General features: G+C 45.3%; 101 protein-coding genes, 1 tRNA gene and 1 pseudogene (1 of these 103 only partly in view). 56 read left to right on the top strand and 47 right to left on the bottom strand.

Features of this window, described 5'->3' with window-relative positions; all coding sequences use genetic code 11:
* Nucleotides 1-79 precede the first annotated feature (79 nt).
* The gene (locus ACHFJ9_RS04485) at nt 80-1,075 is read right to left on the bottom strand and encodes a 2-hydroxyacid dehydrogenase (RefSeq protein ID WP_054866878.1); all 996 of its coding nucleotides are present in this window, start codon (nt 1,073-1,075) and stop codon (nt 80-82) included.
* Between the two features lie 289 nt (nt 1,076-1,364).
* Between ACHFJ9_RS04485 and ACHFJ9_RS04480 the strand changes: the two genes are divergently transcribed.
* The gene (locus ACHFJ9_RS04480; protein WP_395353961.1) at nt 1,365-1,847 is read left to right on the top strand and encodes a murein L,D-transpeptidase family protein; all 483 of its coding nucleotides are present in this window, start codon (nt 1,365-1,367) and stop codon (nt 1,845-1,847) included.
* 35 nt (nt 1,848-1,882) lie between these two features.
* On the opposite strand, the gene ACHFJ9_RS04475 is transcribed toward ACHFJ9_RS04480, so the two are convergent.
* Nucleotides 1,883-2,593 (bottom strand): glycerophosphodiester phosphodiesterase family protein, encoded by a 711-nt coding sequence (locus ACHFJ9_RS04475; RefSeq protein WP_048625142.1) that lies wholly within the window; start codon nt 2,591-2,593, stop codon nt 1,883-1,885.
* A gap of 239 nt (nt 2,594-2,832) precedes the next feature.
* Here ACHFJ9_RS04475 and ACHFJ9_RS04470 point away from each other — a divergent pair, with 239 nt between their 5' ends.
* From ACHFJ9_RS04470 to ACHFJ9_RS04425, 10 genes are all read left to right on the top strand, one after another.
* On the top strand, nt 2,833-3,786 hold the full coding sequence (locus ACHFJ9_RS04470) for a lactate/malate family dehydrogenase (RefSeq protein ID WP_048624650.1): 954 nt from the start codon (nt 2,833-2,835) through the stop codon (nt 3,784-3,786).
* Between the two features lie 147 nt (nt 3,787-3,933).
* Nucleotides 3,934-4,599 (top strand): response regulator transcription factor, encoded by a 666-nt coding sequence (locus ACHFJ9_RS04465; RefSeq protein ID WP_005393531.1) that lies wholly within the window; start codon nt 3,934-3,936, stop codon nt 4,597-4,599.
* Nucleotides 4,599-5,972 carry a sensor histidine kinase gene (locus ACHFJ9_RS04460; RefSeq protein WP_005393533.1) on the top strand — a complete coding sequence of 458 codons (1,374 nt, stop codon included), beginning with the start codon at nt 4,599-4,601 and terminating at the stop codon, nt 5,970-5,972. The genes ACHFJ9_RS04465 and ACHFJ9_RS04460 overlap by 1 nt, the downstream gene beginning before the upstream one ends.
* A 207-nt stretch (nt 5,973-6,179) precedes the next feature.
* Nucleotides 6,180-8,279, top strand: coding sequence for a TonB-dependent siderophore receptor (locus tag ACHFJ9_RS04455; protein WP_152813530.1), 2,100 nt, complete (start codon nt 6,180-6,182; stop codon nt 8,277-8,279).
* 74 nt (nt 8,280-8,353) lie between these two features.
* The gene (locus tag ACHFJ9_RS04450) at nt 8,354-9,121 is read left to right on the top strand and encodes a DUF3450 domain-containing protein (protein WP_395353957.1); all 768 of its coding nucleotides are present in this window, start codon (nt 8,354-8,356) and stop codon (nt 9,119-9,121) included.
* A complete protein-coding gene (locus tag ACHFJ9_RS04445) occupies nt 9,122-10,489 on the top strand; it encodes a MotA/TolQ/ExbB proton channel family protein (protein WP_226420294.1) in 1,368 nt (455 codons plus the stop codon).
* Nucleotides 10,489-11,043, top strand: coding sequence for a MotA/TolQ/ExbB proton channel family protein (locus ACHFJ9_RS04440; protein WP_006741219.1), 555 nt, complete (start codon nt 10,489-10,491; stop codon nt 11,041-11,043). Before ACHFJ9_RS04445 ends, ACHFJ9_RS04440 begins: the two co-directional genes overlap by 1 nt.
* Complete coding sequence (locus tag ACHFJ9_RS04435) at nt 11,040-11,444, top strand: ExbD/TolR family protein (protein ID WP_395353954.1); 405 nt, start codon at nt 11,040-11,042, stop codon at nt 11,442-11,444. The genes ACHFJ9_RS04440 and ACHFJ9_RS04435 overlap by 4 nt, the downstream gene beginning before the upstream one ends.
* Nucleotides 11,444-12,064: an energy transducer TonB gene (locus tag ACHFJ9_RS04430; RefSeq protein ID WP_005393542.1), complete on the top strand. Its 621-nt coding sequence runs from the start codon at nt 11,444-11,446 to the stop codon at nt 12,062-12,064. The genes ACHFJ9_RS04435 and ACHFJ9_RS04430 overlap by 1 nt, the downstream gene beginning before the upstream one ends.
* Nucleotides 12,061-13,233 carry a tetratricopeptide repeat protein gene (locus ACHFJ9_RS04425; protein ID WP_046873906.1) on the top strand — a complete coding sequence of 391 codons (1,173 nt, stop codon included), beginning with the start codon at nt 12,061-12,063 and terminating at the stop codon, nt 13,231-13,233. Before ACHFJ9_RS04430 ends, ACHFJ9_RS04425 begins: the two co-directional genes overlap by 4 nt.
* A gap of 67 nt (nt 13,234-13,300) precedes the next feature.
* On the opposite strand, the gene ACHFJ9_RS04420 is transcribed toward ACHFJ9_RS04425, so the two are convergent.
* The gene (locus tag ACHFJ9_RS04420) at nt 13,301-13,789 is read right to left on the bottom strand and encodes a hypothetical protein (RefSeq protein ID WP_006741222.1); all 489 of its coding nucleotides are present in this window, start codon (nt 13,787-13,789) and stop codon (nt 13,301-13,303) included.
* Between the two features lie 379 nt (nt 13,790-14,168).
* On the opposite strand from ACHFJ9_RS04420, the gene ACHFJ9_RS04415 reads away from it, so the two are divergent.
* The 10 genes from ACHFJ9_RS04415 to ACHFJ9_RS04370 all read left to right on the top strand — a co-directional run bounded on the left by ACHFJ9_RS04415 (nt 14,169) and on the right by ACHFJ9_RS04370 (nt 21,774).
* Nucleotides 14,169-14,798: a PepSY-associated TM helix domain-containing protein gene (locus ACHFJ9_RS04415; RefSeq protein WP_085344263.1), complete on the top strand. Its 630-nt coding sequence runs from the start codon at nt 14,169-14,171 to the stop codon at nt 14,796-14,798.
* Between the two features lie 21 nt (nt 14,799-14,819).
* Nucleotides 14,820-15,359, top strand: coding sequence for a DUF2271 domain-containing protein (locus tag ACHFJ9_RS04410; protein WP_006741224.1), 540 nt, complete (start codon nt 14,820-14,822; stop codon nt 15,357-15,359).
* A gap of 15 nt (nt 15,360-15,374) precedes the next feature.
* Complete coding sequence (locus ACHFJ9_RS04405; protein WP_053807978.1) at nt 15,375-16,205, top strand: DUF4198 domain-containing protein; 831 nt, start codon at nt 15,375-15,377, stop codon at nt 16,203-16,205.
* 42 nt (nt 16,206-16,247) lie between these two features.
* Nucleotides 16,248-16,568 (top strand): hypothetical protein, encoded by a 321-nt coding sequence (locus ACHFJ9_RS04400; protein ID WP_046873904.1) that lies wholly within the window; start codon nt 16,248-16,250, stop codon nt 16,566-16,568.
* Nucleotides 16,565-17,119 (top strand): DUF6162 family protein, encoded by a 555-nt coding sequence (locus ACHFJ9_RS04395; RefSeq protein ID WP_226420297.1) that lies wholly within the window; start codon nt 16,565-16,567, stop codon nt 17,117-17,119. Before ACHFJ9_RS04400 ends, ACHFJ9_RS04395 begins: the two co-directional genes overlap by 4 nt.
* Nucleotides 17,120-17,141: 22 nt before the next feature.
* Complete coding sequence (locus ACHFJ9_RS04390) at nt 17,142-18,068, top strand: metal ABC transporter solute-binding protein, Zn/Mn family (RefSeq protein WP_395353949.1); 927 nt, start codon at nt 17,142-17,144, stop codon at nt 18,066-18,068.
* Nucleotides 18,068-18,796: a metal ABC transporter ATP-binding protein gene (locus ACHFJ9_RS04385; RefSeq protein WP_395353947.1), complete on the top strand. Its 729-nt coding sequence runs from the start codon at nt 18,068-18,070 to the stop codon at nt 18,794-18,796. The genes ACHFJ9_RS04390 and ACHFJ9_RS04385 overlap by 1 nt, the downstream gene beginning before the upstream one ends.
* Nucleotides 18,796-19,671, top strand: coding sequence for a metal ABC transporter permease (locus ACHFJ9_RS04380; RefSeq protein ID WP_065645584.1), 876 nt, complete (start codon nt 18,796-18,798; stop codon nt 19,669-19,671). Before ACHFJ9_RS04385 ends, ACHFJ9_RS04380 begins: the two co-directional genes overlap by 1 nt.
* 22 nt (nt 19,672-19,693) lie before the next feature.
* Nucleotides 19,694-20,563, top strand: a complete 870-nt coding sequence (locus ACHFJ9_RS04375; protein WP_114323503.1) for a metal ABC transporter solute-binding protein, Zn/Mn family — start codon at nt 19,694-19,696, stop codon at nt 20,561-20,563.
* A 215-nt stretch (nt 20,564-20,778) separates the two neighbouring features.
* A complete protein-coding gene (locus ACHFJ9_RS04370; protein ID WP_395192351.1) occupies nt 20,779-21,774 on the top strand; it encodes a porin in 996 nt (331 codons plus the stop codon).
* A 215-nt stretch (nt 21,775-21,989) separates the two neighbouring features.
* On the opposite strand, the gene ACHFJ9_RS04365 is transcribed toward ACHFJ9_RS04370, so the two are convergent.
* The 4 genes from ACHFJ9_RS04365 to speA form a co-directional block, all read right to left on the bottom strand.
* Complete coding sequence (locus tag ACHFJ9_RS04365) at nt 21,990-24,155, bottom strand: S9 family peptidase (RefSeq protein WP_395353944.1); 2,166 nt, start codon at nt 24,153-24,155, stop codon at nt 21,990-21,992.
* 311 nt (nt 24,156-24,466) lie between these two features.
* Nucleotides 24,467-25,672: a multidrug efflux MFS transporter EmrD gene (gene emrD / locus ACHFJ9_RS04360; RefSeq protein ID WP_005393574.1), complete on the bottom strand. Its 1,206-nt coding sequence runs from the start codon at nt 25,670-25,672 to the stop codon at nt 24,467-24,469.
* Between the two features lie 411 nt (nt 25,673-26,083).
* Complete coding sequence (gene speB, locus ACHFJ9_RS04355) at nt 26,084-27,004, bottom strand: agmatinase (RefSeq protein ID WP_005393578.1); 921 nt, start codon at nt 27,002-27,004, stop codon at nt 26,084-26,086.
* Nucleotide 27,005: 1 nt separating this feature from the next.
* Nucleotides 27,006-28,916 (bottom strand): arginine decarboxylase, encoded by a 1,911-nt coding sequence (gene speA, locus ACHFJ9_RS04350; protein WP_053807970.1) that lies wholly within the window; start codon nt 28,914-28,916, stop codon nt 27,006-27,008.
* A gap of 323 nt (nt 28,917-29,239) precedes the next feature.
* On the opposite strand from speA, the gene ACHFJ9_RS04345 reads away from it, so the two are divergent.
* Entirely contained in the window at nt 29,240-29,965 is a 726-nt protein-coding gene (locus tag ACHFJ9_RS04345) for an MBL fold metallo-hydrolase (protein ID WP_048625145.1), read from the top strand.
* A 66-nt stretch (nt 29,966-30,031) separates the two neighbouring features.
* On the opposite strand, the gene ACHFJ9_RS04340 is transcribed toward ACHFJ9_RS04345, so the two are convergent.
* From ACHFJ9_RS04340 to ACHFJ9_RS04325, 4 genes are all read right to left on the bottom strand, one after another.
* On the bottom strand, nt 30,032-30,460 hold the full coding sequence (locus tag ACHFJ9_RS04340; RefSeq protein WP_005393584.1) for an ATP-dependent zinc protease: 429 nt from the start codon (nt 30,458-30,460) through the stop codon (nt 30,032-30,034).
* A gap of 62 nt (nt 30,461-30,522) precedes the next feature.
* The gene (gene rimK / locus ACHFJ9_RS04335; RefSeq protein WP_005393586.1) at nt 30,523-31,428 is read right to left on the bottom strand and encodes a 30S ribosomal protein S6--L-glutamate ligase; all 906 of its coding nucleotides are present in this window, start codon (nt 31,426-31,428) and stop codon (nt 30,523-30,525) included.
* Nucleotides 31,429-31,729: 301 nt separating this feature from the next.
* Nucleotides 31,730-32,638 carry a LysR family transcriptional regulator gene (locus ACHFJ9_RS04330; RefSeq protein WP_258621424.1) on the bottom strand — a complete coding sequence of 303 codons (909 nt, stop codon included), beginning with the start codon at nt 32,636-32,638 and terminating at the stop codon, nt 31,730-31,732.
* A gap of 529 nt (nt 32,639-33,167) precedes the next feature.
* A complete protein-coding gene (locus ACHFJ9_RS04325) occupies nt 33,168-33,413 on the bottom strand; it encodes a hypothetical protein (RefSeq protein ID WP_395353940.1) in 246 nt (81 codons plus the stop codon).
* A 167-nt stretch (nt 33,414-33,580) separates the two neighbouring features.
* On the opposite strand from ACHFJ9_RS04325, the gene ACHFJ9_RS04320 reads away from it, so the two are divergent.
* Complete coding sequence (locus tag ACHFJ9_RS04320) at nt 33,581-34,447, top strand: helix-turn-helix transcriptional regulator (protein ID WP_048624666.1); 867 nt, start codon at nt 33,581-33,583, stop codon at nt 34,445-34,447.
* A 631-nt stretch (nt 34,448-35,078) separates the two neighbouring features.
* On the opposite strand, the gene ACHFJ9_RS04315 is transcribed toward ACHFJ9_RS04320, so the two are convergent.
* Nucleotides 35,079-35,417 (bottom strand): YggL family protein, encoded by a 339-nt coding sequence (locus ACHFJ9_RS04315; protein WP_005393599.1) that lies wholly within the window; start codon nt 35,415-35,417, stop codon nt 35,079-35,081.
* 266 nt (nt 35,418-35,683) lie between these two features.
* Here ACHFJ9_RS04315 and ACHFJ9_RS04310 point away from each other — a divergent pair, with 266 nt between their 5' ends.
* Entirely contained in the window at nt 35,684-37,720 is a 2,037-nt protein-coding gene (locus tag ACHFJ9_RS04310) for a PhoX family protein (protein WP_395353937.1), read from the top strand.
* A gap of 99 nt (nt 37,721-37,819) precedes the next feature.
* On the opposite strand, the gene ACHFJ9_RS04305 is transcribed toward ACHFJ9_RS04310, so the two are convergent.
* From ACHFJ9_RS04305 to ACHFJ9_RS04295, 3 genes are all read right to left on the bottom strand, one after another.
* Nucleotides 37,820-39,211: a glycoside hydrolase family 1 protein gene (locus ACHFJ9_RS04305; protein WP_395353935.1), complete on the bottom strand. Its 1,392-nt coding sequence runs from the start codon at nt 39,209-39,211 to the stop codon at nt 37,820-37,822.
* 191 nt (nt 39,212-39,402) lie between these two features.
* Nucleotides 39,403-40,530: a conjugal transfer protein TraF gene (locus ACHFJ9_RS04300; RefSeq protein ID WP_395353933.1), complete on the bottom strand. Its 1,128-nt coding sequence runs from the start codon at nt 40,528-40,530 to the stop codon at nt 39,403-39,405.
* A gap of 212 nt (nt 40,531-40,742) precedes the next feature.
* Complete coding sequence (locus ACHFJ9_RS04295; protein ID WP_395353931.1) at nt 40,743-42,815, bottom strand: ATP-binding protein; 2,073 nt, start codon at nt 42,813-42,815, stop codon at nt 40,743-40,745.
* A 169-nt stretch (nt 42,816-42,984) separates the two neighbouring features.
* Here ACHFJ9_RS04295 and ACHFJ9_RS04290 point away from each other — a divergent pair, with 169 nt between their 5' ends.
* Nucleotides 42,985-44,334: a sigma-54 dependent transcriptional regulator gene (locus tag ACHFJ9_RS04290; RefSeq protein WP_047007969.1), complete on the top strand. Its 1,350-nt coding sequence runs from the start codon at nt 42,985-42,987 to the stop codon at nt 44,332-44,334.
* 45 nt (nt 44,335-44,379) lie between these two features.
* Here the strand turns inward: ACHFJ9_RS04290 and ACHFJ9_RS04285 are convergent, their stop codons facing one another.
* A complete protein-coding gene (locus tag ACHFJ9_RS04285) occupies nt 44,380-45,588 on the bottom strand; it encodes a diguanylate cyclase (RefSeq protein ID WP_395353929.1) in 1,209 nt (402 codons plus the stop codon).
* Between the two features lie 103 nt (nt 45,589-45,691).
* Nucleotides 45,692-47,002, bottom strand: coding sequence for a branched-chain amino acid transport system II carrier protein (brnQ, locus tag ACHFJ9_RS04280; protein WP_395353927.1), 1,311 nt, complete (start codon nt 47,000-47,002; stop codon nt 45,692-45,694).
* 836 nt (nt 47,003-47,838) lie between these two features.
* On the opposite strand from brnQ, the gene ACHFJ9_RS04275 reads away from it, so the two are divergent.
* From ACHFJ9_RS04275 to lhgO, 3 genes are all read left to right on the top strand, one after another.
* Nucleotides 47,839-48,849 (top strand): TAXI family TRAP transporter solute-binding subunit, encoded by a 1,011-nt coding sequence (locus ACHFJ9_RS04275; RefSeq protein WP_005374185.1) that lies wholly within the window; start codon nt 47,839-47,841, stop codon nt 48,847-48,849.
* Between the two features lie 88 nt (nt 48,850-48,937).
* On the top strand, nt 48,938-51,061 hold the full coding sequence (locus tag ACHFJ9_RS04270; RefSeq protein WP_395353925.1) for a TRAP transporter permease: 2,124 nt from the start codon (nt 48,938-48,940) through the stop codon (nt 51,059-51,061).
* A gap of 8 nt (nt 51,062-51,069) precedes the next feature.
* A complete protein-coding gene (gene lhgO / locus ACHFJ9_RS04265) occupies nt 51,070-52,296 on the top strand; it encodes an L-2-hydroxyglutarate oxidase (protein WP_395353923.1) in 1,227 nt (408 codons plus the stop codon).
* Between the two features lie 47 nt (nt 52,297-52,343).
* Here lhgO and ACHFJ9_RS04260 read toward each other — a convergent pair whose 3' ends face one another.
* The 4 genes from ACHFJ9_RS04260 to ACHFJ9_RS04245 all read right to left on the bottom strand — a co-directional run bounded on the left by ACHFJ9_RS04260 (nt 52,344) and on the right by ACHFJ9_RS04245 (nt 55,321).
* The gene (locus tag ACHFJ9_RS04260) at nt 52,344-52,748 is read right to left on the bottom strand and encodes a cystatin (protein ID WP_193448179.1); all 405 of its coding nucleotides are present in this window, start codon (nt 52,746-52,748) and stop codon (nt 52,344-52,346) included.
* 76 nt (nt 52,749-52,824) lie between these two features.
* Entirely contained in the window at nt 52,825-52,923 is a 99-nt protein-coding gene (locus tag ACHFJ9_RS04255; RefSeq protein ID WP_080955913.1) for a DUF2474 family protein, read from the bottom strand.
* Nucleotides 52,923-53,921, bottom strand: a complete 999-nt coding sequence (gene cydB, locus ACHFJ9_RS04250) for a cytochrome d ubiquinol oxidase subunit II (protein ID WP_124007459.1) — start codon at nt 53,919-53,921, stop codon at nt 52,923-52,925. The genes ACHFJ9_RS04255 and cydB overlap by 1 nt, the downstream gene beginning before the upstream one ends.
* Nucleotides 53,922-53,932: 11 nt before the next feature.
* Nucleotides 53,933-55,321, bottom strand: a complete 1,389-nt coding sequence (locus tag ACHFJ9_RS04245; protein ID WP_237310685.1) for a cytochrome ubiquinol oxidase subunit I — start codon at nt 55,319-55,321, stop codon at nt 53,933-53,935.
* 162 nt (nt 55,322-55,483) lie between these two features.
* Between ACHFJ9_RS04245 and ACHFJ9_RS04240 the strand changes: the two genes are divergently transcribed.
* Both ACHFJ9_RS04240 and ACHFJ9_RS04235 read left to right on the top strand, forming a co-directional pair.
* Nucleotides 55,484-56,728 (top strand): NADH:ubiquinone reductase (Na(+)-transporting) subunit B, encoded by a 1,245-nt coding sequence (locus tag ACHFJ9_RS04240; RefSeq protein WP_395353919.1) that lies wholly within the window; start codon nt 55,484-55,486, stop codon nt 56,726-56,728.
* A 298-nt stretch (nt 56,729-57,026) separates the two neighbouring features.
* The gene (locus ACHFJ9_RS04235; protein WP_395353917.1) at nt 57,027-58,427 is read left to right on the top strand and encodes a tryptophanase; all 1,401 of its coding nucleotides are present in this window, start codon (nt 57,027-57,029) and stop codon (nt 58,425-58,427) included.
* A 74-nt stretch (nt 58,428-58,501) separates the two neighbouring features.
* Here ACHFJ9_RS04235 and ACHFJ9_RS04230 read toward each other — a convergent pair whose 3' ends face one another.
* Nucleotides 58,502-59,113, bottom strand: coding sequence for a DUF2913 family protein (locus ACHFJ9_RS04230; protein ID WP_005374167.1), 612 nt, complete (start codon nt 59,111-59,113; stop codon nt 58,502-58,504).
* Nucleotides 59,114-59,145: 32 nt separating this feature from the next.
* Nucleotides 59,146-59,229 (bottom strand) — tRNA-Leu (locus tag ACHFJ9_RS04225).
* A gap of 562 nt (nt 59,230-59,791) precedes the next feature.
* Between ACHFJ9_RS04225 and ACHFJ9_RS04220 the strand changes: the two genes are divergently transcribed.
* Complete coding sequence (locus tag ACHFJ9_RS04220; RefSeq protein ID WP_005393641.1) at nt 59,792-61,000, top strand: NupC/NupG family nucleoside CNT transporter; 1,209 nt, start codon at nt 59,792-59,794, stop codon at nt 60,998-61,000.
* 54 nt (nt 61,001-61,054) lie between these two features.
* On the opposite strand, the gene ACHFJ9_RS04215 is transcribed toward ACHFJ9_RS04220, so the two are convergent.
* Nucleotides 61,055-62,143, bottom strand: coding sequence for a DUF3541 domain-containing protein (locus ACHFJ9_RS04215; RefSeq protein WP_395353914.1), 1,089 nt, complete (start codon nt 62,141-62,143; stop codon nt 61,055-61,057).
* A gap of 69 nt (nt 62,144-62,212) precedes the next feature.
* Nucleotides 62,213-62,818 carry an alpha-ketoglutarate-dependent dioxygenase AlkB family protein gene (locus ACHFJ9_RS04210; RefSeq protein WP_395355338.1) on the bottom strand — a complete coding sequence of 202 codons (606 nt, stop codon included), beginning with the start codon at nt 62,816-62,818 and terminating at the stop codon, nt 62,213-62,215.
* Between the two features lie 131 nt (nt 62,819-62,949).
* Between ACHFJ9_RS04210 and ACHFJ9_RS04205 the strand changes: the two genes are divergently transcribed.
* Nucleotides 62,950-64,305, top strand: coding sequence for a sensor domain-containing diguanylate cyclase (locus tag ACHFJ9_RS04205; RefSeq protein ID WP_256949411.1), 1,356 nt, complete (start codon nt 62,950-62,952; stop codon nt 64,303-64,305).
* A 388-nt stretch (nt 64,306-64,693) separates the two neighbouring features.
* Here ACHFJ9_RS04205 and ACHFJ9_RS04200 read toward each other — a convergent pair whose 3' ends face one another.
* Nucleotides 64,694-66,250 (bottom strand): DUF3612 domain-containing protein, encoded by a 1,557-nt coding sequence (locus ACHFJ9_RS04200; protein WP_080955914.1) that lies wholly within the window; start codon nt 66,248-66,250, stop codon nt 64,694-64,696.
* A gap of 176 nt (nt 66,251-66,426) precedes the next feature.
* Here ACHFJ9_RS04200 and ACHFJ9_RS04195 point away from each other — a divergent pair, with 176 nt between their 5' ends.
* Nucleotides 66,427-67,005, top strand: a complete 579-nt coding sequence (locus ACHFJ9_RS04195) for a malate synthase (RefSeq protein WP_005393653.1) — start codon at nt 66,427-66,429, stop codon at nt 67,003-67,005.
* A gap of 104 nt (nt 67,006-67,109) precedes the next feature.
* On the opposite strand, the gene ACHFJ9_RS04190 is transcribed toward ACHFJ9_RS04195, so the two are convergent.
* The gene (locus ACHFJ9_RS04190; RefSeq protein ID WP_005393654.1) at nt 67,110-68,123 is read right to left on the bottom strand and encodes a GGDEF domain-containing protein; all 1,014 of its coding nucleotides are present in this window, start codon (nt 68,121-68,123) and stop codon (nt 67,110-67,112) included.
* A gap of 366 nt (nt 68,124-68,489) precedes the next feature.
* Between ACHFJ9_RS04190 and ACHFJ9_RS04185 the strand changes: the two genes are divergently transcribed.
* From ACHFJ9_RS04185 to ACHFJ9_RS04175, 3 genes and pseudogenes are all read left to right on the top strand, one after another.
* The gene (locus tag ACHFJ9_RS04185) at nt 68,490-69,824 is read left to right on the top strand and encodes a DASH family cryptochrome (RefSeq protein ID WP_258622875.1); all 1,335 of its coding nucleotides are present in this window, start codon (nt 68,490-68,492) and stop codon (nt 69,822-69,824) included.
* 3 nt (nt 69,825-69,827) lie between these two features.
* Nucleotides 69,828-71,372, top strand: coding sequence for a cryptochrome/photolyase family protein (locus ACHFJ9_RS04180; RefSeq protein WP_258622876.1), 1,545 nt, complete (start codon nt 69,828-69,830; stop codon nt 71,370-71,372).
* A pseudogene (locus tag ACHFJ9_RS04175) lies at nt 71,372-72,075 on the top strand (SDR family oxidoreductase). The gene ACHFJ9_RS04180 and the pseudogene ACHFJ9_RS04175 overlap by 1 nt, the downstream one beginning before the upstream one ends.
* Nucleotides 72,076-72,146: 71 nt before the next feature.
* On the opposite strand, the gene ACHFJ9_RS04170 reads toward ACHFJ9_RS04175, so the two are convergent.
* Together ACHFJ9_RS04170 and msrB are read right to left on the bottom strand one after the other, a co-directional pair.
* A complete protein-coding gene (locus tag ACHFJ9_RS04170) occupies nt 72,147-72,293 on the bottom strand; it encodes a DUF2256 domain-containing protein (RefSeq protein WP_074189751.1) in 147 nt (48 codons plus the stop codon).
* A gap of 51 nt (nt 72,294-72,344) precedes the next feature.
* On the bottom strand, nt 72,345-73,487 hold the full coding sequence (gene msrB / locus ACHFJ9_RS04165) for a peptide-methionine (R)-S-oxide reductase MsrB (protein WP_395353910.1): 1,143 nt from the start codon (nt 73,485-73,487) through the stop codon (nt 72,345-72,347).
* Between the two features lie 203 nt (nt 73,488-73,690).
* Here msrB and ACHFJ9_RS04160 point away from each other — a divergent pair, with 203 nt between their 5' ends.
* The 5 genes from ACHFJ9_RS04160 to ACHFJ9_RS04140 all read left to right on the top strand — a co-directional run bounded on the left by ACHFJ9_RS04160 (nt 73,691) and on the right by ACHFJ9_RS04140 (nt 81,144).
* On the top strand, nt 73,691-74,089 hold the full coding sequence (locus ACHFJ9_RS04160; RefSeq protein ID WP_395353908.1) for an OsmC family protein: 399 nt from the start codon (nt 73,691-73,693) through the stop codon (nt 74,087-74,089).
* A 129-nt stretch (nt 74,090-74,218) separates the two neighbouring features.
* The gene (locus ACHFJ9_RS04155) at nt 74,219-74,773 is read left to right on the top strand and encodes a sugar O-acetyltransferase (protein ID WP_005393677.1); all 555 of its coding nucleotides are present in this window, start codon (nt 74,219-74,221) and stop codon (nt 74,771-74,773) included.
* Nucleotides 74,774-74,860: 87 nt separating this feature from the next.
* Nucleotides 74,861-75,094, top strand: a complete 234-nt coding sequence (locus ACHFJ9_RS04150) for a hypothetical protein (protein WP_005393681.1) — start codon at nt 74,861-74,863, stop codon at nt 75,092-75,094.
* Nucleotides 75,095-76,124: 1,030 nt separating this feature from the next.
* On the top strand, nt 76,125-76,994 hold the full coding sequence (locus ACHFJ9_RS04145; protein WP_193447470.1) for a hypothetical protein: 870 nt from the start codon (nt 76,125-76,127) through the stop codon (nt 76,992-76,994).
* A 31-nt stretch (nt 76,995-77,025) separates the two neighbouring features.
* The gene (locus tag ACHFJ9_RS04140) at nt 77,026-81,144 is read left to right on the top strand and encodes a M66 family metalloprotease (protein WP_395353905.1); all 4,119 of its coding nucleotides are present in this window, start codon (nt 77,026-77,028) and stop codon (nt 81,142-81,144) included.
* 70 nt (nt 81,145-81,214) lie between these two features.
* On the opposite strand, the gene ACHFJ9_RS04135 is transcribed toward ACHFJ9_RS04140, so the two are convergent.
* The 4 genes from ACHFJ9_RS04135 to ACHFJ9_RS04120 form a co-directional block, all read right to left on the bottom strand.
* Nucleotides 81,215-81,397 carry a hypothetical protein gene (locus tag ACHFJ9_RS04135; RefSeq protein WP_005393690.1) on the bottom strand — a complete coding sequence of 61 codons (183 nt, stop codon included), beginning with the start codon at nt 81,395-81,397 and terminating at the stop codon, nt 81,215-81,217.
* Nucleotides 81,398-81,561: 164 nt separating this feature from the next.
* Nucleotides 81,562-82,248 (bottom strand): helix-turn-helix transcriptional regulator, encoded by a 687-nt coding sequence (locus ACHFJ9_RS04130; RefSeq protein ID WP_395353902.1) that lies wholly within the window; start codon nt 82,246-82,248, stop codon nt 81,562-81,564.
* Between the two features lie 47 nt (nt 82,249-82,295).
* Nucleotides 82,296-82,610, bottom strand: a complete 315-nt coding sequence (locus ACHFJ9_RS04125) for a hypothetical protein (protein ID WP_258664517.1) — start codon at nt 82,608-82,610, stop codon at nt 82,296-82,298.
* Between the two features lie 115 nt (nt 82,611-82,725).
* Nucleotides 82,726-83,649, bottom strand: coding sequence for a LysR family transcriptional regulator (locus ACHFJ9_RS04120; protein ID WP_029800867.1), 924 nt, complete (start codon nt 83,647-83,649; stop codon nt 82,726-82,728).
* 138 nt (nt 83,650-83,787) lie between these two features.
* On the opposite strand from ACHFJ9_RS04120, the gene yjjG reads away from it, so the two are divergent.
* Both yjjG and ACHFJ9_RS04110 read left to right on the top strand, forming a co-directional pair.
* The gene (yjjG, locus tag ACHFJ9_RS04115) at nt 83,788-84,462 is read left to right on the top strand and encodes a pyrimidine 5'-nucleotidase (RefSeq protein WP_029800868.1); all 675 of its coding nucleotides are present in this window, start codon (nt 83,788-83,790) and stop codon (nt 84,460-84,462) included.
* A gap of 51 nt (nt 84,463-84,513) precedes the next feature.
* Nucleotides 84,514-85,053, top strand: a complete 540-nt coding sequence (locus ACHFJ9_RS04110; RefSeq protein WP_029838453.1) for an NUDIX hydrolase — start codon at nt 84,514-84,516, stop codon at nt 85,051-85,053.
* A 71-nt stretch (nt 85,054-85,124) separates the two neighbouring features.
* Here ACHFJ9_RS04110 and ACHFJ9_RS04105 read toward each other — a convergent pair whose 3' ends face one another.
* From ACHFJ9_RS04105 to ACHFJ9_RS04085, 5 genes are all read right to left on the bottom strand, one after another.
* Nucleotides 85,125-85,559 carry a hypothetical protein gene (locus tag ACHFJ9_RS04105; RefSeq protein ID WP_395353898.1) on the bottom strand — a complete coding sequence of 145 codons (435 nt, stop codon included), beginning with the start codon at nt 85,557-85,559 and terminating at the stop codon, nt 85,125-85,127.
* 20 nt (nt 85,560-85,579) lie between these two features.
* Nucleotides 85,580-86,131, bottom strand: a complete 552-nt coding sequence (locus ACHFJ9_RS04100; RefSeq protein WP_317422365.1) for a YtfJ family protein — start codon at nt 86,129-86,131, stop codon at nt 85,580-85,582.
* Between the two features lie 79 nt (nt 86,132-86,210).
* Nucleotides 86,211-86,930, bottom strand: coding sequence for a carbonic anhydrase (locus tag ACHFJ9_RS04095; RefSeq protein WP_020841751.1), 720 nt, complete (start codon nt 86,928-86,930; stop codon nt 86,211-86,213).
* A 78-nt stretch (nt 86,931-87,008) separates the two neighbouring features.
* Entirely contained in the window at nt 87,009-88,352 is a 1,344-nt protein-coding gene (locus ACHFJ9_RS04090; RefSeq protein ID WP_395353895.1) for an OmpP1/FadL family transporter, read from the bottom strand.
* A 717-nt stretch (nt 88,353-89,069) separates the two neighbouring features.
* Nucleotides 89,070-90,326: a type 2 secretion system lipase gene (locus ACHFJ9_RS04085; RefSeq protein ID WP_005395362.1), complete on the bottom strand. Its 1,257-nt coding sequence runs from the start codon at nt 90,324-90,326 to the stop codon at nt 89,070-89,072.
* Nucleotides 90,327-90,792: 466 nt separating this feature from the next.
* Between ACHFJ9_RS04085 and ACHFJ9_RS04080 the strand changes: the two genes are divergently transcribed.
* Together ACHFJ9_RS04080 and ACHFJ9_RS04075 are read left to right on the top strand one after the other, a co-directional pair.
* Nucleotides 90,793-92,826, top strand: coding sequence for a S8 family serine peptidase (locus ACHFJ9_RS04080; RefSeq protein ID WP_006741281.1), 2,034 nt, complete (start codon nt 90,793-90,795; stop codon nt 92,824-92,826).
* Nucleotides 92,827-92,835: 9 nt separating this feature from the next.
* Nucleotides 92,836-93,183, top strand: a complete 348-nt coding sequence (locus ACHFJ9_RS04075; RefSeq protein ID WP_005395359.1) for a hypothetical protein — start codon at nt 92,836-92,838, stop codon at nt 93,181-93,183.
* Nucleotides 93,184-93,305: 122 nt separating this feature from the next.
* On the opposite strand, the gene ACHFJ9_RS04070 is transcribed toward ACHFJ9_RS04075, so the two are convergent.
* The 3 genes from ACHFJ9_RS04070 to ACHFJ9_RS04060 form a co-directional block, all read right to left on the bottom strand.
* Nucleotides 93,306-94,562 (bottom strand): PTS ascorbate transporter subunit IIC, encoded by a 1,257-nt coding sequence (locus ACHFJ9_RS04070; RefSeq protein WP_395353892.1) that lies wholly within the window; start codon nt 94,560-94,562, stop codon nt 93,306-93,308.
* Nucleotides 94,563-94,571: 9 nt separating this feature from the next.
* Nucleotides 94,572-94,859: a PTS sugar transporter subunit IIB gene (locus ACHFJ9_RS04065; protein ID WP_020834885.1), complete on the bottom strand. Its 288-nt coding sequence runs from the start codon at nt 94,857-94,859 to the stop codon at nt 94,572-94,574.
* Between the two features lie 67 nt (nt 94,860-94,926).
* A complete protein-coding gene (locus tag ACHFJ9_RS04060; RefSeq protein WP_395353889.1) occupies nt 94,927-95,370 on the bottom strand; it encodes a PTS sugar transporter subunit IIA in 444 nt (147 codons plus the stop codon).
* Nucleotides 95,371-95,619: 249 nt separating this feature from the next.
* Between ACHFJ9_RS04060 and ACHFJ9_RS04055 the strand changes: the two genes are divergently transcribed.
* Entirely contained in the window at nt 95,620-96,648 is a 1,029-nt protein-coding gene (locus ACHFJ9_RS04055) for a LacI family DNA-binding transcriptional regulator (RefSeq protein WP_395353887.1), read from the top strand.
* Nucleotides 96,649-96,724: 76 nt separating this feature from the next.
* On the opposite strand, the gene phnX is transcribed toward ACHFJ9_RS04055, so the two are convergent.
* The 3 genes from phnX to phnW all read right to left on the bottom strand — a co-directional run bounded on the left by phnX (nt 96,725) and on the right by phnW (nt 100,140).
* On the bottom strand, nt 96,725-97,540 hold the full coding sequence (gene phnX, locus ACHFJ9_RS04050) for a phosphonoacetaldehyde hydrolase (protein ID WP_047007994.1): 816 nt from the start codon (nt 97,538-97,540) through the stop codon (nt 96,725-96,727).
* Between the two features lie 90 nt (nt 97,541-97,630).
* On the bottom strand, nt 97,631-99,010 hold the full coding sequence (locus tag ACHFJ9_RS04045; RefSeq protein WP_395353885.1) for an aspartate aminotransferase family protein: 1,380 nt from the start codon (nt 99,008-99,010) through the stop codon (nt 97,631-97,633).
* Between the two features lie 26 nt (nt 99,011-99,036).
* Entirely contained in the window at nt 99,037-100,140 is a 1,104-nt protein-coding gene (gene phnW, locus ACHFJ9_RS04040) for a 2-aminoethylphosphonate--pyruvate transaminase (protein ID WP_054824292.1), read from the bottom strand.
* A gap of 266 nt (nt 100,141-100,406) precedes the next feature.
* On the opposite strand from phnW, the gene ACHFJ9_RS04035 reads away from it, so the two are divergent.
* From ACHFJ9_RS04035 to ACHFJ9_RS04015, 5 genes are all read left to right on the top strand, one after another.
* Nucleotides 100,407-101,417, top strand: a complete 1,011-nt coding sequence (locus ACHFJ9_RS04035; protein ID WP_395353882.1) for a putative 2-aminoethylphosphonate ABC transporter substrate-binding protein — start codon at nt 100,407-100,409, stop codon at nt 101,415-101,417.
* 325 nt (nt 101,418-101,742) lie between these two features.
* Nucleotides 101,743-102,849 carry a putative 2-aminoethylphosphonate ABC transporter ATP-binding protein gene (locus ACHFJ9_RS04030; RefSeq protein WP_005432488.1) on the top strand — a complete coding sequence of 369 codons (1,107 nt, stop codon included), beginning with the start codon at nt 101,743-101,745 and terminating at the stop codon, nt 102,847-102,849.
* A gap of 8 nt (nt 102,850-102,857) precedes the next feature.
* The gene (locus tag ACHFJ9_RS04025; protein WP_395353880.1) at nt 102,858-104,582 is read left to right on the top strand and encodes a putative 2-aminoethylphosphonate ABC transporter permease subunit; all 1,725 of its coding nucleotides are present in this window, start codon (nt 102,858-102,860) and stop codon (nt 104,580-104,582) included.
* A 9-nt stretch (nt 104,583-104,591) separates the two neighbouring features.
* Nucleotides 104,592-105,293, top strand: coding sequence for a phosphonate utilization transcriptional regulator PhnR (gene phnR, locus ACHFJ9_RS04020; RefSeq protein WP_301645571.1), 702 nt, complete (start codon nt 104,592-104,594; stop codon nt 105,291-105,293).
* Nucleotides 105,294-105,424: 131 nt separating this feature from the next.
* Complete coding sequence (locus ACHFJ9_RS04015; RefSeq protein WP_395353877.1) at nt 105,425-106,333, top strand: EamA family transporter; 909 nt, start codon at nt 105,425-105,427, stop codon at nt 106,331-106,333.
* Between the two features lie 47 nt (nt 106,334-106,380).
* Here the strand turns inward: ACHFJ9_RS04015 and ACHFJ9_RS04010 are convergent, their stop codons facing one another.
* Complete coding sequence (locus ACHFJ9_RS04010) at nt 106,381-106,932, bottom strand: outer membrane beta-barrel protein (RefSeq protein WP_395353875.1); 552 nt, start codon at nt 106,930-106,932, stop codon at nt 106,381-106,383.
* 51 nt (nt 106,933-106,983) lie between these two features.
* Nucleotides 106,984-107,892 carry a VirK/YbjX family protein gene (locus tag ACHFJ9_RS04005; RefSeq protein WP_395353873.1) on the bottom strand — a complete coding sequence of 303 codons (909 nt, stop codon included), beginning with the start codon at nt 107,890-107,892 and terminating at the stop codon, nt 106,984-106,986.
* Between the two features lie 703 nt (nt 107,893-108,595).
* On the opposite strand from ACHFJ9_RS04005, the gene ACHFJ9_RS04000 reads away from it, so the two are divergent.
* From ACHFJ9_RS04000 to ACHFJ9_RS03980, 5 genes are all read left to right on the top strand, one after another.
* Entirely contained in the window at nt 108,596-109,996 is a 1,401-nt protein-coding gene (locus ACHFJ9_RS04000; RefSeq protein ID WP_395353871.1) for an FAD-dependent oxidoreductase, read from the top strand.
* A gap of 113 nt (nt 109,997-110,109) precedes the next feature.
* The gene (locus tag ACHFJ9_RS03995; RefSeq protein ID WP_243328071.1) at nt 110,110-111,234 is read left to right on the top strand and encodes a M14-type cytosolic carboxypeptidase; all 1,125 of its coding nucleotides are present in this window, start codon (nt 110,110-110,112) and stop codon (nt 111,232-111,234) included.
* A 457-nt stretch (nt 111,235-111,691) separates the two neighbouring features.
* On the top strand, nt 111,692-112,672 hold the full coding sequence (locus ACHFJ9_RS03990) for an outer membrane beta-barrel protein (RefSeq protein WP_395188492.1): 981 nt from the start codon (nt 111,692-111,694) through the stop codon (nt 112,670-112,672).
* 136 nt (nt 112,673-112,808) lie between these two features.
* Nucleotides 112,809-113,678: a LysR substrate-binding domain-containing protein gene (locus ACHFJ9_RS03985; RefSeq protein ID WP_048624707.1), complete on the top strand. Its 870-nt coding sequence runs from the start codon at nt 112,809-112,811 to the stop codon at nt 113,676-113,678.
* Nucleotides 113,679-113,839: 161 nt separating this feature from the next.
* Nucleotides 113,840-114,613 (top strand): phosphotransferase enzyme family protein, encoded by a 774-nt coding sequence (locus ACHFJ9_RS03980; RefSeq protein WP_395355330.1) that lies wholly within the window; start codon nt 113,840-113,842, stop codon nt 114,611-114,613.
* Here the strand turns inward: ACHFJ9_RS03980 and ACHFJ9_RS03975 are convergent.
* Nucleotides 114,610-115,343, bottom strand: partial view of a LysR family transcriptional regulator gene (locus tag ACHFJ9_RS03975; protein WP_047008005.1) — the 3' portion only. The gene runs 142 nt beyond the window's last position; the window shows 734 of its 876 coding nt (coding positions 143-876); its start codon lies beyond the right edge, outside the window; it ends in the stop codon at nt 114,610-114,612. The two genes, ACHFJ9_RS03980 and ACHFJ9_RS03975, sit on opposite strands and share 4 nt — an antisense overlap.

Raw genomic sequence — 115,343 nt, 5'->3', positions numbered from 1 at the left:
TTGGCTCAAATTTTAAATAGTCGAGAAGTATAGCATAGCTGAGATCACACGCTCTACTATACTTCTCGATTGTCTGGCTTTAGTTAATCAGTTCATTGCCCGATACGTTACCAGAGAAAAAGGCTTCGACGTTATCGAGCGTAACTGAGGCAATATTATTAAGTGCTTCGTGAGTCAAGAATGCTTGGTGGCCAGTAAACAGCACGTTATGACAAGCCGATAAGCGACGGAAAACATCGTCTACGATGACATCGTTAGATTTATCTTGGAAGAACAAGTCTTTTTCATTGTCATACACGTCTAGACCAAGCGCGCCAATCTTACCTTGTTTCAAGGCTTCTATCGCCGCTAGTGAATCCAGCAACTCGCCTCGACTGGTGTTAATGATCATCACACCATCTTTCATTTGCGCGAAGGCTTTTTCGTTCAATAGGTGATAGTTTTCTTCACTCATTGGACAATGGAGAGAGATAATATCCGCATTAGCGTAGATTTCTTCAAGCGAACAGTAACGCGCTCCCATTTCTAGTGCTAATGGATTTTCGTAAGGGTCATAGCAAAGCAGCTCCATGCCAAGCCCTTTGAAGATACGCATCGTCGCGATACCAATCTTACCTGTACCAATGACACCAACGGTTTTCCCGTAAAAGTTAAAGCCAACTAGGCCCTCTAGCGAGAAGTTGGCGTCACGTGTACGTTGGTAGGCTTTGTGAAGGCGACGATTTAGGCACATCATCAAACCGACTGTGTGTTCAGCCACCGCTTCTGGTGAGTAAGCAGGAACTCGAACCACTTGTAAGCCAAGTTCTTTAGCGGCTTGTAGATCAACTTTATCAAAACCCGCGCAGCGCATGGCAATAAGCTTAGTTCCGCCTAGAGAAAGCTGTTTAAGAACGGGAGCTGAAAGGTCATCATTGACGAAAGCACACACGACATCGCAACCATGTGCCATTTTGGCGGTTTTTTCGGTTAGCCGGAAGTCGTGATAGTGGAATTCAAAATTTCGGTTATTTTTAATTTTATTAAAAGAGGCCTCGTCGTAGGATTTTGCACTAAAAAAAGCAATATTAATCATGGTTCCCTCTCAAAAAGTGCGGACTTTATAAATAAATATACTTATAAAGTAATGCAACTTAGGCGGAATGAATAGAGAAATCTTCTCTTTAACTTTTGCCATATCAAACAACGATAACGATCACGCCTTTCAATGAGTATTATCTTACGATTCTGCACTTGTGCGTTCATCCCTTTAGCTCCTGGGGTAATACAGGTTCTACCCTAGATACTGTTTGCTTTACGGGCGCTAACTGACTAGCATAATCGCTCTTTTCTTGTTCACTTTAGTTAGGTTAGGCGTTCCGGCAATGTCAGTGAAATGGTGCTCTATGTTCTTGTGTTGTGTGTTGGCTTCTGGCGTCCATGCAGCTGTAGATTTTGTTAAAGTCGACAAGTCAAAGCGTCGAATGTATTTAATGGAACAAGGCACAATACTAAAAGAATACCGCATTGCTTTAGGAGCGAACCCTAAAGAGCATAAACAAGAAGAGGGAGACAATCGTACACCTGAGGGCGAATACACCTTAGATTACGTCATAGAAGACTCGGCTTTTTATCGTTCTGTGCATATTAGCTATCCTGATGCGATTGATACGTTGGAAGCGAAGCGCCGAGGTGTGTCCCCAGGAGGGAACATCAAAATTCATGGTTTAAAAAACGGTGAGAGTCAGTTGCCGATTTATATCCAAAGCTTTGATTGGACCAATGGGTGTATTGCGATTACCAATGAAGAGATGGATGAATTTATCCAGCTTGTAGAGATGGGGACACCAATTCAGATTGAGTGGTAACGAAATGGTGCCTCTGAAGCTCAAGGTGGTATGTGCTATGGCATAAAGCGTTGTGGATGATCACTGAATATACCGTCTAACTGAGGTAGGTACTTCAGTTTGTTTGGATTGTTCACTGTATAACACATCACTTTGTAACCCGCCTGCTGGAGTTTGTTTATTTGGCGCGAGCGAACCCAGTTAATGTTTAGGTTGCAGCTATAGGCGTTAACTTCTTCCAAAAGGCGTTTATCTTTTCTCGTTAAGAATTCACTCAATACACCTAATCGATACTCATTGCAGTATTTATGCAGCGCTCTAATGACATCATGACTAAAACTGGAGAGTAGTACCTTCTCTTGCGGCATGGGACTTTTTGCTAGTACGTTGGCGAGAGCTTGTGCCACTTCTTCTGCTGGGTGGCGATCTACCTTAACTTCAATATTCAAGTTAAGCTTGTGCTCAGTAGCTAAAGTGAGCAGCTCATCTAATGTCATGATTTTCTCACCTGAAAAATCTGCGCTGAACCAGCTACCAAAATCCAACGCCTTTAACTCTTCCAGAGTCAGTTCATCGACACGCCCTTGCCCATTACTGCATCGATTTATGGTGTGATCATGGCAAACCACTAAAACATTATCTTTGGTCGGTTGTACATCAACTTCAACCCAATTTAATCCGAGGTCAATGGCGGCCTGAACGCTCACTTTTGTATTTTCTGGGTATGAGCCAGCAACACCACGATGACCAATTACTAATGTTTCCATGTTCTTCATCTTCTGCTTTGTGTTGAGCAGATTGTACTCGTTTTTTGCTTTGAAGATATACCTCAAGGTGCATGTTGTCAGATCGTCTTAATAAAAGCCAAATCGCCCATTCGTCAAGGTAGGTCGTTGGAAGCACTCCTGTCGAATCATGAACCAAAGTTGGACTTTTATTCTCCTGCCGCTCATTTTTAAAGAGCAAGGTAGTTGCTAATGCATCATGGTTATCGGGAGAGAGAAATATGAAGATCGGTGTTATTGGTGCAGGTGCTGTTGGTGTGGGAGTATGTAATTACTTACTCACTCTGGGTGGTTTTAGCGAGCTTGTTCTACTTGATAAAAATTTAGAACGTGCCGAGGGTGAAGTGTTTGATTTTCGTCACACGATGGCACTGACTTTTTCAAAAAACACACGCATTATGCCGTCGGATGATTACTTAGATTTACTCGAAGCCTCTCTTGTTGTTATCACCGCTGGTACGCAGATTAAACAAGGACAAACTCGTTTGGATATTGCTGAGGTTAATGCTCAAATTGGAGTTGATATTGCGCGTCAAATAGAACGCGTAGCGCCAAATGCGGTGTTGATTGTTGTGTCAAACCCATGCGATATCGTGGCGCACTTTATTGTCACCAACACCGGTTTTGAGCCGAGTAAAGTTATTAGCAGTGGCTGTGTAGTTGATACCGCTCGTTTAATGAGTATTGTTGCTGGCCGTGTAGACCTAGACCCGAAGAACGTGTTTGGTTATGTATTAGGAGAGCATGGTAGCCATTGTTTTACTCCTAAGAGTTTAATTTCTATCGCTGGGCAACCGGCCGACTATTACTGCGATACCCATAACATTGAGAGAATTGATCCGCACGCACTTCTTGAGGCGGTGAAACAGGCGGGATACGAAATCTTTCGGCGTAAGCAGAACACCGTTCATGGCATTGCCGCCAGTGTCTTTCGAATCATTCAAGCTGTGACGATTAACGAACGATCGGTGTTGCCCGTCGGTACGATGATGTCGGGGCAATATGGTTTGCATGATGTTGTTCTCAGCCTACCTACGGTTATTGGAAAAAACGGAGCAAATTCAGTTCTGATGCATCCCTTCACTGAAGAGGAGCTTGTCACATTAAAAACGATCAGCGCCCACTTAAAACACATCGTCGAAAATGTCGCTAAGCAGACGAAGCTAAAGCCCTGATCTACCCTCATTATCAGGTGCTAGTTAGCTTAGCACTCCGGTCTACTGCTATAGAGCTATTTGTACTAAAGCCCTAGGATGTGTAGTTGTTTAATTTGTAAATGAGTAATAGAATGCGAACCATTTTTATTTGAATGGTGAGTGGTAATGTCTCGAGTTTTGATAGTGGATGATGACGTTCCTTTGTGTGAGCTATTAGAAGCAGTTTTGCAAGAGGAGGGCTATATTGTCTCTTCTGTACATTGCGGTGAAAGTGCTTTGCAATATATGGAAAAAACACCGGTAGATCTTGTACTGCTTGATGTCATGTTACCAAACCTTAACGGCATGCAAGTTGCCCGTAGAATCTGTCAACGCTTCGCGACACCTATTCTAATGCTTACTGCTCTTAATGATGAAAACTCGATGCTTGATGGCTACCAAGCGGGAGCCGATCAGTACATAGGAAAGCCTTTTAATGTTGCTGAGCTTCTGATGCGCATCAAAGCGATTCTTCGTCGTGTTGGTTTAGAGCGCCAACGTCAGGCGATGTGCAGTACCGTTCAAACGATCAGTGCTCAGCTCAATAGCTTACCACTCACAAGCACGGAAGCCGAATTACTGAGCTATTTAGTCAAAAACCAAGGTGTGGTGATTTCAAAAGCGGAACTCCAAACCGAAGTATTAAAGAAAGAGCTAAGCCCTTTTGACCGCAACCTTGATATGCACATCAGTAATATACGTCGCAAGCTAGTAGAAGCAGGGCTCTCTAAGCAACATATCAAAACCTTCCGTGGCAAAGGTTACAGCTACCTAGAGGCTGTAAACAATTAATGAAGCTCACGTGCCCACCTTTTATCGCGAAACGTAAAGACAGCTTAGCGTTTAAGTTGTTTAGTTATATGACTGCAATTGTGATAAGTATTTTGGTCGTACAAGCAATGGCGGAGCAAGCTCTCGTGAAAGCCATGCTAAAAGTGCCGGACAGTGTGCGAGAAGAAATGCTCGATCTTGCACATCAAGCCAATGTGCTGATTGAGCACGGAGACATGGATGAACTTGCGGATTGGGCGAACGCGCAAAACTTTTATCTGTTTGTGCTGAATGAGCACCAGCAACCCGTCACTCACCGTTTAATGCATCCACACTTCGAGTTCAAACTTCAATTTAAAAGAAGTATTGATGATCAACTTGAGGGAAAGGTAAATCGCCCGATTATCAATATCCCTTTGGTAAAAGATAATAGCTTGGTAATTCAACTGCCACATCGACTGCATCCCGCACATGACTTCATTTTATATTTCTCTATTCTCAAAGTGGTGATTGCGGTAGTTATTTTGGCGTTGTTCTCATTGCTAATGGCACGCAACTTACAACAGCCGCTTGATCGCTTAAGAGAAGCAAGCAAAAAGCTATCTAACGGCGACTTTAATGTCAGTGTGGTGAAAGAGTTAAAATCGAATACGCGCGAGTTTAACGAGCTGGCGCAAGACTTCGACCACATGACACAGCAAATTCATTCTCTTGCCGAAAAGCAGCGATTGCTTATAAGAGATGTCTCCCACGAGCTCCGAACGCCGTTAGCAAGACAGAATTTAGTTCTACACCTTTTGCGGAAGCGAGTTGGGGAGAACGAGCAAAGCTTGGTGACCAGGCTAGAAGACGAAGCTAAAGAGCTAAACCATTTGATAAGCGATATCTTGGAGTTCAGTCGCTTGGAAAATGCGCGTTTCGACAAAGGTGCGAAACGCCGTGATTTAGAGGTGTTGCTCGCACCGCAAGTAGAGCGGTGCAAAATCGATTTAAAACCAGAACAAACATTGTCATTCCGTTCAGAAGCAACATGCGCCAAAGCTTTTTGCGAAGAAACGCTCATCATTCGTTGTTTGAATAATCTTGTTGGAAATGCCATCAAATATTCAGGGCAAGCATCTCAGATAGAAGTTTCTCTGGCTAATCATGTCAAAGATGGGCAGCAATTGATTTCCATGTCTGTATCCGACAATGGGCCTGGTATTCCAGAGAACAAGTTGGTCGATATTTTTGACCCGTTTACTCGCTTAGATGCATCAAGAGATAAGAAGCTTGGCGGCTACGGCTTAGGTCTCGCGATTGTCAAAGAATCCATGCGCATTATGGGTGGATCCGTTACGGCGAAAAATCGTGAACAAGGAGGTCTGAGTGTTACTTTGGTGTTCAAGCAGTAAGTATGGTTAAGTCTTATTAACCGTGATTTTGATCACGTTATCGTGGCTCGTCATCAGAGAGTACTTTACAAAAGTTTGCAAATGCAAAGAATGTAAATTTAATGCAAATGGTAATACTTATCACTTATATTCACCCGCGAAATAATTAAGAGGGAATCGCATTCAACAAGCATGTGACCCGAAAAATAATAATCGGAGTGAAAGGATATGTTTACTAAGAGCCATTTGGCGCTAGTGATCGGTGCGGTGTTAGCAACACCTGCAGTGGCGGACGTTCAAACAGACGAACATGTAGTTGTAGAAGGTCGAGAGTTCGGCTACAAGGCGGATACAAACAGTACAGCAATGCGCATGGAAATGACGCAGCTGGAAACGCCAGGACAAGTAGCGGTTATCGATGAAACGGTAATTGATGAGCAGCGTGCAAGTACACTTGGTGAAGTGCTACGTAACGATGCAAGTGTTAGCGCGGGTGGTACAAGCCGTAACCGCGAACGTTTCTCTCTACGTGGTTTTGAGCTTAGCAGTTCAGACGGTTTTCTTCGTGATGGCCGTCAACACTGGTCACACTACCGTCAGCCAATTGAGCTTTTAGAGCGTGTTGAAGTGCTTAAAGGTCCATCAGGCCTGCTATACGGTAAATCTGAGCCGGGTGGCTTAGTAAACATGGTTTCGAAAAAACCAACAACTCAAACACAAGCTAGTTTGAGTCAAGATCTAGGTTCGAATGATCACTCACGCACGGTGCTTGATGTGAGTGGCGCGTTAAATGATGCAGAGACACTGCGTGCGCGCGCAATTTTTGCCAAAGAAAGCTACGGCTCTTGGCGCAGATACGGCGATGGTACCGAGCCAGAAACGGATCGTACGGTTGCGGGTCTAGTGGTTGAGTACGACATCACCGACAACTTTATGGTGTCAGCGCATTACGATCGCACGAAAGACGATGGTAGCGTGGATTCTGGTGCTTACATTGTGGATGGTAAAGCGGTTCGCGGTGACAAGCACATCTGGGATGCCCAGTGGTCAAAGATTGACAACGAAGTAGAAAACTACGGTATCGATATTAATGCTCAAGTGACTGACAATGTAAACGTAAAAGCGGGTTACAACCGTCAAGACTTTAAGCGTTTTGATGTAGAGTCTTACCCTAAGTTTGACAATTATGACAAAGACGGTGTGATTCGACACAAAGGTAATGATCGCTCCGATAATTGGGTATTTGATACTGCATATATAGATGTGACGACGGACTTTACTTTGTTCGGTACGGAAAACACGTTGTTAGTGGGCGCTAACTACTTAGATTACAGTTATGATCGCTTTATGGCATTTCATAATGAGGCGAGTATTGCGCCAGGAGAAACGGTGCCTAAGCCTGGCTATCGTAGTTCGAAGAAATCACCAACAACTGAGTACGATACTTGGGGTATCTACGCGCAAAACATGATGACTATTAACGAGTCTTGGCAAGTACTTGCAGGGGTTCGTTATGATGAAAAGCGTGATGATGACCTGACAGAGAATCAAGTTTCTCCTAAGTTTGGTGTGATTTTCCACCCAGCGACAAATGGCTCGGTTTACGTTCAGTACTCTGAAAGCTTTATGCCGCAAGGTGAAGTCAGCAGTGGTCGTGGCAAAACTTACGTGAACGATGGCGAGAAGCTAGACGCAGAGCGTGGTATCTCTTACGAGATCGGAACTAAGTGGGAACTGTTCGATCAGCGCTTATTTGTATCCGGTGCAGTGTTTGATATCACATTAGAGAACATCTCGCTGGATGTTGAAAGCGGCAAAGACGCGGGCGGTAATCTCCTACACAAGAAAACGCAAGGTGGTGAGCAAGTTCACAAAGGTGCTGAGTTAATGGCTCAAGGTTTTGTGACCCCAGAGTTGTCGCTAACGGCTTCTGCAATGTATTTGGATGCAGAGTTGACGAAAGCGGATAAAAAATTCGAGGGTAACCGCCCTGCAGATGTGCCAGAGTTCTCGGCAAGTCTATGGTCTAGCTACAAGGTTCAGGACAATACGAACCTAAACCTCGGTTTGATTTATGAAGGTGATCGCTACGGTGATGCAAAGAACACCTTCAAGAAAGATGGCTACGCTCGCGTTGATATGGGCGTGTCATACAAACATAAGTACGATGAAAACTTGGATATCATTGCTCGATTCAATGTCGAGAATTTATTCGATACCGACTACTTCGCAGGTGGTGGTAGCACGAATAGCGAGCAAAAAGGTGCGAGTGGGGTTGTGGTTGGAGAAAGCCGCAACTACATGGCAACAATCCAGTTCAAGTACTGATAACAATTTGATTATTAAAGGGGAAGGGTAGTCTTCCCCTTTGGTCGTTTTTGGAACACAGAAATATAACTCGTATGAATCTAATGAAATCAAGTATCGCTCTGTTGATATCATCGGTTTTGATTCCCGCTCACGCGGCGAACTTAAACGATGCACAAGCTGTGCAGAGTAAAACAAACCAGTCGTCGGCGGTAAGCCAAAAACGTATTGATGCAAGCGCAGAAAAATCACTTACTCTAGAAGCTGAAATTGAGCAGCTGCAAGAAGAAGTCGGTAACTTGAAGATTTATCGCGATCATCTTGCAAGCCTTGTTGAGAGCCAAAATCAAGAAGTTGATAGCTTGAACGAGCAAATTGAGCAGATTGCTCAAACTCGTCAAGGTGTCGTGCCTTTGATGTATCACATGCTTGAAGGCTTAAAAGAGCTCGTTGCTAACGACAAACCTATACGCAAAGCGCAACGTGAGGAGCGAATTGCAAAGCTGGATTCCATGATGACGCGTGCAGACGTTGCGGATGCAGAGAAGTTTCGTCGTATTTTAGAAGCGTACCAAATTGAAATGGATTACGGCACCAAGCTTGGCGTTTACCAAGGCAAGATTAACCTGGGTGACAATGAAGCTGTGGAGGCGGACATTCTCTATTTAGGGCGTTTGTCTTTGGTAGCGCGTAGCTTATCTGGTGACATATTCTGGAGCTGGTCACAGCAACAACAAGCATGGCAACAAGTGGGTTCTGAGCAAAAATCAGAGCTAGATAAAGCGTTCGCTATGGCGAATAAACAGATCGCGCCGAGTATGTTAACTCTGCCAGTGTCGTTAACCGCTGCGGAGGGCAAATAAATGATGAAAAAATGGTTATCGGTTGCATTAATCTCGACAGCCGCATTAATGCCTCATACAACTTTTGCTAGTGATGCGTTGTTACAAAAGGCGCAGCAAGAAAATCGTCAACAGCAATCGCACAATGTCGCGCGTGAATCAGGTTTTAAGAAAACAGAGCAAGAGCTACAGGCTATAAAGAATAAATTGGCCGCAGAGCGAGCGGCTCTTCAAGCAGAAGCGGACTCATTAAGTGTTACTTTCGGTGAAAACGAAGCGGAACTGGCGCAGCTAGAAGAAAAGCTACGTCTAGAAACCGGGAGCTTAGGTGAGCTATTTGGCGTCGTTCGCCAGAACGCAAAAGAGCTAGAGTCAGAGCTCAAGAGCTCAGTAACGGGTGTTGATGCAAACTCATATCAGAAAGATATCGATGCTATTGTTGCAGCTAAATCACTGCCAACGTTGACCCAACTTCAGGCGATGTGGCGCAGCATGGAAGAACAAATCAAAGCAAGTGGTGAGATGGCAAACGTCTCTTTCACACTGCTAAATGGCGAAGGTCGTGAACAAACGGTTAATGGTGTTCGTCTTGGTTCTATGGCGCTGCTGGATGATACTGGCTACGTTAAGTGGAATGGTCAACGCGGAGATGCGGTAAACTATCTTCGTCAGCCTGAAAGCGGTCCAACAGCGAATACTATTTCCTCTGGTGACATTGATGCGCTTGTCATTGACCCGTCACGCGGCATTCTTCTTGAGCAGCTCGCAAACTCACCGACTTTGGCTGATCGCCTAAATGCAGGCGGCGTTGTCGGTAAAATCATCCTTGGTTTATTAGCTATCGGCCTATTGATTGCTCTCGTACGTGGTGCATCTCTGATGATTTCGCGCCAGAAAATCATGAAGCAACTGAAAACTCCAGCACAGCCAGGAGACAACCCTTTGGGTCGTGTGCTTGCGGTGTATCAGAAAGATAAGCATCGCAGCGTAGAAGCGTTAGAGCTACGTCTTTTGGAAGCCGTTGTTGATGAGCAAACCCACCTAGAAAAAGGGTTGTCGATGCTGAAGCTTCTTGCTGCGCTGGCCCCTATGCTTGGTCTACTGGGCACGGTAACGGGTATGATCGAAACCTTCCAAGTCATCACTCAATTTGGTAATGGTGATCCGAAAGTAATGGCGGGTGGTATTTCGATGGCGCTTGTAACTACTGTACTTGGCCTTGTTTCAGCCATGCCATTGTTATTGGCGCACAACGTATTGAGCTCTCAAGCAGAAAATATTCGCAGTATCTTAGAAAAGCAAGGTATCGGTTTAGTTGCAGAACAAGCTGAGCGTGATATGCCGAGTCACAAAAATCACTCTAACACCTTAGCGGAGAACGCAGCGTAATGGAGCAGATCCTACTCAACACATTGGGTTTGATCAGTGAGGATTGGGCCACAACCTTGATGAGCTTTATGCAGCAAGGTGGTCAAATCCTATGGTGGCTGGCCGCCGTCGTGGCGGTGTGCTGGCTGTTGGTTATGGAGCGAGTTATTTATCTCACAACGGTTTTCCCTGGGGTAAAAAAACAGCTTTGTGAGCAGTGGCAAGCAAGATCAGAGCACCACTCTTGGTACGCGCATCAAATCCGTGAAGGATGGATTGCAAAAGCGCAAATCGAACTGCGCCAAAACCTATCGACTATTAAGCTGCTTGTGGCGGTTTGCCCAATGCTAGGGTTGTTAGGGACGGTGACGGGCATGATTACGGTGTTTGACGTAATGGCATCGCAAGGCAGCAGCAATCCAAAATTGATGGCTTCTGGTATCTCACTTGCTACGCTGCCAACCATGGCGGGTATGGTAGCAGCGCTGGCGGGCATGTTTATTCATGCTCGCCTTAGCAAAGTGTGTGAACGAAAAGCTATCCAGTTAGAACAATCTTTAAGGAGTCAAAAGTGAGACTCGGACGCAGACCTAACCAACAAGATGAAGCTCAAGTCGATTTAACGTCGATGCTTGATATCGTCTTCATCATGTTGATCTTCTTCATTGTGACCAGTTCGTTTGTACGTGAGTCCGGTGTAGAAGTGAATCGCCCTCAGGCTTCTAATGTGGTAAGGCAAAAAGATGCGGGCATTTTTATCGCGGTAACGGCAGCAAATGACGTGTACATCGACAAACGAGTGGTTGATATTGAGCGTGTTGAGGCTTCTATTGAGCACCTGTTACTTGATCAGCCTGATGCTTCGTTAGTTATCCAAGCTGACGAGCATGCTTATAATGGCACTGTCGTGAAAGTGATGGACGCTGCAAAAGCGGCGGGCGTGAAAAACATCGCATTGGCGGCGGAGAAACCTTAATGGGCAGGCTGTTACTTGCACTACCAGCATCACTGTTAATTTCTGTGAGTCTGTTTAGCTTTATGGCGTGGATGGTTGATAAAGGCAACCAGCGTGCGCCAGAAGCTTCGGAAGCGGTTCGTTTTGATATGGTGATGGTAGAGAATGAAGCAGACGTGCAGCGTCGTCAACGTTCAGTGCCGGAGCAACCAGAACCACCCCAAGCGCCGGAGCCAATGGATCTGTCTCAAGCTGACACTCAAATGGAGCCAATGAGCCAGATGACGCCAGTCAGTGCTTTAGGTTTGAACACTGCCCTTGAAGGTATCGCGATCAGTGCGCCAAACTTGAAGGGAACAATGGGCAACCAACAAGCACTGCCGTTGTATCGTGTTGATCCTCGCTATCCAAGTAAGGCGCTGAAACGTAGAGTTGAAGGCTATGTCATTATGCGTTTCACGATCGACGCAACGGGACGGCCAAAAGATATTGAAGTGATCGAGGCTGAGCCACAGCGTATGTTCGAAAGAGAAGCGATTCGTGCGCTTAAAAAATGGAAGTATCAGCCAAAAGTTGAGGATGGTGTGTCAATTGAGCAGTTCGGACAAACCGCTAAAGTGGAGTTCAAGTTAGCCAAATGATGAAAAAATTCTTAATCGGTACGGTATTAAGCCTGAGTGCACTTTCAACCATTGCCAGTGAGTTAAGCCAATACACTGCCGCGAGAGTTCAACGAGCACACAACTTGGCTCAAGAGGAGAAACTAAAAGAAGCGATTTCATCTCTTGAAGCTATGGAGCTTTCTCGTGGATATGACCAAGCTTATGTCGCTCGAATGTTGGGTATTTTTTACTGGCAGAATGAACAAACTCAAGCAGCAATTAAGCAACTTGAGTTGGCAGTCAATAGTGGTTTGCTACAAGATGAGCAAGCATGGCAAACCCGAAAAATGTTGGCAGATATACTGCTGAACGAGCAACGCTTTTCTAAGGCGTTACCTCATTACTATGCCTTGAGCAAAAACATTCCTAAAGGTCAAAAAGCGCATGAGCTATGGCTGCGTATTTCCCAATCTCATTATCAACTGAGTCAGTGGCAAAAAGTGCTTTCAGCAATGGCTCGTTATGAGAAGTTTGGTCAGCCAGACAAGCTTGGCGCATTGTCGATAAAGCTTTCTGCTGAGCTAGAACTGAAAAAGTGGAAGCCGGCAATCTCGACCATCAAACGCTTGATCGCGATTGAACCTGAGCGAATTGAATGGTGGCGCCAGCTTGTTGCTCTTTACCTGCGTGTTGATGACAACAAACGTGCTCTGGACTCTTTGGCGTTGGCAAAACTGAAAGGGTTACAACTTAGCCAAGATGACTTAAAGCTGCTGGCACAATTGTACGCTAAACGAGGTATTCCTGAGAGAGCTGCGTTGGTGATGAACGAGCTAGAGGATGTAAACTCGAATAGTAAACTGAAAGCTCAGCAAGCGACGTATTGGCAAATGGCAAAAGAGTGGGAAGAGTCTATCGATAGTTGGCGTGTTGCTGCTCAGTTAGACCGACAGTATTACTGGAACTATTCTCAATTGTTGGTGCAAGAAGGCCACTATAAAGATGCCCTTGCCGCGCTCGATAAGGTCAGCGGTCGTAAAGCGGATGTCGCACTTATCAAAACTCGCGCTTACTACAAGCTTAAGCGGTTTGACGATGCACTTGCTAATGCCAAAAGAGCGGATGAGATAAAACCGTCGAATCAGGCAAAAAGTTGGGTTAAGTATCTATCACAGCTACGCAAAGTAGAATCGACGCAGAACTCATAGCGAACATTTTTATTAAATACCCGAGCTCAGTCTCGGGTATTTTTTTGTCTAAAGTAATAAAGGCTATTTACTGTATGAGCTTTTCATAAAAGGCTAACGCATCAAATGGTCGGGAGAAAAAGGGGCTTTTCTCTATATATTCTTGATGTACTTTGCTCAGTGTTTCAAACTTTTCTCTCGATGTAGGTTCGATATGAAAAGTAAGGCTTTCAGTCGATTCTACAAGCTTTAATGTTGAAGTTCTTGAAGCGTTATTTTTTGCTATTAATAGATAATACGCTAGTTCTTGCTTCTCTTTTAATACACAAGCCTCAAAAGCTTTCTCGCTTAAAAACGGCAGAACAGGAGTAAATGCTTCTATATGCTTCTTTGAATACTCTAGAGTTTGTTTGTCAGGTGTATTCTGGTCTGCCATAGATTCGCACTGCTTTATTTTCGCACCATAATTATCGATAGATTGGCTTACGTTGTTAAACAAACTGGCTTCAAACTTTTCACTTGCGAAAGTGACACTTGAGAAAAGTGATAAGAGAATTATTACAACATTCTTGTTCATATTTTTCCTTCTGAACTGCACCATAACGTTTGGCTAGCATCAGAAAATCTTCTCTATCTAACCCTACACTAACTTCTTAGCTTACCTTTTTAATCTAGCTTATCGATAGCTTTTAAGTTTTTCATTAAATATACATAAAGGCGCATTTTGGTGGAGTCTATCCCACTTTTTAGTATTGGAAATATCATTAAATTTTGAGTCATTAAAATCAATAGGGTTATTATCTAGAGGGTAGGCAATTGGTCACTCATATTGGCGCAAATAGTTACAACATGCGCCAGCCAAGCTGAATTGAAAAAGTAAACAATGTAAATTAAATGCCAATACGAATGATTATCACCTAAATTATGCCCCACATTTATTGGTGATGATTGTTTCTATGCTGCTTAAAAGCAAAGGTGTTCAAACTTGGGCTCGCCGCCTACATATCTATATTTCGATGGCTCTTCTTTTAGTTACGCTGTTTTTTGCAATAACTGGAATTACCCTCAATCGCCCCGAATTATTTGAACGCCGTGAACCTATCATTCAACAACATACTCTGACGGTTCCGCACTCAGTTCTATTCTCACATTCAGATACCTTTCAACCTAATCGTGAAGGGCTGGTGGCTTTCTTGACTAAAGAAACCGAGCTTCGCGGCACTCCCTCCGCACTAGATGTGTATACCGAAGTTGAGCAAGGTGAGTTGTTACTCGGAGAGCTGTCTATGGATTTTAAAGGCCCAGGTTATAACGCTACGGTCTTTATTGATATGACCACCGGTGCGGCAGAGGTTGAAACGACGCACTACGGTATTGTTGCGTTGTTGAACGATCTACATAAAGGCCGCAACAGTGGTGGGATTTGGAAGTGGTTTATCGACGTCACTGCGCTTTTGATGGTGTTTTTTGTTCTAACAGGTGTGTGCTTATTACTGCCTAAGAAGAAGACGCTTAGAACGTCAATGCAATGGATGAGCTTTGGTACGTTACTGTCGCTCGTGATTTATTTTGTTGCTGTTCCATAACAGCTTTTTTAGAGAACACTTATGTTGAACACAGGAAGATTTTTCCGCCGTAATCACTTTTGTAAAGCCGCTTTGATCGCGGCTTTTGCTCCTTTCTCTCTTTCTGCGGCTCCTCTACCAGATAACGCGAAGATCGATTTCGAATTCGAACTTCCAAAGATAGACACTTCAATGTACGCACGCCCTTATGTGGCGGTGTGGGTTGAAAATGACCAGCGTAAACCGGTTAAAACCATTCAGCTATGGGTAGGAAAAGACGAATGGCTAAAAGACCTGCGCAGCTGGTGGAGAAAAGCGGGTCGTTATGATCGTGAACTTGTTGATGCGGTGACGTCTGCAACGCGCCCTGCTGGACAGTACCGTTTTGTCTGGGACGGAACCAATGATGCAGGAAAGCGTTTGGAGCAAGGAAATTACACGTTGTACGTCGAAGTTGTTCGTGAACATGGTGGGCGAAACTACTTACGTCAAAAAATAACGCTAGCGGACAGTGAAGTGCGCTATGAGCTTAAACCAACACAAGAGACGGGTGTCATCACCGTCAATTATCAAGTTAAGTGATTAAAGGACACAACAATGAAAACCAAAATCAAAGCAGTGGCATTGGCGAGTGTAATGGCAATGGGATTGGCTGCAACAACCACCGCACAAGCGCATCCACGTTGGGTTCTGCCTTCTCACTTTACGGTTTCAAAAGAAGGCGGTGACTGGCTGACATTTGATGTTACTGCTTCTCACGGAACGTTTGTTTTTGATAAGCCTGCGGGTAGTGACCAAGCGTTCGTGGTGATGCCGGATGGCCGTTCTGAGCGTCCTAACTTTGTTGTTCGTGGCAAACGTCGTTCTATGTTTGATTTCTTTTTTACGGAAGAAGGCACGCACAAAGTCGCGATCAATAATCAGCCGAGCTACTACACCCAATACAAAGCGGGTCGTCGTGATACGGTGAAATGGGCGCGAGCAAACAAAGCTGAGCGTCATGATGTTCTTCCAGAACAGGTGCGTGATGTGGTTACTCAACTAAGCTACACCCGAGCAGAAAGCTACATTACGGTTGGTATGCCAACGGACAAAGCGTTGGAGATTGAAGGCAAAATGCTGGAGATGAAGCCGGTCACGCATCCATCGGACATCATTGAAGGTGAACCAGTCACTTTCCAGTTTTTCTTCAATGGTGAGCCACAAGAGGGCGTCACAGCGGAGATTACACGAGAAGGCACCATGTACCGAAATCATCAAGAACAAATCGATGTGGTGAGTGATAAAGATGGCAAAGTGATCTTCACGCCAGAGGTCGCAGGGCGCTACTTAATGAAAGCGAACTACAAAGGTGAATTAAAAGATAATCCATTGGCGGATAAAGCGAGTGCCAATGTTCACCTTACGTTTGAAACTCAACTTAACTAATCGAATTAGGCTCAGCAATCGCTGGGCCATTTTGGAATCATCATGAATAACACTTCTCTTCTCAAAGCTGCTTTGCTTTTTTCTGGATTTGCTTCTTTTCACGCTGCTGCACACTTCCCTCTGATGAGTTGTCACTTGGCGCAAGATAAAGTGATTTGTGAAGCGGGCTACTCGGATGGATCGACAGCGGTCGACTACGATGTCGAAATGTACGATTACGACGACAATCTGATCGCCAAAGAAAAAACAGATAAGCGTTCCATCGCAGAATTTACTCACCCTGAAACAGATTTCTATTTGGTATTTGATGCCGGACATGAAAGCCCGGTGGAAGTGGATATCGTTGAGCTGAAAGAGAAATGAGTGTACAGAAAGTTCGCCCTGATGATGGTAACCGAGAAGGAAAGTGGGTCGCACTGACTATAGCAGTGATTCTCGGTTCTGCAGCCATACTTATGCCCTACCATCAGGTCGCGAATGAAAAGCCAGACATACAGGCTCATCAAGTTTTAATCACGGACTTACATCAAAACGAGTTGGGTTTGATCGCTGAACTTAAGCTTGCTCATGAAGAGATTCGTGATTTGCAGCTAGAAACTGGAACTTGGCCTGAGGTCTCTGACATGGAGGCGCTTTGGGTTGCTCCATTCGTAAAAGACCAAAATTGGAAGCGCAAAGGGTCTCATCAGTGGAAACGAATCGATGACGGAGTCTACATTGGCATGAAGAAAAATGCCCAAGGTTCTGCCTCTATGCTTCTGGATAGCCGTGGCTCTCAAGCTGATATTTGGTTTAGTGATTCTAGCCGATCATTAAATGCGGAGGTACTAAGCGATCTAGCAAAACGCCGCCAGCATGGCTGGCAACAAATCGTTCTGTCAGATTCCTCTTCTTCCCATTCTCACGCCCATTAAGACAACATAATTGATAAGTACTATGATCAAACGCTCTCTTTTACGTCGTATTCTTACAGCCACCGTGTTATTGACGGTGTCTTCTACAGGCTTTGCTGCCGATAAACTCAGTATTGGTATTACGCTTCAACCTTATTACAGCTATGTCAAAGCTGTTGTTGATGACAAGGCGAACATCATTCCTCTGGTCGATGCTGGTTTTAACCCTCATAACTATTTACCGCAACCCAATGATCTTAAACGTTTAAATGAAATGGATGCGATAGTGATCAATGGTATTGGTCATGACGATTTTGCACTGAAAGTGATCAAAGCCTCTCAGCGTGATGATCTCGTGGTTATCGAAGCGAACAAAGAAGTGCCTCTGTTACCGGCGATGGGGCAGTCAGTTGGTCAAGGTGCAGTGAACCCTCACACCTTTGTTGGTCTATCGACCACTATTCAAAAGGTTTACACCATCGCGAGTGAGCTAAGTAAACTGGACCCAGACAACGCTACTTTTTATCGCCAAAATGCTCGTAAATATGCGAAAACTTTCCGCCTGATGAAGCGTGATGCAATGTTGTCTCTTGGTGAGTTGGACACGGCTGGTATGAAGGTGGCGACAACCCACAATGCTTACGGATATATCCTTCAGGAGTTTGGTGTTGACGTTGCCGCTGTCATTGAGCCTGCTCATGGTGTTGAACCAAGTGCCAGTCAGTTGCAGGAAACGATTGAGAAAATTCGTGAATCGGGTATTGATGTGCTGTTTTATGAGCTCAATATGCCGAACCGTTTTGTTGATACCATCGAAGAGGCGACTGGGGTGCAGCTTTATCGCTTTTCTCACATGACTCACGGTGAGTATGAGGCTGATAAAGTCGAACTTGAGATGCGAGATAACGTGGAAACGCTCATTGAGGCAATGAAGTTTGTTGCGAGCAAGCGAGCAGGGGAAAAGGAGTAATGACTGGACCTTCCGTTTCCTTAAGTAACGTGGGCCTAAAATACGCCGACAATATTATTTTGCAGAACATCAGCGCTGAATTCGAGAGCGATAAATGCCACGTTATCATGGGGCCGAATGGTGGTGGGAAAACCTCTTTGCTTCGTTCGATACTTGGGCTAACACCATTTTCGGGAAACATAGCGCTCAATTGGCCAGAGCAATCAGCTGCATCGGGTAAGATAGGATATGTACCACAAAAGGCGATGTTCGAGGCAAGCCTCCCGTTAACCGTGATGGATTTTGTGCTGCTTAATCAAACCCGTATCCCTCTATTTTGGCGACGTAAAACTAAACAAACTCAACATGCCCTGGCCCAGCTGGATCGCGTGGGCATGGCAACGCGTTGCGATCGTCGTATGGGGCAACTCTCTGGCGGTGAGCAACAGCGTGTTTTGTTTGCGCAAGCTTTACTGGATGAGCCCAATTTATTGGTTTTAGATGAACCTACAACTGGTATGGACGAGCAAGGTGTTCGGTATCTTGAAGGTTTGATTCATGAAGTCGTTGGAGAAGGCAAAACGGTACTGGCAGTACACCATGACGTGACCGCAGTGCGCCGTTTAGATGCTCAGGTCCATGTCGTAAATCGTCAAATTGTGGCGTCAGGTCACCATTCAGATGTGCTAAGCCCTGATCGTATAGAAACATTATTTAAGCACTACACAGCAAAAGTGGAGGCTGCATAATGGATTGGTTACGAGAGTTAGCGGTTAGCGGCGTTGAAGCTGGATGGTTAAGCGATAGCTTTTCTTATGCCTTCATGGTGAACGCAATTGTGGCTGCGTTGATATTAGGACCATTACTTGGTGGTCTTGGGACATTAGTCATCGCCAAGCGACTGGCTTTTTTCTCTGAAGCGGTTGGGCACGCTGCGCTTACCGGAATCGCGATTGGTGTGTTGCTCGGTGAGCCGCCAGAGAATCCGATCATCGGCTTGTTTAGCTTTTGTATGATTTTTGCGCTGTTGCTTCACTTTGTTCGTAATCGTACCAATGTACCTTACGATACACTGGTTGGGGTTTTTCTTGCACTAGCGTTAGCGGTTGGTGCTGCGCTGTTAATGTACGTCGCTCGTAAGATCAACATTCACATGTTGGAGAACGTGTTGTTCGGATCGATCTTGACTGTGACGGACAACGATATCCTTATTTTAGCGATCAGTTGTTTGATCATATTACTGCTTCTTATTCCAACGTTTAACCGCATTTTGCTGACTTGTATTAGCCCGGATATTGCACGTGTACGCGGCTTTAATACCAGCTTTTATGATTACTTATTTGTCATGATGATCACCTTGGTCACCATCGCCGCGGTAAAGATTATTGGCGCGGTATTGGTTGGTGCATTGCTACTGATTCCTGGTGCAACGGCTAGGTTATTGACTAAACGCATGGGCAGTTTCGTTCTCCTTTCTTCTTTATTGGCAACCATTGCGTGTTTAGTCGGAACCATACTGCCGATGGAGCTTGAGCTACCAGTGCCATCAGGCGCATCCATCATCATTGTTTCTGCGGCATTTTTCCTAACAGCAACGGTTTACCGAATTATCAAAAAAGCGTAACCCTTTTTATAAAGTAATGAACATGAAGATAAAAAAATTAGCGATAACTTTTGGTTTGGTTATAGCGACGACACTTCCATCGTTGGCAAGCGCCAAAGACATTTTAACCAGCACTCCCGTCACGTACATGTTGTCTGAGCAACTCATGAAAGGTACAGGGATAGAGACTCAGTATCTGCCTCCAAAGCGTTACGGCGTTGAGCGTCTTGAGAACTGGTTCGCAAATAAAGGTACAGAGCAAGTTAAGCAAGCGGGTCAAGCCGCGACGGTTGCTATTACTCTTGGTGCTATTTGGAAACAAGACCCGACTTATGTTTACGCTCGACAGGGCAACATTCACTTGATTGAAATCGATGCATCGCAGGCCATTTCTCCTAGAGCTCAAGGAGTTGCAGCACTGACATTGGAAAACGGGTCAACATCGAAGTACGCGTGGCTGAACCCTACAAACTTAATCCGAATGGCGGGCATTGTTGGAGAGGATCTACAACGTGTATATCCTGAACACCAAAAGGCGATTCAAACGAATCAACAGGCTTTTATGCTCAATGTGCGTGAACTGATCAACCAACAACAGGCAGAGATCTTCGATAAAGGCATCGATTCAGTGGTACTGATGAGTGAGTCACTAGAGGACTTTGCCTCTGGCAACCAATTGTTTGTGGTTGGGCGCGAATTTAAGCCAGAACTCGAGTGGACAGAAGAAGACAAATTATCTTTAAAAGCTCAGTTTGAACAAGATAAAACGCTATGGTTAGTGACGGATAAACGACCGTCGAAAACCTTGACATCGCTTATTAAACCGAGTCGTATACTGCAAATTGATGTTATTGACCGCTGGGGCAGTAAGGGTATCAAAACTGAGAAGCCACTCGCACGTTGGGAGATGTGACACGTAAAAAGCCACAGATTTTATGATGGGGAATGAAAAGTTCCCTATTTTTTTGTGACTTAGTTCAAAATGTGAGCATTAATACCACTGGTTGCATAAGAAAGTGTTTGTTTCATTTCTATTTCATTACTACTTTGTTATGTGTTCGTTGCGATTGATTCGGATTTAATCTGTCTCTAAGCGAACCGGTACAAACAACTATACGGATGTTAACAATGAAAATGAAAACTCTAGCCGTTGCAGTGGCGGCACTAGCATGTGGTTCACAGGCCTTCGCAGCAGAAGTTTATAACAGCGATGGTACATCTTTATCGATCGGCGGTCACGTTTCAGTTGGCGTGGGTGAGTATTTCGAAGAAGATGTAAAAGTTCACCAAGTGTCTCCACGTATTAACGTTGCGGGTAAGAAAGACATTGGCAACGGTATTACTATCGACGCTAAAGGCGAATGGGCACTTAACTACCTTGACGGTGGTGAACAGTCATTCAAAACTCGTCTAGGTTACATCGGTGCAACTCACGAGCAGTACGGTCGCCTTGTGGCAGGTACTCAATGGTCACCTTACTACGATGTAGCTGGTGTTGCGGATCTACCAATCGCGTTTGCGAACGACTTTTTGTACGACAACCACGGCAACCTAGGCTCAGCTCGTGCTGATAAAATGCTTAGCTACCGTAAAGGTTTTGAATTTGGTGAAGGCTTTGCTTTCAACCTAGGTCTAGGTTGGCAAGGTGAGCAAACTTCAGATGCAACAACATACGAGCAACGTGGTCAAGTTGCACTGAGCGGTTCTGTAGCTGGCTTTGGTCTAGGCTACGTATACAGCGGCGGTGATGTTAAAAACGCGACTCTAGGTACTAAGAATGCTGAATCACACCTATTCTCTGTAAACTACGGTCAGTACGGTTCAGGTCTATACGCAGCAGTAGTATACGGTATGAACGATTACTTCTACGACATGCGTAAAGAGACTTCTCAACTTGAAGCTCTTTTGGCATACGGCGTAAACGATTGGACATTCAGCGTTAACTACGAAGGCGTAGAAGACGAAGAAGACAACAAGACAGTTTCAAGCGAAACTGCGCTACAAGCAGAGTACGCTGTAACTCCTGCTTTCGTAACGTTTGCTGCTTACCAGTTTGACCTAGGTAACGATTACACTAGCGAAGAGAACGACTACTGGACTCTAGGTGCTCGTTACTACTTCTAATAAATAGGCCAGTTTCTACTGCCTAAACACATTTATTGTGTTAACGCCTACTCGTTGTGAGTAGGCGTTTTTCTTTCTGCTTTCCGTTGGCTATAAGAGACACTGGTAATGATGTGCTTAGGTACCCCAACTCTCTGTTTAGAGAGCGCGTCTATAAAAAATGCCCGCAAGTTGCGGGCATTTTTGTTGTTAGAGATGCAGTTCTATTAATACGCTTATTTTTTATCGAGTAAATCGAGGAAGAACGCATACTCTAGCGCATCTTCTTTTAAGCGTTTAAATCGACCAGATGCGCCGCCGTGTCCGGCTTCCATATCGGTTTTGAACAACAAGACGTTATCGTCTGTCTTCATTTCACGAAGTTTGGCGACCCACTTCATTGGTTCAAAGTACTGTACTTGAGAGTCGTGCAAGCCAGTCGTTACCAACATGTTTGGGTAGTTTTGCGCCTTGATGTTGTCGTAAGGCGAGTAACTCAACATATAGTCATAGTATGTTTTGTTATTTGGGTTACCCCATTCATCATATTCATTGGTGGTCAATGGAATTGATTCATCGAGCATGGTGGTTACCACGTCCACAAACGGAACATGTGCACCGATACCGCGATACAATTCTGGTGCTTGGTTGATGACTGCCCCCATTAAGAGACCACCTGCAGAGCCACCAACAGCGAAGACTTTATCTTTCGCGCCATAGCCTTGTTCAACCAAACCTTTAGTCACATCAATAAAGTCGTTGAATGTGTTTTGCTTGGTCAGTTTTTTACCATCTTCATACCAAGGACGGCCAAGCATTTCAGATCCACGAATATGAGCAATGGCGTAAACAAAGCCGCGGTCTAATAGACTCAAACGTGTCGAGCGGAAAGTTGGCTCAATGGTTGCTCCATAAGAGCCATAACCATATTGGTAGAGTGGATTCGTACCATCCTTCTTAAATAAGTCTTTACGATACACCAAAGAAACGGGTACTTCTTTACCGTCACGGGCTGTGATCATAATGCGTTCTGATTGGTAATTGTCAGGATTAAAATCACCAAGTACAGGTGTTTGCTTCATGATTTCTGACTCGCCCGTTTTTAGATCGAAATCGTAGTAGGTTCCTGGAGTGGTTAAACTGCTGTAATAAATACGAACTCTCTCGTTATCCAGCTCTAGGTTACCTGTCAAATAGGCAGCAAACGCATCGTCATTAAATGTGAGGGGGAATTCTTTTCCTGTAGAGAGCTGACGTACAGTGACGCTTGCTAGGCCGTTAGAGCGCTGCTCATAGACGAGGTGATCATCGAATAGCTCGAAGTCGACAAGTTGAGTGTTGTCGTCTGCGGCAATCACGTCTTGCCATTTAGAGCGATTGTGCATCTCTTCTTGCTTAACTTTCATCAAACGGAAGTTCACGGCTTGATAGTTGGTATAAATGTAATACCAATCGCCTAGCTTAGAAATGCTGTATTCAATGCCATTTTCACGAGGATAAAAAGGCTTCGCCTTTGCTTTAGGGTTGTTCGCATCGATGATGGAGACGCCGCTGGTTTCTGTACTGGAATGCCAGATATAAATATCTTCGCCATCTTTGCTTTTGCTTAGAGAGGTGTAATAGGCGCTGTCGGTTTCTTCAAAAATCAACTCATCGCTGCTTTGTGGCGTGCCTAAAACATGACGATACACTTGGTAGCCCAGCAAGGTCTGTGGATCTTTTTTGATGTAGTAAAAGGCGTTGTTATCGTTCTGCCATGCAATCGCGCTTGAGGCGCCTTCGATTTCATCTTGTAGGTAATTGCCTGTTGTCAGGTCTTTGATCTTAAGAGTGTAAACGCGGCGGCTTAATGTATCTTCGCCATACGCCAGTAAGTTTTCATTCGGACTAACGTACAAGCCGCCAATACTGAAGAACTCATGTTCTTTTGCAAGTTCATTGACATCTAAAATGACTTGCTTGTCTTTGCCTGCAAAGTCTTTAGCTCGAAGGTGAACTTCGTATTCGTTATCTCCGGTCACTTCACTTGAGTAGAAGTAGTTGCCTTTACGCACAGGAACGGAGTTGTCGTCTTTTGCTATGCGACCTTTAATTTCTTCAAATAGCTCATTTTGAAGAGCTTCAGTGTGCTTGAGAACGGTTTCCGCATACTGATTTTCTTGCTCTAGGTGCTGCAAAATTTCCGGATCTTTACGCTCGTCGTCACGCATCCAGTAGTAGTTATCAACGCGAGTATCACCATGAATAGTCATCGCGTGAGGGACTTTTTTCGCAACCGGAGCTTGAGTTTGTTGAGCAACGATCTGTGATTGGGAGTATTGAGTCATGCTGGGAGTTCCTTGATTGCTGCATCCGGCGACAAGAGCGACCGAGACGGCCAACGTAGTTAAAGTGAAACGCATCTGTTTTTATCCTTATTATACGCCCAAGTGGCCTCATCCTGAGGGCTGGGCTTTCATTTCGTTAGTGGTTTTCAGTTGTCCATTCTTTGTTATGGGGTGTGCCGAAAAAGTGAGAATTCTCAATAATTCCGAGTTGGCTACTCAATTTGAAGGGAGCTGAAAACACATTGTGTAAGCAGCTGTTATTTTTAACAAATATCAATTCGAAAGTTAAATCATTCTCATCAGTAAATCGATATAGTGTGATATGAAAAAAGGGACACACTAGTTTAGTGTGTCCCTTTTGGATTTTGAACGTTAGTCGATAATGATCAGATGACTTGCGGCACTTCGTTTGAGTGGTTGTGCGCTCGATTTACCCACATGAGCCCAAGCATTGCAATTACCGACATTGCCATCATCAAAACACCTAGTGGCATCTGGTTATGCGCTGGAAATAGTGATGCAAGCAAGGTCGCAATACCTGCTCCCAAGTTTTGCATGCCACCCAATGTCGCGCCTGCTGTTCCTGCATGATATGGGAATGGCGCAATTGCTCCGGTTGTTGCTGCTGGGAATAGGATACCCGCACCCAAAAAGTACACGGTTGCGCCACCAACCAGCGTTAACGCCGTGGTTAAACCAAACAAGCCAGGGATGAGCACAATAGCAGAGCCAACAAAAATCGATACCAAGCCCACATTTAAAGCACGACGCTCAGAGCGACGCTGCGCGATGTAGCTAGATAAGCCCGCACCCACCAAGTAACCCGGGATCGGCAAGATAAACAGCAAACTTACTGTGGTCGCTGGTAATGCCAATACACCACCTAGCAATACCCCAGCTGCTGCCTCGAACACACCTACGCCAGCAAACGTCGCAACTAGGCAGATCAAAAAGCCTTGGAAGCGGCGATCTGATAAAACGTGTTTGTAGCTTTTGGCTACTGGTTCGAACTTGCGTTTCTCTTTTGGTAGCGTCTCCATCATGCTGGTCATCATGGTAATCACCACTGCAATGCCAAACAGCGCTAAGAATAGGTAGCTAGAGCGCCAGCCAAACGCTTCGGTTAAGTATCCGCCAAGCACGGGAGCCAACAATGGTGAGAAAATCACACACATGCTGATTAAGCTATTTGCTCTGTGTAGCTCAGAACCTTCAAAACAGTCGCGAGTCAGAGTGCGTGACATCGCACCACCGCAGCCAATACCTAAACCTTGGATGAAACTACCAATCAAGAACCATTCAAATTGGTGTGCAAAGAGCGCCACCAATGTACCTACGATGTAGATAAGTAGGCCTGCTATGATGATTGGCTTGCGACCTAAGCGGTCCGATAACGTACCGTACACGAATTGCGATAAGCCATATGGAATTAGGTAACAAGCCATCACAGCTTGAAGTGATGACGCAGACACCAAAAACTCACCCGCCATATGACCGATTGAAGGCACGTACATTGTTTGGGTCATTTGACCCACGGCAGTCAATATTGCGATTAAAAAGGTAAGTTTCGCTAATGGAAACGAAGCAGACATTTGCGTATCTCTCCAAAAAATTTAAGACGTAAAAACCCTTAGCGCTCTAATGCAGAGTGCCAACAAACTTTTGGTGTTACGGGGCTATTTGCGCGAGATATTAGTCTTTGCGTGTACAATTAGCAATCGAAAAGTGTGAAGTTGAGCAAGATAAAAATCTATAATATTCATTAGAAAAACTAATCTTAACTTGCATTCGGAAATAGGCTGCTTTTCTTTGTTGAATTATGTTAAATCTCTTATTTGTTGTGAATGTAAACCCACTTGTAGGTCATTGGTTTTTATGGTTAAAATTGAGGGGATAAGAATTGTTTTGGTTAGCCAGAGCAAGACATGGTTCGAACGAAGAAAAGACTGCAGAAGGCACCATGAACAAAAAGGGAGCCGAAGCTCCCTTAGAAATGATTATGTTTATTCTCGGCCAGATGCGTATGCGTAAAGCATTTCTAGCGCGATGGTTGCTCCCGCTAATGCGGTAACATCACTGTGGTCGTACGGAGGCGATACTTCTACAACATCCATACCCACAATATTCATACCGGCTAAGCCACGAATGATCTTCAGTGCTTTGTCTGAGTTCAAGCCACCACAAACGGGTGTACCTGTTCCCGGCGCGAAGGCTGGGTCCAAGCAGTCGATGTCAAAAGTAACATACACTGGCTTATCTGCGACGGTACGACGAATCTCTTCTAAGATCTCGTTCACCGACATGTCATTCGCTTGCATCGCATTAATCACATTAAAGCCGTGATCCTGCTGTTTGTATTCAGTACGAATACCGATTTGTACGGAGTTCTTCGCAGAGATCAAGCCTTCTTTCGGCGCATGGTAGAACATCGTACCGTGGTCGTATGAACTGCCATTTGCGTAGGTATCCGTATGAGCATCAAAGTGAATCAGAGCCATTTGACCATGATGCTTCGCGTAGGCACGCAGGATAGGCAGTGTGATGAAGTGGTCACCGCCCAATCCCAACATGGTTTTACCGCTTTTTAGAATTTCACTGGTTGCTGCCTCTAGACGGTAAGTGAAATCTTCCGCATCACCGCAATCGAACACGAGGTCACCCGCGTCGATCACTTTCAGCTTATCCAATACGTTGAAGTCCCACGGGAACTTCTTACCTTCCCATGCCAAGTTGACTGAGGCACGGCGAATCGCATCTGGCCCCATGCGTGCGCCTGGACGACCAGATGTAGCCATGTCCAGAGGAACCCCTAGCACCACAACGTCTGCGTCTGCCGATACCGGATTACGAATGTACGGTAGACGTAAAAACGACATAGAGTTGGAGTAAAGCGAATAATCGGTTTTAGTAAACAAATCATTCATATCAGAAGTCCTCTAAATAGGTGTATCCCGCTAGACCTTGTTCTAGTTCTGCTAGGATTTGTGCTTGTTCATTGGCTTCAACTCTTTGGGAAACCAATTGTTTGTAATTGTCACGAATCGCATCCACGTCGATATGAACGTAGCGCATCATGTCTTCTACACTATCACCTTCATTGATGTAACTGATCTCAAATTGACCGTGTTCATCAACATTGACTACTGCACTGTGGGTGTCACCAAATAGGTTGTGCATGTCACCAAGGATTTCTTGGTATGCGCCTACTAGGAAAAAGCCCATTAGGTATGGTTTGTCTTTGCTCCAAGCTGGTACAGGTAGCGTGCTCTCGATGCCTTGACCATCAACGTAGTGATCGATCGCGCCATCAGAGTCACAGGTGATATCCAACATTACCGCACGACGCTCTTCCGCATCGCCAAGGTCAGAAAGTGGTAGAACAGGGAACACCTGATCAATACCCCAAGCATCTGGTAGAGATTGGAAGAGAGAGAAGTTCACGAAGAACTTATCTGCAAGACGTTCGCTCAACTCGTCCAGAATCGGACGGTGGAAGCGATTTTTAGTGCTCATCTTGCGGCTTAGTTCGAAGTAAATGCGCAGTGACAGTTGTTCTGCCCACGCACGTTGCTCCAAGTTAAGCACGCCAGTTGCGAATTGAGAGTGTACCTCTGCCAAATCACTTTGGGTATCGTTGTAGATCTCAATTAACGCGCGAGCGTCTGTACCATCTTGTAAGTTTTCCCAGTTTCGCCACATGTTTTGTAGTAAAAGTGGAGCATCTGCGCCAAGTTCATGCACTTCTTCCGGTTGGTATGTTTCTGTACCAATTACGTTAGAAATCAACACAGCGTGGTGCGCTGTCAGTGAACGACCGGATTCAGATATGATCACTGGCATCGGTTGTTCGTATTGCTGACACACGTCGCCCACTGTGTTGACGATATTACGTGCGTACTCTGCAAGGCCGTAGTTCATCGAGTTCGATGATTGGCTGCGTGTGCCGTCGTAGTCGACTGCCAAACCGCCGCCCACATCGAAGTATTCGATGTTTGCACCCAGTGCGCGCAGTTCGCAGTAGAAACGTGCAGACTCATTCACACCATTACGTACGTCACGGATGTTTGCCATCTGTGAGCCAAGGTGGAAGTGAACCAATTGCATCGCATCTAGGTTGCCTTCGCGTTTCAGACGATCAATAACGCTGAGCACTTGCGATGCAGACAAACCGAACTTCGATTTTTCACCGCCACTTGCTTGCCATTTCCCCGCACCTTGAGAGGCGAGGCGAATGCGCAAACCAAGGCGCGGTTTTACGCCCAAGCTTTTCGCTTCTTCTAGCACCAGATCCAGCTCAGAAAGCTTCTCTAGTACGATGAATACTTTGTGACCTAGCTTTTCACCGATCAGTGCAAGACGCACATACTCACGGTCTTTATAGCCGTTACACACGATCACGGAGCTGCCTTGTTGAGCCAATGCAAGTACTGCCAACAATTCTGGCTTGCTACCCGCTTCAAGACCAAGCTGTTTGGTTTCTAGTTGAGCTTGGCTCGCTAGAATTTCATCCACCACTTCACGTTGTTGGTTTACTTTAATTGGGTACACCAACAGGTATTTGTTTGGATATTGGTATTCTTCAATTGCTTGGTTGAAAGCGTGGCAAATTCCATGCACACGTTGGTGCACGATTTGCGGGAAGCGCACTAATACAGGCAGATTTAACTGCTTCGCTTCTAGCTCATTTACAATGGCACTGAAAGGGATTTGATGTGCACGATCACTACGAGGTGATACGTAAACCTCGCCTTGGTCATCAATACCGTAGAAACCTTGGCTCCAGTAGTGAACGTTGTAGTCCGCGCGGATGCGGTCTAATTTAGTTGCTTTTTCCAACTCTATTCTCACAAAAATGTACTTAAGTCCTTAATTAACTAGAAGGAAAAGTACAAAAAAGCAAATCATGAGGCATTAACCTCATACCCTGACACGAACTCCGTGTGCGCGCATTAACGGATAAAAGTGCCGCTGAGTCTAATGATTAAAATCTATCATCTCGATTATGATTTCTTGTCGTGCGCTGATGTGAACATTTGTTTACCAGAGCGTCCATTCAGCTGTTATAGTTGGTCTGACCAGCAAGGAAGCGGTCATGAAAAATCTCACTCAAATAAGGACATATTTTGCAGCTGCACAGAATTCAGGGATACATTCAGACCATGTATCTCGCCGAATATCCCGATAAATTAATGTTGCTTGATGGTGCAAGTCGAGCAGATATTCCTCACCTTAAAGATTTTATTGAACATCAACTCCATCGTCCTTTTTCTGACCTAAAGTTGGTCGTTGTAACTCACATGCATCCAGACCACGCTGGTGGCGCACACAAACTGCGTGATTTAACTGGATGTAAGCTATTGGCCGCAAAGCGAGAGAGCCAATGGTATAGCGGTGTAGATGGTTGGCTAATGCATTTGACCGATTTGATGTTAGCGCGCTGGATGGCGAACCGGATGCGTAAACCAAAGCAAAACCTGTGGTATTCGCGCAAGTTAAAGCCCGATATCGAACTCATCGATGGTGAGTGTATTCCGGGGTTTGATGATTGGCAGGTACTAGAAACGCAGGGACATACAGATAGAGATTTGTCGGTTTATCATTCTGAACAAGATGTATTGTATGTGGCGGATTTGATGGTGCAAGTTAAGAAACACCTGATTGCGCCGTTTCCCATATTTCATCCAAACCAATATCGCCAATCATTAAAGCGTGTGTTTGAGATGGATCCGCAATGTTTGCTTTTGGCGCACGGGGGAGAGGTGACTTTTGATGAGAAAGCGTATCAGCACATTCTGCATACTGCGCCGACTAAGCCGATGACCCATTGGCGCGTCACAAAGGTTAAAGCGAAGGGGTTGTTGTTTGCGCTATTTCGTAGGAAGTAGGCGAAGATAAAGCCAGACGAGTGATGCTCAACAAAAACGTTCGATCACTCATCTGAAGCTACGGGGTTAAGATGCCAATAAATGAGATTGGCTAGGGTCTACCAGCACTTTGTCTGCCATGCCCTGACGACCTAACAGCATCATGTAAGTCATTTTTTCACGGTTGGTCAACGTAATGTCGATTGGCCATTGTTTGTCACCCATGCGCAGCATGGTGGTGATAACGCAGCGATGCTCAAAGGTACCGTTTGAAGATTTAACTTTACGGTTTGCCTTTAGCTTCGCTGTGCAGCGAACCACTTGTTCTAAATGATAAACATCCGGGTGTAGATCGAATGCAACGTAAGACTGACCATCTTTTTCAAAGCAATCAATGTTATCTACATGCAATGAAGAGGTTTGTGCGCCCGTATCAATGCGCGCTTCAAGGTGAGTAATCCCTAACTCAGGTAAGCAAATAGCTTCGGCGTTCCCAATGATCATTTTCTGATTCATAGTGTCATCCTAGCGATGAGTAATACGAGAGCCTACTAAGCAGGCTCTCACTCAAACAATTATCAACCTTTACCACGAGTACGGTTTGCGTGTGGTTTTGCGTTTTTCTCGATAAAGTCGAAAATCATACCAGCAACGTCTTTTTCTGTAGCGAGCTCGATACCTTCAAGACCTGGTGAAGAATTCACTTCCATTACCACTGGGCCGTTTTTAGATTGAAGGATATCTACACCGCATAGGTTTAACCCCATGACTTTTGCCGCGTTAATCGCAGTAGCGCGTTCTTCTTTGCTTAGTCGCACTAACTGTGCAGAGCCGCCGCGATGTAAGTTAGAGCGGAACTCGCCTTCTTTCGCTTGGCGCTTCATCGCTGCAATCACTTTATTACCGACAACAAAGCAACGTATGTCTGCGCCTTTAGCTTCTTCGATGAACTCTTGCACCATGATGTTTGCTTTCAACCCCATGAATGCTTCGATCACGCTTTCTGCTGCTTTGTTGGTTTCAGCAAGCACAACACCGATGCCTTGAGTGCCTTCTAGTAATTTAATCACTAGAGGTGCACCACCAACATTTTTGATCACGTCCTGAATGTTATCAGGGTGGTGAGCAAAGCCAGTGCGCGGCAAGCCGATGCCTTTACGCGATAACAGTTGCAACGAGCGTAATTTGTCACGAGAGCGGCTGATCGCGACCGATTCGTTGACACAAAATGTGCCCATCATTTCAAACTGACGTACAACCGCGGTACCGTAGAATGTGATGGATGCACCGATGCGAGGAATCACAGCGTCGTATTGTGGCAATTCTTCACCCTTATAGCGGATCTTAGGGTTGTTGCTCGTAATGTCCATATAACAGTGCAGAGTATCGATGACGTCTACTTGATGTCCACGCTCTTCACCTGCCTGTTTTAGGCGCATGGTTGAGTATAAATTCTCATTACGAGAGAGAATAGCAATACGCATGGCAATTCCTTAGTAAGTCAGTACCAAATTAAAAATATAAGTATAGAGTATAGAATGCAGCAGGTATGTGATATTTAGGTGATATTACCTACTGACTTCAACGATTTAGATGTGTGGTTGGACAACCACTTCGTTAGAGGTGCGCACCTTAGGTTTTTTTCTCGCGAGAAGAAAACGAAAAAAACTCGTCGTTACGACAAAAATAATTTGTTGAATCATCAGGCATTCTCAGCGTCGTAAGCCGGAAGTTGTCTGTGGACTTTTTTAAGCAAACGGATTACGACGAGTTTAAAACGTTAGGCTATTCTGTAGTTTGTTTTGAGTTTGTGATGACGTCCAATAACACATCTTTAATTGTTTGATAGCGCAGTGGCAGAACACGACTTCGTTTGCGAACTAAAAATAACTCTTCACACACGGTGTTTTTCAGTTGTGCGATGTGCAAGGTATCTTTTTGTGGGAAGTTGTCGACAGCACTTTGAGGCAGCACGGTGAAGCCGAGTCCTTTACTCACAGGTAGTAAAATTTGGCTTAATTGATTCACGTAGCCGGATAATGGTAAATCGCTCATCTTAATTTCTTGGAGCTCTTGTTCCGCGCATTGGTCAAAAAATAGCGTCATGTAGTGCTTGGCATCAGGATGGGCAATGACACCACAGTTGTGCAAGAGTTGTGGTGTTATCTGCCTTTCGCGGTATTGATTAGGTAGGACTAAGCACAACTGCTCCTTACCAATTCTTTCACTGTGAAATAAACCTTTGTGAGGAACATCAGTTACGATTCCAATATCAATGCTTCCTTCCGTTATTGCATTGAGAATCGAGTGATTGGGTGCGGCTTCTAAATGCAGCGATAAGCCTGGGTGCTGTTTTTGCTTTTCTAAAAGAGGGCCATACAGCATCAATGCCATTGCGCCAGAACAGGCCAGTTTACAGTGGCCTGAAAATGCATCATCAAAACTGAGTTCTTCGAGCAACGCTTTCTCTCTTTCTTCTAACTCCAGCGCGTAGGCGTAAACAATCCGACCTTGCTCTGTTAATTCGAAGCTTTTGTTTTCACGTTTGATCAGCGCATGCTGACAACTTTGCTCTAACTTTTTGATGTGTTGGCTGACACCAGGTTGGGTCATAAAAAGTTTTTCTGCCGTTTGTGTGAAATGACCGACTTCAATCAATGTCTTAAATGTATGTAACCAAACAGGATTAAGCATAATGTGAGATTTGCTGTGAGCTTGCTGAAAGACGTAGAGAAAATGATAGCACGGCACGAAATAAATCGACGCAAGAGAATCGGGTGCCTCGTGAATAATAAATACCAGACAAAATAAAACCCCGCCTGGTTTCCCAGACGGGGCTTATTCTCTTTCGCAGCAATCCGGCTACTATAGGTGCTCCCTGCATCTATCCTTGATTGTGGCTAAGTCCTTTAACCGAGTTCCTTGTTCATCGCCTTCCTAGCGGTGTCCATTCTTGCCTATCATCCTGACGGGCGAACTCTATCCTAGAGCTTAACTACATCCCTGCTGATAACTCATCCTAAGCTACCAAATCTTCATCCTGAAGATACCTAGTCCATTAGGCTTTTTTCCTGTTCCCGCCAACATCCTGTCGACACAATCAGTATTGATGTTTTGCTGATTACTCTCAATTAGCTAGGTAAAAAAACTTTGGCAGTGAATATTGTTTGAAATAGTATAAGTGATAACTTTCAATGGGTTATGTTTATTTTTCGATTTTGTCTTAGTCAATGATGGTCGTTTTGCTTACATCGCTTGTGAGAGATGTCGCACAAGGTATCGAGCAAATATCCGAGTTGGCGTCGTTTACATCCTGTTTAAGAATTTGCTCAAGATCACAACTCGATTTGTAGCCATAAAATTTGGCGATAGTATTAGGTGGAATTTCCATTTCTTTGATGGCGAATGTTGCCCATTCGTCACGTGTTTTGTGCAGGACTTGGCGTAGCTTGACAGTGAAGTGACTCATGAAAGCCTCCTTAGTTATCTTGTCTTTCAAGGCAACAATAAGGAGCGTGACGATACAAAGTTGATAGTATGCCGCTTAATATCAATACTATTTCGGCGTGATGAAGATTAAGCTGGCAATACTGATATTATTTGAGCGTGAAACAATACTATTTTGTGGAGTAGCCAATGGCACACATCGAAAAAGTACCGCAAAGACCAGGTTTTTCTTGGCGCTATCGTCGCATTGATGAGCCAGAAAAAGAGTACGATCTCCATTTTCACGATGATGTGTTTGAATTAGTCATCCATCGCCACTTCACTGGCAGTTTGCATATTGGTCATCACGAATTAGAAGTGACTCACAACCAAATGCTATTGATCGCTCCAGGTGTGCCTCACTCTATTCATTCCACATTGGTCGAGAGCAAGTGCGAGACTCATGTGATCTGGTTTAAGCGTGAGTGGATTGCCAATTTGATGTTCTATTGCGCAGAGCTTAGAAAGCTTGATCCGCTTTTAAAGGCGGCCAACAAAGGTGTGGTTTTTTCTGAGCGGACAGCTCAGCACGTTGTGGATCTTCTGCATGAGCTCATGACGTTTCCTGCAATGGAGCAACTATCGAGATTTCTCCATGTTTTGTCTCTGATTGCTCACGATGAAGGAGCGAAAACACTGATGACTCACTCTTATTTATCGATGAGTGAACACGAATTACAGGAAAGAGAACGAGTGGCAAGTGTCAACGCGTATCTCGAGCGTCACTTTGCTAGCAAAGTGACGCTCGCAGACTTGGCGAACTACTTATCGCTGAGTGAAAGTGCGGTCACAAGATTGTTTCAAAAGCACTTTAAAGAGCCGTTTAGCCAACGCCTAATGAAATTGCGGATCAATCATGCCGCAGATTTGCTGCAATCAACGCCTTTGCCGATTGGAATTGTGTTTGAGAGAGTAGGGTATCGAAACCAAGCCCTGTTTAATCGTCACTTCAAAACGTATAAAGGGCTTACGCCACGCGAGTACCGTCAGCAATATCAGCAGCGAATCCAGCCTTAATTGGGTCGCACACAACTGCGATCACGAACGCGAAAAGAGTTACTCTGCTGAAAGTGATGGGCAATTGATATCTTACTTGCAAAATTTTTCAGGAATCATTATTAAGATTCAGTGACAGATAATATAGGGAACTTGATTGCCATTTTTCTGTCATATCTGGTGAGTAAGTTAACCGTGTCAGAGAGATAATACGCCGTTTACTAGCCAAAGATGACTGCAAGAAATCGGTAATTATCATTATGTTGTGAAATTGGTCACGGTTAAATAATTGGTTCCCTTATAGATTGAAGGGGATTCGACCTTAGACAATAAGCTCCATAAGGAGCGTTACTTATATAAGATGAGGGATTTTACTATGAAAAAGACTAGAAGAGCTCAGCTACATCGTGTGCGTATTCAATACTGGAAAGACACGAAAGACGCACCAGCTAAAAAATCATAGTTAATGATACCTAAAGGCACGAGCTGGCAGTGGAACGCCGTTTCCCGCTGATTGCCAGCTCAAAAACGCCACATTCACATTCACTCCGCACAACCTCCCAGCACTCTACTTTTACTATCACACACTTCCAAAAGTAAAAAAGCCAGTCCGGAGACCAGCTTTTTATTATTGTCAGTATGACTCTGTTACTTACAGGTAGTTTGCGTCAACCAAGTCGCCAGCTTTTGCGCTTTTCACTTCTGGACGTGCTTCTAACCATGCGATAACTTGTGCTTTTTGCTCTTCAGTAGCACTGCCGTAACGGTCAGTAGAGCATAGGAAGCCTTCAAACAGTTCTAGACCACCGCCGCCGAAGCAAAGGCCAAGCCCATCAATGTAGTCGATAAAGTCATCAACGAATGCATCGTAACGGTCGAAGTCGTTGATGTCTGTTTCACAGCTGATCTCGAAACCTAGGATTGCGAACTCACCTAAGAACAGCTTTTTACGGATACGACGGCTCTTGTTATCGATCTTGTCTAATTTCATGATTATCTCTCGTAGATGATTTGAATTCGTACACCTTATACCTTCTATCACACTTTAGCCCAAGTAAAATCAGAATGAAGCGATACAGTTGGTGATTATGTGACCAAAACTTAATTGCTCAATTGGTAACGCTGCTGAGTTTGCTGCACTGCTGAAACACAAGTTTCATATGTTTTAAGCACTTTTGTCATTTTTCTTCTCCAAACTTCTTGCCGTTCAACTAATCACTTATTTATTAATTAAACTATAAGATCGGGAAAGTAAAAATGAGCAAGGAAACCTTTGACGCGACACGTTATAACCAAAGTGAAAACAAACCATTTGAAGAAGTATTAGAAGCGAGCCTATCTCGACGCAGCATTCTAAAAGGTGGTTTAGGTATCAGTGCGATGACAGCGTTTGGTGCTTTCGGATTGGCTGGTTGTAATTCGTCTGACTCAGGAAGTACAGTAAGCAGTGGCTCGGGCGTATCTAAAGCCGTTCTTAACTTTGAATCTATCCCTGGCTCACTCACTGACGCCGTTTCAATTCCACAAGGCTACACCGCACAAGTATTGGTACCTTGGGGAACACCACTTAATGCACAAGGCAGCGCATGGCAAAATGATGGTACCAACACCAGTACCGATCAGTTAAATGCGCTAGGCATGCACCATGACGGCATGCATTTTTTCCCATTGAACGATAGCACCACAGATGGCTTGCTATGTATTAACCACGAGTATATTGATACATCAGCACTGCATCCAAACGGTCCGACGGTTGAAAATGGCGTACGTACCATTGTAGATGAAGTGCGTAAAGAGATTAACGCGCACGGTGTGTCAGTGGTTCGTATTCAGCTTGAAAATAACATGTGGAAGCTAGTCGATACTGATCCACTAAATCGCCGTTACACTGGTGCGACAGCAATGGACTTATCTGGCCCAGTGGCGCACACGTCACTAACCGTCACTCGTTTCTCGCCAGATGGTAGCCAAGCACGTGGTACGTTAAACAACTGTGGCAACGGCTATACGCCGTGGGGCACGTACTTAACGTGTGAAGAGAACTGGCCAGGTTACTTTGTTAATGCCGGGACTCGTACAGAAGAACAAGATCGCATTGGTGTTGATGACCAAAGCACACGCTACTTGTGGGAAACACTTGCAGGAAATGCAGAAGAGCGTCTCGATGAGTTCTCTCGCTTTAACGTGGCTCCAACAGGAGCAAGTGCAATGGATGATTACCGTAATGAAGCCAATGGTCACGGTTACATCGTCGAAATTGACCCTTACACGCAAAACTCGCGTGCGAAAAAGCGTACTGCACTAGGTCGTTTCCGTCACGAAGGCTGTACGTTTGGTAAGCTTGAAGAAGGCAAACCAGTGGTATTCTACTCTGGTCACGACTCTCGCTTTGAGTACCTATACAAATTTGAATCTGCGGCAGCGTGGGATCCAGCAGATGCAAACTCGGAAAACCGCCTAGCGACAGGCGATAAGTACATGGACGAAGGCACACTGTATGTTGCGCGTTTCAATGAAGACAGTACAGGTACTTGGTTGCCGTTGACTCTTGATAGCGTAACAAAATTTGGTGGTACGTTAGCGGATCACTTTAACTCATTGGCTGAAATTATCATTAATACGGCAGGCGCGGCTGATCTCGTTGGGGCAACTCCAATGGATCGCCCAGAGTGGTGTACGGTTGATCCATTCACAGGCTCGGTTTACTTAACATTGACGAATAATACGCGCCGTACTGATGAAACCAATCCTGCGAACCCACGTTTGAACAATAAGTTTGGTCACGTTATTCGTTGGGATGAAGGGGCTTCAGCTACAGACTTTACTTGGGATATTTTTGTCTTTGGTTCGCCAGCAAATGGTGATGCAGATACCAACCGTTCTGGCCTGAATGAGCTAAACCAGTTTGCTAGCCCTGACGGATTAGCGTTTGATGGCCGTGGTATTTTGTGGATTCAGACCGATAACGGCGCAGATGAAGTTACGTCTTACACTAATGATCAAATGTTGGCCGTTGTGCCATCTAAGCTAACAGATGAGAATGGTGACCAAGCAGTGATTGGTGCGGATAACCAAGCGGAGCTTAAACGCTTCTTTGTTGGACCAAATGGTTGTGAAGTGACAGGCTTTACTATCAGCCCTGATTACAAATCATTGTTTGTGAATATTCAGCACCCAGGCAACTGGCCATACAGTGAAGATGCCGCCGAAGAAACGCCTGCTGGTGTTTCTGTGCGCCCACGAGCGGCGACGGTGGTTATTCGACGTGAAGACGGTGGAGAGATTGCAGTTTAATCTCTAAATGCATTAACACCTTAAAATTCAAGCCCTGCAAATGCAGGGCTTGATGGTTTAGGCGAATGCCTAGTCGCACTTTATATCCAGACAACAGGCTTAGCTTTTCAATGAACCGCCTGAAGTACGAATCACGTCTTGATACCAGTAGAAGCTCTTCTTGCGTTTACGCTCTAGCGTTCCTTGTCCATCATCATGACGATCGACATAAATATAACCGTAACGCTTGCTCATTTCGGCTGTTGAGTTAGCCACCAAGTCGATTGGCCCCCAGCTGGTGAAGCCCATCAACTCAACGCCATCAAGAATCGCTTCGTGTGCTTGAACCAAATGATCATTAAGGTATGAGATTCGATAATCGTCTTGGATTTCCCCGTTTTCATCGAATTCATCACGAGCGCCTAAGCCATTCTCGACGATAAATAGCGGCTTTTGGTAACGATCGTGAAGGAAGTTAAGCAAAACGCGCAGGCCTTTTGGATCGATCAACCAGCCCCATTGGCTCTTTTCAAGGTATGGGTTTGGTACGCTATCGACGATGTTACCCACTTCTTTTTGTTGCGGATCGGCACTCGCACAGCCACTTGCGTAGTAGCTGAAGGAAATAAAATCGACACTTGCCGAGGCAATGTCTTCTAAGTCGCCAGCTTCCATTTGTATTTCAATGCCGTTTTCACGGAAGTAACGTTTCATGTATCCTGGGTACTGACCACGAGTCTGCACATCACCGAAGAACAACCACTTATTGTTTTCATGCATAGCAGCAAGCACATCATCAGGGTTGCAGGTGTATGGGTAGTTGATTGCGCCAAGCAGCATGTTACCAATCTTGCCGTTTGGTACGATTTGCTGACACAGTTTTACCGCTTTCGCGTTTGCTACAAGCTGGTGGTGAATCGCTTGATAAATGTCTTGTTCACTGGCGTCTTCTTGCAAGCCCACTCCCGTAAATGGCGCATGTAGTGACATGTTGATTTCGTTAAAGGTAAGCCACAGTTTGACCTTATCTTTGTAGCGTTCTAACACGGTTTTAGCGTAACGCTCGAAAAACTCGATTACTCGACGATCGCCCCAACCACCATAATTCTCAACCAAGGCGTAAGGCATCTCGTAATGAGAAAGCGTTACAAATGGTTGCATATCGTTTTTGGCCAGCTCATCAAAAATTTTGTCGTAAAACGCCAGTCCTTCTTCGTTTGGCTCAAGCTCATCGCCATTAGGAAAAATACGACTCCAAGCGATGGACAAGCGCAGGCAGGTGAATCCCATCTCTTTAAACAGGGCAATATCTTCTGGATAGCGATTGTAGAAATCGATCGCAAGATCTTTGATGCCAGGCGTTCGTTCTTCACGCGTTTGATGCGGGCTTAGAATGCCGTTTGGCAACATATCTGATGTTGATAAACCTTTCCCCCCAAGGTTGTATGCCCCCTCTACCTGGTTTGCCGCAATGGCACCACCCCAAAGGAAATTATCTGGAAACTTAATCATGTTTCTCACTCTTTATATCTAGGAAATGTTTGTGGATTTATTGCTTGAGAATAGTGTAGGAGACATCTCGATACTTGTAGCGAGATCGTGTTTTTATCAGTTCATCACCAAACGTCAGTAATGATAAACATTGAGATATAGGATGGTTGTTAACACTGCCAACCTAAGTGAATTTAGGTTGGCATTCGTATTCAAAACGTAAATGCTAAATTCGCCGCCGCGCCAAACTGGTTATCGCCAGCGTAAGACCCTGCTAGGTCTACACTGATCACATCAAAAGGACTGATGCCAATGCCACCTGTCACCGAGTTATCGAGATTATTTTCTAGGTCAACTTCATAACCAGCGCGGAGTTGCGCCCATCCCCAAGCATTCCCCTCGATACCAACTCGAATAAACTGGGTGTCATCGTCGAGCTCTTTAAAGCGCTTTTGTTTGGTGAGATCGGCGTCTAGGCTCAGAGCTACATAGTCCCCGACATAGCCGATACCAAGGGTCGCTTGTGGCGTGAGTTCATAGGTATAGTTGCCTAGTTTTGTTTCTATATCTTGCTCGAAGACGTCTTTTAACGAGAGGCCAGATCTGAATGCATTGTGATACCAAGCGACCCCAAGATCCATATTGAACGTGTTCTTTGATACTTCACTTTTGTCGTAATCCTCGATATCAAAGTCATCTAGTGTTGTACGCTGCGTATAGGTTTTAAGTTGTTGGTATTTGGGCGTAATACCAAATGCGAATTGCTGCCCACCTATCGTGTATGCGCGAGCTAAGGCAACGCCATATTCCGCACTACCGAAAGCCGCTAGGTCGACGGCAGAATTGAGGTATCGATCTGCGGTGTTTGTTGAATCTGAGATATCGGGTGCCGCAAGTATCTCCACATAACCAGCGCTAAAAAGGTTTACCGACATGTAGCGTGTCGGAATCGCAATCGCGAGGCTCAGACCTCCATTAATGACGACTGGAGCACTCTTATCTAATTGATCGAGTAGTCGATTAAGTTCGGCTTCGTTCGCAGGTGTGGGAATGCCCTGAATACTATCGTAAAGGTCTTGAACATCATCAACGGCTGATAAAGCTTCATCCTCATCGTGAATATTGACGCCGAGAGCAGGAATGAGTAGGCCGATATCGTCATTTTCTCGATAGAGAGCGCCTAGGGCTGGGTTGTGTAGAGGAGCGGTTAAATAGTCAGCGGAAACGACGCCTGTATTTCCCATTCCGTGACTTCGAGCGTCTGCTGCGTAAGGTGCTGCAAAAGCGTGAGGTGATAAAATAAAAAGCGCCCCTGTTGCTGCTAAAGTTAGTTTTCTCATAACGCATCCATTCTTACTTTAAATAATTACTTATCAATAAATTAGATGGTGGGAGCTAAAACTTGGTGTCAACCACCAAAAATTGCGCTGATGAATAGCATGTGGCGATTCATCAAGTTAAGCGTAGGTTAGGCAACTCGCTTTATAAAGTTGATCAGGATTTATTGCTCTTTAATTGCGTGGAGAAAGCTGGAGAGGTAGATGGCGTTGGATTAGCTACGATGAGGAGCGAGCTCAAACATTAAGGTGAAGGACATGCCTTTATCAGCGTTGAGCTGCGCACTGATTTTCCCTTGCATATCTCGCATATTGTTGGCGGTGATGGAAAGTCCTAACCCCAGTCCTTCACCAATTTTTTTACTGGTTTGGAAAGGCTCGAACATGGTATCGAGTTGGTCTGAAGGTACCCCACACCCATTATCACTTACCACGACCTCGACATTATCGGAAGTGGGTGTAACGGCAATCATTAACTGTGGATCTTGGGTCTCTTTCATCGCATCTAATGCGTTGGAAATTAGGTTGCCGAGCACTTGTTGTAGGCGTTGCTCTTCGCCAATGATATTGGGTAAGTCGTTGGGAATGCGTACCCGAACATCTACCTTCGCGAGTTGAGATTGATAGACGCGTAGCGTCTCTTCTAAAGCGTTTGTCAGCGATATCTCGTGCAGTGTTTCTGGTTTATTGTAGGCAAACGTTTTTAGCTGAGTGGTCATGCTTGCCATGCGGTCAATCAACTTTTGAATCAACTTGTTATTGGCTTTCATCATGTCTGTTTGTCCACGTTCTGCTAGCAATTCATTGGTGGTTAAAAGAGTACGCAGGCCAGTCAATGGCTGGTTTAACTCGTGGGTAATCGCGCTCGACATTCTGCCCAATGCTGCCATTTTGCTTGATTCAATCAATTGCTCTTGGGCTTGTTTTAAAGCTTGAGTTCGCTCTTCCACCCTTTGAGCGAGCTCTTGGTTAATCAGCTGCAGCGATTGTTCCGCTTTTTTACGTTTGCTAATGTCGATTACGGTAGCAAGGAAATACTGCTCACCGTGCCATGGGAAGCTAGTGAGTGAAAATAGTACAGGAAATACGCTGCCATCACTTCGTCGCGCCATGGTTTCTACAGCGCTAATCTCTGCCAGTTCCTTATGCTTTGGCAGATCTCTAAGCAAAGTGAGTGTGGTTGAATTTGAATTACCTGCATCAAATAACTCCCAGGCGAAGGTATGACGATTCACACTTTCAGGAAGACAAAAAAGGCGTTTTGCCATTGGGTTGAGGTCGAACAATAGACCTTGTTCATCAATCAACAACAAACCAACATGTGTTTTATTGATCATCTGTTTAAGTCGGCGTTGCGATTCTTCTAGTAAGGCTTGAATACGCTGCTGATTGAGATGCTTTTGTCGACGCTGTAAACCAATGATCACCAACAGGATAAGGAGCAGGAGGAGCGCTGCGATGCTCCATCCAATGACACTAATCGTTTGCTGAACAGGTTTGGTCGGAATAAGGTAACTGACAAACCAGTTTAAGTCGTCCAGCTTTACTGTGTGTGCAAAGTAGCGCTGCTGATTGAGAGTCCAGAAATGAATCACCGTATTGTCATACAGCGTTTGAGTTTCGACTTTGACTTGGTTATTCGGTTCATTAAACCAGTCGGCGTTATAGTTTGTGCTGCTGGAGAGGAAGAAGCGTTGATGGCGATTTTGTAGCGTGATGATGTCTTGGCTGGTGATGGTCTGCTCTGTTAGCAAACTCAGGTTGATTTGAACAACAACGATGCCCGCTATCTCCAAACCATCAAAAATTGGTGCAGAGAGGTAGTAAAGCGGACTAGAACCTTTTGTTTTATTCACCAGTGAGACGCCTTCTCCCTGACGTTGTATTTGTTCGACAATCGCACGGCGGTCAGAGCGGCTGAACCGTTCATCGATCAGACTCGATACCAACACTTCTCCCGAGGTTGAAAGTATCAACCAACCCTCTGTATTCGCGGCTTTATCGAGCTGTGTCAGTTGTGCTTGAAGTGGCTCGTAGTAGTTTAAATTGCCTTTCACAAACGCAATTGTTTCTGGGTTATTCGTGACGAGATAGGGAAGGTGATAGAAACGTTTTAATGCTCGGCGGACTTCACCAATGTAGTCGAGGAGTTTCTGTTGTGCTTCTTGTTGAGTTTGGACGCTCAGCCATTGATGGGCCACCTCTCGGCTAGCACCGTAGAAAAAGATCACCAGCGCACTGATCAATACGGCGGTTAGCCACATTTTCCCATTCTTAGTGCGCTGCATACGAGCTCCGTTTGGCTGAACATAGTTATCGTAGTTGGTAGTGAAAGAGTGCGCTTAACTGATTGGATGTTAAAGAATTGTGATTAAGAAGTGGGATCTAGCTCCTTTTCTATAGCATGGTTTTTGCTAACTTTAGCAAAGACTTCTATCACCGATCAGGCAGTAACTCATGACTTTTGACGACATTCCGCGTATCGCCCTAATTGAAGATGATGACATCGTTCGTCAAGCAACAAGCCAATGGCTGCAATTGGCGGGGTTTGACGTCACAGCTTTTAGCTCGGGGGAGGAAGGCAAAACCGCCATTCTGAACCAAGAGTTTGATGCGATAGTTAGTGATGTTCGTTTGCCAGATACTGATGGAATTTCGATTTTAGAGAGCCTTATTGCGAACCACATTCCAACACCAATGATACTAATTACTGGTCATGGTGATGTGGATATGGCGGTGAATGCGCTACAAAACGGCGCGTTTGATTTTATTGAAAAACCTTTCCAGCCGGAGCGTTTGTCTCAACGTGTGACAGATGCGGTCGAGAGCCATCGCGCGCAAACATCGACGCTTCACCGCCAAGAGTATCTAGCTAGCGTGAGTGGTTTAGAAGAGGTGCTCATTGGTCAAAGTCGAGTGATGCAGCAATTACGCGAGCAAGTTGCGAAATTGGCGAAAATCGATACTAACGTGATCATTTACGGCGAAACAGGTTGTGGTAAAGAGCTGGTGGCGACCAGTTTACATAATGAAAGCCAACGCAGAACCCATCATTTTGTGCCAATCAACTGTGGCGCCATTCCTGAGAACCTGTTTGAAAGTGAGCTGTTTGGGCATGAAGCTGGGGCATTTACCGGAGCGGGTAAAAAGCGCATTGGCAAATTGGAATACGCGGATAAAGGCACCTTATTCTTTGATGAAATCGAGAGTATGCCGCTGTCCATGCAGGTGAAAGTGCTGCGTTCATTACAGGAACATACAGTTGAGCGCGTTGGAGGCAATCAACAGATCTCGGTTGATTTGAGAGTGATCGCCGCCGCGAAAGAAGATCTCAATGATCATGATGAGTTTCGTCAAGATTTGTATTATCGACTCAATGTGGCGCAGATCTATTTGCCACCATTACGTGAGCGAGAAGAAGATTCACTGATTTTGTTTGAGCACTTCACCTTGCAAACTAACCCTGAAACCCGACCATTGAGTGACGCCGACAGAAACGCTGTGCTTTCCTACGCTTGGCCTGGAAATGTTCGAGAGCTGCGAAACGTGGCTATGCGTTTTGCCTTGGATGAAACGGTATCTGTGATGGAAATTCTCTCTAGCCGTCCTTCGTCAACCACGGAGGAGACGCAAGTGGGTGTTCCATTGGTTATTCAATTACACAATTTTGAGCGCAAGGTGCTGCATGATTCATTGGTCAGGCATCACGGACGCATTAACGAGGTGATGCAGGAGTTGGATTTACCTCGTCGAACTTTGAATCAAAAGATGCAAAAGTTTGGTTTAAATCGCTCTGATTATACTTAACGCCATTTTTAAGCTGATTTACCGCTATGAGCGTCACAAATATGATTAAGCGCTCTTTGAGGGAGTTGGGACAAACTTATAAGTTAGGCCTTTCCCTTCTCCAAACAAGGTGACTTGGTTTCTGCCCGTATGTTTAGAGCTATACAGCGCTTCGTCTGCTTCAGCAACGACCTCGTGAAGCGATTGTCCCTCTGATAACTCACTGATTCCAAAGCTCATGGTGATCTCATTTTCGAATGACTGCAATGAGGCTTCAGTTTCCACCGCCAGGCGAATTTGCTCGGCAACAATTTTGGCGCGTTGTGCTTTTTCAAGTAAAACAATCATGAACTCATCACCACCAAATCGTACTGTGCAAGCTGACTCTGGGAGGTGTTTCTTAAAGATAGCGGCAATCGTAGCCATGACGGAATCGCCTACCGTATGGCCATAGTGATCATTAATCGCTTTGAACTCGTCCATGTCGGTCATGATGATGCTTATTGATTGGTTCCGTTTGTGCGCTTGATTAACAAGATTTGGAACAATTTCTTCCATCGCGCGACGATTATGAAGCCCTGTGAGGGCGTCTAAATGTGAGAGATCATTGATTGACTGTATCAAGCGGCCATTAATTAGCCACAACATGTTAAAGCTCATAGCGACAATCAGACAGATGCTAAGTAAAAACGTCATCTGGTGGATAAAACCTGCGGTCATAAAATTTGGCACTTCATTGGCGAAAGCGCTCCAAAGTGCTCTGAAGCCCATAAAAATACTGAAGCAAAAGAAGGAGCACGCCATCACTATGGTTGGGAGTTTTTGGTCTTGCTTGGTGCCTTTCAGCATGGCGATCCCACTAAAAAACGTAACGATGCAGATATAAACACTTAAGTAAATGATACGGCTTTTAATTGAATGGTCATGGAAGGTGAAATAATAGAACGAACCGCTGAAAATGGGCGTTAAAAAAGCGAGTGAGTGGGCCAGTTTTAGAGGGAATTGACGAAAAATGCTCACACTGTAAAGCGTAAGCAAGAAGCCGATTAATATGAGCGTATTCGCTATGACGATGGTAAGCCAATCTGGTGCAGAGCCTCTAAATCCTAGTAAAAAAGGCCCAAAGCCAATAAATAACAGCGAGAGAGAGAAAGTCTTTAAACCTTTGATCTTTTTTTGTGTGTATTGGTAACAAAGTAGACTGATTGAGTAAATGCAAGAGAACAGAATAACGATAAAGTTGAGCGTTCTGATGTCTAAATACTGATTGTCCATAAGCGCTCCACATCAATCCATAGTTCAGGCAACTCCTTTGCCTGATATCAATAAGCGAACTACATATTAACTTACTTATTGAGTGATGTCTTATGTTAAACGGCTATTCATTTACCAGCTCGAATTGTTCGGTTTGGTTGGTTTTCGTCGTAAACAGCAGACCAACAATCATCATCAATACGCTAGGCATAATCCAGCTAGCAAAGTCATTGTACAGAGGCATGTAATTACCCATCCACTCATTGGTGGAATCTGGCATATAACCTAGGATGTGCAGCGCATCAACACAACCAAACGTTAGAGCAGTGAATGCGGTCGCGACCACCATGATTTGCGACATCTTGTTACGCACTGGTGCCATGATCATCAATGCAATCGCTACTGGGTGAAGCGCCACAACCGCTGGCAATGTGATAGCCAATAGTTGCTCCAGACCTACGTTGGCGATCAAACCAGCCAATACCATGGTCGTGATAACGCAGCCTTTGTAGTTCACTTTGCTGAAAGTGTTGTCGTAAAACTCACTGCCTGCGGTGGTTACGCCGATAGCAGTAGTCAAACACGCCAATACCATCACGGCACCTAGTAATAGTGAGCCAAATGCGCCGAAGTGGCTGAAGGTGAATGCCGTTAAGATGTCGCCACCATTGCTGAATTCAGAACCTAAGTATGAGCTTGTTGAGCCAATGTAAGCCAATGAGATGTAAACAAATGCCATGGCAACTGCATACATCAAAGCAGCAATTAGTGTGTATTTTGCAGTGGCTTTCGGACAATCCACACCCATGCTGCGAATCGCACGGAAGATAATCCAACCAAAACCGATAGAGCCTAGTGCATCCATGGTCATGTAGCCTTGGGTCAAGCCTTCAGCAAATGCGCCAGATACATATGGTCCCGTCGCAGTAGTAAGCTCGCCGGCTGGGTAAACCAGAGCGGTTACAGACATGATCACTAAAATAGCCATCAATGCTGGAGTTAAGATCTTGCCTAGGTTGTCGACCAATTTGCCCGGGTATAGCGCAAACAAAATGGTGATAACACAGAAAGCAATTGTGAAAGGCACCAAAGCGGCATCACCAAACATTGGCGCAAAGCTGAATTGGTAAGCCACGGTAATTGCGCGCGGAATCACGAACGCAGGGCCAATCACGATAAATACCATCACCCAAAAACTGGTCGCCAAAGGTTTAGGTAGGGCAGCGGTTAATTTGTCTGAACCGTTTACGATAGGGACCATCACCAGTGCCATTGCAGGCAGACCTACGCCCGTTAAGAGGAAGCCAGACATCCCGCTCAGAAAGTTTTCACCTGCTTGGTAACCCAAAAATGGAGGGAAGATCAGGTTACCCGCGCCTAAGTACATGGCGAAAGTCATGAAGCCCAAAGCGGCGATATTGCGTGCGCTTAACATTGTTATTCCTCTTATGTTTCGCTTGGAAGAAACTGAAAGGAATGGGAGGAGTATGTGGTGTTCCCGTCAGCTTCTTCTCAAGCTGACAGAAAGTTTAGATATAGCCTGTCAGCTCTGAATCAGTTCCAGAGAGAGCAGGAGGATCGCAGCAGCAACGCCAGATGGGCGTTTTAAAGCGAATTGTGATTGCGCAGTTGCTGACATGAGTGACCCTTAGTGACAAAAAAGCACCAAGGAATACGTTTGCCTTGGTGTGTAGTTACCCTAACGAACATGAGGCTATTGGCACAACCCCGAAGTAGAAAATAAGTTGATACGGTCAATGTTTGTTTCTGAACTGGTGGATCGAACTGGTTTTTAAATTCAAAATTAGAATAAATGACTTTTCATTTCATTAACATGGCTTGTTTTGCTGTATTTTTGTGCTATTTGTAGTCGTTTAGGCTATAAATCTCCGCTGATAAAGTGAGCAGTTCAGAATGATGCGCTTTTTCTTCTTATTGTTAAGACGCTCATTAGTTGCAGTTCAATCCAAAATTGCGTCGGCAAAATATTGCTTATTCGCCAATCGGGCATTTGTTTCGTGTTGATCACATTTTATTAACCTTTTGCGTTCTAGGCGTGCAACCTTCTCCTCTTCAATAGGCAAGATCTTGCTCATTGCTTTGCTATCAAATCAGCAGAATCTTGCTCATTCTTGATGTGTCTCTGTGCTTAGGTCAATAAATACAATAACTTAAAAGTTGGCATTTCAATTGCTCTAGGGAATTTGTTGTTAATAAAGATTTAACATGATGTAAATCCCCAATCGTGAAACGACTACACGGAGAGTAATAATGAAAATGAATAAGCTGGTAAAAGCTTTGGCTGTCGCTGTGACTTCTTTTGGTATTGCTGCTAACGCCGCGGCAGAGGACCGTAGCTACATTCTTGCTACGGCATCGACAGGTGGTACTTACTACCCTGTGGGCGTAGCGTTGGCGACGTTAAGCAAAGTGAAATTGGCACCAAAGCACCACTTCTCCCTTTCTGCAATCAGCTCTGCGGGCTCTGGTGAAAACGTTAAACTGCTGAACGAAAACGAAGCACAGTTCGCGATTCTGCAAGGTCTTTACGGTGCATGGGCTTGGTCTGGTGAAGGTCCTTATGAGAAGAGCGGTCGCCAAGAGCAGCTGCGTTCAGTCTCTATGCTATGGCAAAACGTTGAGCACTTTATTGTTCGCTCTGATCTAGCAAAAACTGGCACTGTGACTGACCTGAACAACCTAGATGGTAAGAAGTTCTCTATCGGTAAGAAGAACTCTGGTACTGAGAACTCGGGTCGCCAAATCATGAAAGGTCTGAAGGTAGACCCTGATAAATTCAATCTTGCTTACATGGGCTACGGCGGCAGTGCGAGCGCACTTCAAAACGGCACCATTGACGGCATGAACACGCCTGCGGGTGTACCTGTTGGTGCGGTTACTCAAGCTTTTGCTGCGCTGGGTAAAGACATTTCGATTCTTTCGTTTACTGACGAACAAATCAAAGAGGCGAACGGCAATTACAACCTATGGACGAAGTACGAGATCCCAGCGAACACGTACCCGGGTCTAGATAAGCCGATCACCACCATTGCACAGCCAAACTTCTTGGCAGTTCGTGAAGATATCTCGGAAGAAGACGTTTACCAGCTAACCAAAGCGATCTACGAGAACCTGCCTTTCCTACAAGGCATCCACAAAGCAACAAAAGCAATGGCGATTGAGAAAGCGATTGCTGGTTTGCCAGTGCCTCTTCACCCAGGCGCGGCGCGTTACTACAAAGAAATGGGCATCGAAATCCCATCAGATCTAATGGCGAAATAACGCCAACTTCGCCCCGAGTTTCGGCTCGGGGCATTTTATCCCTACCGATTTCTAAGATGGAAAAAGCCGCCAGAGCTTGGAGTATGAGATGAGCGACTCAATAGAAAAGGAATTGCAGAAGTTTGAGCTGCCCACGCGCACTGATTTTCCGTGGGTAACCACCACAATCACAGTGTTTGGCGTGGTGTTGTCTGCTTTGCACATTTGGTTTAATACCTTATCGACGTTACCAGAGTTATGGATTTCCGCGACCCACTTTGCTGGCTTTGCGGTGATTTGTGCGCTTTGGTATCCGGCTCATATCTCTCTCAAGCAGAGTAAGATTGCACTCGGCATCGATGTGTTAATTGTCATGGGCGCGGTCGCGTGTTTGCTCTACATTCCCTATGCCGAAGATGCGCTGTATGAACGTGGCGTGAAGTTCGTGACCAGCGATTGGGTCTTCGCCATCATGGCAATTCTGATTGTTATCGAACTGATTCGACGCACCATGGGCTGGTTTATTCCAGTGCTGATTGTGGTGTGTTTAAGCTACGTTGTGCTTTGGGGTAAGTGGGCGACAGGTATTTTCCACTTCCCGGGTTTGAGCATGGAAACCTTGCTCTACCGCAGCTTCTATTCTTCTGAGGGCATGTTTGGTTCTATCTCGCGCATCAGTTGGACTTTCGTATTCATGTTCATTCTGTTTGGTGCGTTTCTCGTTCGCTCCGGTGTTGGTGATTACATCATCAATGTGGCACGAGCTGCGGCAGGCAAAATCATCGGCGGTCCGGGTTTTATTGCAGTGATTGGCTCCGGTTTGATGGGCTCAGTATCTGGCTCTAGTGTGGCAAATACGGTTTCCACCGGTGTTATCAGTATTCCTTTAATGCAAAAAGCAGGTTTCCCTTCGCGCTTTGCAGCGGGTGTTGAGGCTGCAGCGTCAACAGGTGGTCAGTTGATGCCACCAGTGATGGGCGCGGGTGCTTTCATTATGGCGTCTTACACACAAATTCCTTATGTTGATATCATCGCGGTGTCTTTCATTCCTGCTCTTATCTATTTCTTGTCTGTTGCGTTCTTTGTGCGTATCGAAGCCAAACGCAGCGGCGTTCAAAAAATCACGACCAGCGATGAATCTCTATTAAAAGTGTTGATCAGCGGTTGGCACAACCTTATCCCGCTGGCGGTATTGGTTACTTTGCTGGTTCAAGGCTTTACGCCAACTTACGCTGCTGGCTTATCGATCATTTCAGTAGTGGTGGCGTCTTGGTTCTCGAAAGATCACAAGATGGGACCAAAAGCGATCATCGAAGCACTTTCGCAAGGCGCGAAAAACATGGCGACAACCGCCGTATTGCTGGTGGGTATCGGTTTGGTGATCAACGTGATCAGTACAACAGGTATCGGCAACACGTTCTCACTGATGATCGACGGTTGGGCGAATGGCGACTTGTTCATCATGATCGTTCTGATTGCGCTCGCTTCTCTTGTTTTGGGTATGGGTTTACCCGTGACAGCGGCGTATATTGTGTTGGGCACACTGTCTGCCCCTGCGCTTTACAAGTTGATTGCAGAGAACCAATTGCTTGAATTGATGGTGTCAGGTCAATTGTCTGAACAAGCAAAAGCCATCTTTATGTTGGCGGCGCCAGAAAAGCTGGAACTGCTTAATGCACCAATGGCGTTGGAAACCGCGAAAGAAATGGTGGCGTTAGTACCTGCGGACTTTATGGAAACCCTATTAGAGCAAAGTTTGGGTATGGAAGCGGTAGGCTTGGCATTGCTGGCTGCTCACCTCATCATCTTCTGGCTATCGCAAGACAGCAACGTTACGCCTCCAGTGTGTTTGACCGCATTCGCTGCGGCAACTATCGCTAAAACACCCCCAATGCGCACTGGTTTGATGGCATGGAAAATCGCTAAGGGTTTGTATCTTGTACCATTACTTATTGCCTACACAGGCTTAGTCAGTTGGGATGTGACGTCAGTGATTACCGTGGGCTTCTTTGCCATCATCGGTACCTATGCATTGATTGGTGCGATTGAAGGCTACTTGGAAGGCCCTCTAAACATTCTGACGCGTCTCTTGTTGGTAGTGGTGGGTACATTGCTGGTTTGGCACGACATCCCAATGTTGGTTCGTGTGGCAAGCTGCGCGGTATTTGTCGCGGTGTTCATTTACAGTGGTCGCAAGTTCAAATTGCAACAATCTCAACTATCGGTTTTATAAGAGGTCGTATGAAATCAGTCTATGACTACATCATTGTTGGTGGCGGTATCGTTGGTGTGTCGACGGCATGGCAACTGCAGCAACGTCATCCAGACAAATCCATTTTATTGGTTGAGAAAGAGTCCGGTTTTGCCAAGCACCAAACCGGACACAATAGCGGCGTGATTCATGCTGGGGTGTACTACGCACCGGGCAGCTTAAAAGCGGATTTTTGTAAGCGTGGGGTAGAGCGAACCATTTCGTTCTGCGCCGAGCACGATATCCCGGTGGAGAACTGTGGCAAGTTACTAGTTGCGACAAACGAGCAAGAAGTCGAACGCATGAATGCCCTCTATGAGCGCTGTCATGTCAACGGCATCGACGTAAAGCTACTAGATGAAGTTCAACTCAAACTGGCTGAGCCAAACATCACTGGCTTGGGCGCGATTTATGTCAAAACCACCAGTATTGTCGACTATCGTTTGGTCACTGAGCAGATGGCGGAAGAGTTCAAAAAGCTCGGAGGTCAAATCAGCCTGAGAACCAAAGTGGTGGCTGCCGAAGAGAAGGATGAGGAAGTCCAACTGACCTGCATTTCAGACGGTCAAACCATGCAGCTCAATGCCAAATTCTTGATCACTTGCAGCGGCTTGATGGCGGATCGCATGACTAAGATGATGTCTATTCCGACCGATTTCCAAATCATCCCTTATCGTGGTGAATACTACCGCTTAGATAGCAAACACGACCAAGTGGTGAATCATCTTATTTATCCAATTCCCGACCCTGATTTGCCATTCTTAGGTGTCCACCTAACGCGTATGATTGATGGCAGCGTGACCGTAGGTCCAAATGCGGTGCAAGGCTGGAAACGGGAAGGGTACGATAAGGTCAACTTTAGCCTGCAAGATACCATGCAAATGCTGAGCTTCTCCGGTTTCTGGAAGGTGACACAAAAGCATCTAAAAACTGGACTGGATGAGTTTAAGAACTCGTGGTGGAAGCCAGGCTATCTCAAGTTGGTCAACAAATATTGCCCTAGTATCAAGGTCGAAGACCTCAAACCATATCCTGCGGGTATTCGTGCGCAAGCGGTGTTATCTGATGGCTCTTTGGTTCATGACTTCTTGTTTGCCGAGAGTGCGAGAAGCCTGCACGTTTGCAACGCACCCTCTCCCGCAGCGACATCGGCAATGCCTATTGGGGAGTACATTTGCGATAAAGTGAATGAGAAGATAGAGGCGAAAACGGTATAAAACAAAGGCGACGTAACTGTCGCCTTTGCTATATTTGAAGCGAGGTTTTATGACTCGCCTTCTTTAGGGCAGAGTTCGCCTTTCTTAGCGTGTCTTTCGATCATGTAATCGCCTCGGGCACTGTGCAGGACTATCGCGTTCCAGACTTGGCCATCTTGCAACTCGAACTCAAATGCATAATGGGTTCCGCCGACCATTTTCGTTCTCACTTCATGAATCGCTTTCAATTTATCATCGGCATTCATTTGATAAAGCACCATGTTGAGTGAGCGTCTAGCGTCAGGAGTAGCTTGAGCAACTTGCCAATGGCCCTGATCGTCTGTTGTGGAGCAAATAGACCGCATTTTACTTTTCATGGCGGATGACATCTGCTTGTCTACGGACAATGCATTTGGTGAAAACAGTAAACCTGTCAAAGGAATCAAAGTTGCCAGAATCTGCTTTAAGGTCATAAAAACACTCCGTTGCTTTACCCTTGCTTGAGTATAGACCTCAATGGCTTCAGATGTGGTGCAGTAGACTCTTGGCCTACAATATCGCAGCTCGTATCAGCGAACTGACGATAAACAAGGCGACCACGCTTGCCAGCCAAATGCCAATGAACCACAAAATGGGTTTTAGTTTCATCAGTGATATCCCTCTCCACGTTTCATCTTGCCGCGGAAAACCCAGTAAGAATAAGCCGTGTAGGCTATGATCAGAGGAAGTAATACCACCGCACCGGCTAGTAAAAATGCCAAACTCTTATCTGGCGCGGCGACGTCTTGATAAGTGAGTGCGAATGGGACCAAGTAAGGAAATGTACTGACACCGAAACCCATCGCGGAAACAAGAAACAGGCCGATGGCAAGTACATAGGCACGAACAGCTTTGTGGTCGAGTAAGGCTTTGAATAGCTGCCAAATGAGTGCCACTGCAATAATTGGTAAGATGAAAAACAGCAGCGAGTTTGGTAATGAGAACCAACGTTCAAATACGATATTTTGGCTCAATGGCAGCCACAAACTGGCGATGAATATACAGGCTACCATCGCTAGTCCCCATCGTCGCGCGACCACGTAGTAACGCCCCATCAGCTCTTCTGGAAGCTTGATTAATAACCAGCATGAACCGAGCAGAATATAAGCACAAACAAGCGCCAAGCCACAAAATACGCTAAATGGCGAAAGCCAATCAAACCATCCACCTGCGTATGCTCGTTCACTAACTTCTATACCTTGGAGCAGGGTTCCAAGCATAATGCCTTGCATCAATGCCGCGGTGAGTGAACCAATGAAAAAAGCGCTATCCCATAAAAACTTTCCGCGTTGTGTTCGGAAGCGATACTCAAAAGAAACCCCGCGCAGAATTAGCCCGAGCAGCATTAAAATCAGGGGAGCATAGAGTGCTGGCATAATGACCGCGTAGGCGAGGGGGAACACGGCAAAAAGCCCACCACCGCCAAGAACTAACCAAGTTTCATTACCATCCCAAACAGGAGCGATGCTGTTCATCATCATGTCGCGCTCTTCATCGTCATTAGCGCTGAGGAATAGGATACCAATACCGAGATCAAAGCCATCTAACACGACATAAATCAGAACGGCGAGCCCAATCAAAGCGTACCAAATTAATGCGTAATCCATGAGCTAGCCTCCTAGGTTAGATGGTTAGAGTGTGTGATGGCATCGGTTTTCGTGCCATCAGGAAGTCGGCTGTCTAAGCCTTCTTCATAACGAGTTGGAGATTTGCGCATCAAACGCAGGAGATAGAAGAAGCCAGCTCCAAAAACCACAAAGTAAACCACGATGAACGCCGTCAGGGAGACGCTCACCGCGGCGGCATCAATAGGCGATGCCGAATTGGCTGTGGTTAAAAGACCGTATACGGTGTAAGGCTGGCGACCGACTTCGGTGGTTATCCAGCCTGCTAAAACTGCAATGAACCCCGCTGGGGCAAACAGGACACAAATACGTTGAAGTGCCCTTGAATCAAAAAGTTTGCGACGTTTTCTTAGCCATAGGCTCCACAAACCAATAACAAGCATGCCAAAACCAAGCGCGACCATTACTCGGAAAGACCAGAAAACGATAGAGACAGGAGGGTGTTCCTCCTCTGGAAAAGCATCTAATCCCTTCACTTCACCGTTGAGGTCATGAGTTAAGATCAAACTACCGAGTTTGGGGATTTCCAGTGCGTATTCCATACGTTTTTCTTCATCGTTAGGGATACCGAAGAGGATCAATGGCGCGCCTTGGTGAGACTCATAGTGCCCTTCCATCGCGGCGACTTTGGCGGGTTGATGTTCAAGGGTGTTTAATCCATGCATGTCTCCAGCAACGATTTGAATTGGTGTCACGATGGCTGCCATCCACATTGCCATCGAGAACATAATTCTGGCTAGTGGATTATGGTTTGCTTTTAGTAAGTGATAAGCGGCAACGCCCGCTACAACAAAGGCGGTAGTGAGGTAAGCGGCGAGCAACATATGAACGAGCCGATAAGGGAAGGAAGGGTTGAAGACAATCGCCCACCAATCTTCTGGGATAAACTGTCCGGCTTCGTTGATACTGTAGCCCGTTGGTGTTTGCATCCAGCTATTGACCGAAAGTATCCAAAACGCAGACAAAAACGTCCCGAATGCAACAATACAAGTCGCGGCGAAGTGGAGCTTCTTGCCTACCTTATCCATACCGAAGAGCATCACGCCTAAAAAACCAGCTTCGAGGAAAAACGCAGTGAAAACTTCATATCCCATTAACGGGCCTAAGACTGGGCCTGTTTTGTCGGCAAATACGCTCCAGTTGGTCCCGAATTGATAGCTCAACACGATGCCACTTACCACACCCATACCAAAACTGATGGCAAAGATTTTGAGCCAGTATTTATATATCTGCATGTACTGTTTGTTGCCCGTTTTTAAGTACAAGCCCTCTAACACGGCGAGGTAACTTGCCAAACCAATCGTAAACGCTGGAAAAATGATGTGGAAAGAGACCGTAAAGGCAAATTGGAATCTGGCTAAATCGATGGCGAGTGTATCCATGGGCATTCCCTTTTAAGTTTCGAATTAACAGTTCGCCGAATTAGAAGAGATGAGGGAAGAGCGACGAACAAAATGGAATACGAAGAAGGAAGGCTAAGAGATTAAAAAACGATCGCTTTTTACGGCAGTGCGTACCATCTTTTAGATAAAGGAGGAGTTGTTATGAGCCTTAAACACTACTTTGAGAAAGCGACACCTAAGTTTGGCCCTGGTGGGAAGTATCACAAGTTCTATCCATTGTTCGAAGCTGTCGAAACCATTTTTTACACGCCTGGTAAGGTTAACCAGGGCATGACTCACGTTCGAGATAGCATCGATTTAAAACGTATTATGATCATGGTGTGGCTGGCGGTCTTCCCTGCCATGTTCTGGGGTATGTACAACATAGGTCAGCAGTCCAGCGATGCTTTGTTGTATGGAATGGATCAAGCCTCAGCTCAGCAAGCGCTGGCTTCTTCGTGGCAACTGAGTTGGGTATGGGGCTCGTTAGATGCGGTTTCACAAGCGGGGTGGGTAAGTAAAATGTGGCTTGGTGCTACTTACTTTCTACCCGTTTATGCGACGGTGTTTATCGTTGGTGGTTTTTGGGAAGTTCTGTTTGCTATTGTGCGCAAGCATGAGGTGAACGAAGGTTTTTTTGTCAGCTCTATACTCTTTGCACTGATCCTTCCTCCGACAATTCCACTGTGGCAAGCGGCTTTAGGTATCACTTTCGGTATTGTTGTGGCGAAGGAGATTTTTGGTGGTACGGGGCGAAACTTCCTAAACCCAGCTTTAGCAGGGCGCGCGTTCTTATACTTTGCCTATCCTGCCAACATGTCTGGTGGTGCGGTATGGGTCGCGGCTGATGGTTACTCTGGCGCTACTCCACTTAGCCAATGGTATGAAGGTGGGCAAAGTGCCTTGATAAATAATATGACGGGAGAGCCAATTTCATGGGGAGATGCTTTTGTTGGTAATTTACCAGGCTCGATGGGTGAAGTCTCCACGTTGTTAATTACACTAACAGGCTTGGTTCTTATTTTTATGAAGATTGCGTCGTGGCGAATCGTTGCAGGCGTGTTGGTTGGTTTAGTGGCGGCTTCATTATTATTGAGTGCGATCGGTTCGGACTCTAACACAATGTTCTCCATGCCGTTCTACTGGCACTTCGTGATTGGTGGGGTTGCGTTTGGTACCTTCTTTATGGCGACAGATCCCGTCTCGGCGGCTTTTACCAATAACGGTAAATGGGCATACGGACTATTAATCGGTGTGATGACGATTTTTATCCGAGTGCTGAACCCAGCGTATCCAGAAGGCATCATGTTAGCGATTCTATTTGCTAACTTATTCGCGCCACTTTTCGATTATTTAGTCAAAGAAAATAATATCAAACGCAGAATGAAAAGGGCGAGACCTTCTTAAAATGAGGGTGACCTCACTGAAAATTGATTGAAAACTGCACTATATTGAAAAGGTCAGAAACATGGGGTTTCTGGCTTTTTATTTTTATCAGGAGGGCGAAGACGATGAGAATAAAGGATATTCTCGATAGCCGTTTGGTGCTGTCGTTCTGGTACAACCTAGACTACTGCTTATCTCTTCTTAGTAAAATCTCTTCTCGTTGATTTCCTCAATGCAACCGCATTGAAAAGCATTTTATCTATTTGTTTTTTAGTCTTACGTGATAGCGCGTAGGACAATGCGTATAAGGAAGTTAACAATGAAACGTATTCCAGAACCTTTCCGTATCAAAATGGTTGAGCCAATCAAAATGACCACTTTGGCAGACCGTGAAGTCGCGTTAAAAGAAGCGGGTTATAACCCATTTCTTCTTCGTAGTGATGATGTTTATATCGATTTGCTGACTGACTCTGGCACTGGTGCCATGAGCGATAATCAGTGGGCTGGCATCATGATGGGGGATGAATCCTATGCGGGTAGCCGAAATTACTACAACCTATGTGATGCAGTGGAGCACTTCTTCGGTTATAAGCTTACCGTGCCTGCGCACCAAGGGCGTGGTGCCGAGCAAATTTTGTTCCCAGCTTTGATTGAGCGTATGCGTCAGGTGCGTGGTGGTGAAACGCCAGTATTTATCTCGAACTACCATTTTGATACCACAGCGGGTCACATTGAACTCAATGGCGGTAAAGCGATTAACGTGGTAACGGAAGAAGCATTCGACACCACTACGCCTTATGATTGGAAGGGCAATTTTGATATCGATAAGCTGGTGGCAACAATTGAAACGCACGGTTCGCATAACATTTGTGCGATTATCACCACGATTACTTGTAATAGTTCCGGTGGCCAGCCTGTGTCGATGGAAAACATGCGCAGCGTGTACGAAATCGCAACCAAGTACGATATTCCGGTGGTGATTGACTCGGCTCGTTACTGTGAGAACGCCTACTTTATTAAGCAGCGTGAAGAGGGGTACGAAGATAAATCGATTCTGGAAATCATTCGCGAGATGTATCAATACGGCGATATGCTCACCATGTCAGCTAAGAAAGACCCGATGGTAAACATTGGTGGCATGTGTTGTATTCGTGACCATAAGGAGTTGTTCCAGGCGGTGCAGACGCGCTGCGTACCCATGGAAGGATTTGTAACATACGGCGGCATGGCTGGGCGTGATATGGAAGCGCTCGCTCGCGGTTTGTATGAAGCGGCAGATGAAGATTTTCTTCACTACCGAATTAGCCAAGTTCAATACTTAGGTGAACGCTTACGTGAAGGCGGTATTCCGATTCAATACCCAACGGGAGGTCACGCGGTGTTTGTGGATGCCGCTAAGATTTTGCCACACATTCCAGCGGATCAGTTCCCTGCGCAGGTATTGTGTAATGCTTTGTACTTGGAGGCGGGTATTCGAGCAGTAGAGATAGGATCGTTGCTGCTTGGTCGAGATCCGGAAACGGGTAAACAAAAAGCGTCAGAGCTTGAGTTGATGCGTTTGACCATTCCACGTCGTGTCTATACAAACGATCATATGGATTACATTGCGGATGCGATTATCGAACTGAAAAATCGTGCACATGAGTTAAAAGGGCTCACTTTCGAGTACGAGCCACCAGTGCTGCGCCACTTTACTGCTCGGTTTAAAGAAATCGATTAATTAAGGTTTGGATATAGAAAAACAAAAGGCCGCGAGTTTCGCGGCCTTTTTCGATTTGTTTCTTAGCGTTACAGTTACGCCAACTCTAATGTAATGCGAACGAACTGATCGTCCTGGTACTGCACTTCATAATTGAATGTACCACTGGCGTAAATGCTGCCAAGGAAAAGTGAGCGTTGACTCATTGGTCCACGGAACAGCATCGAAATAGGAGCGATTAGGGCGTTATTATCATCGAAGTGCTGATTTAAGTTCTCAGAAAGCACACACAGCAAACAGCCGTGTTGGTCGTGAGATAAGTCGACGTCTTCCGGTCGAGATAATAATACGGTAGTCCCCAACTTCTTCTCAATCTCGTTAATCAACAGCAAGTAGCTATCTAGATCAGGTTGAGGGTTACTTGGTTTATCTGCACCCACGCAACGTTCGAGTAACGCTTCCAGATTTCCGTTCTCGCCTTTTGCCTGTTGAGTCAAAGACTTTAACGGCTTTTTAATCAGCTTATAGCGATTACTCTTCAGTTTTGGCTTCAGCCATTTCTGCAGTAAGTCGTTACGCTCTTTAAGGGAGAGGCCATGCGAGGACGCGTGAATTTTAAAGTGCAGGTGCAATAAAGCGTGAACCGCAAGCTCACTCAGAAGTTGGTTAGCATCTGTAGACTGTCTTGCCTGCTTAGAACTTTGCATTACACTCGAACAAAATTAGGGAAGAAGGATAATGGTGCCGAGAGAGGGACTCGAACCCTCACACCAAAGGCACTAGCACCTCATGCTAGCGTGTCTACCAATTTCACCATCTCGGCATCATGATGCTCTGAATACTCAGAGGCCTCGAAAAGAAGCACCGCGAATTGTATAACCAAAATCCATCTGTTGGCGAGAGCAAAATGACGAATTTTGGATCTTTCGAGTTTGATTGCGTATTTATTGGTCACTTTTGCGTTTTTTACCATCAAAGTCTGTCCTTATGCCCTTACTTTTATTAACAGTATGACGACAAAAGAACGTTTTTGCCTAAATTTTGAACGCTTGAACGTTTGCGTAAATAAATGTGATGAATATCTCTTTTTGTTGGCTATACTTGCGTCCCGTTTAAGCGGGAATTAGGGTTTAGTTGTTCAGGACCCTTACCCATACAAGCCGTCACATGGAGCAGGCCAAGCAATACGCTCGCCAGCAGTGAATGACCCCACGGACCGGACCAGCTACGTTCAATTGCTTGTATAAGGTAAAAATAAGATGTCGAACTATTCGTTCTGTCTACATTCTGGATCTGAAGGCGAGTTATCACTCGCTGCGTTGTCCCTTTCTTCTGCCAATTCCTTTGGCTCTTTTTTCTTTTTCAACGTTCAGTAGGTCCAGCTCATGAGTGTTCTATTTAGTCTATTTGGTATTGTTGCACTGCTAGGTTGTGCTTTCCTACTTTCTGAGGGCCGTTCTTCCATTAATTGGAAAACCGTATCTCGCGCCTTGATGCTACAAATGGGATTTGCTGCCTTAGTGCTTTATTTCCCGTTAGGTCAGGCGGCGCTGGCGAGTTTAAGTAATGGTGTCGCGGGGCTACTCAGCTTTGCTGATGAGGGGATTAAATTCCTCTTTGGTGACCTCGCTTCTTCTGGCTTTATCTTCGCTATTCGTGTCCTTCCTATCATCATCTTCTTCAGTGCTCTTATCTCCGCCCTTTACTACTTGGGCATAATGCAAAAAGTGATTCAATTTATTGGCGGCGCTATCCAGAAGTTCTTGGGTACGAGTAAAGCAGAGTCTCTGGTTGCAACAGGTAACATTTTCTTATCTCAAGGCGAGTCCCCACTTCTTATTCGTCCATTTCTTTCGAACATGACTCGCTCTGAACTATTTGCTGTGATGGCTGGTGGTATGGCTTCAGTGGCGGGCAGTGTGCTTGGTGGTTATGCCGGTTTGGGTGTCGACCTAAAATACTTGATTGCGGCAAGCTTTATGGCAGCTCCAGGTAGTTTGATGATGGCAAAAATCATTGTTCCTGAACGCCAAACGCCAAGCGATTACAACGATATTGAGCTAGATAAATCAGAAGAAAGCAACGTTATTGATGCGCTAGCAAGCGGCGCCATGGGCGGTATGAAAGTGGCCGTTGCTGTTGGTACCATGCTTATCGCTTTTGTTAGTGTTATCGCGATGGTGAACACGGGACTAGAAAACTTAGGTGACATACTTGGTTTCTCTGGTGTGACGCTACAAGCGATTTTTGGTTACTTGTTTGCACCTCTAGCGTGGTTGATTGGTGTGCCAAGCCACGAAATCCTTGCTGCGGGTTCATACATTGGTCAGAAAGTTGTGATGAACGAATTTGTCGCGTTTATCGATTTTGTACAGCACAAAGCGACGCTGTCTGAGCATACTCAAGTCATCATCACTTTTGCGTTGTGTGGCTTTGCAAACATTGGTTCAATTGCTATTCAGCTGGGTTCTATCGGTGTGATGGCACCTGAGCGCCGCAAAGATGTTGCAAGTCTAGGGCTAAAAGCAGTTGCTGCTGGCACACTCGCTAACCTGATGAGTGCGTGTTTAGCGGGTATTTTCATCTCGCTCTAATTTAGATTGAAGATGCACACTAAAAACCCGCCCAAATGGCGGGTTTTATTATTTCTAAGGCTTAGGTATTAAGCCGTAGGGTATTGATTTAAAAGCATCAGGGTGCTCTTGATAAGTTGGCGCTTTATGTACCCCTTTCCAATCTAGCAGCATGATGGCTAGCACGTTACGGTGCTCGCCGTACTTGAGATCAAAACTCCCATCGACCGATGGAATCATCCCTTTTTCAGCGTTGATTGCGTGACGAATGGCTTGGCGGGTTTTCTTTACGACCGGATCATGGTCCAAGCCTGCTAACAAAAACGAAATGCCGACTTCTGCAATCACATCTTCTTTGGCGCGCAGTAGAATAGTGTCGATGTTGTTGCGAAAGTAATCATAAATCCATTGGTGTTTCTTTTCGCTTACTCGTTCTTGATAGTACTGTGAGTCGGCAAAGATGATGTGCGTCATACCATAGAGTTTATTCCAATACTGCTGAGCTGACAGCATCTTATCTTTATCGTCGGGGTAGGTATTGCGAAAGGTTTGAGCAAATTCCTCGACCACATCTTGCTCACCAAGCTGGCGAAGCCAGTAGACTTGGTTTGCGAGCTGAGCTGCCCACGCCTCTATCATTTCTTTGTCCGTAACGTAACGCGAGAAATCGTAGCGCCTCAGGATCTTTCTTAGCGTCTTGTCTTGCTTATGTTTCAGACCATATTCGTTTGCTCTTGCCATTGCGCCAAGCAAATCCACGCCAAGATAAAGATATTCAGGATGGTGTTTAGTGACGGTATAGCGTCGTTGCCCTCGCTCACTTTCTTTCTCTTGATACGCGGCCAATCTTTGTGATGAATAAAGAATAATGTCTTCAGGTTCAACGACTTCATTAGCAAATCGGTTTAATCGGCTAGCTACTTGTGCCATGTCGGTCCAAACGGCAGCGAGATATTTCTCATCTAACGTCTGACGGTACATGCGTAAGCCAAAGTGCCCCTCTTTAAACGCAGGTAAAGTGAACAGTTCCTGCTCGTAGGTACTACGAATCAACTGTGCTGATTGAGCATTATCTAGGAGCGGTATCTCTTCTTGTGATGCCTGAACAGCAAAGGTAAGTGAGCAAGAGAGTAAGACCGCTAAGCTAAGAGGTTTGATACGCATAAATCCATTCCCTATGAAGTCCTGAATCTAAACCTACCATCAATATTAATTAAGAATGTAAAAGCTGAGTCAATAGTTAAAAATCTGTCGAAAAGTCAGATTGATACGTTTACCTTTGGTTTTCGCGGTTTTTGGTACACAGTGTTTCCAGTGATGTTGGAGCTCGCCAGCCATAACCAGTAAGGAGCCGTGAGAAAGATCATATTCAATCTCAGTTTTACAATGTAAATTTCTGAGCAAAAATCGACGTGTATCACCTAAATTCAAAGAGGCGATAACTGGGTTTCTACCTAGCTCTGGTTCATTGTCTTGGTGCCAGCCCATCGAATCTTGGCCGTGTCGGTATAGGTTGGCAAGTACAGAGTTGAAGGCTACATCCGCAATCGACTCACAGCGCACTTTGAGCTGAGTTAATTCAGGAGTCCAAGGGTGAGGCTGCATGGTCAAGCCTGAGTAAGTATATGCTGCATCACCGTGCCACGCTTGTAAACGAGGTTGAAGTACTGACTTGCCGAACATGGTAATGCGCTCTTGATGCCATGGCAGTGTTTTCAGGAGTTGGTCAAAGTAGTGATCCGCTTCTAGATGGCTAAGAAAATAAGGATCGTAATAGAGTTTACCCCTTTCTACTTCTTGCCACTGAGTACCGCCAAATAAATCGCCTTGTTGATGCATCATCTCATACCTAAAACATAAAAAATTTTAATCACTATTACCTTTCCGATTGGGATTGGTTATTCTTGTGATAATAAGAATTTTAACAATAAATAAAAATCTCGTAACGATATACGAGTTGTGGGGAGAAAATGCGTTATTTACCCAGAAAGCGATGCTATTTTGCATTGTTCTTCCTCAGTTTTTTCGCTTTATGCGTTGGGGTTATTGAGCTGTTGCATCGAAATCAGCAAGAGCTTCACCAAGAGCGAGTTCAAGTTGAGGCCAAAGAGCAACTTTCCACCCTCCGTTCCAATTTGGAAGCGGTACTTATGGCGGATATCTATAAAGCCAGTACCTTGGCGACACTCATTACTTTACTGCCTAAAAACCAAGAAGACGAATTGAACATTGCGGCTCACCGCATTTTGAACAAAAGCAAACATATTACGATCATTGGCATCGCGAAGAATGATGTTATCAGTCATATATTTCCCCGCCAAGGTAATGAGCGTTTAATCGGCCTCGATTACCGAACGGTGCCACAGCAGTGGGTACAGGTGCAAAAAGCCAAGGATATACAAGAAATATTCATAGCAGGGCCTGTCAATTTGATTCAAGGCGGCAAAGGCTTGATCGTGCGGGTTCCGGTTTTTCTTGATCCACCGTTGAACCAAGATTATTGGGGTGTGATCAGTGCGGTGATTAATTTTGATGCTCTGATGCGAGAAACTGGCGTGATCGATTTCTCTTATCGCTATCCTTTGATGATTCGTGGTTACGACAGTGGCGGTGCTTTTGGTGACGTTTTCTTTGGCGCGTTGAGTGAAACCAAAACGCCATACGCGAAAGAAATGGTTCATTTTCCTTATGGTGGGTGGAGTATGGTGGTTTTCTCCGGAGATAAACTCGACCGTCAAATTCCTTGGCATCAGCTTTATTTAGCAAGGCTCATCGGTTATCCCATTGTTTTTGCACTGAGCCTCGCGCTTATTGCGATTTATCGCTTGTACACCATTGCGGATGATAGAGCACTGCATGATGAACTGACGCACTTACCAAACCGTCGCTATTTTATGAAGTTTTACAAGCAGCAGTTTGAAATAGCGAAACGTTACAAAAAGCGTTACAGCTTCGCCTTAATCAATATAGATCTGGATAGGTTTAAACATATTAACGATACCTATGGTCATGACGCAGGCGACAAGGTCTTAGTCGCTACGGCTGAAAGAGTGAGAAGCTCTCTGCGTAAATCAGATATAGTGGCCCGAATGGGAGGGGATGAGTTTTTAGTTGTCGTTCATAACCCTGGGACGGAAGAAAATGTTCAGTCTCTGCTACAAAAGCTCAGGTTAGCTTTATGTTCGACGCCCGTGATTTACGATGAAGCGCTCATTTACCTGAGAACCAGCATTGGGTACGCGATATTTGATCCGGACATGTCATCTCCAGAGCAAATGATGAAAATAGCCGATGAGAGAATGTATCAACAAAAACATGGCGGATGAACCTGAGCCCAGTTTCAATCAGGGCTTTGGAGCAGTGGTAAGGTTAAGAATCCGAAATCTCACCATCATTTGGGTATAAGAATATATGACTTTACATGTTAATAGACTCTTTGCTGAGAGAGTCATTATTAGCAGTGCATGAAGTGGCATATTTGCATGTTGTTGCATTTTGCAAATGCAGTTTGCGAAATTTATGGTTAATAAAGCAACGATATGCATCTGGATCTATTAAAAAACGGCCTTTTTAAAGTTGGCACGCATCGTGCTTTATCTAGAGTGACCCTTATTAAGCCGAGGGTCACCTAGCCAACTGACGTTGTTAGTGAATACACATTGTTCACAAGTATATACCGCCAATCACGATTATTGTGATTGGCGTTTTTTCTTTCTAGAGACCAATAATATTCACGTCGTCACCTGTCTCATCGGCTTCTCCGCACTTACTGTAACAACTAGGCTGCCTTGGACAAACGGCCCCTCTTGAGCAGATTAGCCTAGCTTGGGTTTGAATACCTCGTTCTATCCAATTGATGTTTAATATCTTAGCGATGGTTGTTAAGTCTTTTTTGATGTGGGGAGGAATGACACTACTTCCGCCGGAAGCGACACAAAGTGACTTCAGCTCTTCCGCAATAGAAACCGCATCACCACCTTGTGCAGAAATCGCAGGGTTTAAATCTATCCCCGCGCACAACACTCGGTTGTTCCCCGCAGGGTCAAATACGTTGACTGATTCACAACAGTAAATACGTGGCTCGTCGCCCACATTCAAAATCGAAATTTGCGCTGAACTGGTATCCAAAGGTTGGGCTAGACGTCTAAATACGGCCCAGTGTTGGCAAGGATCGTTCACTTTGCGCATATTGCCCCAAGGAAGCGGGATGCCATTTCCACGATATACCGCTTTCAACTTGCCCGGACCATAGGCATCAAAGTAGTGCCAATGAGGGTACGGAGAAACCACGGTCATACGACGCATCGCAACGGAAGGAGAAACGCCAGCCTTTTTGTGAACATCAATTTCGTAACCGGAACGGTCAAGCAACTGACGAAATGGTACTTTGGGGCAAAGCAGGGCACCAGCAAAAAAGCTGGACTCAAAATCGCGCCAAGCTTGTAGGATATCTTGCGAGTTGAGCTCAGAGTTGGAAACTGGGCTGTCCATTTGCTCCCAGTTGTTTTGATGCCCAATAGATAAAACGTTATTCATTGCATCACTGCTATGGAGCACGCGATGGCCGATGTATACCGCCAAGTCATATTTCAATCGGGTTGGGTAGTCACGCATTCGTTTATTGAGATAAATGGTGCCAGGTGGCTCCATGAAAGACGTAATCAACTGTTTGGCGCTGACGCCCAGTTCATCAATCACATCCTGTGGTGCTCGGTCTACCCAGCGAATATCCAACCCCATGCTTTTCGCAATATCTATCAGATCTTCTACCGATAGATTCAGGCGTTTCAAGCCGACCTCTTCGGCTGCGCGTTCTAAATCAGGAAAATGGTTTTGATGGTTCTCTTGGTGCGCACGGATCAACAAGTGGGCGAATTGACGTCCAGTAATACCCGTTTGAGACAACATCTCTGGAATCGCGATTTGGAGAATATCATTGGAGAACAAAAAGCTCGGCTCCAATGCCATACCGTTGATACCGCCACGATTCCCTTTGTTGGGGGTAATGGCCTCTAATTCCGGTTCATCATCTAAAAACCACGCAGGATCTTTTTGAAAAACTTCCGCGATTACTTCGAGCATATCAATACTCGGAACGCGTTTTCCGCGCTCTATCATCGAAAGGTAAGATACCGACGGTGCGTACTCAGGATTGATCCTTACACAGCGTGCAGATAAATCCTCCATCGTTAAATGGTTGTTTTTCCTTAGGTTGCGAATTTTCGTACCTAGAAAATGGGACTGACGAATAAGGCTTTTTGACACAGACATTTTGTAAAATTCACATTGTAAAATTTTTGTTGTGAAATTGTAGTCAATATTTCGCTAGTCTACATAATAAGCAGGCAAGGAAATTAACCATCAACTTCACAGAATTGCCTGAAACTTAAACGAAGGAATTAAGTTTTTACTCTAGGACGAGTTTTTTTAAGTGCGAGGATATGACGATGAATATGCTGAACTTCGATAAAAAAGAGATGCAACAACAACAACGCCCATTTATCGCTGAAGCTGTATTTGCCGTCGAAGCGGTAAGTGCTGAGCAGCAGAGCGAGAAGCAAGTAAAAGCGAAGCAACTACTAGACCGCATGTTCCCATTGGAGAACGGGTCGCACCAAGATGTATCAAGTTACGTAATTGATTACCGCCATGTATTGGCTTACTTCAAAGACGGCACACACAGCGGCCTGAAAAGCCCAAAACACTTTGTGGCGTATACGGGTGAGAAAGAAGATCCAAAATCGATCTTGTTTAAAGACGATTCAGGTAACCACGTAGAAGTGCTATTTGGCTGTCACAAAGGCACCGGTTGTGTGGAGTTGATGGATATTGATGACATTCAACTGGAAACCCGCACTACGTTTAATCCTGAACTAACGGGTAATGCGCCGACGGCGATGCGCCACTGGATTAGCCTAATCAAAGGCGACAAAAAAGGTAAGCCGATGGCATGCAGTGAAGATAAGGAATACACTGCGAAAAACGGTGACGACTATATTCTAAGCTACTGCTACAGTGTCGATTAAGATGTGAAGCGCCAGATAAATAGACCCCGCACTCAACAGTGCGGGGTTTTTATTCTATTTCGAAAAAGTCGGTCCTATTAACCAATCTTACATAACAAGTTGATTTAAATGGGCATCACGCGGTTACGACCGAGTTGTTTTGCCTCATAAAGTTGCTTATCGGCTTTATTGACCAGAGCTTCAGGCGTATCACCCACCTCATATTCTGCTACCCCAAAAGAAGCGGTAATGCTGTGAACTTGTGTACCAGAACGCTTATCTCTGATGCGCAGTTTTTCTATCATGCGGCGTAGGGTGTCTGCATATTGGCGAGCAATTCGCAGAGACTTATTGGGCACAATTAAAGCGAACTCTTCACCACCAAAACGATAAGCGCATATTCCATCTCGACAGCTTTGTTGTAGTCGACGGGCAATGGCTTTTAGTACTGTATCGCCGAAAAGGTGGCCGTAATTGTCGTTAAATGACTTGAAATGGTCGATATCAAGCATGATCAAGGTCATTGCTTGATTTGATGCGATAAGCGAAGACAGATCTTTATCAAAAGCTCGACGGTTGTAAAGGTTGGATAGACCATCAAATAATGCGTCTTGTTGTACTTCAGCCAGCTGATTTTTGAGGCGAGAAATTTCTTCACTCGCATTAGTTAATTGGCTATTCAAAAACTTTGTCGAGTGACGAATTTCGTGTGACTCTGCGACAAGTTGACGAATCACCACCATCACTTCTTCAATACTTAAGCTGTTGTCTTCAACTTTTTCTAGCTTATTAAAACTTTTGTCTACCATTTCAGAAAAGGAAGAAGTATCTGAAAGTGTATCGCTCATCGAGCTGGACACTTCATGCAGCAGAACTTCTACATTGGTTCTAAGATCTTCAAGGCTAGTTTCTGCTTTACTGGCAACATAGTTGTTATAAAGCTGTTTATTGGTTGCAGGCGGGCAGATACCGTAGTTTTCTAACACCGTATCCAACTCAAAGTTGAGTTCAGGAATGGTCTTGTCAACGTAGGTATACCAAAGCGCATAGTTGGCTGGCGTGGCAGCAACATGATTTTTGATCATTAGTGGGACCGCTTTTTTCAAATTAGCGGTCGATTTTTTAAACTCGTCGGTCATTTCTGCGATGGTACTAGCAAAATGGAATTGGACTTAGATTAACGGATATTAACCAATATCGCTTTAATTTTTATCATTTTTGCATGGTTTATATAAAAAATGAGTGATTAAGACCGTTATCAATATCGCCAAATTTTAATTTTATAAAATCTTAGTATGAAACATGTGCAAACGATGTTTTGGTGTTAAGGGCTCTAAGATGACCAGCCAATCGGTTTAGTGAAATCGTCAGTAACCTAATGATCGTAAAGCTCTATTGCCCGTACAACAACGAGTGGAATAAAAGACTTAGCGCTTAGGCTATTTGCAACAAGAACGCGGGGATACCGAGTTTTCAAAAAACGAGTTTACAAAAGAGGGGGCGACTTGGATAAGAAAATAGGACTGTATTGGTTCACTAATGACCTGCGTTTGCATGACAACCCGCTGTTGATAGACGCTTGTGCAGAAATGGATGAGTTAATTTGTTTGTATTGTCGCCCCTCGGTGACACCTTACTTGCAGCACTTTGCGCAGGAGACCTCTTTAGGGCGTGCGAAATTGCAGTTTCTCGAGGCATCGCTTAATGAACTTAATCAATCTTTAGCTAAATTGGGGCAACGATTATGGACGATTGAACTGACGCCCTATCAAGCGATCAAATATGCCATCAGTCATTTCGGTATCACTCATATTTATGCTGATGCGTTTGCGGGTTCGGATGAGCAACAGGCACTAGAGCGTGCAATTGAAGGCACTCCCCATGTGAACATAAAACAGCAAGCGATCCGCACTTTGTTGTGCGAAGAACAGTTGCCATTTGAATTAAGGCAACTGCCTGTGACCTTCACGAAATTTAGAAAGCAGGTCGAAGGTTTAGAGCTCTCTCAGCCTTACGAGAGCGTTCATGCTTTACCGCCAGCACCTTCAGGTACGAATTTTCCTACCGCCACGACATATTACTTTGACACCAAACCAGCATTTGATGGCGGAGAACTGAGCGGTCTTGAACATTGTCGACGCTATTTTGCTTCAAGTTTAGCGAGCGAATATAAACAGACGCGCAATGGGCTTGATGGGGTGGAGTATTCAACTAAATTTTCACCTTGGTTAGCTCATGGTTGCGTCTCGCCTACAATCATTTATGCCATGCTCAAACAATATGAGCAAAAGAACGGAGCAAATGATTCAACCTATTGGATCTATTTCGAGTTGCTGTGGCGGGAATACTTTTATTGGTACGCGAGAAAGTATCAACAGACGTTGTTTCGATTTGGCGGTATCGCCAACCAGCCACCACTGACCAGTTTTTATGCGCAACGCTTCAAGCAGTGGAAGAAAGGCGAGACACCTTTTCCAATCGTTAACGCATGTATGCATCAGCTTAATAAAACGGGTTATATGTCTAATCGAGGGCGCCAACTGGTCGCGAGCTGTCTGGTTCATGAACTCGGACTCGACTGGCGCTACGGTGCTGCTTATTTTGAAACTCAGTTGATTGATTACGATGTCGGCTCTAATTGGGGCAACTGGCAGTATTTGGCTGGTGTTGGCGCTGACCCACGTGGCTCACGTCAGTTTAATCTAGAAAAGCAGACACAAACTTATGATCCAGATTTTTCATTTATCGACAAATGGCAGGGGAGATGCGTAGGCGTACATCTTGATAGTGTCGATATGGTGGATTGGCCGATTGCGCCAAAAAAAGAGAGCGGGAGATAACCAATGCATTACGAGACGGTTCGGCTCATTCTTGGTGACCAACTTAATAGCGAGCATTCGTGGTTTCAACGTGTAGACGACTCGGTGCTTTACCTTGTTGCTGAGTTGAAACAAGAAAATACTTACGTTACGCATCACATTCAAAAGGTGTGTGCTTTTTTCTCTGCGATGACGAATTTTGCCAACGAGCTGCAGGAAGAAGGGCATCAAGTTTTGCACCTTACGTTGGATGACACACAATCTTTCGAGGATCTTGCGCAAGTCTTACAACACTACGTGAGTGAAGTTGGTGCAAGTAAGTTTGAATATCAACGCCCCGACGAATACCGTTTACTAGAGCAGTTAGCCAAACTAAAGCTTGATGGGGTCGTGATGCGCAGCGTCGATTCGGAACACTTTTTGTTACCGTTTGAGGAAATAGAATCGCAGTTTCCTCAAGGTAAACACATCATGATGGAGCACTTTTATCGCCGTATGCGTAAGCGTTTCAACATTTTGATGCAAGACGGTAAGCCTATTGGTGGAAAGTGGAACTACGACGCCAATAACCGAAATAAACTTAAAGCAAAAGACATTGAACAGCTGCCAAAGCCATTAATGTTTAGTCATGACGTCAGTGATATTGTCGAGCGCTTAGGTCGGCACAACATTCAAACCATAGGTAAATTAAATGGTGATTTACTTTGGCCAGTAAGTCGCTCTCAAAGCTTGTCTTTACTCGCGCATTTTTGTCAGGTCTGTTTGCCACTGTTTGGTCGTTTTCAAGACGCCATGACAGGTCAGCACGAGGCTAAATGGAGCTTGTATCACAGCCGGATTTCGTTCTCGCTGAACAGCAAACTGCTGAATCCGCGAGAGGTGATTGACGCTTCACTAAAGGCATTTCATGCCAATGCCGACATAGACATTTCTCAGGTAGAAGGTTTTATTCGTCAGATCTTGGGATGGCGAGAGTACATCAGAGGCGTTTATTGGGCGAACATGCCTCATTACCCGAAAAAGAATGAACTGGAAGCGAGTAGAAAGCTGCCAGACTTCTTCTGGAACGGCGAAACCAAAATGTCCTGTATGCGAAACGCGATTGGCCAGTCTCTTGATTACGCTTACGCGCACCACATTCAGCGCTTGATGGTAACCGGTAACTTTTGTTTATTAACTGAGATCGACCCAGACCAAGTGGATGAATGGTATCTCGGTATCTACGTTGATGCGATTGAATGGGTAGAAATGCCCAATACGCGCGGTATGGCACTGTTTGCAGATGGTGGGATTGTTGGCACCAAACCGTATGCGGCGAGTGGCTCTTACATCAACAAAATGAGCGACTACTGTAAGGGTTGCCACTACGACAATAAGGCTAGGAGTGGAGAAGGCTCTTGTCCGTTCAACAGCTTGTATTGGCGCTTTATGAACAAACACGACAAACGCTTAGCAACGAATCCACGTATTGGGATGATTTTCCGATCTTGGGACAATATGGAAGAGCAGCAACGCCAAGCGATATTAGATACTGCTGAGCACTATATGGAAAACTTGGAGAGCTTGTAATGGACATACTGATCGTTGGTGGAAATGGCGGCATTGGATTGGCGATGGTTCAACAAGCGCTAGTTCGCTTTCCTCAAGCTCGCGTGCATGCCACTTATCGTAAGCATCAACCAGACTGGCAACACCCAAATGTAGTTTGGCATCAAGTGGATGTATTGCAGGACGAGCAGATGACAGCGTTCAGTGAACAAATTGAACATGTTGATTGGTTGGTGAACTGCGTTGGTATGTTGTACACCCAAGATAAAGGTCCTGAGAAGAATCTTAGCTCGCTCGACGCAGACTTTTTTCAGCAAACCATCATGGTTAATACTTTGCCGAGTTTACTGTTGGCGAAATACTTCACGCCCAAGTTAAAACGCAGTACCAACCCCAAGTTTGCGACCATTTCGGCCAAAGTTGGCAGTATTAGTGATAATCACTTAGGCGGTTGGTACAGCTATCGTGCATCGAAAGCCGCGTTAAATATGTTCCTCAAAACCATGTCGATTGAATGGCGGAGAATGGTCAAACACGGGACTGTACTCGCTCTTCACCCAGGCACAACAGATACGGCTTTGTCGGCACCTTTTCAAGCGAATGTACCTGAAGGAAAGCTGTTTAGCCCAGAGCGTGTCGCGCGAGACTTATGGGGATTGACAAAGCAACCCCGCAGGATAGCGGGGCATTTTGGGCTTATGATGGTGCCTTGTTACCTTGGTGAAGCGCTGCTTGGTCTGAGCCACGTTACCTTGGAAAATAAGGCTAGCAGTGCGACATAAAGTTTTTGTGGTTCTAACTTTTGACTGATTTGTTTCTTCGGCAGCGCTCAGAACAGTAAACGACTTCGTCCCAATTTCTTGCCCATTTCTTTCTCCAAGAAAATGGGCGATGGCAAACAGAGCAGATTTTGGTTGGTAATTGTGTTTTAAAACCTTTCATCTGGTCCTCCCCATTCGCCATCGTATGCCCTTGAAGTTGAATGAATACGAACTATTTATCAAAGAGATACAGATACTCTTCATACCCCTGCGTTTTCATTTCACTTACCGGTACAAATTTCATTGCCGCAGAGTTCATGCAGTAGCGTAATCCTGTTGGCTTCGGACCGTCTTTAAAAACATGACCAAGGTGAGAATCACCAAACTTACTGCGAACTTCCGTTCTTGGATAAATCAGCTTGTAATCGGTTTTTTCAACGATGTAACCTGGGTTGATTGGCTTAGTGAAACTTGGCCAACCCGTCCCCGATTTGTATTTATCGGTAGAAGAAAACAACGGCTCACCAGTTACGATATCAACGTAAATCCCCGCTTCTTTGTTGTCCCAATATTCGTTGTCGAACGGACGTTCGGTGCCTTCTTCTTGTGTTACGTAGTATTGCAACTCCGTTAAGTTTGATTTGATCTCGGACTTAGCAGGCTTACTGTACTCTTTCACTTTTGATAGCAACTTTTTTTCTTCGATCAACTGACGAAGCGTTTTTGGGGTCTCTTTACGATCATCACCAAATACTTCATCCAAGTATTTATCTCGACCAGACGCATAGCGGTAATACTTATACTTTAAGCTGCTCTTTTTGTAGTAGTCTTGGTGATACTCTTCTGCGGGATAAAACTTTTCAAACTCGATCAATTCTGTTTTCAACGGTTTTGGATAGATCATCGCCTTGTCGATTTCCATTATAAACTGTTCTGCGATCTGCTTTTGTTCAGCGTTATGATAGAAAATAGCAGGGCGATACTGTGGGCCACGGTCGACAAAAGAGCCTTTATCGTCAGTAGGATCGATATGACGGAAAAAGTAGTCCAACACTTGCTCGTAACTAACCACTTTAGGATCGTACTTAACTTCGATCACTTCTATGTGACCTGATTTACCTGATGAAACTTGGCGATAAGTTGGGTTTTCAACTTGACCACCAGAATAGCCTGATACGACATCGACTACGCCAGTCAACTGTTCCAAATCCGATTCTGTACACCAGAAACAGCCGCCAGCTAGTGTGGCGATTTCTGCATTCTCTGAAGCCTTCATCTTATCCATCGTATCGGCGGTGCCTGTTTTACTCAAAAGTAGAAACAAGACAGGAAGTGCGAAAGAGAATCCGACCAATAACTTAGATATATTCTTCATAGCTACCTCAACGTTGTTTTCCGTAGAAAGTGTGACTGAAATAAAAAGTGTTACGTATAGAGAAAGGCAACCGAGCGAAAAAATTACAGCAATGTTGAAAATTCCGTTGCCCTTTTATGCGAGAAAGCTAAAGTATCGACACGAAATACACCGCTTGATAGGGCAACGATGTCTTCAACGAGCGATGCTAAATGAGGTAAATCATGCAAGCAGAAGTTAAATGGGTAGAAGATTTTAAATTCCTTGGGCAATCTCAGTCGGGTCACTCCGTAGTGATGGATGGCAATGGCGGTGCAACGGCACCAAGCCCAATGGAAATGGTACTAATGGCCGCTGGTAGCTGTAGCTCTGTCGATGTTGTCGACGGTTTGAAAACGGCAGGACAAAAGGTCTTGTCTGTTAATGCCAAGCTAACCACAGAGCGTCGTGAAACCGCACCACGTATCTTTACGCAAGTGAATATCCACTTTGAAGTTTCAGGTGACGAGCTTGACCCAGAAGTCGTAGCAAAAGTGGCGGCTGACTCGCTAGAAAAATACTGCTCGGTTTGCTTAATGCTAGGTGAAGGTGTTGAGATGACCCACAGCTGGGAAATCGTGTAAGTCGACAGACTCCACAAAATATAAAAACAGGAAAGAGAAAAGTGCAGGCTTTTCTCTTTTTTTATTCCGCAATTCACGTACCGTGTGATTAATCTGAAAGTAGTAATTGCAGGTTTTAGGAGTCTCCCAGTGACAGAACTCGAAAAAATGATGTCTGGTCAAATCTTTGATGGCATGGACAAAGAAATTGACGCCATTAGAAGTCATGCTCTTCAAGCACTTAGAGCACTCAATAACAATACCGACGAAAGTCAGCGCGACGAATTGCAAAAACAGCTGTTTGGCAAAGCGGGTCTTTGCATTGTTCAAGCCCCTTTCCATTGCGAGTTCGGTAAAACCATCGAAATCGGCGAAGAAACCTTTATCAACATGAATGTGGTCATGCTTGATGGCGCTAAAATTACCATCGGGAACCACGTGCTAATCGGTCCAAGCGTGCAATTGTATACGGCTTCTCATTCTGTTGATTACCGAAGTCGCCGACGTTGGGAGACGTTTTGTAAACCTATCACGATTGAAGATGATGTGTGGATTGGTGGTAACTCCGTCATTAACCAAGGTGTAACGATTGGTGCTCGCTCGGTGATTGCGGCGAACTCGGTCGTCAACCATGATGTGCCGCCAGATTGTCTATACGGAGGCACACCTGCTAAGTTGATTCGTCGTCTCAACGAAGAAGAGTAAGAATCGATAGTGATGGTATGATGACTCGCTTTACAGGCATAAGAGAATCATGCCATCAGAAAGGGATAATTCGCCAAGGAGTCTAAGATGTCGAACAAGACAGAAGTCCTCATGTGCCCTACATGTGGGGTAGAAACGCATCATGTAGTGGTGTTAGTCAGAAAGAAAAGTGGCTTTGAAGGCGATAAAAATCGCAACAAGAAAGAGTTCATTGCTGGCTTTCTCAAAAGCGTAGTATTCGGCGCCTTCCTTGCTTCTATGGATGAATTTGAACGTCACTTGATCTGCGAAAACTGTGGTCATAAAACCATTCAACAGTAACTGATAGTCTTTCTTTCTCTGCATAAGTTCATAAGTGCGGTTTGAAGCACTGATTATTCAAATCGCATTATCCTCTTTTAGTGCTTTTGCTCTTCTTATGTTCCTTTCTCAAAAATGAGTCACATCAGTACGCATTTTAACCGCTTGGATACAGGTAAATCACTGCTATATATAATAAATTTTGGTGGGAAATACGTGTTTCAGCTCGATGTTTAACCTCTGTTCTATCGACACGTTTTGGGTCCGTAAACACTTAAATTTCGTTTGCTTTATGTTATATACAGTGCGGTTGTGTGAAATTGGTCACATTAATGTTTAATTTATAAAAAAACATTTAATGAATAGTAATTCACAAATATGCTGACCGTATGTGCTATTTAGTTTTGACTTATCTTTTGAGTATTCACTTGGTGAATGTTTTGTTGATTTTAGATTGACTGAAAGTTTGATTTTCTATTCAAACTTGTCAAGGGTTGAATAGATATATTAGAAAACATGAATTTGATCTTGTTTCTATCTTTTGTTTTAAATGCGAAATTCATTATTAACAACGGATGGTTTTGATGATTTCTCTTATGTGTATCCCACCAATTTTAGAAATTGAAAATTAAACTTTCTCAATACAATAACGACTAAAATTAAACGGAATGATGTTCTTATATTTTTTGTATTTTAACTTATACATTTTCAATCATTCATTTTAACTGTTTTTGTTGATTTTAAGTTGTTGATAATAATTGTCTTTTAGCTTTTATTTTAATGGCATTGCTTTGCTGCTTCTTTAATGTTGTGGTGAGTGGTTTTATTTATAAAAAGTCATTTTAAAGTACGTTTTTAAGCAAAGTAGAACGCGACAATACTCAGATAAATAGTATTAAAAAATTAAATAAGGATTTAACCATAAGAGTAATTTTATGGTTGATAGGTTTATTGGGGTTGATTATCTGAATTTTTATGGAATTTCATCCCAATAATCTGTTTGTCTTTAAGTTTATTCTAATAAACTTAATTCTCATGGAAGTTTCAAAACATGCAGCACACAACAAAGTGGATGATGACGCCGCTTGCAATGTTGTTGGGTACGCTGTTTTCAGCGCCATCATTCGCGGTGGAAACGAGTGTAATTGATAGCACTAGCACGCCTGAATCTACACAAAATGAAGGAGATGCGTCCTGTATTGTTTGTAAGTTTAGTGGGGCCGTTTACCTATCTTACGATACAAACATTTACGATAAAGACGACTACCGTTCTGTCCGCAATTTCTCGTGGGGAGGCGATCTCGTTTATTCCTTTTCGAGCGACACAAAAGCCTATTTTTCTACGGGTGGCTATCGTGCCCTAGAAGATGAAGTCGGCACCTACGCGACAGATTCGGTGTTGGGCTTGCAATACACGAACCTATATCGCTTTGGAGATACAGGGAAAATCGGCGTTGCGGGTCAGCTCACCATTCCAACTTCAGAAACATCTCGTAAAGATGAACTGCACACCGCGGTTCGTTTAGATGTGCCGATCTCTTTTTCAGCTTGGAGCGTCGATTTTTCGGTTTCGCCAAGACTGAGAAAAAATTTCCACGAATACAAAACCATGGGGGGACGCTCGCTGACTGAGTGGACTTACTCATTGTTTGCTGTTGCGGAAAAGTCGTGGGAATCGTTCGCAGTGGGGATCACGGCGTTAGGTGGTAACAGCATCAGTTATCAAGGTACGCGCAGAAGCAGTTGGCAGTATGAGGGGGCGTTGTACGGCACATACGAGTTTGATGAAAGCTGGTCATTGCAACTCGCGGCGTCATCAACGGGTTTCTATCAAGATGCAGAGCGAGGCACCTTGGGCAACATCGATTTGTTGGACCAAGAGAAAGCGTCTTACATCGCGACAGTGACTTACTCCTTCTAGGAAAATAACAACAATTAAGGATATCCAAATAATGTTTAAAAAATTGACTCTGGTGTCAGCAATAACGGCCGCACTTGCAGGCTGTGGCGCAGATGATCAGGCGTATGACTATGTCGAAAGAGATGCAAAAGAAGTCGCAGTAAAAGATCTTAAAGACGGTCGTTGGTTTTACGTTCCGACGACTGGTGCCGCGCCACGCTTTGCTCTGAACCAATTCCCATTCTTGCAAGGTTCACCTCGTTACGTTGAGCTTTGTTTTACCAAAGAAGGTCTGGAAGTTCGCAGTTACGATAAAAACTACCCAGACGCGCATCTAAGCAAAGATGCCAATAATTACTGCGGTGAAGAGAAATTTGTCGCAGACGACGACGGCGTTAACTTCGCGCAAGTGCTGACGATTCCGGGTGACTTTGCGGCGTATCGCTGTCAAGAAGACGCGCATGGTGATTGCACCAACAAAGAAGAAACTAACGAAGACGCAAGCCTAAGCTACAAGAAGAAAACCCACTTCACACCTCGCCCTGAAGATCTTGAAATTGCAGAATTCAATATGGAAGATCTGTATGGTATTACCGAGGGCATTGATGAAATTGGCGCACCACGATTGATCTCGTGGGACTTTGACCCTAAAAACGGTCTTCTCAATTTCGAACTAGAGCGCACGTTCCGTATCGATTTAGATAATATTTCCGACTACATCAACTTTGCAACGAAAGCGAGCTTGGATGAGGCGCTTGTAGATGGCGCGTTTAAATCTCGTTTCTACTACTCGTTAGTGCACGAAAGTGAAGTGGCAACTGAAGGTTACCAACCGATCTTGTACCCAGTGGGTGATGAGAACGACATTGGTTTCTTCACCACGTCGACGAAAAAGCTTAACCCAGTCACGAATAAATACGACCGTGATGTGGTTTACCTCAATCGTTTCAACCCAGATCAAGGCTCTATTAAATATTACTTGAGCGACAATTTCTTTGAAGAGAAGAACAAGTTGTTCTTGGATGCAACGCTGCAATCGATCGACAAGATGAACCAAGCGCTGAGTGTATTTGGGGCGGATGCTGGCAAGCCCGAAATCGAGATTGTGAACAAAACCAAAGCGGCTGGTATTCACCCAGGCGACCTGCGTTACAACGTGATTAACCTGATTGACGAGCCTCTAGCGAACGGTCTGCTTGGCTACGGCCCGTCGGTTTCTAACCCGATGACGGGGGAAATCATCAAAGGCCACGTGAACCAATACGCAGGCGTTGCAAGAACGGGTGTACCTTTCTATTGGGATAACTTGGCGCGATTCTACAATCGTAATCAGCTGGACTTAGATGGATTGGATCCACTGCCGACTAATAGTGAAACGATGAAAACTGAGGTCGAGGATAGAGTTGAAGCCCTCTCGACAATGGCAGCAATGGCGAGCCTGAAATCGGATGAAAACATTTATGCGCCTTTCGTATCAAAAGAAGACATCGTTTCTGGAAAAGCGGCGACGAAGAGCCCAACTCAGCTAATGAAAAACTTCAATGATGACATGGAGTTTGAAAAGGTGGTTGAAGCTGAAGAGAACCGTTTGTCTTTCTGGGCAGAGAACAACGTCTATCCAATTGAAGCGTCGTGGGTTTCTTCAACTAACAAGGCCATGTTGGACAACTTGAAGTTGGACGACGAGCGTTACTTTGAGATCAAACTCGATGACGCAGGTAACGAAGTATCGCGTCAGCTTAAGCGTTGGAAATACCTGCCAAAAGAGTTGCAAGTGAAAGCCGCTGATGCGATTACGGTTGCGACTTACAGCAATACGCTTGTTCACGAGCTTGGTCATAACATGGGTCTGCGCCATAACTTTAAAGGCTCAAATGACAAAGCGAACTACTACACGCTAGAGCAAGCGCATCAACTTGGTTTGAACAACATTCCTGCTTACAGTTCGACGATGGACTACGCACCAAGCATGTTGGATGAAACGCCAACTTGGGGTCTGTACGACATTGCGGCGTTTAAGTTTGGCTACGGTCGTAAAGTCGAGACTATTCAAGATTCTTCAGGTTCAGCTCCCGCGCCTGTTGCGAAGCCGGCAGACAGTGCAAGCGATGAAGACAAAGCGGCATACGCTCGTTACCTCGCTGATCAGCAAGCCTACCAACAAAGCTTTGCATACAAGTTTGGCAACAATCCAGACAACACATCGCTGATGGTGTGTTCTGAAGTGAAGGCACTAACGGGGAACGAGAAAGGCAAATCACTCTACAACTGTGACTTCAGCCGATTCGATACCGCTGCGTTGTCTGATGATCCAGAACTGAATGCGAAAACTCGTTATGGCGCACTTTACTACCTAGATAAAGTGAATGAAATTGAGCGTAAGTCTTACGATTTCTGTACCGATGGGAACGTTTCTCTAAACAGCGACTGTAACCGTTTTGACGAAGGTACAAACCTAGAAGAAATTGTTTCTTACGAGTGGCAGAACTATCTCGATAGCTATGATCGACGCAATTTGGAGTTATATGGGACGACGGGATTATTCTCGTCCGATTATCCTGGTTACTTAGTGCGCCGTTACATGGAAATGAGCGCTATCCGTGACAAGATGGAAGATCTTGAGCGCATCGATAACCTGTACACCAATCTGGGTTACACTTCGTCAACGGATAAGCCGGGTGACTTTTTATTGCGCCTTGCTTCAAATCCTCAATACTGTAGCGAAGGTAAAGCCGATAACTCATGGTTCTGTGATTACGCGAATGGGGCGAAAAAATCCGCGGCGTTCTTCCTTGATATCTTGCGCACACCAGAGCATCAATGTGTGATAGAAAATGCGGCAGGCAACCAAAAAGTGATTTCTTTTGGTCAACTGTTAGACAACAACTCACACCAAATTCCGGCTGATTACGATCTTTCAACAGCCAGCTGTTTTGATGATTTGGCAGCACGCTTTATCGAAGATTCAGATGAGGGCTATATAGCTGTTGCGGAAACTGCGAATGGACGCTTCCTAAACTCGATTGGTAGCTTTGACCCGGATTACCCTTGGTCAAATGCGGTGTCTGTGTTGGGTAACTGGCCAGATAAAGCGTTGGCGAGCCACTTCTTAGCACGTCGATTCTCGAACCGTTTTACCGACGAGGTGAGTTTTGCATCGCTGCTTGATATCCCTGGGGTGCAAGCTGAATACGAAGACATCATGGGCAACATCGTGGCAAATGACGCGTTAAATACGCCAGTTAAATTGGTGGGTAAAGACGGTAAGGAATACACCAATCTAAAAGGGGTTACCGTGAACCTACACATCACTGAGCAAATGGAGTCCCTACCACCAATGCCTCGTGGTATTGCAAGATTCCTTGATATTGGTGCAGAAGGTCGCGGACGTGTTGGCGATGTCATCTTGAGAATGGGTGTGAACCAAATGAAGTCTTACGATTATACAGTGAAGACTCGTGGTCAATCTCAGTTTGATACGTTTACGAAGCAGCAAGACCGTTACGGTATCATCGCGGGTGACAAGGTTGAGTTTGTTATCGACGGCGAGAAGTTTGTGGCAACAAAAGCAAACAAGCTGGCTTACGACTACGCAAATCAACTGGTGACGTCCAAAGGTTACGATCTAAAAACGTACCTAGATAGCTATGAGCCTGCAACACTAAACAAGGTTGCAGAGAGCATCGATAGTGCTTGGGGGCCATTCCGAACAGCGATTGTCCCAGCGTTCCACGATCCTGTATTGCTGCTGGATGCGCCAATGGTCAACGCAATGAAGCGAACCATTGATGCGGATATCGCGGCAGGTGTGCTGTCGTTTAGCCAGTCTTTCATCAACTTTACGACAGCGAATGTGACTTCGGGTGATTTGGTCATCGATGCAACTTCGGGCACATTGAGCTACAAAGGTGGTAAAGCGCACGATGAGCTGAAAGCGTTCGAAGCTTACACTGATGCGATGCTTTTGATTTACAACGATCACGCCGAAGACATGATGTTCGCGGTCGACAATGTGTACGCAGGGTACATGGCGTCTTCAGATGCTGACAAAGAACTTTGGCTGAAAGATCTCAATATGATTCAAGCGTATTTGCGTGGTGATATCGGCGCTGTGGCTGGTGATTACTACAAGATGCTTGATCGCCTACCAACTGCAGTGAGTTTCCAGTAAATAACTCTTAATTCACTCATACAAAGGCCTGCAGCAATGCAGGCCTTTTTAGTCATAGGATTGATGGAATTTAGGAGTGAAAGATGATCTGTCCGTCTTCTGTCATCACAAGTGTCGCTTTGCTTTGTTCGATAAGTTGGGCAGCATAAGAAGGGGTAACGGCCTGCATATCACCTTTAGATCGAAGAGTTAAAGATTCCCACGCTTGATCTCGATATTTCCCTGCTTGGGTGTATTGAATCAGTACTTTCATAGCTTCACGCTCCGGTGTGGTTGACGTGCTACTTAAGTTAACGATCTTAGGTTGGTTGCGCATCTGTTAAAAATGAAACATTAGTTTAACCAAATGTGCCTTTCCAAATATCGCGCATTGAGCAGAGCAATTTAGAATCCTTGTGATGGAAGGATGAAGAACACTCAATCTTTCGATTCATACTGCGCAATATAATGTTTGAGAGATTTGGTTTCCGCACTCTGAAACTCTTCATCGTGCATACGCAGTGCTTGGATACGGTCGAGGCGGAACTGACGGTAGTCATCGCGCAATTCGCACCAGGCGACCAGCGTCCAGACTTTGCCCCAAAAGAACTGGCCTAACGGTTGGATTTTTCTCTCGGTCACTTGTCCGTTTTCATCTTGATAATCCAAACTGACCTTAAACTGATGATCAATCGCGTGGCGCAGAAGCTGCCCTCGTTTGGCAGTCTCGGATTGGGTGTGATAGTCGGGCACAATCAGCGGACAATTTTCCACTTGTTGTTTGAGCTTATCTGGCAATACCGAAAGTATTTTGGTGGACGCAGAGTGAGACGCTTCGGCAAGTTCGGCATCCGACCAAGCTCGAACCATCCGCATACCCAGTTCAAGCGCCATCATCTCTTTTTCTGAGAACATCAAAGGCGGCAGATGAGAGCCAGCTTGCAACAAGTAGCCGACACCTGCTTCACCTTGAATAGGAACACCAGAACTGAGCAACGACTGAATATCGCGATAAATCGTACGTTCGCTGACTTCCATTCTTTCTGCGAGCTCTTTCGCTGTCACGGCGTAACGCTTTGCGCGCAAAAGCGTCAGTAGCTCAAACAGTCGTTCTGATTTGCTCATGATGTTCCTTATCTAGACCTACTGGTTGTTAGTGGTAGTGTGGCTGATTACTTCTCTAGCTCACTGCACATTTTTAAGTTGTGATGTTTAAGCTCGAAACTTTCGCAGTCAATCATCGATAACAGAGGCTGAAATTCAGCGGCTTGCTTAATCTGTTTTCCCGCCTGTTTTGCATCGTCCATTGAACGCCAGTAAATGATGTCTGTCCACACATCGTCCGTCGCTTCGTGACTGAGTGAGCGATACAAAAAGCCCGGCAGATTCTCCACAAACGTTTGTGACTGTTTGGCTGCGGTGATCACGTCTTGCTCTGTTGTGCCTGCGGTTAGACGAAATTGCACAGTTTCGATAATGGTTTCCATATTGTGATTCCCTATTGGTTTTGGCGGATCGCCTGTTGAGTTCCAAATAAGGTTACGCGGATGGAATGTCAGAATATGTCAGTAGTGAAATCTCACTCACTTATCATCAATACGGTTATTTTTCTGGGCGGTTGTAACGATCCCAGTAAGGTAAATCTGTGCCGAGTTTTTCGCTGATAAAATCGATAAAGGCTCTTACTTTCAACGGCATGTGCTTGCGCTCAGGGAACACCGCATAAATGGCGTGTTCTGGTAGAGAATACTCTTCCATCACCGGTTTTAGATTTCCTGCGGCAAAGTCTCTTCCTGCAATAAACGTTGGCAGTTGCGCAATGCCCGAACCTCTTAACAGCAACTGGCGAATGGCTTCGCTGTTATTGACGATAAAGTTTCCTTTTGGAAGCACCTTGTATTCGCTGCCGTTGTTGATGAACATCCATTCGACGCCGCCACGGAAATAGGAGTAGCGCAGGCAGTTGTGACCGACTAAATCACTTGGTTTTTGTGGTGTTCCAAACTCCTCTAAGTAATCTGGTGAGGCACAAAGCACACTTTTACAAGGGGCGAGACGTTTTGCGATTAGATTGGAAGAGGTGAGTTCACCAATACGGATCCCCAAATCAAAACCGTCTTTAACCAAATCGACCATTTTGTCTTCGAGGTTTAAATCCACTTCAATTTTCGGGTAACGAGCGAGAAACTCGCTGATCAAAGGCGCGATATGCAGCACACCGAAAGACATCGGCACGGTAATTTTGAGCCGACCTTGTGGAGAGCCTTGCAGCTCCGATACCGCGTCCACGCCTTGCTGGGCTAGGTTGAGCGCTTGAGAGGCGTACTCAAAATAGCGTTCTCCCGCTTCGGTCAGGCTCAGCTTACGCGTGGTTCGGTTAAGGAGACGAATGCCCAAATCGTCTTCTAGTTGGTTGATGCGTTTGCTGATCGCAGATTTCGTCAGATTCAGCTGTTTGGCCGCAAGGGAAAAGCTGCCGCATTCGACAACAGCAACAAAAACGGGCAGGGAGGCAATCGCGTTCACATCAATCTCCTATTATCGTGAAGCATTTATTGTTGAGCACAAGGATACAATTAATTTCCAATTATAGAGATTATCTTCAAGAAGAAAACAATCTAGACTATGCACCAGTATTACGACCTTGACTTTGGGAAGAAGAGAATGAAGTACGATTGGATCCTGTTTGACGCTGACGAAACCTTATTCCACTTTGATGCTTTCAAAGGTTTGCAGCTTATGTTTTCTCGCAAAGGCGTAGATTTTACTGAACAAGATTTTGCTCATTACCAAACCGTAAACAAACCGCTTTGGGTGGATTACCAAGACGGCAAAGTAACGGCAGATGAGCTAAAACATAACCGCTTTACCGAGTGGGCTGAGAAGTTGAATACCACAACAGCAGATCTCAATAGCGCATTTTTAGAAGCGATGGCCGATATTTGCAGCTTGTTGCCAGGTGCAAAAGAGTTGATGGAAGCACTGCAAGGCAAAGCCAAAATGGGCATCATCACCAACGGTTTTACAGAGTTGCAAGCGATTCGCCTTGAGCGCACAGGGATGACTGAGTACTTCGATAAAGTGGTGATCTCTGAACAAGTGGGCGTCGCAAAACCGGACTTAGGCATTTTTGAATACGCGATGCAGCAAATGGGCAACCCATGCAAAACGCGTGTACTGATGGTGGGTGACAACCTGCATTCCGATATTCTTGGTGGCAATAACTTTGGTATTGAAACTTGCTGGTTAAATACCACAGGCGCAAGTGTCGATGAGCGTATCGCACCAAATTACACCGTTGAGTCTTTGAGTGAACTAAAGAACATTTTGGTGGCGTAACCGAATCGGGTATTATTCCGCAGTAACCCTCAGAAAAATCAAGGAATAACCATGCCAGACATCAAACAGCTAGACAGCAAAGTCGTTTACCAGAATAAGTGGATGACGGTGCGTGAGGACAAAATTTTACGTCCGAGTGGCGCAGAGGGCATCTATGGTGTGGTCGACAAACCTGATTGTGCTGCGATTCTGGCTATCGATAACGGGATGATTCACTTGGTTCAGCAGTACCGTTACACCGTAGGTCAACGTTGTTGGGAGATCCCACAAGGGGCGTGGGAATCAAATCCAGATGCGGATCATCTTGAGCTTGCCAAAGGCGAGCTGCGTGAAGAAACGGGCATGCAGGCGAGTGCCATGGCGTATGTCGGCGCGCAGTTTATCGCATACGGCTTTTTGAATCAGACATGTCACGTCTACTTCGCCACTGATTTAACGGACGTGGGCAATCAACTCGACAGTGAAGAAGAGGATTTGATCACTCGCGCTTTTTCTGTTGAGGAGTTCGAACAAATGATGATCGACGGCACGATCAAAGATTGTGTCACCATCGCGGCTTATGGTTTGGCGAAGCTGAAGAAATTCATTTAATGATAATTTTTAATGAAAACAGCGGCCTAGTGCCGCTGTTTTTAGTTTGGGAGAGCTCGTTGAGCCATCGCTTACTCGTCGATTTTCTTACCTAAAATTTCTACTTTTGCTTTCTTGGTCACCCCCGCGACTTGCAGCGCTGTGCTGCCAACCGATTCATAGTTCAACTCGATCTTGTCTAATTTCGCGTTATCTTTCGTTGGTAGGCTTAAGCTTCTTGATGACATGCCTTTAGTCAGAACACCTAAACTGTCGAACGTCTTTTCCTGACCATCTTTCATGATCACTTTAACGCTTCTCAGATCGACCGTACCTTGCGTACATTTGATTTTGATGTGGCTGAAACGAGCGTTAGCAAATGGTGACAGTGGATTGACTGTGTCGGTTTCCGATTTAAAACTGACGGTTTTATCTGCAATCTTGTCCCAATCGTTGTCTCCAGCAACCGATTGGAAAGAGGCTACAGCCGCTAAAAGACAGAGTGCGATGGTGTTGAACAGTTTCATAGCTTTTCCTTACCTTAGGTTTAGATATTCTGTTTAATCAGTTCGATGACGTGTGTGACTTCGTCTTGAGTTAAAGCCCCTTCTTTCACGAATAAAATTTCGCCTTGTTTATTTTGTACGATAATCGCAGAACTTTCTTGCTGTAGATCCCAAGTTGTTGCTAATACGCCATTTTTGTCTAACACCATGGAAGACCAAGAGAATGTCTTTTTGCTGTCCTCTGCCGACGATTTTACAAATGTACCGGTCCCCCAAATGGCGTCTTCTTGGTTGATCACGGTTGTGGTCTGATACTGATCTTCAGGAAAGTGAGCGGCAGTGATTGCTGACATCAGCGGCGCGTTCATCTCTTTAGCTTTACTACGACCTGCAATGGCTTGTATCACACGGACTTTGCCTAACATCTGCTGAGTTGCCCAAGGTTGATAAGCCACATCGTCTCCTCGCAGCGTCATTTCGCCATAGGTATCAATGCTGACGGAAGGGGTGGTTTGACCGACAGAAAGGTTATGAGAGAAGGCGAATGTCGGGGCGAGTGCGAGTAAGAGTGACAGAACAGATGGAGTTTTCATTGGGGGGTCCTGTAACGAAGTGAGGTTAGAGCGAATTAAATCAAGGGGCAAATACGATGCCCCTTATCGAATGTGGAGATTAGTTAGAAAGTACAACGCGCGCATTTAGCGGTTGCAGCGGACGATTGTTTTGTCCCATGACTTCCATCAGTTTCGCGGCTTGATCTTTGGATAAGGTTTGAGTGTCTTTAAGCACAAACCAGCGCACACCTTCTGAACATGGTGGTGTGGTTAAAGATCCGTTAAATCGATAGTAGTTTGCAGTTTTTGGCAGTAAGTCGTTAATCTCAAACGTATCTTTAAAGAACGTGGTTTGATTCTCTTGTGGGATTGCGTTGATCAGTTTAGACAGCGCTGCGTTTTGATCGCCAGCATCAAACATCACCGAAATTACCGCCAACTCGCCGTCTGCGTTGGCGTGTACAAAGTGCGCTTCAAGTGGATATTGGCGGCCTTTGATTTGGTTTTCTGAAGGTGTGTGGAAATGGAACTGTTGCAGTTCGAACGTCTCGCCATCGATGGTGAAGCTGTTACGTCCGTTCACTTGCGCTTGCAGCGTATGACCATTGTTGGTTAAACCAATGACCTGACCAGTGTACGAAAGGTTCAGTGCTTCCAGTTTTGCATCGGCAGGGTTGTCGATGTTGATTGGGCTTTGGTTTTTTGTGGTAGCACAGTCTTTGGCGATTTCTCCCCAGTGCTCTGGCCCGTGTTTGTCATTGCCATAGCCCCATTCCGAAGCCTGAGCAGCGCTTAGAGTGAGAAGTGAGAGTGAAAAAGCAAGTAGTGTTTTGTTCATAATAATGTCTCTGTTCGGTCGCTTTGATAAGCGTTGTTACAAGGCAATGACCTAGAGGTTTGATCACTGCCTGACAAATTAGAAACGGTGGCTGAGTTGGGCACCAATTAGGAACGCATTTGAATGGGTCACGCCTGTCACCATCGGTGCAGGAACACCTTCATACGCGCACTCTTCTACGTTGACATCTTCACCAATCAAGTACGTCATGCCGATGTCAACCGTGGTATCTGATGACCATTGGTAAGAGGCACCCGCAGATAACCAGTGACGGTTCGAATCTGGGATAGAAAGCGAAGTCAGCTCATCGACAGGTGTTTTGTCGAACATGTAACCCGTGCGAAGTGTCCAACGTTCATTGGCGTACCAAGTCGCACCGATGGAGTAGTGCGCGGAGTCTTGCCACTGAAAATCTTTTAGCAACTGATCATCAGCTTTCAAGCTGTCAAATGCTGACCAACCAATCCACTGCACAGAATAGTGCAGGGCAAATTTAGGTAAGACGCGGTGATAACCGGAAAACTCCGCAATATCCGGTAGCGGCATAGCAAGCGAGTCGTACGATTCGCCAGCAAAGTGGATGTCGCCCTTGGCATCTATGTTAGGGCTGTGCTTGTAGCTTAAACCTAAGCGATGACGTTCGTTAAACTCGTACATCATGCCAATGTTCGCGCCAAGCCCAATGCCGCCAGCTTCCACATCAAGTGCGTTGCCTTTTACGGATCCACAGCGTTGTTCTAGTTCGTTTCCAAGTATGTTCCCACCAACGCAAACACCCACGTCCATATCGCGGTACAGCTCACCAGAGCCGTAAATCACATCAATACCACCACCGATACTAAAACGGTCGTTCACCTTGTATGCCAAGCTTGCGCCAAGGTTGACACTCGCTACGCTGGTGACACCGCCAAAAACAGGTGCGCCATAGTTTGGTTTAAACTCCATGTCGGTTCCGAAGTTGGAGTATGCCGATAAGCCTAGATACCAGTCGTCGTTGATAGCGTGAATAAAGTAAAAACTGGGTACAACGGCTGGTTGACCAACGCCATCGACGTCATCAATGTCTGTCACGGTTTGAGAGAAGGACGGGGTAATGTCAACTTGAGGGGACGGAGGAAAACCGCCCATACCAACATTGACATCCGCATTAATATTAGCTCGATGATATTGCGCATTTTTAACGGTAACGTCAGGTTTGACGTAAGTGACACCGAACGATAAGGCATTTTGTTTAAACAGCGTCATCGCTGCGGCGTTGCGGCTGACTACAGACGCATTATCACCAATAACAGCATCACCAGCAAAAGCACGACCAAGACCCGTCGCCGAATGTTCGTTAATTTGAAAACCACCGGCATACGCCGTCGAGGAGGCTAGCCCGATTAATAAATAAATCGGTGAAAGAGTTAATTGTCGCTGCATGTTTTTCTCATGAATTAATTAGAAGTTGTATTGCAACGAAAATCAGTAAAATAAACAAATCTGACCAGTGTATTTAGGAGTAAAACTAACAGTGTGCTGACAATAAGTAAATTTAACTTAATAAATATTTATTGGTGAATTTATTAATGCTTCATGGCGTGAATATAGTAGTTATTTACGTGTAAATTAAATTCTGAACCTCTATTTTTATTTTTGCGGTATTACTTCTCTATTTTTATTGTGCTGACTGTTCCCTAACAAATAGAGGGAAATCCAGCGATAAAGTGTCCGTGATGGAAACTCTGAGTCATTTGTATTTCCATTGCATCCCAACGTTGGTAGTTCGAATCAGCAAGAGAACTATCGTTTTAAACCCACATGACACACTCCTCTCGGTCTTACCTGTGTTATGTGGGTATTTTTTATTTAACTTGTCACTTAACTCTTCTTTAAATTCAATAATCAAAAATGACCATGATGAAATTTAAATGGATTGCATGTTGAATAAGTTTAGATTTTACTGGTTTGCTGATATTTAAAAGTTTTGTTTATAATACTTATAACTTGAAATTTTGTATTTTAATTATTGTTCATCTATATTTAAATATAAAAGTAGACTCATGTATATGAAAACAAAATGGCCACGATATTTCGTGGCCATTTTAAATCATCAACGTATTTATGATGATTAAGAGTTTAACCTATAAGAAAGTCTTATTAAAAGCGAAACTCTTCTAAGTTATTGCTGCTTTCCAACATTTTTTCAGCAACATAACGATGCGTGGCTGTGGTTGGGTGAGTCACATCCCAGAACACAAACTTATCTGCGCCAGATGCCGCACACTCAGAGCGTAATGAATGGGTGTACATGTAATCCACAGAAGATGAGCGGTTGATGTCCAGACAAGGATCACTTGCATTCACGAACCCGTGTTCTTCTGGTGCCGAGGTTAACGTCTCAAACAGCGCGTGCGTATCAAACAATGAAATGTTGTAACCTTGAGCTTTATAGTACATCGCTTGTGCTTTGATGAACTCGTTCATTTTCAATACTTTCGCGCGAATCGTTTCAATTTCTTCCTGCGTTGAGTATTTGAACTGTGGTGCTTTGGTTGCGTCTGGCAGTGTCATCAACATGAAGTTCTTCGCGCCCGCGTCTGTTAGACGAATCAGAGCTTCAGCGTAATCCGCTTTTACTTCCGGCACGCTACGGTTGTAGTTCATGAAATCATTTAAACCAAACTCCAACGTAAACAATGTGTTTGCTGGGTTGTAGTTTTTCGCCAGTTTTGTGTAGGTCAAGTAAGAAGAAACTTGTTCGCCGACACCTGTTAGCGCAATGTATTGGTTCTCACCTGCTGCGCCGCCAACTGCCCAGTTATAAAGCGGTAAGTTTTTGGCTTTAGCAACGTATTCCGTCCAAACAAAACCGTTCGAGAAGTGACCTAAGAACCAGCTGTTTGGGTTAGGGAAGCGCCATTGGGAAGCGTTAAAGATGTTGCCTGTATCAGATAAGCTGTCGCCCAAAGCCACTACTTTGTTGATTTGATCTGGTTGCATTGCAGCATCATTGCTCCAGATCGTGTGGTTATAAGAATAGCGATTGTCAGCAGCAAAAAACGTAATGTCTGCGTTCTCGTTCGCCAGATCTAGTGTTTCTTCACAGCGCTGGCGAATCACGTTTTGTGAAGTGTTGGTGTAGAACATGTTTTTAAATGAAACAGAGCTCCACCAATAACCGTCGATAGTAAAGTCACTACCATCTTGGTTTTTTGCCCATTTCCAGTCGGTAGCCGCATCATCCTTAGAGTGGCTCGTACGATACCAGCAGCGAACGTAAGTATAGGTTTGATTTTCTTGCGTGCTGACCACTTCAGACGCAGAAACCATTTCTGGTGATAATGTTGGCTCCTCTGCAACGGCAGAGGCAAGCGGAAGTAATGCAGTTAATAGTGTGATTGTTTTTTTCATCATTCACTCTTCTTGTAATGGTTATGGTTCCGAATACGTGAATACGCTCGGCTATAACAGTATTTAGATGAGAATTTTTCTCACTAAACCTTCTAATTCTGAGTAAATACTCAAGACAGTCAACAACTAAATATTCAATATTTCAGTTTTGGCACCACGGTCAAAAAATCCATTCAGCATAGCAATCGATTAAATATGTATTATTTAGAATAATTACTCACTAACATTAATTTAACATGCACTTTTTGTTAATTAAGTGATTGCTTTATAAGGTTTTGTTTATGTTTTTTAATGTTAACTAAAAATGTTTATTGAATGATCTTTTGTACAAAGTTGTATATTCATGAAACAAATTGTTTGGCATTTTTGGCCTATAAACTATAGCTGAAGCTCTCATGCAAACATCATGGTGATGACTTTTCATGAGAATATAGTGAATAAAAATTAGCTCAAATAAGGAATAGGGCAAATGCACTACACAACAAGTAAAAAACAAGGCTTATTTTCGTTGTCTGCCGTAGCGATAGCACTGACCACTTCTATGTCAGCGTTTGCGGCTCCACCAATGGGATTTGATGAATCTAAGTTACCGACGAAGTACATCGTCAAATTCAAAGAAGATGCAGTCAGCCGATCTTCAATGGGTGGTAACTCTTTTTGGGGACCACGAATCGCGCAGGAGTCTGTTTTAGAACAGGTGAAGGCACGTAAGGTGGAAAAACTGGGTAATCGCGCCATTTACAGCGTTGAGTTGGATGGTGATGACTTAGAACCACTTCGTAATCGCAGTGATGTGGAATATGTCGAAGTCGATCCGCCTCGCTATTTGCTCAGCGAAACTACCCCGTGGGGTTATGAAGCGGTTAATGCTCAACAGTTAGACGACTTCAATGCTGGTAATCGCACTGTATGTATTATCGATTCAGGGTACGACATCTCGCACAACGACCTAAGCGGCAACCGTGTTGCAGGTACTAACGATAGTGGTACAGGATCATGGAGCGATCCGGGTAACAATAACGCCCACGGTACTCACGTTGCAGGTACTATCGCAGCGATTGCCAACACCGAAGGTGTGAAGGGTGTGATGCCAAACCAGAATGTGAATTTGCACATCGTGAAAGTATTTAACGAATCAGGTTGGGGTTACTCATCTGGACTTGTTAAAGCGATCCAAACGTGTGCAGATAATGGTGCCAACGTTGTGAACATGAGTCTTGGTGGTAGTCAATCAAGCCGAACTGAGCAAAATGCACTGCAAAACATTTACGATCAAGGCGTTCTGCTAATCGCCGCAGCTGGTAATGACGGTAACACCGCACACAGCTACCCAGCTTCTTACGATTCAGTTATGTCTGTTGCTGCTGTCGATAACCAAAATGATCATGCGGCGTTCTCGCAATCTACTGATCAAGTTGAGATCTCTGGCCCAGGTGTGGCGATCTTATCAACGGTTACGGTAGGCGAAGGTAAACTTTCTGATATTACCTTGAATGGCGTAAGCCAATTTGATCGCGGTATTGTCCCTCACAATCGTTTGATCAATAACGGTTCTTCGTATGTGCCAGATCCAATCGCTGGTTCAGTAACAGCAATGCTAGATAGCTGTGATGTATCTGGCGGTAACTTTAACTGTGGTGATATGTCGGGCAAAATTTGTTTGACTGAGCGTATTGGCAACCAGTCTTCAGGTAACTACCCAGAAGTGGATGCAGTTCAGGCTTGTTACAATGCGGGTGCGCGAGCGGCAATCGTATACAGCAACTCTGAACTACCTGGTTTACAAAACCCATTCTTGGTAGACACAAACAACGCTTATCGTATGGTTTCGGTAACGGTTGATCGTGCATTTGGTCAAGAGCTGTTGGGGTATGTTGGTCAAGAAATTACGGTTTCAACCACCTCTGGTGAAGATTACGAGTACTACAATGGTACATCAATGGCAACACCTCATGTAACTGGCGTAGCAGGCTTGGTGTGGAGTTACCACCCAACGTGTACAGCAGCGCAAGTACGTAATGCCCTAGTTCAAACGGCAACAGACATTGATGTCGCTGGACGAGACAACCGCACAGGTCACGGCCTAGTGAATGCGGAAGCAGCGAAACTGTTCTTGGATGCGGGCTGTAACGGTCCTGACGGTGGCGGTAGCTCTTCGGACTCTAGCTTCTCAAACACCAGCCCTGTTGCGATTCCTGACAACAAATCTTCTGGCGCAATCAGCGCAGTAGATGTCGATCGCTCTGGTGATTCAGGTACAGTAAGTATTGACGTTGATATTAGCCACACTTACATCGGTGACCTACGAGTGACGCTAACTTCACCTACTGGTGGAGAAGTCGTGCTTCACGATAATACTGGCGGCAGCGCTAACGATATCAAAGCCACTTTCCAAGCGGATTTCTCTGGTTTTGAATCACAAGGTTCTTGGGAACTAAAAGCGGTAGACAGTGCCAGAAGAGACACAGGCACAATCAACAGTTGGACTCTGACTTTTCAATAAGGAGTGGCTATGAAGAAGTTGACCTTACTTTCTTTGTCTGCGGTGAGTGCTACCGCACTATTGGCAATCGGACTAAGCTCGGCCAGCTTGGCGAACAATCAAGGATTTCCGCTCGTGGATGAACGTTCTGAACAAGCTGAGCAACAACCTACGCGTTACTTTGTTAAGTATCACAAAGGGAAAGAGAGCGAAGTGAGAGCGCTTCTTCGTCAACATAACCTTAAAGTGGTTGATGCGTTGGTGAAGCAACAGGTACTGGTGGTGAGCGGCGAACAAGCTGACGTCGATAAGCTATCTGGTAACGAATCCGTTGAATACACCGAGCAAGAACCAACGAGAAAGTTGTTGTCTCAATAAGATAGCCTCAATATGAAAAACGCCCCTCACGTGAGGGGCGTTTTGTTTGAGTGCTTTTCCTGCTAGAGCCTTTGAGAGATGAATGCCGACGAGCCTAATTCTGCATTCATAAGAATAAAAGCTTAGCGCACAATCAGGCCAAGTAGGATACCTACAATGCCGAAGTCAGCATCACTGAATGTTGTGTTTGCAAAGCCAAGATCACCCAGTACTGGCATTAGGAAGACAGGTAGGAAAGTAATCAGTAGACCTTGTGCAAAAGCACCCAAGATTGCGCCGCGACGACCACCTGTTGCGTTACCAAATACACCCGCAGCCGCACCCACAAAGAAGTGTGGAACTACACCAGGGATAATCACAGTAAGACCCATCACGTAAAGTAGGAACATGCCCACTAGACCGGCTGCAAAGCTCGATAGGAAGCCCACCAATACCGCGTTTGGCGCGTATGGAAATACAACCGGACAATCCAATGCTGGTTTTGCGTTTGGAACCAGTTTGTCTGAGATGCCTTTAAATGCAGGAACGATTTCTGCGATAACCATACGTACACCTTGAAGGATAACGTATACACCACCTGCAAATGTGATGGATTGCATTAGCGCAAACATAGACCAATGTTTACCGCCACTGACTTCACGGACAAAATCACCGCCAGCGAATAAACACGTCACTACAAAGATGATGCCCATGGTGAACGAGATCGCCACTGGTGTATCACGTAGGAACAGCAAGCTTTTAGGGACATTCATCTCTTCAGTAGAATGTTCTTTGTTACCGAACTTGCTGCCAATAAAGCCAGCTAGCACGTAAGAAAGGGTAGAGAAGTGACCAATCGCAACGTCGTCAGAACCTGTAACTTGCTTCATGTACTTGTGAGCGATCGCAGGGAAGAACACCATTACAGAACCCACAACCACAGAGCCAAGCGCGATCAGTGGAACACCTTTCATGCCGCTAGATGCCAGAATCGCTGCTACCATCATCGACATAAATAGCGTGTGGTGACCGGTTAGGAAGAAGAATTTCCATGGCGTGAAGCGAGCGATCAAGATGTTCACTAACATACCGAAGAACATGATCATCGCCATCTCTTTACCAAACGCTTCTTGCGCGATAGAGACGATCGCTTCGTTGTTTGGAACCACGCCTGTAATGCCAAATGCGTGTTGGAAAATCGTCGCGAAGTCGCCTAGCGAGCTCACAACTAAGCCTGCACCTGCGCCAAGCACGATGAAACCAAGAATGGTTTTTACCGTGCCTTTAATGCACTCGGTGACCGGTTTTTTCTGGGCAATTAAGCCGATTAGGGCGATGAGACCGACCAGAACCGCTGGCTCTGATAGGACATCGTTCATTAAGAAACTGAAGAATTCCATAACGCCACCTTATAGAGCGCCAAGCTCTTGAAGTGCCAAAGATAAACGCTCTTTCATTGCGACTTTGTCGACCATGTTATCAAGCGCTACGATACGTTGCTCAACGCCAAGAGCTTCCAACTGTTCTGCAATGTCTTTTGTGCCGATGAAAATGTCGCAACTTGTGCCTTTTGCTGAGCCAAGATCGATGTGATCCACTGCGGCATCGACGTTCAATTCTTTTACGATGCTTTTGATGCTCATTTCCATCATTAGGCTAGTACCAAGACCGTGACCGCAAACAACCATAATTTTCATAATTCAGACCTTTTCTTTTTTATAGGGGGTATACCCATTTGTGAATGGGGTATGTCAGGAGTAAAACTCAGTATTTGTCGATGATCGCAAGAACATCTTCTTTGCTTTGAGTGCTGCAGATGGCCTCTACATGCTCTTCATTCATAAACAATTCCGCCAGTTTCGAAATCGCATCAACGTGGCTATTACTGTCCGTTGCCGCTAGCGTGACCAGCATTTTTACTGGGTCATTTTCTTCAGAGTTAAAATTGACGCCGTTTTGGATCACCGTGATCGCCAGTGACAAGCGGTTAACGCCATCTTCAGGGCGAGCGTGTGGCATCGCCATGCCCGGACCTACCACGTAGTAAGGGCCAAGCTCTTCGTGCGAGCGGTAAATTGCTTCAACGTAACTTGGTTCTATCGCGCCATTTTCAATCAAAGCTTCACAAGATTTGCTGATCGCATCTTTCCAGTCGGTTGCGTCAGAATGGATGCGAATGACATCAGAGGTAATCAGTTCACGTAGCATTGGAATGTTTCCGATTTGTTGTTTTGTTGCTGCGTACTTTATCGATCAATTTGCCAGAAAAACCCGAGAGTGATCACAAATGATAGCGCTATCTGATAGCGCTACCATTGATTGTGATAGCGCTATCATTTTTATCAGGCATCGAAGTTTCATGTGCTGGTGTTCGAGTTCTAATGCGCTAATATCAAAACCATTAAAGCGCTGTGATAAGATGTCGCAGCTGAAATTAGAGAACATTAAATAAAAACAATGAGCGAACCTCGCAAACGAAGAAGTACCGGCAATGTCACTTTGGCTGATGTCGCCAAACAAGCAGGCGTAGGCACGATGACGGTGTCGCGAGCATTACGAACGCCAGAGCTGGTATCCGATAAGCTGAGAGAAAAAATTCAACAAGTGGTTGATGAGCTCGGCTATATCCCGAACAAAGCCGCAGGGGCACTCGCATCTGCAGAAAGTTATTCCATCGCTCTTATCATTCCGTCACTGTTTGAAAAAGCATGCGCGCATTTCTTACCAAGCTTCCAACAGGCGTTAAACAAAGCGGGTTATCAATTATTACTGGGTTACAGCGACTACTCGATTGAGCAAGAAGAAAAGTTGCTTTCGACCTTTTTAGAGAGCCGTCCTGCGGGCGTTGTACTGTTTGGAAGTGAGCATAGTCAGCGAACGCATCAACTGTTAGAGGCGTCAAATACGCCAGTGTTAGAGATTGCCGAACTGAGCTCAAAGGCCAGTTATCTCAACCTTGGCGTGGATCACTTCGAAGTGGGTAAGGCCTGTACCAGACACCTGATTGAACAAGGTTTTAAGAACGTTGGTTTTATTGGGGCGCGCGGGAATCACTCAACGTTGCAACGCCAGTTACACGGTTGGCAAAGTGCGATGATTGAAAACTATCTCACCCCAGATCATTTTCTAACGACTCATGAAGCGCCATCTTCACAATTGGGTGCGGAAGGATTGGCGAAGTTATTGCTGCGCGATTCAAGCTTGAATGCTTTGGTGTGTAGCCATGAGGAGATAGCAATTGGTGCGCTCTTTGAGTGCCATCGCCGCGTGCTCAAAGTCCCGACCGACATTGCCATTATTTGCCTTGAAGGTTCTTCTATGGGGGAGCATGCTTACCCAAGTTTGACATCGGCAGAATTTGATTACGAGCGCATGGGCACCAAGGCGGCAGAAAAACTGTTGCATGCCATCAAAGGTGAGCCAGAAGAACGGCCAACCAGTATGGGCTTTAAGCTAAAGCGTCGAGCAAGTACTGCGATTAACTGACACTTCCTCTTTCCATAAATGTAAAAAGCCTCTCAATATGGAGAGGCTTTTTACATTCTGAATTCGCGAGCGAAAACTACGGACGTTCGCCCGCGGCTAGGCGTTGTTCGATATCTACGATCACCTCTGGCAGATCGGAGATGGTGTCGATTAAGTAGTGAGGTGCACTCTTGATAAACTTCGCGCGTGCTTTTTCACGAGCTTTCTCTAAGGTTGCTTCGTCTGCAGCTTGGTATTCTTCAAATGTCAGACCCGCTTCGTTACCAGAAAGCAGCAGACCTACCGTCCACATGCCCGCATTGTGACCTTCAAAGATGCCTGGTGCTGAGTCGTCCACTTTGACGCATGCTTTAACGTCGGTTACACCAAGCTCAATCACGTTTTTCAGTGCCATAAACGGCGCAGGGCGACCACCTTGTGGCAGATCGTCTGTCGCGACAACGTAATCTGGTTGGTAGCCGTAATCCGCCGCAACCGGAATCAGTACATCCATTACTTCGCGAGGGTAACCCGAACAAGAACCGATCTTGATGCCTTTGTCTTTCAGACCGTTTACCACTTCAACTGCGTTGAGGATTGGTTCTGCGTGGTCAGCCACTTTTGCTTTTTGCAGAGGCATAAATGCCGCATAGATAGCGTCGATGTCTTCGCTGGTCATTGAGCGCCCAAACTTCTCGTTCCAACGCTTATCAACCGCAGGAATGCGACCCACAGCTTGGATGTGGTCCCACTTACCAAGCCCCATTGGTTCACGCGCCTCTTCAAGGTCGATATCGAAATCAAAGCCTTGCTTGAACGCTTCCACAAAGATGCTGGTTGGCGCGAAAGAGCCGAAATCGACGATAGTGCCAGCCCAGTCAAAGATCACTGCTTGAATTGGTGAGTTGCTCATGTTCAATCCTTTTTCTTGCTTGCCAGAGCGCTTGCCTACACGTTGGAACCGCGCTCAGGATAAATTGGTTTTTGTTCAGGTCTATTGACCCTAAATGTAGTTAAAGTCTTTACACACTTTGGCGATCGCTTCTTCGAAGATCGCCAACGCTTCTGTCAGTTGTTCGCGAGTGATGATCAGCGGTGGGGTGAGTTGAATCACATTGCCTTGCGATACCTTGAAGCTCACGCCGTTGTTGAGGCATTGGTACAACACAGCTTCCGCTTCGTCATACGCGCGTGCTTTGCTTTCGTAGTCAGTGACCAACTCAATGCCCCATAACATGCCGATGCCACGCACATCACCAATCACTGGGTATTTGGCTTTCATCTCTAGCAGCTTTTCACGCATGAACTGGCTGTCGGCTTTGGCTTTATCTAGCAAGCCGTCTTGCTCAATGGCTTCCATGGTTGCCAGTGTTGCAGCACAACCGATAGGGCTTTTCTCATGAGTGTAGTGACCCATGGAGATTCGCTCGGCGGTGTTGTATTTGTCTTTGGTTACCATGGCTGCGATAGGCACTAAGCCACCACCCAAGCCTTTACCGATGCAGAGCATATCTGGCTCGATGTCGTAGGCTTGGTAGGTAAACCATTCACCGCTGCGACCCATGCCGTTAGGGATGTCGTCGATGATCAGCATGACATTGTGTTTGTCACAGATTTCACGGATGCGTTTCCAATAGGCTTTACTTGGCACTTGAACATCCGTGTTGCGAACCGCCTCTGCGATAAACGCGCCCACGCCACCTTCTTTCTCAATCACGTACTCAAGGTAGTCGGCATAATGCACATCGCTACCGTCTGCGACAGGGAAAGCACCTCGGTAAGACACTGCTGGTGGTATGCGTTCAACACCTGCCATTAATGGTCCCATGCCTTGGCGGAAACACGCTTCGCCGCCCACTGAGATGGCATCCAACGATGCGCCGTGGAAGGAATCCCACAGAGACACCACCTTGTAGTTGCCCGTGATATGGCGCGCTAGTTTAAGTGCCATGCCCACTGCAGATGTGCCACCCGGCGCAAACAGCACGCGATTCAATTCGCCGCCACATATTTGGGTGAGTTTTTCGGCACATTCAACTGCGGTTTCATTGGTAAAACGACGTGGTGAAAACGGCAGTTTGGCTATTTGCTCTTGCACACGTTTAATCACATGCGGATGACCGTAGCCCAGCTGATGGACGTTATTGCCATGGAAGTCCATGTACTTTTTGCCGGTGGCATCTTGGATGTAGATGCCTTCTGCTGCTTCCAAGGTATCTAAGCAAGGCGTCGACATGGCTTGATGAAGAAAGACTTCCGAGTCACGCTTCAATAATGCTTGCGTGCGTTCGTCGTCCATCGATGCATTCCAAGCTTGGCGCGCTGGTGTCGTGTTGACATCACCTTCGCTGCGGAAATGAGTCGGTTTGATATTCTGAGTCATAACGCTCTCTCAATCAGAAGGCTGCTTTACGCAACTTGCCAGTACATTGCTTTTTCAATTGCACCGATTAAGCGCTCGATATCTGCTGGGTAAACTTCACCAATGTTGCCGATGCGGAAGCAATCTGCGTTCGATACTTTACCCGGATAAATCACGAAGCCTTGCTCTTTCAAACGCGTGTAGAACGCTTTGAATTGGTAATCACTGTGAGTTGGAGAGTAGAAAGAGGTGATGATTGGTGAGTGAAGGTCATCACTCAGTAGCGGTTCGAAACCCAAAGAGCGCATACCTGCAACCAGTGTTTTCTGGTTAGTTTGGTAGCGGTTATGACGAGCCTCAATGCCGCCTTCTTGTTCCAGTTCTAGCAATGCTTGGTAGAAAGCGCGAACTGTGTGCGTTGGAGACGTGAAACGCCATTTGCCGTGGTTCACTTCCATACAGTGCCACTGGTCGTAAAGATCAAGGCTCAAAGAACGCGCCTGACCTTGGCACTTTTCTAGCTCAGTTTGTTTCGCAATCACAAAGCCAAAACCCGGTACGCCTTGAATACATTTGTTTGCAGAGCTGATCATAAAATCGATGCCTAGCTCTGCGATATCGATAGGAATGCCACCAAAGCTCGACATGGCATCGAGAATCACGACTTTACCGTGTGCTTTTGCCGCAGAAGCAAATGCCTCAATTGGATTCAGCATGCCAGTGGTTGTCTCACAGTGAACAATCGCCACGTGTGTGATCGCAGGATCCGATGCCAATGCAGTTTCCACCTCGTTCAAGTGTGGCTGTGATGTTTCGCCTGGGGAAACTACATGGCATGGAATATTTAGGTAATCAGCGATCTGAGCGATACGCGCACCGTAAGCACCGTTGTCGACAACCAACAATTTTCCATCTTTGCCAATGGCACTGCCAATCGTTGCTTCTACTGATGCGGTGCCGCTACCTTGCATTAGTACGCTGGTGTAGCCGTCTTGTTGAGTCGCCAGTTTTACAAGCTTAGTGCGGATCACTTCTACGATGTCTTTGTTGTATTCATCATCCCAAGTACACCAGTCTTTAAGCATGGCTTCACGTACCGTTTCAGAAGTAGATAGAGGACCTGGAGTCAGTAGTAGGTATTCGTTTTTCATCTCGATTTCCATCAGAATAGGCTAATTGGTCTACACCAAATTTCAAGTTCACTCTAGCGAGGAAGAAAAGGGCAGTAAATAGGCGAATCTCCAATTTCATAAAACTTTAATATCCAGAAAACGGTAGATCAATTGAACGATTATTCATCGAAAATTTTCGTAAAACTGCCATTTAATGGTCATGAATTCGTCACAAAGGCTCAGTAGGGTGTATATCGTCAACTGGTACAGACCAAATGAAAACTTAGCCAAATTAACTGGAGAAAATGATGAAAAACCGTTTGATGAAAGGATCGCTGGCTGCACTTGTCTCTCTGCTAGCTACGAATGCAATGGCAGCACGGGAAGTCACGGTTTACACCGCTTTCGAAACTGACATTCTTGCGAAATACAAGTCTGCGTTTGAGAAAGATAACCCAGATATAAAGATTAAGTGGGTTCGCGATTCAACCGGTATCATGACGGCGAAATTGCTGGCAGAAAAGAACAACCCTCAAGCGGAAGTGGTTTGGGGTCTTGCTGGCTCGTCAATGGCACTGCTTAAAGATGAAGGTCTTCTTAAGCCTTACACACCAAAAGGTTTGGAAGAGCTGCACGCGAACCTAAACGACCCTCAATCAAACCAAGCTTGGTTCGGTAACGATGCATTCTTTAACGCAGTTTGTTTCAACGAAGCGGTAGCGAAACAACTTAACCTACCGAAACCAACGTCTTGGGAAGACCTAACAAAGCCGGTTTACAAAGGTCACATTGCAATGCCGAACCCAGCGTCTTCAGGCACCGGCTACATGCAGGTTTCTGCTTGGCTACAAAACATGGGTGAAGATCAGGCATGGAACTACATGCGTGACTTAGATAAGAACATTGCACATTACACGCACTCGGGTTCTAAGCCATGTGTTCAAGCAGGTATGGGCGAAGTGGCTGTCGGTATTTCGATGGCGAGCCGCGGCGCGAAGCTGAAAACACAAGGCGCACCACTAGCGGTTATCACACCAAAAGGCATCGGCTGGGAATCAGAAGCCGTTGGTCTAGTAAAAGAATCGGATGCAGCGAAACGTGTTGTCGACTGGTCAATCTCTAAAGAGGCAAACGAGCTTTACGTAGAAATGTACCCAGTGGTTGCACATAAAGACGTGAAAGCTAAGGTTTCTAACTTCCCGAACGTTCAAGAGAACATGGCGAAGATGGACTTCGCGCAAATGGGCAGCAAGCGTGCAGAGATTCTAGCGGCATGGTCTGAGAAGTTCGACGCGAAATCAGAACCAAAGTCTTAATTGAATTTGCTTTGAGTTGAATACTGAAATCCACCTCGGTTGAGGTGGATTTTTTGTTTTCTCTTTTATTTCAGAGTTTGCTGAAAGTAGATTCCTAGTCTCACCTAGGTTCGCTGGAATGACGGATTTAAGAAAGTTGGGATTTTCTATCCACACTCACCACATCATTCTCGAGAGCGACGAAGGAGTGAGTCGGGAATCTCTAATTGTCACTTAAACAAACCTCATTTCCCTTCATCTATTTGTCATCTTCTGGCTATAAATTTGTCATTGGAACGTAACACTCCAAAATTAAAGTTGGTATATACCATTTGGAGCGTGTGTTATGTCAACTAACCAACATTACCTAAATATCGAAAATGTAGTGAAGCAATTCGGACAGTTCACTGCATTAAAGAAAATCTCGCTAGCGATTGAAAAGGGCGAGTTCGTTTGTTTTCTTGGTCCTTCTGGCTGCGGTAAAACCACTCTATTACGTGCCATTGCAGGTTTAGACTTGCCAACGTCTGGTGCAATCTTTCAAAACGGTCAAGAGACTACATTCCTACCACCAGAGAAGCGCGATTTCGGCATCGTATTCCAATCTTATGCTTTGTTTCCGAACCTAACTGTGCAAGAGAATATTGCAGTGGGTTTGAAGAACCAAGGTATGTCTACCAAAGAAGCGCTAGAGAAGGTGGATTATTGGTTAGAAACCATTGGTCTTCCAACCTCTGGCGAGAAATTTCCTAACCAACTTTCTGGTGGTCAGCAGCAACGTGTTGCTTTGGCTCGTGCATTGGCGTTGTCACCGGGTCTACTGCTACTGGATGAGCCGCTGTCAGCGCTGGATGCAAAAGTACGTGTTCACTTACGTGACGAGATTTGTAAGCTGCAACGCAAGCTTGGCATTACCACCATCATGGTTACGCACGATCAGGACGAAGCGTTGTCGATGGCAGATCGTATCGTGGTAATGAACCATGGTGTGATAGAGCAAGTCGGTACGCCTCAAGAGATCTACCAACAACCAGCAACGCGCTTTGTTGCTGAGTTTGTCGGCAGCATGAACTTTATAGAAACCTCAGTCGCAACGGACTCCCAAGTGCGCATTGCGGAAACCTTGATGCCAGCGCCAAGCTTGACCAATCGTAAGATCCAACGTGGTGACCGCTTCGACCTTGCGGTGCGTCCTGAAAGCATCAAGTTCGTTGAAAACTATACCAACTCTCTCCCAGTGCGAGTTACGGCTACCGAGTTTCTGGGGGCGTTTTTCCGCATTGATTGCGTATTGCAAAACGACAGCTCAACGAAAACCATCGTCGTGGATGTGCCTGTGGAAACGGTTCAAAAACTCAATATCAAGGCGGGCGATGTACGTTACATCCAGTTTGCTGAAGAAGGGCTGCATGGTTACGCCGTGCCCTCGGTTGATAAAGCGCTAGCGGCGTAGGTGTAAACATGGATGCGAAGACAATGACGATGAATAGCCTGACCACACAAGACAAAGCAAAATCCCTACTCGTACGTGTCAGCCGCGACAACCTTGTGTTGTTCGGTTTGCTCGCAGGCTTGTCGACCATGATGGTGCTGTTCATCTTAATGCCGCTTTGGGCAATGTTGACCAAGAGTGTGCAAAATGCCAATGGCGAATTTGTCGGATTGGAAAACTTTGCGACATACTTTTCCTCTTCAAGCTTGTGGGTGTCGGTGGGAAACACTTTCACTTTGGGCGTGATAGTGACCTCGGTAGTGGGCGTGCTTGCGTTTGGTTATGCCTACGCGCTGACTCGTTCATGTATGCCGTTTAAAGGTTTGTTTCAAATCCTAGGTACTGCGCCAATCCTTGCGCCTTCGTTGTTGCCGGCGATCAGTTTGATTTTCCTTTTCGGTAATCAAGGCATTGCCAAAGAGATGTTGTTAGGAAACTCGATTTACGGCGTGATTGGTATCTCGATGGGTTTGATTTTCTGGACCTTCCCTCATGCATTGATGATTTTGACCACTTCACTGCGCACTTCTGATGCCCGTTTGTATGAAGCAGCCCGCGCACTTAAAACTTCACCCATCAAAATCTTCTTTATGGTGACGTTACCTGCGGCGAAATACGGTTTGATCAGTACGCTTATTGTGGTTTTTACATTGGTTATCACGGACTTTGGTGTGCCGAAAGTGATTGGTGGAAGCTACAACGTTCTGGCGACTGACATCTTCAAGCAAGTGGTGGGACAACAAAACTTTGCTATGGGTGCGGTGACCAGCATTATGCTGTTATTCCCTGCGGTAATGGCATTTGGTGCAGACCGCTGGGTACAGAAAAAACAAAAGAGCTTATTTGACACTCGCTCGGTGCCTTATCATGCAGAACCTAACAAAGCGCGCGATAGCATCTGTTTGGTTTACTGCTGCATCATTTCTATCGCGGTGCTGGCGGTGCTTGGCATGGCGGTGTATGGCTCGTTAGTTACGTTCTGGCCTTGGAACAAAGTGCTAACGCTAAACAATTACAACTTTGCCGAAATGAGCACTTACGGTTGGAGCCCATTCTTCAACTCACTAACGCTGGCAGGTTGGACGGCAGTTATTGGTACTGCCATCATCTTTGTCGGTGCTTACTGCATTGAGAAAGGGCGTGCGTTTGGTCCAATTCGTCAGGTGATGCAAATGCTTAGCGTGGTGCCAATGGCGGTTCCTGGTATGGTGCTTGGCTTGGGTTACATCTTTTACTTCAATGATGCGAACAATCCTCTGAACGTGCTTTATGGCACCATGGCATTCTTGGTGATTAACACGGTAGTGCATTACTACACCGTGGGTCACATGACAGCACTGACAGCACTAAAGCAGTTGCCATCGGAGATTGAAGCCACGGCGGCATCGGTAAAGCTTCCTCAATACAAGTTGTTCTTTAAAGTGACATTACCTGTGTGTTTACCTGCGATTTTGGACATTGCGACTTACTTGTTTGTTAATGCATTGACCACCACTTCTGCGGTAGTATTCCTTTACTCAACCGATACGATTCCGGCTTCGGTCTCGATTCTGAATATGGACGATGCAGGTCAAACTGGCGCTGCAGCGGCAATGGCTGTGATGATCATGATGGCTGCCGCAATTGCGAAGATTGTTCAGATGACGTTGGGTAAATTGTTAGAGAATCGCACACAAGCTTGGCGCAAAAGATAAGGACACTTCGTGCAATACGTAAAAATTAAAGATTCGATTGTTGAACAGATTGAAGCGGGCATGCTATCGCCGCGTCAAAAACTGCCAGCAGAGCGTAAGTTGGCGGAATCGTTCGATACTACACGCGTCACTTTGCGTGAAGCTTTATCACTGCTCGAAGCAGAAGGTCGAATCTATCGCGAAGACCGCCGAGGTTGGTTTATCTCACCTGAGCCATTGCGTTACGACCCAACCCAAACGTTGAACTTCCCAAACATGGCAAAAGCGCAAAATCGCGTGCCAAAAACAGAAGTGATAGCCGCAAAAGGCACCTTGGCTAATAAATTGGCCGCTCGTTTGTTGGACCTTCAGCCGTTTTCAGACGTATTTCGTGTCGACCGCGTTCGTTACCTAGAAGAGCGTCCGGTGGTATTCGTAACAAATTACATTCGCCCAGAGCTGTTTCCGAACCTGCTGGACTATGATTTATCAAATTCACTGACAGATATTTACCGCGATCATTATGGCGTGACGTATCAAAAGATTCGCTACCGCATTTCAACCAGCACTTTGTTGGGTGAAATGGCTCAGGCATTGCGCGCGACAGCAGGCACGCCAGCAATGGTGGTTGAACGTATCAACTACAACCAACATGGTGAGTTGATTGACTGTGACATCGAATACTGGCGTCATGATGCCATCAGCATCGAGTCTGTCGCAGAGCTGAATTAATCTCTGTTTGCTGGTCATCTGTCTAGTTGGCGGCGAGCAGTTTATATCTCAAATTCAAAGGCTCCATATTGGGGCCTTTGTTGTACCCAAGCACCATGAGGGTATCTAAATATCATAAACAGGAAAACGGAATGGATCTCTTGGCAATAGCACTCGTTGTATTGTCTACGGTTATGCATGCTGGCTGGAATATTCTTGGTAAAAGCAACGCTGGTTCAGGGCTCGCGTTTACGATGGCGGCAAGTTTATCTGCTTGCCTTCTACTCACGCCCTACCTTATTTGGTATCTCTTTAACATTGGCTGGGCGACGTTGCCCAGCGTGTTTTGGGGAATGCTGTTTATCAGTGGTTTATCTCAAATCGTCTATTTGGTTGGTTTGATCGTGGCCTACAAGCACGCCGATGTGGGAGTGATTTATCCGATTGCGAGAGCACTTCCTGTAATGATGGTGGGCGCACTCACCGTCGCCTTAGGTTATGAGTTGAATGCTCAGCAGTGGTTGGGTTTCCTGCTTATTACTTTAGGTTGTGTCCTAGTTCCAGTGACCAGTTTTCGTCAAATTACTCTTGGGGAGTACCTGAATGTTGGTGTGTTTTGGGCCTTGATTGCGGCGTTTGGCACGACGGGTTACTCCGTTGTGGACAAGCAAGCACTGAATCTGCTAACTCAACAAACATCGACCATTCTTAACGACCACTATAGCGCGATTTTTTATCTAGGCGTGCAGTTTTGGGTTATGGGAGTACCGGTTTTATTGTGGTGTATTGTTTCGGGGAGTCAGCAAGAACTACAAACCGCTTGGATGATTCGCAAAAGTGCGAGCATGGCTGGCATCATGATGGCATCCACCTACGGCTTGGTGCTGTTTGCGATGACTATGACTGATAACGTCAGCCTTGTTGTGGCTTTGCGACAAATCAGCATTGTATTTGGTTTATTAATGGGCGTGTGGTTGTTGGCTGAAAAATGGTATTTCACGCGAGGCGTCGGGGTGCTGTTGATCCTGAGCGGAATCATTATGTCATTGAGCTCTGCTTGAGGTATAAGGCACCGATGTCGATTCGGTGCCTTGGCACAGCTAAATTTTTAAAATCGCAATTGTGCACCAAACATCACACCGCCAGAATCAAAATCGCTATTCTTGGCGTAGTTGTACTCTAAGTTCAAACCAAAGTGTTTATAGGCCCAAGCGACACCAGCGGCGGCTTCGCCTCCAAGGCTGGACTCATCATATTCTTTGCTCTGACCATTATTTTTAAATGTATAACTTAACGTGTAGTAAGTGACACCGCCTTTCCCGTAAAGCTCAAAGCCAGCTCCCAGAGGGTAACTTGCGTAACCGCTGAGTCGAGGTCCGCCATAACTGACATCGGTGATTTCTGTTAAGGGACTGATAAGTACGGAGCCAATGCCGTTAAATGCGCCCTTATAGCCGGCTTCAATACCAAAGTTGTGATCGAACATGTAACGGTAATATACATCACCAAGGAACATGTCACCTTCATCATGGCTATTGTTCACATCGTAACTAACATTACCGTAGCCTAAATTTGCTCCAACAACATGTTGGGTTGGTTGTGCATGAGCCGTTAAGGAAAGTGCGGACAGTAAGCATGCAATGGCGTACTTGTAAGACATAAAAACTCCGAATCATAAAATGAAAAACAAAACGTCATGTGCTGCGTTGGGTTAACGTAGCCTTGCCATGAACTCCGCTTTGGTATTGTCTAACCATTCGTAACGACGTCTATACATCGAGCGTTTAGAACGCGACATGCCTTCGATATCACGACGCGGGGCATTCACATCGAGTGAGTAGAAATGACGGTTGTATTCGGTGCCGCCCAACTCTTGCCAGAGTGCATCGTAATCCGTTTTGATTCGTCCTTTACTGTAGCGTCGTGCAGCATAAGTATGGGATTGTGTTTTTACCGCTAGAATCGTATTCACTTCCCAAATTTGCGCGAGTAAAGTAAGTAAACTCACCATCAAGCTTTTTGGTCTTTGCCCGTAAAGTTTACGAGTTAACTTTTTAATTTTCGCGTTGTTCTCTTCACTGCTGCGTGGCCCTTGCAAGCCGCCAATCATAATGCTGCGTCCAGATTCTATGTGGCCGAGAGTAAATGAGAGCGTATAGAAGTTGCCATCCTCCGCGCTGTGTAGCACTAGGCTCATGTCGCCTTCTTTTTGGTAACGCGCTTCGTACACCAATCGCACAGAGTACAATGTCTCGTCGATTTCAAATGATGTTAATGTTAAGCCAGTTGAATCGGTATAGATCTCTTCAATGGTCTGTTTAGAAAACAGCTCTGAAATGGTTTTGTAGTGATCAACCACTAGGTTTGAACGATCGAACGCTGAGTTATTTTTGATGATGTAGGGACGAAACGGTTTTTCTAAAAATCGGTGCGTACGTGCACAAAGCATCTCTAGCAATGACGATTCAATATTATCTGACAGATGCTTAAACGCTCGTTTGTAGTAAAGTGCGCGCAAGATGAACTTCGTTCTGTAGGTCCAAATTGGCTTATAGACATCAGCATAATCATCTGAGTAAATTGATTTGCTATGGTAAAAAATGGATTTGTTCGCGGTCATTTTCACTCCAGATTAACGTGTGCTCAACAGCCACAATTAAGAACCGACGGACGAGCAGCGAAGAACCCGAAAAAGGGGAAATACAAAGCACTACTAAAAGGGGAGGTTTTGCTGTGCCCGACGTTTATATAAGGTTTTGAACACTGTTCTTTTGTTGGGATTCTAAGAGAAAATTGACCTTAGGTATTGTATGGGTTGGTAAGGAAATGTCAGTTTGGAAGCCACTTTGAACGTTGTGATTACGAGGTGGAAAAATGCTCGTGTTGGCAGAGTATGATGCCGTGTTGCTAAGTTAAAGTGAAATGAGTTGAACAAGAATTGAACGTTATTTGAAATTATTTTGACGTGTTTCTGGTCTTTATACGTACCTTATGAATATCGAGCCAATTTAGGCCCGATATAAAGGTAAGTAAGGAGAGGTTTATGAAACGCTTAATGACTTTAGCAAGTATGATTGCTCTGCATGCGTGAAACCGGTAAATTCTAACCAGTAAGACGGTCTCGATTTTCCGATAATTTATATCCTTGCTGTTTGTTTTGGGGAGCACTGCTCCCCATTTTTGTATTCATTGATAGCGGAAACTTCCACTCTCTCAGCGCAACATTTGCTATCGCTCAGCGTTAGATATTCTTGCTCGTTGATTGTGCTCATCGTTTGTAAAGTGTTTACAGAAACGATACAACGCACTAACAAGGATATCCGATGACACACAGTTCATACTGGTTCAAACAGGCCATTGAAGCTGAACAGCCAGAAACGCCGCAACCATTACATCAAAATATTGATACCGATATTGCTATTGTCGGTGGTGGCTACACCGGACTTTGGACAGCGATTATGATTAAGCAGCAATCTCCTGAAAAACAGGTGGTTGTTATCGAAAAGGGCTTGTGTGGCTGTGGGGCATCTGGCGCGAATGGCGGCTGTATGCTGACATGGTCTACCAAGTTCCCGACGTTGAAACGGTTATTCGGTGAAGAACATGCTGTTTGGTTGGTAAAAGAGTCGGAACAAGCGGTGTTAGAAATCGACGCATTTTGCAAGCAACATGGGATTGATGCACAGCTATCACTCAACGGTGTTTATTATACGGCGACAAACCGAGCGCAAGCTGGTGGAATGCAGCCAGTTGTCGACGAGTTACAACGGCTAGATGTGAACAGTTGGCGTCGTTGCTCGGTGGAGGAACTGCGTGCCAATGCGGGTTCACCTCGCCATATTGAAGGCTATCACTCTCCGGTTGCTGCTAACGTACAACCCGCCTTACTTGCGCGAGGGTTACGCCGTATTGCTATTGATCTGGGTGTAGAAGTTTATGAGAACACGCCAATGACGCGTCTAGATTATGGAAAACCTGCCACCGTCTGTACACCTAAAGGAAACATTCAAGCGCAGCAGGTGGTGTTGGCATTAAATGCATGGATGGTGGAGCAGTTTAAACAGTTCAAGAACAGTATCGTGGTGGTCTCTTCCGACATGGTGATCACCAAGCCGCTTGGTGATACTTTGTCTCAATCTGGTTGGCAAGCGGGTTCGAGTGTCTTGGACTCACGCATCTTCGTACATTATTACCGAGATACGCCAGATGGCCGTTTGATGCTAGGTAAAGGCGGTAATCAGTTCTCTTTCAACAACCAAGTTGACGCGATGTTTAACAAGCCGACGCGTTATCAAACGCTACTAAAAAAATCATTCGACAACCTTTTTCCTCGCTTAAAAGGGGCTGAATTTGAGTACTCTTGGACTGGCGGTTCGGATCGCTCCGCAACGGGTTTTCCTTTCTTTGGCCAATTGGATAAGCAAAGCAATGTCTTTTACGGATTTGGTTACTCAGGTAACGGCGTTGCCCAAACTAGAATGGGTGGAAAGATTTTATCGTCGTTGGTGTTAGGGCTAGATAACGAATGGACGCGAAGTGGTTTAGCGCAAGGACCGCTTGGGTATTTTCCACCAGAACCAATACGTTGGCTGGGAGCAATGATGGTACGAAATGCTGTTCGCCGAAAAGAGGAAGCGGAAGACAATGAGAAACATCCGTTTGTTTGGGATAAATGGCTAGCGAAACTCGCAGGACCAGCAGGCAAAGCGGATAAGCTCGACTAAACTGAAGACTTTAGCCACAAACGAGACAGTTTGCAGTGAAAGTCATTGGGGGGCGATGTAGCCTTGTGTTAGCCTCTGTCTTTCAAGCTCAGATTTAAAAGGTGAGTAATATAATGAAAGTATTCAGCAACTTCGATAGCGGCAGCATTCACGTAGTGAAAGCGGACGACAAAAATGACATCCAACTTAAAATCCCTAATGACAATATGTCGGAATTCTACCAGTGGTTCCATTTCCGTCTAGAAACCGAAGCCGAGCAGTCGCACACGATCAAACTGCTTGATTTGGCTAAGTCGGCTTATCCAGAAGGGTGGCAAGGTTACGATGTCGCGGCGTCTTACGACCGTGAAGAATGGTTCCGTATACCAGCAGAGTTCGATGGCGACACGCTGACTTTCACTGTTATCCCTGAGCGTAGCTCAATTTACTTCGCGTACTTTGCGCCTTACACATACGATCGTCATTTAGATTTGTTACACATGGCACAAAGCGCGCACCACTGCCAACTAGAAACACTAGGCCACACATTAGACGGCAATGACATGAGCTTGCTAACGTTTGGTGAGCCAGAAGAAGGCAAAAAGAAAATCTGGATGATTGCACGCCAACATCCGGGTGAAACCATGGCTGAATGGTTCATGGAAGGTATGATCCAACGTCTACTGGACGAAAATGACACGGTTGCGCGTGCATTACTGGAAAAAGCAGTGCTTTACGTGGTACCAAACATGAACCCAGACGGTGGTATTCGTGGTCACTTACGTACGAACGCGGTAGGCGTGAACTTGAACCGTGAGTGGCAAACTCCGTCTATGGAGAAAAGTCCAGAAGTCTACCTTGTGCGTCAACGTATGCTGGAAACGGGTGTTGACATGTTTTTAGATATCCATGGTGATGAAGCGATACCGTATAACTTCGTCGCTGGCTCAGAAGGTATTCCTTCTTACGATGAAAATCTTGCCGCTTTAGAGGCATCATTTAAGCAAGCGCTACTGACTATTACCCCTGAATTCCAAGATGAGATTGGTTACGATAAAGATGAGCCGGGTAAAGCGAATTTGACGGTGGGCTCAAACTGGGTCGCGGAGCAGTTCAAATGCCTGTCGTACACGATCGAGATGCCATTTAAAGACAACAACAATCACCCAGATCCACTTTATGGTTGGTCACCAGAACGCAGTGTATTATTTGGGCAAGATGTCTTAGCTGCAACGCTTACCGTGGCGGATAAAATCTAGTTCGATAACTTAACGTCTGTTCATTATTTCGAAAACAGCTCATTTTAAATGAGCTGTTTTTTTATGCCTTCGATATCCATTCTCTCCTGTAAAAATTTGTTGCCATTCACAGGCTTAAATGTCGATTCTTAAATTTGAGAATATGGGTTTTTATGGTGATTTGCGTCACAGAAAACTGGTTATTTTGTGATATTCTCCGCAACGAATTGACTATGGCTAAACCAACGCAACGAGACTTTATTTCTCGGTTGGGTATGCGGATGAAGCTCATGAATAGATGGTCTTGAGGTTATCTTTCTCCGTTTTACGTCATTGGCGTTTGAATATCATTTTTTGATTCTTTCCTACGCTATTTAGCTATTTCTGTTCGAAGAAAAGAGAAAGTTACGGCTTCATATTTTACGGCAGTATGCTGCCTCGATGTGTTGCTTTGTGTACAAGAAAAAGGAAAAGAATAATGAAAAAAATCGCTATAGCAGTGGCTACTGTACTTGCTGGTGGTGTGATCTCAAACGTTGCACTTGCTGACACTTACATGGGCGGTAAAGTAGGTTACAACTCTCTAAATGATGCGTGTTACCTAAACGAACCTTGTGACGACGACAGTTTTGCAGCATCTATGCACCTGGGCTACAGCTTCAACGAGTACGTTGCAGCAGAGTACGGTGTTGATTACCTTGGTGACTTCACTGCAAACTTCAAAAAGCCGGGCCTAAACACCGTTGACGGTGATCTTTGGGCGTTGACGCTTGCTCCTAAATTCAACCTACCGCTAACAGATTCTTGGAATCTATTCGCGAAAGTTGGTGCTGCATACATGATGGCGGGTGACGAAAAAGATTTCGTACCAACAGGCTCTCTAGGTGCTGAGTACAAAATCAACTACAACTGGAGCCTACGTGCTGAATACCAACGTTACCAAGATATGTCTGATGACGTGATTGAAGACATGGATTCAGATTTCTTCGGTATTGGTTTTAACTACAAGTTCGGCTCTGAGCCAGTAGTTCAAGAAGAAATGGTTGAGGAAGTAGTAGAAACACGCCCTGCAACACGTATTGTTGAGCATGTTTACCCTGCTCAAACAACAGCGACAGTACAATTCGACCTAGAAAGTGCAGAAGTGAAAGATGCATCGACCCTTTCTGGTACCGTTGATCTGATGAACACTTACCCACAAGCTCAAGTTGAGATCACGGGTTACAGTGATACGACGGGTTCTGCTGCGTACAACCAGCAACTTACAGAAAAACGCGCGAAAGCCGTTGCTGACGAGTTCCAAGCAAAAGGTATTGCGGCTGAGCGTATGACAGTGAAAGGTATGGGTGAAGCTAACCCAGTAGCAAGCAACGAAACACGTCAAGGTCGTCAAATGAACCGTCGTGTTGAAGTAGTTGTCCCAGCGTTTGAATACCAAACCACTGAGAAAGCAGAATAATTCCTGCTTGAGAGACAGTTCCAAAAGCCAGCGTGTATCACGCTGGCTTTTTTGATCCCGCTTAACAAACTCAGCACTTTCATCGATTTGTCATCACCAGTTCTTACCATGGCTACTGAGTATTTGGGAGAGTGTTATGCAAAGTTTACCGCCGCTTAATTTGCTCCGAGCGTTTGAAGCCACGGCGCGATTACAGAGTTTCACTAAAGCCGCAGAGGAGCTCAATGTGACCCGTGCGGCCGTCAGTCAGCAGGTGAAATCGCTAGAGCTGCAGTTAAATGCAACATTATTCGAGCGCAAGGGTACGCACCTTACGCTGACCAGCTCAGCAAAAGAATACTGGCCGGTGGTTAACCATGTGCTTCAAACCTTATCAACCTCGACCCATCATTTATTTACTCGCCCACAGAACAAGCAAATTACCTTACATGTCGCCCACAGTTTTTGCTCGCAATGGCTAATGCCAAGGCTGGCCGATTTTCAGCGTCAATTTCCAGATGTTTCCTTTAAGATCTCGACAACCGCGAATACGGTTCCAAACGCCAGTGCGATTGCAGATATAGAAATTATTAACGGAGATGGCGATTGGCAAGAACAACAAGCTATTCAGCTTACCCAAGAAAACTGGATCGTTGTAGCAAGCCCCGGCTTTATTCAGTTAAATCCGATTGATGACCTCACGAAGTTGTCTCAAACACCTAAAATCTGCACCGGCGGTTATCATGAATCTTGGCAGGTGTGGTTTGCGTACCAAGGTTATCAAGGCAAGGTGAGCAAAGTGATAGCAGAATTTGAACATTCATTGCTTGCTATTCAAGCTGCAACCAATCAACTTGGTATATTGCTGGTGAGAGACTTTCTTGTTGAGGATGAGCTGCAACAGGGGATATTAGTGCAAATCGGAGATTGGGGTATGCCCAGCTCCGGCGCACACTATATGATGGTTAGAGCATCAGAAAAGTCACACGTAAACACCTTTGCCCAATGGTTAATACAAAGCCTTTGATGTTTTACGGTCTATTTTTACAGCGGTACTTATTCTTGCGATTTACCTAACAAAATGCGCGGTTTCTTATAGGGTCAGTCAACCTTCTCTAAAAGCTTTGAGTGTATGATGATCTAGCTTTACGTTATCTGATGCGCACTTAATCCACACAGGATACTGTTATGGAAACAATGCAAGGCGGTAGAGAAAATGCCATCTATCGAAAAGGGAATTTGATATCTCGTCCTGCCAGTTATTGGACGATGACTATCCATCAGCTACTTACCTATCTTCATTCACGAGGCTTTACGGCATGCCCTAAAGCGGTTGGTATTGAGAAAGGAAAAGAGTGGGTTAGCTATGTCGAAGGAGAGACTGACAACTATCCATTGATTGGCAACATTGCTTCTGTTTCCGCGCTCCAATCTGCGGCAAAAATGTTACGCGATATGCACGATGCATCTGAGGGTTTCCTTAAGCAATATCAAAATGAAACGCTGCACTGGATGCTGCCACCACGAACACCACAAGAGGTGATTTGTCATGGTGATTTCATGCCATATAACGTGGCACTCCATGGAGAGTTTGTCGTTGGTGTGTTTGATTTTGATACGGCGCATCCGGCGCCAAGAGTTTGGGACGTCGCTTTTTCGGTCTATGGTTGGGCACCATTTAAAACCGATGAGCACGATAAAATGGGCTGTTTGGAGCAACAAATTCAGCGCGCAAAACTTTTCTGTGACGCTTATGGCTGTTCGAGATTGGAACGGGAAGAGCTGGTGGAGGTGATGACACATCGACTCTCCGCGTTAGTTGATTATATGAGAGGGGGCGCCGCTCAAGGTGATGATAGGTTTCAAGCGAACCTAGAAGATTGCCATCATACCGCTTACCTCAACGATATCGAGTACCTAAGAAAACATAGACAAGTCATCACCCTAGGACTTTTAGGTTAGGGCTGGGTGATATCTTTAATGACATTGAATAACCACTGGTTTATCGGGGCTTGCTGTTGTGAGCGACGACAGCTCATCACGTAGCGAACATCAAGCTCTAACCCGCCAGGAAGCGCGATACTTCGGCAGCCCTTAGGCACATGTCCACTCATGGTTATACCAAAATGATCCGTTTGTAGGAGCACTTTTTGAATCATCGCAGGGTGTTCAATTTCTACCTTAGGTGTGGTTCTGAACCCCATATGGTTGAGCCTTTCCAACAACGGGTATCGGTAGTCGTTCCATCCCGGCGTTTTGAAAAGTAAAAAGGGGTAGTTTTCTAGCTCTTGGAAATGTTGAGCGGGATGCTCATCTCGAACAAAAAATACGGCTTTTCCTCGACCTAGTTCGTTTTGAATAATTGACTGCGGAAGATCCTCATCAAAATAATGAATCGCAATAGCGTTTTCACCCTCAGTTAATCGCTTTTTCGCGTCGCTACCCCAACGTAAACAAGAGAACTTTGCTTTTGGGGCGTGTTTTAGTAATTCTAAGTAAAACTTGTCACCAAAGTAATCCCAAAACAATGTGTTCGCATAAATAGTGATCGAGCCGTCAAAATGAGCGGGTGAAAAACTCTGTGGTTTGATGGAATCAATACTGGTGAGGATTTGTTCAAAATGTGGCATGTTCGCTTCGACAAAAGCGGTCGGTTCAAAGCCATTTTTAGTCTGAATGAACAAAGGATCAT

The organism is Vibrio sp. D3 (assembly GCF_043995865.1).
Lineage (GTDB): Bacteria > Pseudomonadota > Gammaproteobacteria > Enterobacterales > Vibrionaceae > Vibrio > Vibrio diabolicus.
This window is presented reverse-complemented; position numbering and strand designations above follow the sequence as displayed.

What these genes read in the sequence shown, in the direction of transcription:
- ACHFJ9_RS04460 (WP_005393533.1), top strand. Translation starts at nt 4,599, where the DNA reads ATGAAGCTCACGTGCCCACCTTTTATCGCGAAACGTAAAGACAGCTTA.
- ACHFJ9_RS04455 (WP_152813530.1), top strand. Translation starts at nt 6,180, where the DNA reads ATGTTTACTAAGAGCCATTTGGCGCTAGTGATCGGTGCGGTGTTAGCA.
- ACHFJ9_RS04150 (WP_005393681.1), top strand. Translation starts at nt 74,861, where the DNA reads ATGTCGAACAAGACAGAAGTCCTCATGTGCCCTACATGTGGGGTAGAA.
- ACHFJ9_RS04170 (WP_074189751.1), bottom strand. Translation starts at nt 72,293, where the DNA reads ATGAAAGGTTTTAAAACACAATTACCAACCAAAATCTGCTCTGTTTGC.
- ACHFJ9_RS04385 (WP_395353947.1), top strand. Translation starts at nt 18,068, where the DNA reads ATGACTGGACCTTCCGTTTCCTTAAGTAACGTGGGCCTAAAATACGCC.
- ACHFJ9_RS04285 (WP_395353929.1), bottom strand. Translation starts at nt 45,588, where the DNA reads ATGGACAATCAGTATTTAGACATCAGAACGCTCAACTTTATCGTTATT.
- ACHFJ9_RS04035 (WP_395353882.1), top strand. Translation starts at nt 100,407, where the DNA reads ATGATGAAAAACCGTTTGATGAAAGGATCGCTGGCTGCACTTGTCTCT.
- ACHFJ9_RS04025 (WP_395353880.1), top strand. Translation starts at nt 102,858, where the DNA reads ATGGATGCGAAGACAATGACGATGAATAGCCTGACCACACAAGACAAA.
- ACHFJ9_RS04430 (WP_005393542.1), top strand. Translation starts at nt 11,444, where the DNA reads ATGGGCAGGCTGTTACTTGCACTACCAGCATCACTGTTAATTTCTGTG.
- ACHFJ9_RS04000 (WP_395353871.1), top strand. Translation starts at nt 108,596, where the DNA reads ATGACACACAGTTCATACTGGTTCAAACAGGCCATTGAAGCTGAACAG.
- ACHFJ9_RS04450 (WP_395353957.1), top strand. Translation starts at nt 8,354, where the DNA reads ATGAATCTAATGAAATCAAGTATCGCTCTGTTGATATCATCGGTTTTG.
- ACHFJ9_RS04220 (WP_005393641.1), top strand. Translation starts at nt 59,792, where the DNA reads ATGAGTGTTCTATTTAGTCTATTTGGTATTGTTGCACTGCTAGGTTGT.
- emrD (WP_005393574.1), bottom strand. Translation starts at nt 25,672, where the DNA reads ATGTCTGCTTCGTTTCCATTAGCGAAACTTACCTTTTTAATCGCAATA.
- ACHFJ9_RS04095 (WP_020841751.1), bottom strand. Translation starts at nt 86,930, where the DNA reads ATGAACAAAACACTACTTGCTTTTTCACTCTCACTTCTCACTCTAAGC.
- ACHFJ9_RS04205 (WP_256949411.1), top strand. Translation starts at nt 62,950, where the DNA reads ATGCGTTATTTACCCAGAAAGCGATGCTATTTTGCATTGTTCTTCCTC.
- ACHFJ9_RS04230 (WP_005374167.1), bottom strand. Translation starts at nt 59,113, where the DNA reads ATGCAAAGTTCTAAGCAGGCAAGACAGTCTACAGATGCTAACCAACTT.
- ACHFJ9_RS04390 (WP_395353949.1), top strand. Translation starts at nt 17,142, where the DNA reads ATGATCAAACGCTCTCTTTTACGTCGTATTCTTACAGCCACCGTGTTA.
- ACHFJ9_RS03990 (WP_395188492.1), top strand. Translation starts at nt 111,692, where the DNA reads ATGAAAAAAATCGCTATAGCAGTGGCTACTGTACTTGCTGGTGGTGTG.
- ACHFJ9_RS04310 (WP_395353937.1), top strand. Translation starts at nt 35,684, where the DNA reads ATGAGCAAGGAAACCTTTGACGCGACACGTTATAACCAAAGTGAAAAC.
- ACHFJ9_RS04210 (WP_395355338.1), bottom strand. Translation starts at nt 62,818, where the DNA reads ATGCATCAACAAGGCGATTTATTTGGCGGTACTCAGTGGCAAGAAGTA.
- speB (WP_005393578.1), bottom strand. Translation starts at nt 27,004, where the DNA reads ATGAATGATTTGTTTACTAAAACCGATTATTCGCTTTACTCCAACTCT.
- ACHFJ9_RS04140 (WP_395353905.1), top strand. Translation starts at nt 77,026, where the DNA reads ATGTTTAAAAAATTGACTCTGGTGTCAGCAATAACGGCCGCACTTGCA.
- msrB (WP_395353910.1), bottom strand. Translation starts at nt 73,487, where the DNA reads ATGAAGAATATATCTAAGTTATTGGTCGGATTCTCTTTCGCACTTCCT.
- ACHFJ9_RS04135 (WP_005393690.1), bottom strand. Translation starts at nt 81,397, where the DNA reads ATGAAAGTACTGATTCAATACACCCAAGCAGGGAAATATCGAGATCAA.
- ACHFJ9_RS04010 (WP_395353875.1), bottom strand. Translation starts at nt 106,932, where the DNA reads ATGTCTTACAAGTACGCCATTGCATGCTTACTGTCCGCACTTTCCTTA.
- ACHFJ9_RS04195 (WP_005393653.1), top strand. Translation starts at nt 66,427, where the DNA reads ATGAATATGCTGAACTTCGATAAAAAAGAGATGCAACAACAACAACGC.
- ACHFJ9_RS04015 (WP_395353877.1), top strand. Translation starts at nt 105,425, where the DNA reads ATGGATCTCTTGGCAATAGCACTCGTTGTATTGTCTACGGTTATGCAT.
- ACHFJ9_RS04130 (WP_395353902.1), bottom strand. Translation starts at nt 82,248, where the DNA reads ATGAGCAAATCAGAACGACTGTTTGAGCTACTGACGCTTTTGCGCGCA.
- ACHFJ9_RS04100 (WP_317422365.1), bottom strand. Translation starts at nt 86,131, where the DNA reads ATGAAAACTCCATCTGTTCTGTCACTCTTACTCGCACTCGCCCCGACA.
- ACHFJ9_RS04270 (WP_395353925.1), top strand. Translation starts at nt 48,938, where the DNA reads ATGAGCGACTCAATAGAAAAGGAATTGCAGAAGTTTGAGCTGCCCACG.
- ACHFJ9_RS04400 (WP_046873904.1), top strand. Translation starts at nt 16,248, where the DNA reads ATGAATAACACTTCTCTTCTCAAAGCTGCTTTGCTTTTTTCTGGATTT.
- ACHFJ9_RS04470 (WP_048624650.1), top strand. Translation starts at nt 2,833, where the DNA reads ATGAAGATCGGTGTTATTGGTGCAGGTGCTGTTGGTGTGGGAGTATGT.
- ACHFJ9_RS04325 (WP_395353940.1), bottom strand. Translation starts at nt 33,413, where the DNA reads ATGAGTCACTTCACTGTCAAGCTACGCCAAGTCCTGCACAAAACACGT.
- ACHFJ9_RS04005 (WP_395353873.1), bottom strand. Translation starts at nt 107,892, where the DNA reads ATGACCGCGAACAAATCCATTTTTTACCATAGCAAATCAATTTACTCA.
- ACHFJ9_RS04465 (WP_005393531.1), top strand. Translation starts at nt 3,934, where the DNA reads ATGTCTCGAGTTTTGATAGTGGATGATGACGTTCCTTTGTGTGAGCTA.
- ACHFJ9_RS04425 (WP_046873906.1), top strand. Translation starts at nt 12,061, where the DNA reads ATGATGAAAAAATTCTTAATCGGTACGGTATTAAGCCTGAGTGCACTT.
- ACHFJ9_RS04190 (WP_005393654.1), bottom strand. Translation starts at nt 68,123, where the DNA reads ATGACCGACGAGTTTAAAAAATCGACCGCTAATTTGAAAAAAGCGGTC.
- ACHFJ9_RS04440 (WP_006741219.1), top strand. Translation starts at nt 10,489, where the DNA reads ATGGAGCAGATCCTACTCAACACATTGGGTTTGATCAGTGAGGATTGG.
- ACHFJ9_RS04255 (WP_080955913.1), bottom strand. Translation starts at nt 52,923, where the DNA reads ATGAAACTAAAACCCATTTTGTGGTTCATTGGCATTTGGCTGGCAAGC.
- ACHFJ9_RS04380 (WP_065645584.1), top strand. Translation starts at nt 18,796, where the DNA reads ATGGATTGGTTACGAGAGTTAGCGGTTAGCGGCGTTGAAGCTGGATGG.
- ACHFJ9_RS04260 (WP_193448179.1), bottom strand. Translation starts at nt 52,748, where the DNA reads ATGACCTTAAAGCAGATTCTGGCAACTTTGATTCCTTTGACAGGTTTA.
- ACHFJ9_RS04065 (WP_020834885.1), bottom strand. Translation starts at nt 94,859, where the DNA reads ATGAAAATTATGGTTGTTTGCGGTCACGGTCTTGGTACTAGCCTAATG.
- ACHFJ9_RS04305 (WP_395353935.1), bottom strand. Translation starts at nt 39,211, where the DNA reads ATGATTAAGTTTCCAGATAATTTCCTTTGGGGTGGTGCCATTGCGGCA.
- ACHFJ9_RS04415 (WP_085344263.1), top strand. Translation starts at nt 14,169, where the DNA reads ATGCTGCTTAAAAGCAAAGGTGTTCAAACTTGGGCTCGCCGCCTACAT.
- ACHFJ9_RS04320 (WP_048624666.1), top strand. Translation starts at nt 33,581, where the DNA reads ATGGCACACATCGAAAAAGTACCGCAAAGACCAGGTTTTTCTTGGCGC.
- ACHFJ9_RS04030 (WP_005432488.1), top strand. Translation starts at nt 101,743, where the DNA reads ATGTCAACTAACCAACATTACCTAAATATCGAAAATGTAGTGAAGCAA.
- rimK (WP_005393586.1), bottom strand. Translation starts at nt 31,428, where the DNA reads ATGCGTATTGCTATTCTCTCTCGTAATGAGAATTTATACTCAACCATG.
- ACHFJ9_RS04445 (WP_226420294.1), top strand. Translation starts at nt 9,122, where the DNA reads ATGATGAAAAAATGGTTATCGGTTGCATTAATCTCGACAGCCGCATTA.
- ACHFJ9_RS04245 (WP_237310685.1), bottom strand. Translation starts at nt 55,321, where the DNA reads ATGGATACACTCGCCATCGATTTAGCCAGATTCCAATTTGCCTTTACG.
- ACHFJ9_RS04145 (WP_193447470.1), top strand. Translation starts at nt 76,125, where the DNA reads ATGCAGCACACAACAAAGTGGATGATGACGCCGCTTGCAATGTTGTTG.
- ACHFJ9_RS04485 (WP_054866878.1), bottom strand. Translation starts at nt 1,075, where the DNA reads ATGATTAATATTGCTTTTTTTAGTGCAAAATCCTACGACGAGGCCTCT.
- cydB (WP_124007459.1), bottom strand. Translation starts at nt 53,921, where the DNA reads ATGGATTACGCATTAATTTGGTACGCTTTGATTGGGCTCGCCGTTCTG.
- ACHFJ9_RS04090 (WP_395353895.1), bottom strand. Translation starts at nt 88,352, where the DNA reads ATGCAGCGACAATTAACTCTTTCACCGATTTATTTATTAATCGGGCTA.
- ACHFJ9_RS04365 (WP_395353944.1), bottom strand. Translation starts at nt 24,155, where the DNA reads ATGCGTTTCACTTTAACTACGTTGGCCGTCTCGGTCGCTCTTGTCGCC.
- ACHFJ9_RS04340 (WP_005393584.1), bottom strand. Translation starts at nt 30,460, where the DNA reads ATGAATCAGAAAATGATCATTGGGAACGCCGAAGCTATTTGCTTACCT.
- ACHFJ9_RS04125 (WP_258664517.1), bottom strand. Translation starts at nt 82,610, where the DNA reads ATGGAAACCATTATCGAAACTGTGCAATTTCGTCTAACCGCAGGCACA.
- ACHFJ9_RS04405 (WP_053807978.1), top strand. Translation starts at nt 15,375, where the DNA reads ATGAAAACCAAAATCAAAGCAGTGGCATTGGCGAGTGTAATGGCAATG.
- ACHFJ9_RS03980 (WP_395355330.1), top strand. Translation starts at nt 113,840, where the DNA reads ATGGAAACAATGCAAGGCGGTAGAGAAAATGCCATCTATCGAAAAGGG.
- ACHFJ9_RS04295 (WP_395353931.1), bottom strand. Translation starts at nt 42,815, where the DNA reads ATGCAGCGCACTAAGAATGGGAAAATGTGGCTAACCGCCGTATTGATC.
- ACHFJ9_RS04240 (WP_395353919.1), top strand. Translation starts at nt 55,484, where the DNA reads ATGAGCCTTAAACACTACTTTGAGAAAGCGACACCTAAGTTTGGCCCT.
- ACHFJ9_RS04330 (WP_258621424.1), bottom strand. Translation starts at nt 32,638, where the DNA reads ATGCTTAATCCTGTTTGGTTACATACATTTAAGACATTGATTGAAGTC.
- ACHFJ9_RS04345 (WP_048625145.1), top strand. Translation starts at nt 29,240, where the DNA reads ATGTATCTCGCCGAATATCCCGATAAATTAATGTTGCTTGATGGTGCA.
- ACHFJ9_RS03995 (WP_243328071.1), top strand. Translation starts at nt 110,110, where the DNA reads ATGAAAGTATTCAGCAACTTCGATAGCGGCAGCATTCACGTAGTGAAA.
- brnQ (WP_395353927.1), bottom strand. Translation starts at nt 47,002, where the DNA reads ATGTTAAGCGCACGCAATATCGCCGCTTTGGGCTTCATGACTTTCGCC.
- ACHFJ9_RS04180 (WP_258622876.1), top strand. Translation starts at nt 69,828, where the DNA reads ATGCATTACGAGACGGTTCGGCTCATTCTTGGTGACCAACTTAATAGC.
- yjjG (WP_029800868.1), top strand. Translation starts at nt 83,788, where the DNA reads ATGAAGTACGATTGGATCCTGTTTGACGCTGACGAAACCTTATTCCAC.
- ACHFJ9_RS04290 (WP_047007969.1), top strand. Translation starts at nt 42,985, where the DNA reads ATGACTTTTGACGACATTCCGCGTATCGCCCTAATTGAAGATGATGAC.
- ACHFJ9_RS04085 (WP_005395362.1), bottom strand. Translation starts at nt 90,326, where the DNA reads ATGATGAAAAAAACAATCACACTATTAACTGCATTACTTCCGCTTGCC.
- lhgO (WP_395353923.1), top strand. Translation starts at nt 51,070, where the DNA reads ATGAAATCAGTCTATGACTACATCATTGTTGGTGGCGGTATCGTTGGT.
- ACHFJ9_RS04370 (WP_395192351.1), top strand. Translation starts at nt 20,779, where the DNA reads ATGAAAATGAAAACTCTAGCCGTTGCAGTGGCGGCACTAGCATGTGGT.
- ACHFJ9_RS04300 (WP_395353933.1), bottom strand. Translation starts at nt 40,530, where the DNA reads ATGAGAAAACTAACTTTAGCAGCAACAGGGGCGCTTTTTATTTTATCA.
- ACHFJ9_RS04395 (WP_226420297.1), top strand. Translation starts at nt 16,565, where the DNA reads ATGAGTGTACAGAAAGTTCGCCCTGATGATGGTAACCGAGAAGGAAAG.
- ACHFJ9_RS04420 (WP_006741222.1), bottom strand. Translation starts at nt 13,789, where the DNA reads ATGAACAAGAATGTTGTAATAATTCTCTTATCACTTTTCTCAAGTGTC.
- ACHFJ9_RS04075 (WP_005395359.1), top strand. Translation starts at nt 92,836, where the DNA reads ATGAAGAAGTTGACCTTACTTTCTTTGTCTGCGGTGAGTGCTACCGCA.
- ACHFJ9_RS04080 (WP_006741281.1), top strand. Translation starts at nt 90,793, where the DNA reads ATGCACTACACAACAAGTAAAAAACAAGGCTTATTTTCGTTGTCTGCC.
- ACHFJ9_RS04315 (WP_005393599.1), bottom strand. Translation starts at nt 35,417, where the DNA reads ATGAAATTAGACAAGATCGATAACAAGAGCCGTCGTATCCGTAAAAAG.
- ACHFJ9_RS04060 (WP_395353889.1), bottom strand. Translation starts at nt 95,370, where the DNA reads ATGCTACGTGAACTGATTACCTCTGATGTCATTCGCATCCATTCTGAC.
- phnW (WP_054824292.1), bottom strand. Translation starts at nt 100,140, where the DNA reads ATGAAAAACGAATACCTACTACTGACTCCAGGTCCTCTATCTACTTCT.
- ACHFJ9_RS04375 (WP_114323503.1), top strand. Translation starts at nt 19,694, where the DNA reads ATGAAGATAAAAAAATTAGCGATAACTTTTGGTTTGGTTATAGCGACG.
- ACHFJ9_RS03985 (WP_048624707.1), top strand. Translation starts at nt 112,809, where the DNA reads ATGCAAAGTTTACCGCCGCTTAATTTGCTCCGAGCGTTTGAAGCCACG.
- ACHFJ9_RS04105 (WP_395353898.1), bottom strand. Translation starts at nt 85,559, where the DNA reads ATGAAACTGTTCAACACCATCGCACTCTGTCTTTTAGCGGCTGTAGCC.
- ACHFJ9_RS04475 (WP_048625142.1), bottom strand. Translation starts at nt 2,593, where the DNA reads ATGGAAACATTAGTAATTGGTCATCGTGGTGTTGCTGGCTCATACCCA.
- ACHFJ9_RS04215 (WP_395353914.1), bottom strand. Translation starts at nt 62,143, where the DNA reads ATGCGTATCAAACCTCTTAGCTTAGCGGTCTTACTCTCTTGCTCACTT.
- ACHFJ9_RS04055 (WP_395353887.1), top strand. Translation starts at nt 95,620, where the DNA reads ATGAGCGAACCTCGCAAACGAAGAAGTACCGGCAATGTCACTTTGGCT.
- ACHFJ9_RS04110 (WP_029838453.1), top strand. Translation starts at nt 84,514, where the DNA reads ATGCCAGACATCAAACAGCTAGACAGCAAAGTCGTTTACCAGAATAAG.
- phnX (WP_047007994.1), bottom strand. Translation starts at nt 97,540, where the DNA reads ATGAGCAACTCACCAATTCAAGCAGTGATCTTTGACTGGGCTGGCACT.
- ACHFJ9_RS04160 (WP_395353908.1), top strand. Translation starts at nt 73,691, where the DNA reads ATGCAAGCAGAAGTTAAATGGGTAGAAGATTTTAAATTCCTTGGGCAA.
- ACHFJ9_RS04235 (WP_395353917.1), top strand. Translation starts at nt 57,027, where the DNA reads ATGAAACGTATTCCAGAACCTTTCCGTATCAAAATGGTTGAGCCAATC.
- ACHFJ9_RS04070 (WP_395353892.1), bottom strand. Translation starts at nt 94,562, where the DNA reads ATGGAATTCTTCAGTTTCTTAATGAACGATGTCCTATCAGAGCCAGCG.
- ACHFJ9_RS04480 (WP_395353961.1), top strand. Translation starts at nt 1,365, where the DNA reads ATGTCAGTGAAATGGTGCTCTATGTTCTTGTGTTGTGTGTTGGCTTCT.
- ACHFJ9_RS04045 (WP_395353885.1), bottom strand. Translation starts at nt 99,010, where the DNA reads ATGACTCAGAATATCAAACCGACTCATTTCCGCAGCGAAGGTGATGTC.
- ACHFJ9_RS04200 (WP_080955914.1), bottom strand. Translation starts at nt 66,250, where the DNA reads ATGTCTGTGTCAAAAAGCCTTATTCGTCAGTCCCATTTTCTAGGTACG.
- ACHFJ9_RS04275 (WP_005374185.1), top strand. Translation starts at nt 47,839, where the DNA reads ATGAAAATGAATAAGCTGGTAAAAGCTTTGGCTGTCGCTGTGACTTCT.
- ACHFJ9_RS04410 (WP_006741224.1), top strand. Translation starts at nt 14,820, where the DNA reads ATGTTGAACACAGGAAGATTTTTCCGCCGTAATCACTTTTGTAAAGCC.